Origin of the sequence: Paenibacillus sp. KN14-4R (assembly GCF_052180255.1) — a bacterium.
GTDB lineage: Bacteria > Bacillota > Bacilli > Paenibacillales > NBRC-103111 > Paenibacillus_AM.
Genome location: NZ_CP197466.1, coordinates 3,411,667 through 3,526,462 on the forward strand (window position 1 = coordinate 3,411,667; position 114,796 = coordinate 3,526,462).

Genomic DNA, 114,796 nt, shown 5'->3' on the forward strand with positions numbered 1-114,796 from the left:
TGGAGTAGTGCTCGCTGGTGGTTTAGGAGAAACCGGTGGCTTCGGTGTTGCTGTCGGTTTATTCGACTCATTCGGTGATGTAGTCGGTTTGTCCGTCGGCTTATCACTCGGTTTATCTGTTGATTTATTCGTCGGCGTTGGCTTATTCGTCGGCTTATCAGTAGGAGTGGAAGAAGGCTTCAATGTTGACGTAGGCGTAGGAGATGGTTTCTTCGTGCCTGTCGGTTTTTTAGAAGCTTCATTCTTCTGCAAATCAGCTAATTTTTGATCCAATTTTCCTGATTTTTCATCTTCTAGCAACTGATTTAATTCCATTTTGTTAAATGACTGGTTAGAAGCAAGCAAATTCTTAATCGTTGCAAATTCCTTCTCTTTCGCCAGTGAAGTTAATGACTTCGATCTATAATCATCAATAGATATCTTCATTCCTGCATCTTTTAACTTCAAATAAACCGCATATTTTCCCATCGACATATTTTTGCTAATCGCAGCTTGTCTCATCTCTGGTGACACTGCAAACCAAAGCACAGAGAAACCTTCAGCATCCTTAGCATGTTTTTGTTGAATATGCTTCACAACTTGGCTCTTCACATTCGTCGCAAGGACAATATCACTTAATTTTGAGTTCTCTTTCAATACAGTCGCAGATACTACAATGTCCGCTTCTTTCGTTGCTAGAGCTCCCTTTTCCGCTTGATTTAGCACAAGTTGAGTAACTTCTTCAAGTGGCTTGCCCTCATATTTGAGCGTACTTATTAGTTGTTCACCATCCGTATTCAGCCCCTTCATTACGCGGACTTGGTCGCTCTCATCTACACCCATTTCAATACTCGGATTGATATCTAGGGAGACATACGCCACAACTTCATCACTTGATGATAAACCTAGCAGCTTAATAACGAGGAAAAAGGCAGCTACAAGTGCAACGGCTAATCCTGAAATTGCAATGATTAGACCTTTAATCGATGATTTTGCAGTAACAGAACCCGTATATACAATTTCATCGCCAACCTGGCATTGACGATCTTCTTTTGAAATTCGATCGAACTGGCCTGACGGCAGGAGCACGATGAGCTCTTTGTCATCCATTTCTACGACGATCCCTTTATTCATATCGTTCTCCCCTTTCTTGCGAAGATGACGCATCCTGCTTCATCCTCAAGTATTCTCGCACATAAGGGAAAGGACCATTATAGATAAGTGCAACTGCAATAATATAATACTGATGACGATTCAATACTTTACGTGACACATTCACATTGCCTAAAAGCTCCTTGGCAGGCAGTTTACGCTCACTGAGCAATAATCGCATTAATGCAGGATCGTTTGCTAATATGCGCCCGATCCCATAGAGCAGCTTACGCGAGTCTGTATCTTCAGGAGATTGTTCAACCAGATCAGAGAAACTAATATTGAATTGCTCCAACACTTGATCCAAATCCTGTATTTCACTTTGTCTTTCATTGCGGCCTGGAGGTGTATCATACACACTCGACCCTTCATTAAAAGAGTTCGCATAACCGATTACATCTTCTTTACCGCGTATATCCCAAGAGTCATAGCTCATATGATCCGAATAACGTGAATTCTTCTGGATATAATCAAAAAGACGACGTTCAATTACTGATTCTGCATACGCTAAGAATGCGTGGTCAGAATGGATATTATAATCTTGAATGGCTTCATTAAATGCAGCTAACGCAATTACGTACTCATGATCTTTAGCAGGATCTATATATTTCTTGCAAAAACGGCTGGCAACCTTGCCTACATACTCCTGATATTCAGCGATAAAAGGATTACGCAGAGTTTCATCGCCAAGCTGTATTTGTGCTACGATTTGTTCAGGCCATTTCGCACCTGAATGATTAGACTTGTCCGGTTTTTTTCCAAAAAGCTTTTTAAAAAGCACAAGCAACAATCTTTCCACCTCACATAGTATTTCATTATGACACGCTCTGGAGCCAAGACGCTCGCGTATTATTATAACACAGACCTACAAGGTAGTCGCAATTTTCATCGGAAAATGTTAGAATGAGGTAGTTATTCCATTACAAAATTTGGAGGGATGTTTTATGGCAAATTTAATTGCAGTAGACACAGCGGTAACGAAAGGATCACAGAATACCCTCTAATGACAAGTATTAAGCTTAAATAAACAACTTATATTACGTTCAGACGAGGGTTCCTCTGTGGTCAGATCATGACAATCAAAATGATAACCACATTGGAGGAATTTGAGTTGACTATTAACACTTTACAGACATTAGGTTGGAGTTCATTTTTTAATCAATCAGGGACACACTATATAAATGAAGGTTATACATTTGGCCGAGTGGCACTTGAACACAAACACATGTATCGGCTGTACACCGAACAAGGCGATTTACTAGCTGAAGTTACCGGAAAAATGAGACATCTTGCAGATGGCCGAGAAGACTATCCTGCAGTTGGAGACTGGGTTGCGATTACAACCCGCCAAGAAGAAGGTCGAGCATCTATCCATGGTATACTTACCCGAAAAAGTAAATTTTCCCGTAAAGCAGCTGGATCAAATCCACAAGAGCAGATTGTCGCTGCGAATGTAGATACGATATTCCTTGTAAACGCACTAAACAACGACTTTAACATTCGTAGACTTGAGCGTTATCTTATTCTCGCTTGGGAAAGCGGTGCTCAACCTGTAATCGTATTAAGTAAATCCGATTTATGTAACGATATTGAAAGTAAAATTACGGCTGTAGAGAGTGTTGCAATCGGCGTACCGATTCATGTTATTTCTTCATTGATTGATGAAGGCATGGATCAACTTGCTCCTTACTTAGAAGTCGGTCAAACTGTCGCTTTACTTGGATCATCCGGTGCTGGGAAATCATCCATCGTCAATCGTCTTTCCGGGCAAATAATGATGGAAGTTCAAGATGTACGTGAAGATGATGACAGAGGTCGTCATACAACTACACACCGTGAACTTGTTATGTTGCCAAATGGAAGCATGATTATCGACACACCTGGGATGCGAGAATTGGGAATGTGGGACGGCGAATCCGGTATTCAAGAAGCTTTCGAGGATATTGAGGAATTGGCGAGTCAATGCCGATTCAGTGATTGCCTTCACAAAAAAGAACCTGGTTGTGCAATCCGTGCTGCCATTCAAAGCGGTACAATTACGAAAGAACGTTATAATAGTTACCTCAAGCTGCAGCGTGAAATCGCCTTTCTTGATCGTAAAACCAATAAAAGCGCAAGAGCAGCTGAGAAAGATAAATGGAAAAAGATCACGCAATCTGTTAAAGTTACAAAATACTAAGCCAAGTCTAATTAGAAGAAATGAAAAACCCATTGCACACATTCGATTTGAATGTTGGCAATGGGTTTCTTGTATGTTAGCCGATTGGCCTAGTTGATCGTTCTAGTAGATGTAGACTTCGTAACTGTAGGATCCTTCTTGAGCAGTCTTCCACGCCTTACACTTAGTGCAGCCAGCCGCTTTTTCAACTGGGTTTCCCACTCTTCATCATTTATTTTTTTAGCAACTGACAATAAATCGAGTGCCATATCAATTTGATTCTGCACCACTAAAACCGGGTCCTCATCTTCGTGACTAATACAATTCTCGAACATGATTTCCTCTTCTTCAGGGTCCACATACTCCACAAAATCAACTTCATAAGCCCCGTCACTATGAGCATATTCCGATAATACTTCATACTCATGTTCGACCATATAGTGCACTTCAACACGATGACAGACCGGACAAAATACGATAGGCACATTATGAATATGGGTCCGAAGGTGTTTTAGCGTTCCCTTAGCTCCAATCATGCTTGCTCCACAGCAAAAGCTCATGTGATTCCCTCCTCGTCATAACAGCCATTTTTCGTGACATCGAATTTATATCGTCTAACGCATAAATTCTAAATATCACCTTAAGAAAAGCTCATAAAAAGAGTATGGTTTTATTATTAGTTTACAGGAATCGTATTCGAGACAACAATGGAAAATTCCTCTTTTTTGTTGATATAGAATTTATATCATCTCGCTTTTAGCTGCTGTTCCTCACTAAACCATTCTAAATAGACGCTCCATTACATATATATGGGTAGGCATTGACATCGAAAAGGAGGATCTACATGCAGATGATCCCAGTTGTATCCAAACAAATTGCATGCGTGCAGTACGATGAAGATTCCGCGCGGATGATCGTGCAATATCACACTGGGCAGACGCAAACCTATGATCATGTACAACGAACCGATTATGAGGCCATCCTGACTTCGACGAATGTATATGATTCATTGGTCCGGATGACCAAACTGCCCTATAGCATGAATCATACGTCACCTTAAACCATTCATATGATTGAAGATCATACCCATTTATGTGGGATGGTCTTTTTTTGTGTCTATGATAAAATAGACAAAAATAGCCAATTAGGTGAACCTCATGACGATTAACCTACTATATTCACATTCGCGAACGCTATCGATCAGTTGGGATATTCCAATTTCTACGATTCATCAGATAGAATCCCACTATCACATAAGCTCGCCTCAGGCTCGCCCTACTATAAGACTTTATGATGTCACCGATTGCCTGGCATCCCCCCCGCGCCCCTTTCTCATGTATGAATGGCAGGAACATGCGCCCTCGGGCGAGCGCTTTATTGCACAGCTATATGATGGACGCTGCTATGCAGCGGATTGGGGTATTTATCATTCAGAAAATAATTTTGTCCCTTTTGAACGTTCTTTAATGGTTCGGGTGGGTTGGGAGCAGAAACTAAGCTCATACCCCATTGATCCATTTGAATTATTAGAAAAAGAGTATGAGGGGACGGGACAATTTTCGGCGTATACGTGGTATGGAGAAGGAGAGAACCATTCCTGTTCCAATCTAATCGTAAGTGAAAATGCGAATGCGTATATAGGCGAAAAAGTGCTCCGAGACTCAGGCACCCTACCTGCTTCGCCCCGCCGCCGCCAAGGGCCGCTTCGCCTTGCAATGCTCGCGTGGGAATACCCGCCGCACATCGTCGGCGGTTTGGGCCGCGCCGTCTCCGACTTGGCGCGGCACCTCGCGGGGCAAGGCCTCACGGTGCATGTCTTCACATGCACCGCTCCTAGCTCCCCCGCGGAGGAAACCTTGGACGGCGTGCATGTGCACCGCGTCCGGGTTCCTGCATCACCCGATCCCATCCACTTCTGGGATCGGGTGATGCAAATGAACTTCGCGCTCGCACAGCGACTCGCGAAGCTGGACTCGGATGAGGCGTTCGACCTCATCCATGCCCATGACTGGCTCGTGTTCCACGCAGCCAGTCAGTCAGCGGGAGCCTTGCAGCTCCCGCTGATTGCAACCGTCCATGCCACGGAACATGGACGCAGGTTCGGCAGGCTGGAACCTGGCCTGCCCACATGGATTCATGAGCTGGAATGCCAGCTCATGCATTCGGCTGCACACGTCATTGTGTGCAGCGAAGCGATGCGGACGGAGATTACGTCCGTCCACGGCGTTCACCCACAGAGCATAACCGTCATCCCCTGTGGGATGGACATACCATCTAGGATCTCAACAGAACCTGTTATCACTTCTCTACCAACTGAGCCACCCGCTCCCCCTACCCCCAACATCCTGTTCGTGGGTCGGCTCGTCTATGAAAAAGGCATCCACATCTTACTTGATGCCATGCCTGCTTTAATCAAACACTTCCCAGAACTACACCTGTGCATCGCTGGTGTTGGCCCTATGGAATCGCAATTACGCGAGCAAGCTCAACCTATATTTAAGCATGTCAGCTTCGTAGGTTGGGCTGACGAGTTGACCAAACAGCAATTGTTTAATGAAGCTTCATTGTGTATCATTCCATCTTTATATGAGCCATTCGGTATCGTTGCTTTGGAGGCAATGTCTTATGGGATTCCACCCCTAATCAGTAGTGTCGGTGGTCTTACTGATATCGTTACACACGGTGTAGATGGATGGCATGTACCTGCTGGAAATAGCCATGCCCTAGCCAATGCGATCATCCATCTACTTACACATTCTGATATATATTTGGAATTGCACCATGCCGCCAAACATACCATACAATATCGGTATGTGTGGTCTCATTTCGCCCAAAAAACGATTCAAATTTACCAAGACCATCTCCCGACATTACCCACAAACGTTTAATATGATCGCCATATGGAAATAGTAGTTTCATAGGATTGATGATAGTGAGGACGTGATATTTTGCCGAGACATTTCGTAATTGGAAACGGAAAATTGTTAATCAATCTCGACCGTAACACTTATATGCGTGATCTGTACTACCCCTATGTTGGGCAGCTTAATCATATTGGCGGGTACCAGTGCCGGGTTGGTGTCTGGGTGGACGGCGCTTTTTCCTGGCTCAATGCACCCGAGTGGAAATTTCAATTGTCCTACATCGAGGATTCACTTGTTACAGATGTAACCGCTACAAATGATCAATTAGGGCTCACCCTACACATTCATGATGGCGTGCATCAACGTGACCATATCTATATCAAACGCATAACGCTGCACAATCACCACGATGCGCAGCGTGAGGTTCGTCTCTTTTTCAATCAAGATCTTCTCATTAATGAAACAGAGATCGGCGATACAGCTGCTTATTACCCGTACAACAACACCATTTTTCATTATAAAAAAGACAATTACTTCATGTTCAATGGTTCAACGGGCAGTGAAGGGATCTACCAATACACAACTGGGGTAAAAAGATTTTATAACGCTGAAGGAACATGGCGGGATGCTGAAGATGGGCACTTAATGGGAAATACGATTGCCCAAGGATCTGTTGATTCAACCTTATCCTTGAAGCATCAACTTCCCATTCAAGGTGAGCACACTATCTATTACTGGATGACAGCAGGCCGAACGTTAGAGGAAGTAAAGAAGCTTGATTCCTATGTAAAAGAGAACCATCCCGGCAAGCTGTTAGATCGCGTCGCTATCTTCTGGCAGCGTTGGTCGAATAAAGAAGAACGACATTACGGTAATCTGACACCAGAGATGATTCGTCTATTTAAACATAGTCTGCTCATCGTTCGTACCCAGACGAATACCGGTGGAGCGATTATCGCTGCTAACGATTCCGATATCATGCAAAGCAATCGAGACCATTATTCCTATATGTGGCCTCGGGATGGCGCCTTAATTGCCTACGCCATGTCCAAAGCAGGTTACTCTGGGATGGTGACGCCTTTTTATCATTTTTGCGCAAATGCATTATCCGCTGAAGGCTATCTGCACCATAAGTATAACCCTGACGGAACTGTCGGCTCATCTTGGCATCCTTATATACATGCGGGCCAGCCTCGCTTACCGATCCAAGAAGATGAGACAGCCCTGGTATTGTTTGCACTTTGGGAGGATTACCAGCAGCACGGTTCCATTGAACTAGCTCAATCTTTATATCACAGTTTAGTTCGTAAAGCGGCTGGGTTCTTAGCGGAGTATGTCAATCAAGAGCTAAATCTACCTCTTCCAAGCTATGACTTGTGGGAGGAACGCTATGGGATTTATACGTTCACGGTTTCAGCCGTCTATGGCGGTTTGTTAGCAGCCTCCAATTTCTGCGCCCTATTCGGAGACGATGAACGCAGCAAACGCTACAAACATACAGCCGAACGTTTGAAATCAGGCATACTTCAGCATCTATGGGATGATCAGGCCAAGCGTTTCGTGCGTGGGCTTTATTTAGAAGATGGCAAATGGGTCAAAGATATGACATTGGAAAGCTCGGTGTATGGTATTTTTGAGTTCGGTGTACTCCCTGCTGATGATGCTCGTGTTGTCTCCACGATGCGTGCGATTAAAGATGGGCTCACCATCCAAACAGAGATTGGTGGCATCGCCCGATATGCGCATGACTATTACTTCCAGCGTTCATCCGACATTGAGCGAATACCAGGGAATCCGTGGATCATCTGCACCCTCTGGTTAGCAGAATGGGAAATCGAGTGTGCGAAAAATATGGCTGATCTCGAGTCACCTTTCCGTACTTTGGAATGGGTCGTTCGCCATGCCATGGAAAGCGGCATTCTCCCTGAGCAGCTTGATCCACTTACAGGTGAACCTGTTTCCGTCGCACCACTCACTTGGTCGCATGCTACTTTTGTCTTAGCTGTGGTAAAGTACATGAACAAGTATGAGCAGTTGTTAAAATAAATCCTATCAAAAAGAGCCATGCGACTTCCCCGCATGGCTCCTATCCTAGAAAATTACACTTGCCAAGCTCTACTATTCTCCATCGCCTTGCGAAGAAGATCACCACGGCTGATAATACCGACCAGCTTACCATTTTCCAAGACAGGTACTTTCTTAATCTTCCGTTTACCCAGTATTTCAGCGACCCTCTCTACAATTGTGTCCACATCCACACTGACAATACGATGTGTCGCAATATTCATCACGGGCTCTTGGGCAAGCTCCTGAAGCTTGTCTCCCAATGCTTGATGATCCAGCCAAATACCTGTGAAACCCATTGGATCGATTACAAATTGATCATGACTTCCTATATGTTTCATAATGTCTCCATCACTAATGAATCCAACTACTTTATGTTCATCATCGACAATCGGAACCCCACCTATGCGATTAGCAACTAGTACTTCCATAACTTCTTTCATTTGGGCGTTGTTCGAGATTGCAATCACTTTATCGACCATAATATCTTTTGCTGTTCGCATGATTATGCCTCCCTATTCCCTATCTCTCATAGAAATTATTTAATTCTAAATCTTTTAGAATTAATATTATTTTAACATAAATAACCTTTTTAATAAAGAAAAAGCGTCTAACCGGTTGGCTAGCGCTCGCTCTTTTCTTTCGATCTTATTCGTGTCCATAAACCTCAGCATATTTGGCTGCATCCCATAATTCTTCTAACTCTGCTGAATCTTGCAATTCCATCTCAACTAACCAACCTTGCTCATAAGGGCTCTGATTAATTTTCGAAGGTATCTTGCTTAACAATGTATTCACAGCTACAATTTTACCGGAAAGCGGTGCAAGAACCTCGGTAACCGTCTTGATTGATTCCGTTGAACCTAATGGTTCCCCGGCCTTCAAGACATCCCCCAAAAGCGGGAGCTCTGCGAATACGATCATGCCAAGTTCCTCTTGTGCAAAATCCGTAATTCCAATTACCGCACGATTTCCTTCTAACCGTACCCATTCATGATTCGGTGTATACTTCAAGTGGTTTGGAGCTTCCATTGTCATTCCTCCTATGCGCGTTCCATTTCACTATTACTTCATCTTTAACACCTTCACATATTACCATAACAAATTTCAGCAAAAAAACCAAGAAAGCCCCTCACCGTCGGTTGACGAATGAAGGGCTTGTCCAAGAAATGAAATTACTTCACTTCAAGGTTTTTGTCGCCTGGTTTCCAGTTCATTGGGCACAATCCACCGGATTGTAGAGCTTGCAATACACGTAGCGTTTCGTCAACAGAACGACCTACATCATTGTGGTTAACAACTTGGTATTTCAATTCGCCATGCGGATCGATGATGAATAATCCACGAAGTGCAATACCTTCTTCTTCGATCAATATACCGTAGTCACGCGCTACTTTCTTAGTCAAGTCAGCAGCAAGTGGGAAGTTCAACTGACCAAGACCATTTTGGTCGATTGGTGTGTTGATCCATGCACGGTGAGAGTGAATGCTATCTGTAGATACACCCAATACGTCACAGTTCATATCTCTAAGTGTTGGTGTCGCTGCGCTTAGACCTGTAATTTCAGTTGGGCATACGAATGTGAAATCTAGTGGGTAGAAGAATAATACTAACCATTTGCCTGCATAATCAGACAACGAAACTTTTCCGAAGCCTGTACCGTCTCCGAAAGCTGTCTCCATTGTGAAATCTGGAGCTTGTTTACCTACTAAACGCTCTGCCATGTAAGAAATCCTCCTTGAATGTCTATCTATTTTTAATAGTAAAATCGTATCATTCGGCCTGTCCAATGTCAACGCTACCAATCACATATAATAGTCATCTATCAAATGACATCTTGGAGTTCCAAAAGACGATCCTGTTGTTTTTGTACAAGATCATAGTAGACAGATCGTTGTTCAAGTAACACTCCATGTCTACCCTGTTCAACAACAGTACCTTGATCCATAACAACAATGTGATCCGCATTCTGTATTGTAGATAAACGATGCGCGATAATAATTGTAATTCGCCCCTGACGCAGGCGGTCCAGATTCGCTTGTACTTGTCGTTCAGTTTCCATGTCCAGTGCAGAGGTCGCCTCATCAAGAATAAGCACCTCGGTATCTCGTAGCACCGCTCTTGCTAAAGCAAGCCTCTGCCTTTGACCCCCAGATAGAGTTACCCCTCGTTCTCCAATAACCGTGTCATACCCTTCAGGTAGACTCATGATATAGTCATGAATCAGCATCGCTTTGCAAATTTCATGCATCTTTTCCTCAGATATCTTTTCACTACCTAGGAGAAGATTCGTTCGAACCGTATCAGGGAACAGATAAGGATCTTGAAACACAAGTGTGATCCTATTCATCCATTCTTTCCTCTGAATATCTTGTAAGGGAAGGTCGTTAATTCGTATCGTTCCTTCACTTGGTTCAAAAAAACGAACTAGCAGACTTGCTACCGTAGATTTCCCTCCACCACTTGAACTAACGAACGCTGTTTTCTGCCTTGCAAGGAGACTCACATTTAACCGCTTCAACACATCTTGTTTCCCATATTTAAACGATACCTGATCAAATTCCACCCTCTCAATCGGTGCATGTAACGTAAGTGTCCCTTCTTGAATACTTTCCCCTTCCAATACACCACGCAATCGCTCTATTGAAGACATTCTGCTCGAAAGACTCATAATAGCTAAGTAAATCTCGTTAAAAGATTCAAGCATTCGAGTCGTAAATTGATACGTAATTACAAACATCCCAATTGACAACTCATTTGAGAGAACCAGCTTACCCCCGTACAACAAGACAAATAATACCGCCCCCCACTTTAGAGGATCACTAAATAGCATCTGCTTATTAATTAATTTTCCTTCCTTCATGACGCTCTGAAAGTACGTTTGGAATTTCTTTGAATAGGTTCGACTTTCCCAATCTTGTCTATGGAAAGCGATCACTTCTCTGGTTGACGAGACTCCTTCTTCAAGATGAACAATGAGATCCGATTTGTTCCGATTGACTTCCCCTGCCACTTTCTTACGTGGTAGAGCAAATATTTTACCTAATACCGTATAAAGACATGTAAAGACTAGCATAACACCTAACATCAGCAAATTTGCCTGATACATAGCAACTGTAATCACGACCAAGCTAAATACATACTGCATCACACGCGGGAAATACATCCCACCAAAATGAGCGCTCATCTTGATATCATCTGTAAAATTGTACACATAATTTGCAGTTCGTTCATTTTGTAATCTTTCAATTGGCAAACGATACATGCGTTGCATCAGTTCACTGCTCATCGAAGCTCTTATTTTGGCACAAGTCAGGTGAATCACGTGCGGACCAAAAGTAAACAGTAGCGAGTAGATCAGATATGCCGCTGCAATTTGGAACAAGACTGGCCAGAAGCGCCCCATTTCCCCACCTAAGAAGACATCATCAATCATCGTTTTCTGCAGCCAAATGGAGGCTAAATTGGATGTTCCTTCTAAGGCCATTAGAACAATGGAGAGTGTCAACAACCCTTTAGCTTTACGCATATGGCTCCATAGCCATCTCAAGTTATTCATCGTTTGCCTCCTGTTCTTTTGACTGACCAACTTTGATCTGGTAGAAAGCTCCCTTGGCTTCGATTAATTCCTGATGAGTTCCCGCTTCTACAACTTGTCCCCCATCAATAACAACAATTTGATCAAAATCTTCAATCGTCGAAAGGCGATGTGCAACTGCAATCACTGTTTTTCCTTGAAATGCATGACGAAAAGCCTTCTGAACCTCATTTTCACTTACGTTATCAAGTGCCGAAGTTGCTTCATCTAACAAAATAATAGAAGGATTGTGGATCAACATCCTTGCAATCGCGATCCTTTGCTTCTGCCCTCCTGAAAGCTTCACGCCTCTTTCTCCTACTATCGTGTCATAGCCATCTGGAAAAGCTGTAATAAACGCATGGGCATATGCTGCTTTCGCAGCTGCAAGCACTTCTTCCTCTGATGCCTCTGGTTTACCAAACTTAATATTCTCCCTTACTGAGGAACCGAACATATAGGATTCTTGAAACACATAACCCAGAGATTGTCTTAATGAGGAAAAAGATAACTGATTGATCGGGATATCATCGATGTAAATTTGTCCTTCTTGAGGATCATAAAAGCGTCCAAGCAGCTTTAAGACAGTCGATTTCCCATTCCCGCTCGTTCCTACCAAGGCAACACGTTCCCCAGGTACAATTCGCAAATCAAAGTGCTGTAGAATAGGCTGACTCGGATGATAGGCAAAAGAGACTTTGTCAAAACGGACTTCGCCGCGAACACGGGATAAATGAAGAGGCTGCTCATCTTCACTGACTTGAGGTTTTAGTTGTATAAATTGATACAACCGATCGATCTGATGCATCAACACTTTCTGCTCCGTAATGTTGGTAACAACAATGGTTAATTTATGCATGGCAACGAAATATAGAAGAAGAAAGGAAACGAACTCCCCCACCTTTAGATCTTGCCACTGCACCAAGTAATAGCCATATATAAAAATCGCGATACCGCCAATATAATAAGTCAACCGTCGATTCGTTCCACGTAAGTAAGCATACCAGTAAGTTTTTATCATACTCGAATTGAAAACCGATACCTTGTTCATAAATCGATCTAAGTCCCATTTCTCTGCTGCAAACACGCGTAATTCCGATATAGAAGAGATACTTTCATATACTTGCTGATTCTCTGCAACTCGATTTCTCGACATCTCTTTACCCGTTATAGATGCTTGTCGTTCTAACATTGGACCAAATATGTAGTAAAGAAAGAAACAAGGAACAACGATTATGGACAAGTGTACGCTTGTAGTGACCATCATGGCCAAAGAAATAATTGAAAAAATGAAATAGTTGATTAACCATGGAAAATGATCCCGATACAGACTTTGTAAAGACGCTACTTCTGTATTCAATAGAGATAACGTTTGACCCACTGAATTTTGCTCATAGTAAGAAAATCCTAACTTACGTAAATGTTGAAATATCGTAAACTGTACGTCTCTAGCAGCTTTTTCTTGTAAATGCCTTTGCAGTAAATTTCGAAGTAAACTGGCCAGTAGTCCAAGCGCAATTAGACCTGTGAGCAATAAAATTAAATAATAAAATAAATCCAAATCACGGCTTGGTAGAATGACATCGATGAAGAATTGAATGAACTTCGGGATCACAAGCTCTGAGGCGGAAAAGATGATGTTGGTTATAACCAGAAGTATCAGAATGCCGAGATAAGGCTTTACAAACTTTAATGACCATACATAAACCGTCCATAGTCGAGTTGATTCTTTCGCTTGATTTTGCATCGTACGCACCTGCCTTTCTTATTCATTTTTTTGGAAAATAAAACCATTGTATGGGTTGCATCTAAAGTTGTCAATCGCTATAAGCGCTAAAAAGACTGCCCTTCAGTCGTTGACATTGGGGGCAGTCCTCTTTTCTTTTATTTATTCATTTATTTCCGAATCGCAGCTACGATTAAATCACCCATCGCAGTTGTGCCGATTGCTTTACTCTTATCGACTGCAATATCTCCTGTGCGGTGACCTGCATCAAGCACTTCTTTCACTGCGCGCTCGATGGCATCAGCCGCATCATGATAACCGAAAGTTAAGCGGAACATCAATGCCACGGACAAGATTGTCGCAATTGGATTGGAAATTCCTTGTCCTGCAATATCAGGAGCAGAACCGTGTACGGGCTCATAAAGGCCAAATGCACCTTCACCAAGTGATGCAGAAGATAGCATACCGATCGAACCTGTTAACATAGCTGCTTCATCACTTAGAATATCTCCGAACATATTCTCTGTTACAATGACGTCAAATGAAGAGGGACGACGAAGGAGCTGCATCGCACAGTTATCGACTAATACGTGCTCAAGTTCAACATCTGGATAGTCCGCTGAGATACGTACCACAACTTCTCTCCAAAGACGGGAAGTTTCAAGTACGTTCGCTTTATCAACAGAAGCCAGTTTCTTACGTCTTGTTCTTGCCACCTCAAATGCTTGACGTGCAATACGTTCTATTTCTTTTACATTATAGACACATGTATCAACCGCTTCTTCACCATGTTCACCTTCACGACGGAACTTTTCACCGAAGTAGATTCCGCCTGTCAGCTCACGTACGACGATTAAATCCGTTCCATCCAGTACTTCTGGCTTCAAAGTAGAAGCATCTTTCAAGCAATCGAACACGACTGCAGGACGAATGTTGGAGAAAAGTCCAAGTGCTTTACGAATACCAAGCAAGCCTGTCTCAGGACGAAGTTCCTTCGGATTGTTATCCCATTTCGGTCCACCAACTGCACCAAGCAATACCGCATCTGCTCTTTGGCACATTTCCAATGTTTCTTGGGGAAGTGGTGTTCCATGCTCATCAATTGCAATACCGCCGAATAAGCCATGCTCTGTTTCAAATGAATATCCGAACAATTCCTCTGTACGTTTCAACACTTTTTCCGCTTCTGCAACGACTTCTGGACCAATTCCGTCACCAGGAATAACTGCAATCTTTTTAACCTCTGCCATATGTAACACGCTCCCATGATTTTCGCTTATCTATAGTTGTAGCATATTTCTATACACGATTCTAAGATATAAAATCTATGGTCTTTATAGGTATTACCTATGGGAGTAGGGATTAATTCTTCACTAACTTATGCAAAATTAAAATTTGCCTTGCATTACATACGAGCAGAACAACCATCATAAACAATGTACTGAAAAAATCATCGGCTTTAAACACGGGTAAAGACATCAATGCCGTACCCACAATCATGAAGAACAACGTCGGCAGCAAAGCTCCCCGATTCGTCAACTTCACTTTCCACATCGCGACGATAATTGAAAATACTAATAATAAGGCAGGTAAAAGCAATGAAATCGCCGCACTTTGCGTCGATTGCCCTTTATAGCTGAAATAATAGAATAGATCTGCAACCGCCAGTACAATAAAGAACCACTGTACAAAGTTCCATACCTTTAATCGATTTTTCAAAATACCGATCATATAATATTTCAGCATTAAAAAGGCGAAAAAGCCAAGAACACTCGTCATGCTAGCCGTTAGAAGCCCAAGTGATACCCCTTTAAGCTCTTCTCCAACCCCACCACTACCAAACAAAATAAAATTTGGAACTGTCATGCGTAAAACCCACCACAGCAACAATCCAGATATTAAACCATAAACAATCGTTGTCCACATGACATAAAGCCATTTTTTAAGCACATATATCTCTCCTTCATCATATAGAAAGAGCGCCACAATCACACAAGGTGAAGGCGCCCCTCAATTGTTTGAGTCTAGAACGAAATGACTCCATAGCCAATTAGGACAACAATAGCTGCCAAGACGATTGCACCAATTAGCATAGGTAAGAATGGCTTACGCTTGTTAATGCTTGCAAGTACCATCTCCATGCAACCAATCATGAGGATGGCTACAATTCCTTTAACCACATAAGTAGGAGGGAAATCCAACTTCATGAGCATACCGATCCCTGATACCAACATAATGAGGTAGAACAAACGCTGGATCATTTGTGTTACTTTTTGACGTTGGAAAATAACACTTGCTACGAACAAAATAAGTAAAATCGCCCAAGATCCCTTATGAGATTGAAGAAAAATATTAAATAGTTGATCTGACATTGATAATCCTCCTTAATACTAAATACATACACACCTAATCATATCAATCTTGTGACTACTCAAGCAATAGCATCATGCGAAATTCATACTTCTGACATAGGTTGTTCCCTATAACACAAAAAGAACCAAGCCATTGTGACCAGCTTGATTCTTCTTTACATGCTCTTATTTACGAGGCTGTGGCTTACCAGCGGGATACGAATAATTAAGCGGCTCATCAAATGTCGCATAATCAAAATTCACCATCTGCATCATCGTACGGACACCTGTCTTCGGATCACTAACGATAATATGATCACGTCCTGCTGCTTCCAATACGCCTTTGAAAATTTTGGCATTCCATTGGGAATTGTTTTCATAGGTCATATAAAAAGTTCCAACCTTACCCAAATTCATTCGCAATATGTTTTCGATATAGGATTCTTCAAATTTAGGTGCTGGAGTCACAACTCCTTGCGGGGTAATCATGTCACCACTTGAAGCATTAAATCCTTGCATAGGCATGCCTTGCTGTGGGTACATCATTCCTGGCATTTGATTCATAGCGGGGCGATAAGGGTAATTCATCATTCGCTTCTTCCTCCTTGGTCATTCCATTCATTTCATTTGAATCACTCTAGAACACTTGCGGGCAGTCCTCAAACGATGGAGCAAAAAAGCAATGCGATTTATAACGGCCCGTATTATCTTGGTTAAACCAGGTATCTGGACAGTCTCCAGTGGGACGGTAGAACCATAATGCATTTGTTGCAGGCCATTTGCGTTCGCCATTAATTGCGCGTTGGGCTCTGCGAATGTCAGCATCCCTAGCCTTTTGATAAAAATAGCCTTTGGTTGGTGCTTCAAAGCCGCCCGGACTTTGATAAACCATATCTCTTATATTCCTGATGTCCTTAAAATCCATACAGTCACCAAGAATACGGTTCACACCAACATTGCCAACCATCATCATCCCGGCATCTCCATCCTCCTCTGCTTCCGCTCGCATGAGACGGGCGAGTAGCTTGGTGTCCTCCGAATTTGTTTTAATGACTGCCATCTGCCTACCTTCCCTTCTTGTGTATGGGCCGGAGCCTTGACACTTTCCATATCCATCATATTGTGCGAATGCCTAGTTGGTGACAGCCAATTAATTATTTTTATGAAAAAAAGGTTCCTCTGTAACGCGGTAGCTCAAAGCTACTCGTTACAAAAGGAACCTTTTTCAATGATACTGAATTTCCTACCTAACAGGTAAAACAGATTGTATCGCACGATCCAATCTATTCATCCCCTCAATCAAACTCTCTCTATCCGAATGCGTATAATTCAGGCGCATCGTATTGTGCTTGGCATTACCCGCATAGAACGGATAACCAGGTACAAACGCGACCCCTTGCTCCACCGCTTTAGGCAGTAATTCCTCTGCACGAATACCTTCTGGAAGCTCAACCCAGAAGAACATGCCGCCTTTCGGTTCAATCCAAGTCACACCCGGCCAATTCCGTTCTGTAAGCAAGTCTGCCATCAGACGCATCCGCTCCTCATAGTGTGCACGAATCGTACGAATGTGCTGATTCAAATCAAAATGCTCCATGAGTTGATGCAAGGTTTGCTGATCCAGTGTTGAGGAATGGAGGTCAGCTGCTTGCTTCATACGGGACATATTACGGATTAACTCTGGATCGCCTACGACCCAGCCCGTACGCAGTGCAGGGGCCACTGTCTTAGAAAAAGTACTCGTATAAACTACACATGAACCTTCTGCCTGACCACTTAATGCAAAAATAGACGGATAAGTTTCTGTATCCCCAAACTTAATTTCTCCATACGGATCGTCCTCAAGAATGAGCACTTCCGCTTCGCGGCAAATGTTAAGTACGCTTTGACGACGTTCCAAGCTCCATACTTTTCCGGTTGGATTCGAGAATGTAGGGATGACATAAATCATTTTCGGGTGGTGCTCATTAATTTTCGCCTTTAAATCATCTGGATCGAGTCCATCTTTATCACCGCTTACGGATACGATCTTTGCACCACGTGATTGGAACACCTGAATGGCAGCCAAGTAAGTAGGCTCTTCCACCAAGATCACATCACCTGGATCAATATAAATGCGAGTTAACAGATCAATTGCTTGCTGGGAACCAGTTGTCAGCAGCATTTGATCTATCGAGACTTGAATCCCTTTTTCCCCCATCCAATTCGCAATGCTTTGACGCAGTGGAATATATCCTTCTGTCAGACCATATTGCAGTGCAGACTTTCCTTGTGCCATTACTCTTTGGAATGCTTCACTTACTGCATCAAGCGGAAACAACTCTTCAGCAGGCAGACCACCCGCGAATGAGATGATGGATTTACCTTGTGTCAGCTTTAGAATGTCACGAACTGCCGAGGATGAGAACCCATCAAGTGACTTTGAAAATTGAAATTTCATGCATGATTCTCCTTTTTATCCAACCCTTATTTTCGAAAAGACACCCTTCTCGTAACAGCATGAGTTGGGTGTCTTTCTTTAAATTAGCGTAACTTGACTGCGAGTTGTTGGATGTGTCGTTCTTTTGTCAATGAGTCGGTTAATCGCATCAATGTAAGCTTTAGCGCTAGCTTCAAGTATATCGGTTGATATACCGCGGCCCTGCACAGACCACTCACCTTGACGTAAAATAACATGGACCTCACCAAGTGCATCTTTACCTTGCGAAACGGAGTAAATTTTATAATCCTCCAGTTCCGTCTCTTCCTGTGTTGCTTTATCGATGGATTTGTAGATGGCATCTACTGAACCATTACCGATTGCAGCTTCTTCAATCATGCCCTCTGCTGTCTGAATACGTACGGAAGCAGTCGGTACAGATTGATTGCCATAGGAAAGTTGCATTATATTCAGCTTATACACCTCTGGCGTGCCTGTCAACTTCTCTTCAATCAGAGCGCGAATATCTTCTGCTAATACATTCTTCTTTTTATCCGCTAAATCTTTGAACTTCGCAAAAGCAGCATTCACCTGCTCTTCGTCCAAGTTATAGCCCATATCGATTAGCTTCTCACGGAAAGCATGACGACCTGAATGTTTCCCAAGGACAAGCTTGCTCTCTTTCAGACCGATTGTCTCAGGAGACATAATCTCATAAGTTGTCTTCTCTTTTAGCATGCCGTCTTGATGAATACCCGATTCATGAGCGAACGCATTCGCGCCGACAATTGCTTTATTACCTGGAACCGGCATCCCGGTCAGCTTACTGACTAAGCGAGAAGTTCGAGCAATTTCACTAAGCACTAAAGAAGATTTCGCCTGATAGAACTCGGAACGTGTCTCAAGTGCCATTGCAATTTCTTCAAGTGAAGTGTTACCTGCGCGCTCACCAATTCCGTTAATCGTACCTTCAACTTGATCGGCTCCATTGAGAATAGCTGCCAAAGCATTCGCTGAAGCCATACCAAGATCGTTATGACAGTGCGTGCTGAGCTGTACCTTCTCAATACCAGGCACATTTTCCTTCAATGTCTTAAAAATGTTCCCGTATTCGTACGGTGTTAAAAAGCCGACTGTATCCGGAATATTAATGACAGTAGCACCTGCACGAATCGCCATCTCTGTCACTTCACATAAGAAATCCAGTTCTGTACGACCGGCATCTTCCGATGAGAATTCGATTTTGTCAAAATACCGCTTTGCATACTTGATCGCCGCCTCAGCGGACTCAAGCACCTGCTGCTTACTCATCCGAAGCTTATGCTCACGGTGAATAGGTGACGTTGCTAAGAACAGATGAATACATGGATCTTGTGCAGCTTTCAAAGCTTCGCGAACCGCATCGATATCTGTTTCCCGTGACCGGGCAAGCCCAACAATTGTCGCATTCTTCACAGCTTTGGCTACTGCAGCTACGCCTTCTAGATCCCCAAGTGATGCAGCGGGAAATCCCGCTTCCATGCGATCAATACCAAGTTTCTCTAGTTGTAAGCCAATCTCAACTTTCTCCTGCATATTGAGATTGACACCCGGGGATTGCTCCCCGTCACGTAATGTTGTGTCAAAGAAGTAAATTTTTCTCATCTTACTTCTTGATCCAGTGCATCATTTCGCGAAGCTCAGCGCCAACTTTCTCTAGTGGATGCTCAGCTTCTTTACGACGAGTAGCCGTGAAGAATGCACCATTTGATTTCTCAACGATATAGTTACGCGCAAATACACCGCGTTGAATTTCGTCCAATACTTTCTTCATTTCAACTTTCGTTTGATCTGTAATGATACGTGGTCCTGTTACATAGTCACCGTACTCAGCTGTATCGGAGATGGAGTAACGCATACGGGAAAGACCACCTTCATACATCAAATCTACGATCAATTTCAACTCATGCAAACACTCGAAGTAAGCAACTTCGGGTTGGTATCCAGCTTCGATCAATGTTTCGAAACCCGCTTTTACTAGGGCACTAGCACCACCGCATAGAACAGCTTGCTCACCGAATAGATCTGTCTCTGTTTCTTCACGGAATGTAGTTTCGATTACACCCGCACGAGTGGAACCGATCCCTTTTGCATAAGCTAGACCGATTTCAAACGCTTGTCCCGTTGCATTCTGTTCAACAGCGATTAGAGCTGGAACACCGAATCCTTCAACATACGTACGACGTACAAGATGACCTGGAGATTTAGGAGCAATCATGAATACGTCTAAGTCTGGTGTAGGAACGATTTGACCAAAGTTAATGTTGAAACCGTGGGAGAACATAATTGCTGCGCCTTTTTTAATATTAGGCTCAATGGACTCTTTGTATACTTTTGCTTGTGTTTCATCCGGCATTAGAATTTGTATCACATCTGCACGGCTTGCAGCTTCATCAACTGTGAATACTTCAAAACCATCATTTTGTGCTGTTGTCCACGATTTGCCTTGACGAAGACCAATAATAACGTTCAATCCGCTATCACGAAGGTTTTGTGCTTGAGAATGTCCTTGAGAACCGTAACCGATAATTGCAATTGTCTTCCCTTTCAATACGCTTAAGTCTGCATCCTTTTCGTAGTACATTTTTGCTGCCATGTTATAAATCCTCCTTAGTATATGAAAAATGATATAAATACCGTAAATTAACCCTTAAGCGGGCGTTTCAATGATTTACTACTCCATTCCTTTGACGCCATTAGTCAATCGCTCAAACACCCGCTTAAGGTCAAATCTATAAATTATCTGAAAATTTCGCTTTCTTTTATTGCGCGATATTAGCGGATAGACCCGCGAACCATTGCGGTTGCACCTGTTCTCGATAATTCTTTAATGCCGTATGGTCTAAGCAACTCTATCATTGCATCTATCTTCTCTGAATCGCCTACAACTTGCACGATTAATGAATTAGGTCCAATATCCACAATCGATGCGCGGAACGTCTCAACAATACCGATAATTTCAGGACGTGCCGCAGGATCTGCACTCACTTTGATTAATCCTAGCTCTCTTGCAACCATCGGGCTTGCACTGAGATCAATTACTTTAATCACATCGATAAGCTTATACAGCTGTTTCGATATTTGTTCGAGCGTCTTATCGTCGCCTTCTGTTACGATAACCATCCGAGAAAGTCCAATTTCCTCTGACTCTCCGACTGTAATACTCTCGATATTGAACCCTCTGCGCCCGAACAATCCGGAAACGCGCTGCAAGACACCTGGTTGATTATTTACAAGAATAGAAATGGTATATTTGCGTATGATCATATCGAATCCCCCATAATCATGTCACTTAATGTGCTTCCTGCTGTAACCATAGGGTATACATTTTCATGCTTGCGTACGACGAATTCAACAACGACAGGACCTGGTGTATTTAGTGCTTCTTCCCATGCATCGCGTGCTTGCTCTTTATTCATTGCACGTAATCCTTTTACACCATAAGCTTCAGCAAGTTTGACGAAATCCGGTGACCCTGCAAGGTCGATATGACTGTATCGAGCGTCATAAATGATCTCTTGCCACTGGCGTACCATACCCAGCACTTGGTTGTTAATAATTGCAATTTTCACTGGAATGTTGTTGATCGCACAGATCGCTAGCTCTTGTGCACACATCTGCATGCCGCCATCCCCATTAATCGATACAACAGTTTTATCTGGATTCCCCAATTGTGCACCAATGGCAGATGGGAAGCCGAATCCCATTGTGCCAAGTCCTCCGGAAGAAACGAAAGAACGCGGATTTTTAAATTTATAATATTGAGCAGCCCACATTTGATGCTGGCCTACATCTGTTGTAACAATCGCTTCACCATGCGTCGTGTCGTTAATTAATTCAATAACAAACTGTGGTTTTAACTCCTCTTCTGAGTCAATGTAGCGAAGAGGGAAGTTCTTCACATTTTCTTGTACCGTGCGAACCCAATCTTCAGATGGTGCAGGTTGCGCTTTCGTATTCGCATATTCAAGTACAGCGAGTACATCACCCACGACCGGAATGTCTGTCTTAATGTTCTTACCAATCTCAGCTGGATCAACATCAATGTGAGCTACGATCTTAGCATTTGGTGCAAATCCGTCTAAGCTCATCGTTACACGATCATCGAATCTAGCACCGATCGAGATGAGTAAGTCCGCATTCTGAATCGCTGTATTTGCAGCATACGTACCATGCATCCCTGGCATTCCAAGCCACAACTCGTGTCCGCTAGGGAAACCACTTAATCCCAAAAGCGTTGTCGTCACTGGAATTTGCGTTTTGTTCACAAATTCAAGCAATTGTTCGGCTGCATTCGCGTAAACAACCCCGCCACCTGCAATAATAACAGGTTGTTTTGCCTCTTCAATGGCTTTAAGCAACTTATCAACTTGAAGCTTATTCGGATTATACGTGGGGTGATAACCGCGTATATTCACTTCTTCAGTAACTGGTTTAAAGATCGTCTTGTGAGCCGATACGTCTTTCGGAATATCGATAAGAACTGGGCCTTTACGTCCTGTATTCGCAATATGGAACGCTTCGTGAATGGTATGAGCCAAATCGTTCACATCACGTACGAGGTAGCTGTGCTTCGTAATTGGCATTGTGATACCTGTAATATCTGCTTCTTGGAAAGCATCTGTACCAATCGCGGTTGTAGCGACATTGCCTGTTATCACAACGAGTGGAACGGAATCCATGTAAGCTGTGGCAATGCCTGTGACGAGGTTAGTCGCCCCCGGGCCGGAAGTGGCAATACATACGCCCACTTTTCCAGTTGATCTTGCATAACCGTCTGCTGCATGAATCGCGCCTTGTTCATGGCGAGTGAGCAAATGGTTGAAATCTGAAAATCCATGCATAGCATCGTAAATGTACAGTACCGCTCCGCCCGGATATCCGAACACGCACTCTACACCCTCTAGTAGCAAAGATCGGAGTAAAACTTCTGAACCTGTAATTAATTCTGGCTGTTTTAATTTTTCAATCAATTCTTCTTTTGACTTCTTTAGCGTTGTCTCAACGTTCATGTGAATCCTCCTCTCAAAAAATAAAAATAAAAGCCCCTCATCCCGCGACGCATAAAAACTACGTCTAACGGGACGAAAGGCTTGATCGCTTTCGTGGTACCACCCAAGTTTGTCATGATCTTCACAGGTCATGACCTCAGTAGGTTTAGAATTCTAAACCGACGCACAGTAACGTGTGCGATTCCGATTTTTCCTAATAAGACAACGTTATGCTAGCAGCATCAGGTTTCTTTTCAGAAAAATGGCTCCGAGGTGAGCTCGTAAGAAAGGGATTAAGGCAATGGTTTCAGCAACTCCATCGCTCTCTGCGCATAAGTGCCCTTAAAACTTCGTCCTCTTCATAGCCGATTACAATTTCGATTATGTGAGTCAATTTCATTTCCTGTTTGAATGAGTTATGAAATTGATTCAGGTTAGAAGTTATTATATGCCTGTGATTCCGACTAGTCAAGCACATTTGTGGGAAGTTTCGAAATAATTGCTGAAGTCATTTCTGGAAAGCGATTACATTTTATTACCCTTATCGATGAGACCGAACTTAACTAATGCTTGATAAATCCCATCCTCTGAGCAAGATGCTGTTACGTGATTCGCGTACTTTTTCACCTCTTCGGAAGCGTTGCTCCATCGGATTATTATATATCAATTCATCCTCAAATACGACATACAAGGAGACTTTTATGGCTAATATCAAAAAAATAGCACAACTAGCAGGCGTATCTATAACAACTGTTTCTCGCGTACTCAATCAACATCCTTATGTTAAAGCGGACAAAAGAGAAGCCGTTCTTCAAGCCATTCAAAAATTAAATTACACCCCTAACCAAAATGCGGTGCAGTCATTGGCTTTGATAACCAACCCATTGCATGTGCACTAGATCTTACAACCGTAGAGCACCCCACTTTCGAAGTAGGACGAGTAGCTTGTGAGATCACACATAGCCAAATTACTGAGAAGTCCAATACACCCTCGCATCAAGAATTGCCTATTCGTTTAATCAAACGTTCGACTGTATAAACAAAAAAACGCCTTATGGCATCAACCATAAGGCGTTCGTTTTAAAATGCTAATTAAGCATTAATTTTTGTTTTAGCTGCAGTTGCAAGATCAGCAAATGCTTTTGCATCATTAACAGCTAGATCAGCAAGGATCTTACGGTTAACTTCGATGCCAGCAAGCTTAAGACCGTGCATCAATTTGGAGTAGGACAAGCCGTTCAAACGAGCAGCCGCGTTAATACGAACGATCCATAATTTGCGGAAATCACGTTTTTTAGCGCGACGATCACGGTATGCATACACAAGGGATTTGAATACTTGCTCTTGTGCTGTTTTGAATAAACGGTGTTTGGAACCGAAATAACCTTTAGCGAGTTTTAATACTTTTTTATGACGACGACGGTTTGTAAAGCCGCCCTTGACTCTTGCCATAGTAAATACCTCCTGGATATGATGAATGTAGAACTAGTATGCATTCATACGATTATTTTAAGTTAGCTAGACCTTGCTTCAAGCGACTAACGTCACCAGCAGCCATTAAAGTGCTTGTAGACAATACGCGTTTTTGACGTCCGGATTTAGCGGACAACAAGTGGTTTTTGTGTGCTTTGTGTCTTTTTACTTTACCAGTTCCAGTTACTTTGAAACGATCTTTCAAAGAACTATGTGTTTTCATTTTTGGCATGGGAATATCCTCCTCGAATAAAAATTTACGTCGTCGCTTTTGGTGTTAAAATCATAATCATGGAGCGACCCTCAAGCTTAGGTGCACGCTCAATCGAGGAAATTTCAGCTGTTTCAGTTGCAAGGCGATCAAGCACCTTTTTACCGATTTGAGCATGAGCAATCTCACGACCACGGAAACGAACAGAAGCTTTCACTTTGTCGCCGTCTTTTAAGAATTTAACCGCATTACGCAGCTTCGTCTGGAAATCATGCTCATCAATTGTCGCACTTAGGCGGATCTCTTTAATGTCCACCACTTTTTGATTCTTGCGAGCTTCTTTCTCTTTCTTCTGCTGCTCATAGCGAAACTTGCCATAGTCCATAATGCGACATACAGGCGGCTTCGCTGTTGGTGCTACATTAACCAAATCTAGGTTAGCGTCAATTGCCATCTGAAGAGCTTCACGTGTAAGCTTAATACCAAGTTGCTCACCGTCCGATCCAATTAATCGAACTTCTTTAACGCGAATCTCATCATTAACCATATGATCCTTGCTAATAGCCTTCCACCTCCATAGGTAAATCAATGAACCGGTTTACAAATATAAAAGGGATGTGTGCAACTACGGCCCACATCCCATTGATCACATTGCTCTAGCAAAGGAAAGATCATCATAAACCAGCCAACATTCGTCGGTCAGGTGAGAAGCGGGCGCCTCTTCTTGCGAAGTGTTTAAACAACACTCGAATAATATATCACATTGATTTAGACAATGCAAGCTTTATCTTCAGCAATTAAAACATACTCCATTCAAATCGCGTGGAGAGTGTTTCTAGCAATTGAACCCCGGCCACGCTATTGCCTTTATTGTTCAGTGCAGGTCCCACAACTCCGATACCCAAACGTCCTGGAACCAGTGTGAGAATCCCCCCTGATACGCCGCTTTTCGCCGGAAGGCCGACACCGATCGCAAATTCGCCCGATGCGTTATACATACCGCAAGTGATCATGAACGTTTTGGCGATCTGCACATACCGCCGCGGAATGAGCTGTTGGCCTGTTGCAGGATCCGTCCCATCACATGCGAGCAATAGTGCCATTCGCGCTACGTCCATGCACGTCACTTGAATCGAGCAGTGGCGGAAGTAGACATCCAGAACTTCCTCAACGTCGCCGGTAAGCACCCCATTATCTTTTAAAAAATAAGACAATGATCGGTTACGATGAGCCGATGCTGCTTCAGACCGATATACATCATGATTGATATCAATCGTATGATTACGTGTGATTTGCCGGAAAAAGGTCAATACCCGCTCTGATTTCTCCTGTGGGCTCGATCCTGCGATCAGGGAAGAGATCGCGATAGCGCCCGCATTAATCATCGGGTTGAACGGAATACCAGGCTCTACCAGTTCTAGCTTGAGCATAGAGTTAAAGTCGTCTCCGGTCGGCTCTTTCCCAACCTTGGAGAACACGGCATCCTCCCCATGGTCCATGAGCGCCAAAATCAACGTAAATACTTTGGAAATACTCTGGAGCGTGAATGGCAGTTCGACATCCCCCTCCAACACATATTGATCGTACCGATCCAAAATACAGATACCAAGCGCATCACTTGGCACCTTGGAAAGCTCCGGGATATAAGCAGCAACTTCCCCCTGCTCAGAATGCGTGCGACAAGCTCGTACCGCCTCTGGCAAGTATGCTTTGATTGACTCCAAATCGTCCAACGTGTATCCTCCCTTTCATAAATTAGGGTATAAATGCCAAAAACAGGCTGATCTAGTCATTATAAATGACAGACCAACCTGTTTACTTAACTGTTAATCAAGATCATTAGCCAACTTGTTGTTTCGTCATGTTTGACTTTTTCGCTGGCATTTCTTCTAGACGAATCACGCGAGTATGCTCGGTGTGACTCCATTGTTTATTGTTCTGAGTAAAGAACGCATAGAACGTTACCGGCCACCATGACAATAGGAATACCGGATACAAGATCAAATGCTTCCACATCTTAGATGGTGCTTTCTCAAGAAGCAGTGCAACTGGGAACTGTGCATACGTTAAGAACATCAACGAGTTAAACAGTAATGGAATAGACAAGAAGATCGATGGAAAGAAATTTGGACCTGGTATTGCGATATCGATCCAGAGTGCAACTGTAACGATGGAACCTAAAAACAAGTTATATACGTTAACCGCGTAAAGCGCAGTATCAATCTTTGTCCAACTACGTTCTTTAATTCCCTGCCATAATAGCGGGAAGAAATAACGACGAGCAACGGAGAAATGTCCTTGCATCCAACGTAAACGCTGCTTACAAGAAGCTTTGAACGTAAGAGGCTTCTCATCATATACCTTTGCATCATAGTTAAATGTCGGGTAAATATTACGCTGTACACAACGCATTGTGAACTCTAAGTCTTCAACAAGTGAAGTTGCTCCCCATCCCATCTCTTTAAGAAGAGCAGCATCAAAGCACATGCCTGTTCCGCCAAGATAGTTCGCCATTCCAAGGCGTACACGCGGCATTTGCCATAGACGATTACAGTACCAATAAGTAATAGCTGAAGCAGCTGTAATCCAAGAATCGTTCGGGTTCTTTGTATCCAAGTAAGCTTGAATAACTTTGGAGCCATTGCACAAGTCATTGTTCATGTGCGTCAAGTAATCTGGACTAGCAAGGTTATCCGCATCAAAAATGACAACTGCATCATATTGACGTGGACGTTTCCACAACTCCTTAAACATCCATTCAACCGCGTAGCCTTTACCACGCTGATTTTTATTGTGGCGTTCACATGCATATACGCCCTTCTCACGAGCAATCTCAGCTGTGCGATCCGTACAATTATCTGCAATGACGAATATGTCATACAGGTCCTTTGGATAATTCATCTCTTTCAAGTTGTCAATAAGAGCACCTACAACCTGCTCTTCATTATGCGCTGCAACTAAAACAGCAAACGATTTTTTTGGCGCGTGTTCTTGCCTTTTCTTTGGTAAGCGATAACCGAAAAACGCGAGCACTAACTGATAAGCGCCATATAACGCGAAAAATACTTGCGCCGCTAACAATAGCCCATTCAGCATGATTAATCCCCCTTTTTCTCCTACAAAGTTCTCTCTATATCTCTTTGTATGTAGACACCTTTTGAAATGAAAATGTTACAGTAATGATAACCGATAATGATTTTCCTATCTTTAGCTGTAATTGTCAAAACGATTTAAGCCCCTTTTAAACCCTAACTTCCTCAATTAGCGCAATATTTTCGATTCCAAACCACAAACGCTTTGATTCCATCGTATTTAATTGAGATATCACCCGTTTTCATGTTTTGTGCTACATTTTATTACGGCTTTGTTACAGAAATGTTTCAAACAGCTTACATCATTATAATGCACGAATTTACGATAAACAACTCACAAAAGCAGGAAAAATGCATTTTTGCTATTAAATGGGCATTTGTAATAAATCCACTTTCAATCCTCCCCGAATAAAAGCCTTTTCAAACCTGTGTAAATAACTTAAAATTATATTGAATATTATTACATTAGTAGTAATTTAAGGATCGTTATCTCATCTTTCATTGTTGCAAACTGGAGATAAAAGGGTTATGTTAAAAATAAATAATCTACGGTACGAGGTTAGGTGACCATGCGCTTGCGTAAAAAAAGGATTCTGCTGTTATCCGAAGGATTCGGTGCCGGACACACCCAAGCAGCCCATGCACTTGCGGTTTCCTTACGGCAGCTGTATCCCGAATTTCAAACCCGAGTATTAGAACTCGGTTCTTTTTTACACCCAACGCTTGCTCCATTAATTTTTAATGCCTATCGAAAAACAGTATCTTCCCAACCTAAGCTATACGGGAAGCTTTATCGATTCCAATATAAAAAGTCACTAAATCCATTGACTCAACTTGCACTGCATCAGATCTTTTATCGGCAGACATCCGAAGTAATTCGACATCTAAAACCCGATATAATCGTATGCACGCATCCTTTTCCGAATGTAGTTGTTTCCCGTCTCAAACGATCCGGTCTATCCATCCCACTTGTCACAGTGGTAACGGATTATGACCTGCACGGTACTTGGGTTGATCCTCAAGTAAACAAGTACCTCATCTCGACTAATGACGTGAAATCGAAGTTGCTTAAACGCGGCGTCCCAGAACAGAAGATCGAAGTAACTGGAATTCCAGTTCACCCCTCCTTCTGGCAAAGGCATGATCGCAGCAACATTCGTGAACATTTTGGGTTAAAAGCGATGCCAACTGTGCTCGTCATGGGCGGTGGCTGGGGACTTGTTGGAGATCATTCATTGTTTGACGATATGGTAAAATGGAGCGATCAAATTCAGTTTGTATTTTGTTTAGGCAGCAATGAAAAAGCACTGCAAAAAATGTCTGAAACCCCAGGTTTCCAGCATGAAAATGTACGGTTGATGGGTTTCACTAAAGAAATTGACAAGCTTATGGAAATTTCCCACTTACTCATCACAAAACCTGGTGGCATTACTTGTACAGAAGGTTTAGCCAAAGGAATTCCGATGCTATTCTACAAGCCAATCCCCGGGCAAGAGGAAGAAAATATGCAATACTTTACCGAGAATGGGTATGGGGAACAGATTATGTCTCGTGAGACAATCAACCGCAGGTTCCATATGCTACTGGAGGAGTATGAGGATGTTGGTAAACATGAGGTCGATCGACCTATTACCCCAACAGATATGACAAACCCTTATCCACCAGCTGGTTATTCCAAAGCTATTGCTGAATTACTCATGTAAAATGTGAAAAAGCAGTCCGAATATCGGGCTGCTTTCCTTATTTTTTTGCAGTTTAATTATCTTCTTTTGTTTCAAGATTACTTAAGTGTTGCTGCAAGGCTTGCTTACCAATAACCACTTCAAGTCGGTGAATGTTAATTCCCTGCTCAATGAATTTGGATTCATATTCTGTAAGCACATGATCCGGGTGAATGCCATCCACATGCAAGTCAAGAGCGATATTACGCATACGAAGTCCCATATCTGCAAATGAGTTTAAGGAGAATTCAAACAAGCTTCGTGAATCGGTTTTAAAATGAATTTCACCCTTGTCATTCAAAATTTCCATGTAATTGTTCACGAAATTGCTATGCGTTAATCTTCTGCGTGCATGCTTTTTCTTCGGCCATGGATCGCTGAAATTTAAAAAGATCCGTTCGATTTCATTTTCAGCAAACATGTCTGTAATTTTCTCGATGTTAAATAAGACAAGGCGGATATTGGATAGATCCAAAGTCCCATCTTCTTTGGTATGTGCCGCACGTGCTTTGTCACTGGATTTGCGAATCAGCTCATCGTACATATCAATACCAATAAAGTTTACATTCGGGTTTAGTCGACTCATCTCACTGACAAAACGTCCTTTTCCCATCCCAAGTTCGACATAAATCGGATTGTCATTACCGAACACTTCATTCCATTTGCCTTTATATGCGGCTGGATCTAATATTACTAAATCTTTTTGGGACTCAATATTTTCCCGAATCCCTTTTCTACCTCTAAGTCGCATTGGTGTTCCTCCCATAAATCCACAAGCCGCGGATATAACTGTATAAACCTGCTCAAATGATAGTTCATTATGAGAAAAAAATCAAAAGAAATAACCCCTCAACAAAAGTTAAGGGGTCCTTATTGTTGTGTTCTAACGATGAGTTTCTTTACGTTTACTACCTAAACCTGATAATCCTAAGAGACCAATTAACCCCAACCATCCCCAGTTAAAACCAGTGGGAGTAGCCGCTTTTGTTGTAACGTTGTTTACCCTTGTTGTATTCGGATAAGCTGTAGAAGTTGGATACGTGTTATTCGGATAAACACTGCTTGGGTGCATGGTGTTCGGCGTATTGCTTGGATAGGTCGGATTAATGCCACTCATGTTACTTCTGCCGGTGTTCATCATATTGCGCGTATCATTCGTGATTGCTCTGCCATCATTAGTAAGCGTGTTGGTCATGTTATTTACTCCATTTTTCAGCCCACTCGTCATGTCTCTTACTCCTTGAGTTACACCGTTCGTGATGGAATTAGGTGTCACAGTAGCATTAGGAGCTACAGGAGTCCCCGGTGTTACCGGCGCTACCGAAGTTTCGGTTGTCATTCCTTGAGCAACTCCACCTAAACTTAGTGCAGCTGTGATCATGATTGCAGCGGTCGTGATGCGAAGCTTTTTCATCGACTATAAATCCCCTTTCGCTGATCAAATATATACGCTAATAGCATACCCAAGTGGATCATGCGTATGACGGAAATTACAGTCTAAATTGGTAAATGAATCGGAAGAAGAATGTACGTATTGTCGCATTTGAATGCTTTTTGGGCTACAATAACTAAAGCCTAATATCTGCTTAAAAGGAGCAATGAAGTCAATGGAAGTTACGACAGATTCAAGACGGACTCCCTTACTATGGGGAGATAAACGTTTTCATACATGGAATTATGAGATGCGCGAAGAGTTTGGAGGTAAAATATTTAAAGTGATGCTGGATGCCGGGTTCACTTGCCCGAATCGGGATGGTTCAATTGCGAAAGGTGGATGCACATTCTGTTCCGCTAGAGGTTCAGGTGACTTCGCTGGATCACGCCGTGATGATCTTGTGACACAATTTAATACCATTCGTGATTTGCAGCACCAAAAATGGCCGGAAGCCAAATATATTGGCTATTTCCAAGCTTATACGAATACTTATGCACCTGTTGAGGAGCTGCGTGAGTATTTTGAGGAAATATTAAAACAACCTGGTGTTGTTGGATTGTCAATTGCAACACGTCCAGATTGTCTGCCAGATGATGTTGTCGAATATTTGGCAGATCTGAATAAGCGGACCTATCTATGGGTTGAAATGGGACTGCAAACCATCCATGAGGAAACCTCAACACTAATCAACCGTGCGCATGATACACAGTGTTATCTGGATGCAGTCGCGAAGCTGCGTAAGCACGGTATTCGTACTTGTGCGCATATCATTTATGGATTGCCAGGTGAAACCCATGAAATGATGCTGGAGACCGGTCGTGCGGTCGCAAAAATGGATGTACAGGGGATTAAGATCCATTTGCTGCATCTCATGCGTAAAACACCAATGGTGAAGCAGTACGAAGCTGGTCTCTTGCGTTTCTTAGAAAAAGACGAGTATGTGAAGCTAATTATTGATACACTCGAAATCTTGCCACCTGAAATGGTTGTACATCGTCTAACAGGTGATGCACCGCGGGATCTCTTAATCGGTCCGATGTGGAGCTTGAAAAAATGGGAAGTCCTCAATGCATTTGACGATGAGTTGAAGGCTCGTGATACGTGGCAAGGCAAGTATTGGCAAGGATAAAGCTTGGATAGTGAAATGTCATATGGAAAACTTAATGGGGCTTACGAGAGGAGGTGACCGACATGGGTTTCTTGTCGGTACTGAGTATGGCGCACGCGCTGGTCGAAGACCGCGTGCGTAAGGGGGAGACGGTCGTCGATGCGACCGTCGGTAATGGTGTTGACACGCTGCGTCTAGCGCGTGTTGTAGGCTCCCAAGGCCGCGTATACGGCCTTGATATCCAACAGGCGGCGCTGGACGCTGCGCGCCGCCGCATTGATGCCGAGTCCGGCGATAACGCGGGCTCGGTTGAGCTTACGCTCCGTGGGCACGAAGCAATGGAGGCGGTCTTGCCGCCTCCATTGCACGGCACCGTAGGAGCGGTGATGTTTAACCTCGGCTACCTGCCGGGAGCCGAGGGGGAATTGGTCGTGACCCATGTGGACACGACCTTGCCTGCCCTAGAAGCAGCGCTTCGCGTGCTGCGTCCAGGAGGACTTGTGACCGTGGTCCTATACCCCGGTCACGAAGGTGGTGATGTCGAGGCGAATGCTGTCGAATCTTGGGCGAAAGAATTGCCGCAGGTGCAGTACCAAGTGATGATGTATCGCTTCATGAATCGAAAGACATCTGCCCCTTACTTGATTGCGATTGACAAAAGATAATAATTACAAATATTTAAATTCAATTGAGAACGCCTTGCCGCTGTAGGTATACGAATAACCGAGATTAGAATGACCCGATAACGCAGCTAGCACGTCGCTCAATTTACTTCCTTCATACGCGGTCTTGAACTTCAGTCCTGTCTCACGATTTGCGATAGCGGTATGAATACGTGTCTTTAGTTCTGCAGCACTATGCAAGGCCAATCCTTTATATTCATAATAATCATATTTCGTTTCCGTTGCTGCCGGCCATTTGGTCGTATCCCATGAATGATTAAGGGCGAGTTCCTTATCTGTGATGTTAAAGTAACTGTATACGATCCTGCCCTCCTTATCCGGTACAGGGTCATCCCATGTCACATCTAAATTATAATAAGCACCATCGATTTTAACCTTATTCCATGCATGAGCTCCACCGTTGCCATAACCGGTTACGATCTGTGACTCAATGCCTGCCAGCTCAAGAAGTAAATGAGCCGCTTCTGCGTAGCCTTCGCAGACTGCTGTCCCATTGAAAAAAACGCCATAGGCACTGTAGGATTCGCTGGGCACCGTATTTTTCAGGTAATTATCGTAATCATAAGCAGTATGTAACACAATATAATCATGAATAGCAAGCTCTTTCTCCATCTCACTCATGCCGGGCTTGATAAGCTTATCAACAATGCGAACCGCTTCATCATAAATCTTTTTCGACCCAGGATCCTGCTTATTACTAACACGAACCGTTCCTTTTCCATATTGATCAAGTATGCGAAATGCCAATGAATAAATTTGTTCCCGTGAAGCATGGTCCTGAGGCCGGAACAAGATTTCATCCTTTAACACCGTTCCCTGTAGAATTCCTTCCTTCGCAAGCTTAACCGCAGCCTCCTTTGCCCAGCTGGAGATGCTTCCAGCATCACTAAATCGGATCACTGAACCGCCCTTTAAACTTACCGATAGGCCTGCTTTTTGAAGGACAAGATCCAGCATGACCGCAAGTTCCTCACGTGTAACACGCTCTTTCGGTTCAAAACGCTGTTCACCTGTCCCTTTAACGATTCCAATGGCATATGCTTTTAAGACATCTTCATCCTTCGTATCACGGAACGGGCTCACGTCTGGTACAGGAATCTTTTTCCCTGACAATCTTTCATATAATCGAACCAAGACTTGACTAAGCTCTCCCCTTGTAATCGATTGTTGATATTGATTCATGAGACTGGCAGGAACTAAATCTTGTCCCGCCGCTTTGGTGACATCCGCCTTTGCCCAATCACTCGGTTCATTGATGTTATTAGCCGAAGCGACCGCAGTCTGTGCCGAGAGCATATGGATAAGCAGGATGCCCGCTATGTATTTCTTCATCTTCCCCCTTTTCGAAAATGGTGTCATATTCTTGCTGCCTGTTTTCTTGGACAATTATATCTCCCCTTTGATGATGTATTCCATGATATATATCGGAAAATATTTCAAAGTGTATGAGATCAAATAAACATCCATCAAAAATCGAAAGGAGTTGGCTTTGTCATTTCTGACTACCAACTCCCTTCGATTATTTATTTCTGGTTACATGCGATATAATCAGCACTTTGTCTGCAGTGGAATCTCAGCCATCGGCAATGTATAAATGCTTGGCTTGCCTCTGCCATCCGTATGGAAGAAGGAGATTAACAAATACTCCAGACCTGCCGCATGAGAAGCATCTATCTCCTGACTCCACTTACCTTGGCTTAAATACATACCCAAATCAAACGGTACTTTCTCAATCATTACATGTTTATGCAGTTCTTTTTCGCTCGTCGGTAGTGCTGCAAAATCTCCACCTACTGCATCTGGATGCTCAGAAAGGTAACGGATAAGCTCTGATTGGCGAGACTTGTCCATCGTAAAGTCCCACCAAATTTTACGAGGTTTGTATTTATGATTCAGGAAATAATCCAGCTTCATTAAACCCTCGATCTTATCCATCCCCTGTGTCCCCCGCTCCACAAGAAAACCATGAAGACGGATAAACAAATCTTCCAGTTGATGACCAATTTTCTGCCAGCCTCGTGTTTCCCAGTAGTCGCCAAACTGCTGGAAGAAGTCAAATGGTGAAGTAAATTCTTCATGCATGACATATTTCAGCGTGTGATCCATGCGATGCGCGTTCCAGTATTTTTCCAGCACGTCTTCTACCCGCTTGATACGGACTAAATCCGTGTATGGCAAAATATCATTGCCTAAAATCTCATACGGCGCATGGTCCATGTACACATAGCCATATTTCTCAGCATCCGCGCGCAATCCGGTACCCCGTAACATTTTCAAAAAACCAAGCTGAAGTTCTTCTGGTCCTAATGCAAATACCTCATTAAATGTATTGCGGAAAGAATCATAATTCTCTTCAGGCAAACCTGCAATCAGATCCAAATGCTGATCAATCTTGCCACTGTCCTTCACCATGGTCACTGTGCGTGTTAACTTACTGAAATTCTGACGACGCTTCACAAGCGAATTTGTCAGATCATTCGTCGATTGCACACCAATCTCAAAGCGGAAAACGCCAGGTGGGGCATTCTCAGCCAAGTAATCGAGCACTTCAGGACGCATAATGTCCGCAGTAATTTCAAATTGGAACACACATCCGCGGTGATTCTCAATGAGGAACTCGAACATTTCCATCGCGTAATCACGCTTAATATTAAACGTCCGATCAACGAATTTTATCAGCTTCGCGCCTGCATCAATTAAATACAGAATATCTGATTTCGTTCGTTCAATATCAAAATATCGGACCCCAACTTCAATGGACGATAAACAAAATTGGCAAGAAAATGGACAGCCACGGCTCGTCTCAAAATAGACAACACGATTACCAAGCGCAGCCACGTCTTCTTGAAACCGATACGGCGATGGAATATCATTCAGATCGAGCTTCGGTCTGCCAGGAGTGAGGATCACCTCACCATTTTTCCGATAAGCTACACCATATACAAAATGATACTTTTGCGTAGTCGATAGCTCTTGCAATAAGTGATGTAAAGTCTCCTCACCCTCACCCATTACGATGAAATCAACCTCAGGTATCCGATTCATCCAATACTCGGTGTCATAAGACACCTCAGGCCCACCAAGTACGATCGTCAGCTCAGGCATGATCTTCTTAATCGTCTGAATTACCTTGATCGTCTCTTCAATGTTCCAAATGTAACACGAAAAACCCAGTACAGTTGGCTGCTTCTGGAACAATTCCGAAACAATGTGCATGACTGGGTCTTTAATTGTATATTCCGCGATTTCCACGTCAAAATCTTTTTCGCAAAACGCCTTTAAACAACGCAATGCTAAAGAAGTGTGAATATATTTCGCATTTAACGTACTTACTACGACTTTCATATAATGTCCCCGTTCTTATAGAAAATAGCGTTAGCCAATCGTTATTATTCTACACAGAAACGGCTAGCTTTACAAAATAAGAAAGATTCTAATTTCGATTTGGTTATAAAATATCATCGTCATCCATATGCGGAGCAATGTATAACTGTTCAATCATTTGCGGTTCACGCAATTGCATAAACCACCGATCTGCCAGTAGTTGAAGCTCCGTCTCTAGCGCGGCTATGCGCTCTTGAAGATCACTTTGCGGGATGAGTTGGTTCCGTAATGTATGTTGAAGAGTCTGCCTTTCTTCAATTTGCTGCATGAGCTGATAGAGAATCATAGGGAATATGAGCTCCTTTCTTTTTTGAAAAAAGATGTCAATAGGCTCAATATTCCCTTTTTCCTCTTATCCTACTCCCATTTAAATGTAAAAGAAGCAATGATAAATGCAACGACCATCCATATCCCAAGCGTCAAAGCTTCCGACCATACCATCGAGAAATCAGCCCCGACGTTCATAACTTGCCGTAAGGCTGTCGATAAATGAGAAATTGGAATGGCCTTGACAATGGGTTGTAAAAACTCGGGCATTGATTTAATAGGAAAGAACACTCCTCCTAAGAACATCAGCGGAAAAGAGATAAAACCCGCGATAGGCCCTGCACTCTCAGGTGTTTTGGCGATGCCTGCAATGATAAAACCAATCGACATGAAAGCTAATGTCCCTAGAACAATAAACAAAATAAGCAGCGCCCATGATCCATTGATTTGTGCTCCGAACACGAGTGATCCAATAAGGATGAGAATAATCGCTTGAAGTGCATTCAAGATCAGTCGCGCTGTAATTTGAGCACCAATAAAGGTAGGCGCTCTTAGTGTTGTACTTTGCATACGTCTTAACACACCGCGTTCACGCCATGAAGAAATTTGTCCGGCCACACCATTTAAATTGTTACTCATAATCATCATTGCAACAATTCCAGGTACAAGGAAATCCATGTACTTGAGATTCAATCCCTGTACGCCTTCTGTCTGAACGGTAACGATAGGCACAAAGTGAGCCAGTTGCTTCGAAACCCCATCCACAACACCATTAACGGCGATAATACCTGCTTGTGCACTTGTGTTGGTCTCATCATAAAGAACTTCGAGTTTTGAACCCGCAGAAGCTGCTATACCCGATGGTTGTTTAGCCAAAGCATCAACTACAGTTCCATATCCCTGTGGAATAATGACGATCAGCTGCATATCCCCATTCTTCAGATCCTTGGTTGCCTGCTCTTTGTTCTCATAAGTGGTTAGACTCAGCACACCTGTTTTTTCAAAGCTTGATACAAGCTCCTTAGATGTTACGGTATGATCAGAATCGATGATTGCCGTTTCTACTGTTTTACCGCCGCCGTTACCCAGCAGTGCGCCAAATATGACCATAAAAAACACAGGAAATAAGAGTGTGAAAAATAAAGCCTGTTTGTTCCGAACGAACAACCTTAACTGAGCGATCGTTAATTGCACATATGCCTTCATTCTTCTCTCAGACTCCTTCCGGTCATATGTATAAACACATCTTCTAATGTTGCGGTTCGTGTCTGCAGGTCAGTGAATGTAAGCTGCTCCTCAGTCGTAAGCGCAATAAAACCAAGTAATGTCGCTTGCAGATCACTTGTGTACAGCACATACGTGTCTTTCCGCAAGTCGGTCTGCTTCACTCCATCAATCGTCTGGAATTTCGCGAAAAGCCCTTTTTGTGCATCCTCAGAGTCATGTTCTCGATCTGGTAATCGGAATTCAATGGCATTATCTGATTGCAAAGAGCGCACTAAATTCTCTGGTGTATCTAGTGCTACAACCTTACCCTGATCCATTAAACATATCCGATCACAGAGCACATGCGCTTCATCCATATAGTGCGTCGATAAAATAATTGTCTTACCTTGTGATTTGAGTCGTAATACGATGTCCCATAATGTCCGTCTTGCTTGTGGATCAAGTCCTGTTGTCGGCTCATCAAGGAATAGAACCAAGGGATCGTTCACTAACGCGATCGCAATGGCGAGTCTTTGTTTTTGACCGCCTGAAAGATGCTTCACGCGATCATTTCTTTTTTCCTGCAAAATCATATCTGTGAGGAGGGGCTCTGTCGGTACAGGATTAGGATAAAAGCTCGCGTACATTTTAATAATTTCATGCACTTTAAGAAGTTCAAACAGTGAAGTCGATTGCAACTGCACACCGATCACTTCTTTTACTTTCTGCAGTGCAATTTGGGTATCGAATCCCCCTACAATTGCTGTTCCGCCATCCGGCTTGCGTAAGCCTTCGATCATCTCCATCGTCGTTGTTTTTCCAGCACCATTGGGTCCGAGCAGTCCGAACACTTCACCCTTTCGCACTTCAAAGCTGACACCATTTACAGCAGTAAAACTGCCGTATTGTTTAACTAGACCTTTCGCCTCGATTACAACATCATTCATGTCTAATACCACTCGTCCATGCCCCTCTCGGAATTTTTCGGTAACATTTTCCAGTATATCACAACAACCTGAAAGGAGTGTTAACACTCGTTATTTTGCAGAAACTTTAATTTCCATGGTATAGTTGTAGGTAAAATAAAGCATGATGGAGCGGTTTAACTCTATGAATAGGAAAAAAAATTCTTTTAGATCGAATATAAGCAAAACAAAAAATTCTAACACTGCAACCGAGAAAGTAACCCGCCTTGCCGTTACAGAGCCAGCCGAACTGATGAACTTCGTCATCGAAAAATTACCAAGTCGCGGACGTAATTCCATTAAATCCATCCTATCGCGCGGTCAAATTTCTATAAATGGTAAAGCTGTAACACAGTTTAATCATCCCTTAAAACCTGGTCAGGAAGTCGTAATTAGCTGGGAGAAAATCGTCGAAGAAGTAAAACTAAGCGGTATACGGATCATACATGAGGATGACGACATTATCGTGATTCAAAAGGATTCCGGCATGTTGTCTATTGCAACAGCAACTGAAAAAGAAAATACGGCTTATCATCAACTGACTGACCATGTCCGCCGTACGAATCCAAAAGCACGAATCTTCGTCGTCCATCGACTTGACCGTGATACATCAGGCGTGATGATGTTTGCGAAGAACGAAGAAGCCCAGCAGAAGATGCAAAATGCATGGCAAGAAGCAGTCGAGGAACGTACGTATGTTGCTCTTGTTGAAGGTGCCGTTAAGCGAGAATCTGGCACGATCACTTCTTGGCTTAAAGAAAGCAAAACGCTGCTCATGTACTCCAGCCAGTATCCAAACGATGGACAAAAGGCGATAACACACTATAAAGTGCTGCAGCAGAGCCGTGAATTCTCCCTGCTTGAAGTGAATCTAGAAACAGGTAGAAAGAATCAAATCCGGGTCCATATGCAAGATATCGGACATCCTGTTGTTGGCGATAAAAAGTACGGTTCCCGTAACAATATGATGGGTAGACTTGGCCTTCATGCACGTGTCCTCGCCTTCCAGCATCCAACAACAGGTGAAAAGCTGCGTTTTGAAACGAAAATTCCAGATAAATTCCTGCGTCCCTTCCAGGAAAACAAAAATAACTCTCGTTAATCGAGAGTTATTTCTTCATGTTACACGTTATTTGAATTTCATATCATTTATCTTCTTGTCGAACGTGTCCAGAAACCACCATGTAATTGAGTCGGCTCCATCGTTACGATGAATGCTTTCGGATCATTTTCCAAAATGGAGTTGTACAGGATCTTCTGATTCTTGCGTTTGGCAAGTACTTCAAGTACGAGGCGATGACCATCACGACCATCTCCAATCCACGATGTCACGCCATAACCCATATCCCGAAGCCGATTCGGCAAACCGCTCTCTGGGTCATTTACTATCACTTTCAATGTGACATAACCCAGTGCAATTTTCCCTTCAATCCACGAGCCCACAAGCACGCCTAATCCATATCCACACGCATATACAATTAGACTAATCGGTTGATTCACATATTGGAGTACCATGTTTAATCCTAGAACATAAATGACAATCTCAAGCGTACTCAGTATGGCGGCCAGGTACCGCTGACCTTTCAAGGTAAAAATCATACGCAAGGTGAAAAATGAAACGTAAATGATTTGGATGACAAAAATGCTAACCAGAACGCTCAACATCGTATTGTAGCTCCTATCATGATGTAATTAGATGTTGTTTAAGCAATCATTCAACCCTATAATCATAATACAGGAAAATCATAAGTTCAAATGGGCCTACATCTTCATGAAAAGGGGATCCTTATGCTGACACACGTGATTGATCATCAGCTTTATCTCAAACTTTTCGAACCTAGAGATGCAGAAGCGTTATTCCAGCTTGTTCAGGCAAACCGAAACTACTTACGGGAGTGGCTCCCTTGGGTGGATGGTACAAGAAGTGTAGATGACACCAAAGCTTTTATTGAAGCCACCTCTGTTCAGTTCACAAATAATAATGGCTTTACTTCAGGTGTTTATTGGAACTCCACATTATGTGGGATGATCAGCTTTCATGCGATGGATTGGAGCAACAAAAAGACTTCCCTTGGCTATTGGCTTGCGAAGCCCTATCAAGGACATGGGATCATGACTCGAACATGCCGGGAAATCCTATCTTATGCGTTTACACAACTAGGCATGCATCGTGTTGAAATTCGAGCAGGCTTGCACAATTATCGAAGCCGCGCCCTCCCTGAACGACTCGGTTTCACATTTGAAGGAATCGCTAGAGAGTCTGAATGGTTATATGATCATTACATCGATCACGCGGTATATAGTATGCTTTTCTCTGATTGGATTAATAAGAACGAATAAAGAAAGGACCTGAGCACGGATAAAGTGCTCAGGTCCTCTTTAAGTTATAAAGGATAGCTTATTTTACTGTTACCGATATGGAAATGCTTCTTCCATTATAGGTTGCTTTAATCGATGTCGAACCTTTTTTCACCGCTTTGATGTTACCTTTTGAGTCAACAGTCGCAATCAACGGATTGTTCGAATACCATGTCGCCTCAGAAGTCGCGTCAACTACTTTACCGTTATCAAACAACGCTGTCAGATCAATTTTCTGAGCTTGTCCTACGGTTAGCTTTGCGCGTGTCTCTGACAGAAAAAGCTTATTGAGCTTCGGCAGCACCCGAACAGTAACGCTGATCGGCTTATCCTGGTAATTCGCATAAAGAGTAACTGTCCCTTCTTTCAGGGCTTTCACAGTTGAACCTTTTACGCTTGCAATTGTCGGATCACTTGACACCCATGTTACTTTACTGCTTAATGTGATATCTTTCCCAGTTACATAAGTACCTACGACTTTAATCGACTTGCTTCGACCTGGGTTCAGATCGATCACATCAGGTTCTACAACAATTGATTTAACTTCATCTTCAATTGTTACAGAAATCGTTACCGTTTTATTCATATAAGTCCCTTTTAGCGTCACACGACTTGCCAAGAGACCTTTCATATCATTTTCTTTGACAAGTAGGTTAGGGCTGGAAGCCTTCCAATCCATCTTATCTGCAATATTATCAATTTCTGTACCATCTTCAAAGATTGCTCTTACAACTGGCAAATTGGATTTACCTTGTTCACTATTTTTACCCGCCACAAGGCTGATGTTCATCTCCGTTGGGATCAGTGCAAGCACTTTTTCCTGCACTTCCACTTCGATTGTAACTGTCAGCTTGTTCATTGTTGCTCTTAATGTCGTTTTTCCTTTTTTACCTGCAATAATTTTACCATCTACGACTTTTGCAATATCATCCCCATTTTTACCATCTGCAAGGGTGCTTGTCCAAGTCATTTTGGCAGTTAAATCAATCGTATCACCATCAATTTGCTTGCCAGTAATTTTAGGTACCGCTAGTACTTCATTTTTAAACAAAGTCATAGAAGCTTTGCTTTTATCTTCTTTGTCCTTGTCTTTGCTATCAACTGTAAGTTCAAGCAATGGTTTGTAAACATTCACTTGAACAGCGCTTGTCAAGCCTAAGTGTTCAATTGTGATTGTAGCGTTCCCACGGCCTTTTGGTGTAATGAGCCCACCGCTTACAGTAGCTACGTAATTGTCACTGCTTTTCCAAGTCGCATTTGCCGTCACATCAGTCTTCGTGTGAGAGGAATTCATCATCTCAGCCGTAATTCTTAGAGGCTGATCTTCCAAGAAGAAATCATATGATTTTTTGTCTGGTGTTAAGATTAACGCTTGGTATGGAAGACGCACTATAACGTTCACATCTGCCGTTTTTCCTAGATATGTAACTGTCAATTTCGCACTACCAGGTGCAATTGGCTTTACAAGACCTTTTTCAACCGTAACAACGGATGGAGTGGAAGAAGTCCAAATCGCATCGGCTGTAATATTCTGAAACACATCGCTATCTTTCTTAGCCGCATCCACGATTGTAGCTTGCGCAAGAAGTTGAGCTGATTTATCTCCCATCATGAATTCAAGATTCTTAATGGCACTGCCATCTTTAATAATCTCGATATCCTTATAAGGAGAAATGACTTCAATATCTACGGAATCTGTCATACCTAAGTATGAGATCGTAATCTTGGCTTTACCCGCTGAATGAAGAGCTAATTCACCCTGCTTGATTGTAACCACATTATCATCTGAGGATTTCCAAGTAACTTCCTTCGTTACATCATTCGTATCACCAGCTGTCAGTTCTCTGGTATCGTCTTTATCGTACTTCGCTTCTGCCGTAAATTTGATATCTTTGGTTCCCAGCTTTAATAGCTTTTCAGCTGCAATTAGTTCCAAAGATCCATATTTATGTACAGTTACTTCTACACTACTTGATTTCCCCCTATATAGTCCGGTAACTGTTGCCGTCCCTTTACCCTTAGCGGCTACTTTACCTTTATCAACAGTAAGGATTGATGAATTTGACGTAGACCAAATCGCGACATCTGTCACATCCTTAGGTGAACCCGTCTTCATGTCTGCTTTTAGATTGAAATTTAGGTTAGTCTCACCTACGTACATCGTCTGTTTCGTGTTTGGATTAAGTGTTACAGATAAAACATCATCGTCTGTTTCTGCAGCTTGTACCACAGATAACGGAGCTGTTAAAATCATTAAAATCGCTACCGCCGCCACCAACCATCTGCGGATAATTGAAACTCGCATGCCTCACACTCCTCGTGTATTTATTAGATTAGATGAAAAGTACACCTTCATCTTATATCGGCAAGTTACGACAAAATTTCAATGGCAAATTTCTTCCGTATTCATGTTTCTTGTTGTGAAAAAAATCACTTGAAATACTGGACAAACTTCATATAATAAAGAGGTTATATTCTGATAAGTAATCTTATCCAAGAACGATTATAAGGAGTGAACGACCTTGTCCTATTATAAACCAACACAAATTGCAGAAAATACAGTTGAAACTGGCCTAGCAAAAGCAAAAATGAGTATACCAAGTATGCTTGCCCTTGGCTTTGCGGCTGGAGCTTTCATCTCCATCGGATTTTTACTAGCTATCCGCGTATCCGCAGGCATGCCTCCTGAGTTAAGCGGTCTTACTACTTTCTTAAGTGCAGCTGTATTCCCAGTCGGTCTTATTCTTGTTGTAATTGCAGGCGGTGAATTACTAACTGGAAACATGATGGCCGTTCCACTGGCTTGGTACGCACGCAAAATCAGTGGCTTTCAAGTGATGAAGAACTGGTTCTGGATTACTCTAAGTAATTTTCTTGGTGCTCTATTCGTTGCTTATTTCTTTGGACACGTACTTGGATTAACGGAAACCGGTGTCTTTCTGGAGAGAACCATTGATCTTGCTGGACATAAAATACACGATTCCTTTTTTCAAGCATTCATCTCAGGTATCGGTTGTAACTGGCTAGTGGCCCTAGCTGTATGGCTTGCTTACAGTTCCAATGATGTTGTCGGTAAAATTGCGGGTATTTGGTTCCCCACAATGGCTTTCGTTGCCATTGGCTTCCAGCACGTTGTGGCCAATATGTTCCTTATCCCCGCAGCGATTTTTGCTGGCTCCTACACATGGATGGACTACTTGACGAACTTCGTTCCTGTTTTCCTTGGTAATGCTGTCGGTGGTTCAATCTTCGTGGCGATGATTTATTATGTGGCCTATTTGCGGAAAGGTTTAGCAAAGTAGACATAAGAAAAGAAGCCAGTTAAGAGAGCGTATCATATCACTCTTAGCTGGCTTTTTCTGATTCTCTTTAGCTACATCACATAAGTAACATTCCCGGATAATCGATCTGGATAGTGGTGGGTATTGGTTGCTTCAACCCCAAACACAATATCTGCGATATCCGTGCTAGACAGCGGCTCATAGAGCTGCGACAGACGAAGTCGCATCGCTTGAAGCATCATAGGGTTATGGAACAGCTGGGAAAGCTTACTGATCAAATCATCTAAGGACTCAGCCTGCATGGCTGCACCCGATTCGAGTAAGAAACGTGCATTATCTTCTTCTTGACCTGGCAGCGGCTTGTAGATGACCATCGGTAATTGCATGGTCATCGCTTCGCTTATCGTAAGACCACCTGGTTTTGTTACGATTGTATCGGCAATGGCCATCAATTCGTGTACATAATCGATATAACCCATGATACGAAAATCATGCTTAGAACCTTGCACGCTTTCTTCCAGCTGACTTCTCACCCGTTCATTGCTTCCGCAAATCACTAGAAACTGTGTGGGACATGCCAGTTGCTCGAAAGTATTCACTTTCTTAACGAGTTCCGCTCCCATTAGTCCGCAACCACCGCCCATTACAAGAACAATCGGTTTATTCGGATTAAGTCCATGCTTCGCTAGAAGCGTGCTGCGATCATACGCTTCACGAAATTCGTCACGAACTGGAATACCCGCTACTTCGACTTGATCAACCGCTACACCATTTGCATACAGCTCTTGACGAACCTTCTCAGACCCTACGATATACTTATCGGTGTGCGGATAAACCCAATAGCTGTGACTCGTATGATCAGTGATCACTGTCATCGTTGGAATATTGAGCAGTCCATGCTCTTTAAGCTCAGAAAGTGCACCTGATGCAAGTGGAAACGTCGAAACGATGACGGAAGGATTAATAGCCTCTAATTGTCTTAATAGGCGGTTAACACCTAGCCGATTTGTCTTTTTTAATAGATCTGAAAATGTGTTTGTTTTGCGCGTTTTATTATAAACAAATCCGTAGATAGATGGGAATTTCTGAATGCTTTGCATATAGATATATCTCGAAAGGGAGTGGATGTGAGGATGTGCCAGCTCCATGAAATCGATAACGATCGCCTCTGCGTTGGGGCGGCTTCGCTCAACAAACTTCCGAACAGCTTGAGCAGCTTGACGATGCCCATCTCCAAAATTCCCCGATAGAATGACAACCTTCTCTTTTTTCATGAATACTCGCACCTTTCATTTATCGTTCTCTCTGTTGATCTAATTGTATGCGATGCATTTCATTAACAAAACCGACCACCGATGGGAAGGCTCCCCCGTCTTAGGTCTAGGAAGGTTTAGGACCACCTTAGGAAGAAATATGAGGCTCTACATAGACGGCCTAATATTCATGTACACCGTCGATCCAACCGACGAACGATCGCGACACCAGCAAATAAAGCGACAAACGGCATCAGTACAACAGCGTACCTGCCATGTGCGAGATAAATCATGTGCAAGATCGTCATGTAACCAAATAACGTAATCAACAAAAGCGCGCCCCGATTGTGCCGAGACAGCCATATGCCAATCCCCCCACCTATAAGGAGTAGATAATGTGATGCCCATACGAAAATGGGTGGAATACCCGCAATTCGAACCCAATAGAACACATCACCCCAAAAAAATCCGAACTTTCCAATGGTATACCATGCAGTGTACAATAGCGGCTGTTCAATGAATCCTTTTTTAATCCGCTCTATCGCCCACTGTTTATCAAACTCATCATTCACCCACAGATCATTTGTCTGGTGCCAGGTTCGCTGCTCTTCAATCGGTGGGAAATGAAATGGAAAAGTACCAAGCAGCATTGGATTCCCGCTTGATTTTGTCAGAGGTATAAACTGGCCCCCTGATACTTCATAATTACGAACCCACCAAGGTGTAAGGCATAAGGTGAAGACAATCCCAGCAATAACCCCGCACCCCAATACCTTTTTCCAAGGAATCTGGCGCCAATAGAAAAGCAACAATAGGAAGATACCCGGCCACAACGCAATCGTAGGACGTACATACGTTGCAGCTACCCAACAAAGGCCAAATAAGATCGCCCACTTCCACGTTGGCCGCTCCATCGCTCGCAGAGCTGTATAAATAAGCAGCATTAAGCAGCAGATGAATAGAGCTTCCGTTAATATTAAGAACGAAACAAGCCATAAAGGTAAATATACGGCTGATATCCCCACACCCCAAAGTGCAACTCGCTCATTCCAAATCCGGCGCCCAATGATATACAACATATACATAGAGAAGGTCATCATCATCGTCTGCAAAATTCGAAGAGCCTGCTCCAGCGCGTAGTTCGTGCCGAATATTTGCATGAACAAAGCTATGATCGCAGGCAAGGCTGGTGTGATAAATACCGTTGGACGAGTGGGATCATTGTAGGTGAACACCCCTGTTTCCAGCCAGATTTGCGCTGTTCTCAAATAAGACATGTCATCCGATTCGAGATTAAAGTGTCCGCCGCTGGTTAGAATCACGACCACTTTCATTACAAAAGAAACCATGAGGATTGTCCACAACAAGCGGCGATTGCTGGTGAATCGTGTCTTTATTTTCATGATATTTTGGAAGAGTAGCCGATCATGGCAACACCGATTAATATGACGAAACATCCCATGATTTTCATTAGAGTCAGACTCTCATGGAACACGTAATACGCTCCGAATGCGGTCATAATATAAGCAATACTTTGCAGCGGATAAGCAACCGAAATATCTACACGTGTAAGAATAAACACCCAAAGTACCGTAGCCAGCCCGTAAATGATTAAACCACCAAAGATCCAAGGAGAGAAAAACAACTCTATAACGCTTCGTATACTTTCAAAAGAGTTTGCTTTCCGTGTCAGGCCGACTTTCCAAAGAAACTGTCCAGAAACAAGCATACATGTATTAAGTAAAATTAAAGCGACATTCGTAAATTTCATCTAGATAAGCTCCTTTACTTGTATGTTCTTCTAACGAAAAACTGTTGCCCCTCAGACAACAAACGGTATAATAGTAAATGCTATCTGAGAATAGAACGGGGATGAAACTTCATTGTTTAATTTAAAATTATTTATGCCTCTCTTGTGGCTGTTAACAGCTGCCGTATTAATCGGCGTCACACAAGTAGATGGATGGGGCTTTATGAGTATTCTAGTCCTTTTACTCGCTCTTTATGGGACAAACAAGGACATGAAGAACATCACATGGGGACAATTTATCCCCGCGGGTCTTGTAACGCTTACCATATTCTTCTTCATTTATAAGTACGCTAATCCGTTATGGCATGATGTTGTTGGCTGGCAGACCCAGAACATCAAATATGCGTTTAAATGGAATGAACTATTTAATTCCATCCCGTTTAACGATGCAGCTTGGATGCGAATTTGGCAACCAAAATGGTTAACCCATTATATGTCTTGGGTATATATGAATGGATTCACACTCTCTTATTGGATTTGTATTATTCGCGCCTTCTTTACGAAAGATGTAAAAAAGATGGGCGTTTATGCACTAGGCGGTTATTTACTGCAAACACCATTCATCTTGGTTTTCTACAATACCGTGTTTTTGCAGGAAGTGTGGTACGTGCAAGGCACACCTGATATGCTCGCGCGGACATTTGAGAGTGCGGCACACGAATATACAACCGTTCTAAATTGCTTTCCCAGCATGCATACCTCCATTGCCTTTGCTGCTCTTCTTTTATCCATGAAAGAAAAGAGTAAGTGGTACCGCTGGCTGATCGGCATTTACTGTACATCCATTATTATTTCCACATTGTACTTGAAAATCCATTGGGTCATCGATGTTGTTGCAGGCATGGCATTCGCCTATGGTTGTGTGAAGCTCGCAGAGTGGATGGTAAATACGAAAGCTTATGATAGATTTACCGAAAAATTCGAGGGCATTGGCGAGCGTTTTTTGAAGAAAAAAGATTGATACAAACTTGAATACTATCTCAAAAATAGAAGGAATTGTATGCAGCGATGCTACAATTCCTTTTTTAAGGTATAATGGGCTTCATATACATATAGGAAAGAACGGTGACCTATCCTTTTATGAAAAAATCGATCGAACACCCCGTTGTGACCCTTGTTGTACCCTGTTATAACGAGGAAGAGGTACTACCCGAAACGGTCAGTCGCCTAAATGTCGTCTTGAACCAATTAATAGTGGATAATCTTGCTTCTCCACAAAGCAGTGTACTGTTTGTTGACGACGGTTCCCGTGACCGTACATGGGAATTAATCGAAGGATTTGCAAAATCTAATCCACTCGTGAGCGGACTTAAGTTATCTCGCAATTGTGGTCATCAGAGTGCTTTACTAGCCGGTCTCATGGAGACCAAAGAATATTCCGATTGTGTCGTGTCCATTGATGCCGATCTTCAAGATGATGTAGAAGCGATCCGCGAGTTCGTCATTAAATTTCATGAAGGCTATGATATTGTTTATGGTATTCGTCAAAGCCGTACGACAGATACTTGGTTTAAGCGTTCTACAGCCCAAGGCTTTTACAAATTAATGACCCGCATGGGTGTAAACATTCATGATAACCATGCTGACTATAGACTCATGAGTAAACGTACACTCGAACACCTGGAACATTTTCCAGAAGTGAATCTGTTCTTACGCGGCATCGTTCCACTCATCGGTTTCCCATCTACCAAAGTGTATTATGATCGATTCGAACGCTTTGCTGGTGAATCCAAGTATCCGCTGAAAAAGATGCTCTCGTTTGCCCTAGATGGCATCACATCTTTTAGTATCAAGCCGATTCGTTTAGTTACATTAACAGGCTTTCTGTTCTTCGCTATAAGCCTAGTTGCTTTAGTGTACGCTTTGTTCAGCAAGTTCTATGGCAGCGCAGTATCCGGCTGGACATCCTTAATTTTATCTGTCTGGTTCATCGGCGGCATCCAACTCTTGGCCATCGGGCTCATTGGGGAATACATCGGAAAAATATACCGTGAGGTCAAACACCGTCCGCTATTTATTATTGAAAAGTTCATACCTGCAGCTACAAACACGCAAGAAGATAAACAAGCATCTTCAATCGATACGACAGTTGATCATCTCGTTAGAAGTCGGTCGACCTAATGCACACAATACGTAAGCTGCTTAATGGGTCGTTTGTTCGTTTCCTTCTTGTCGGTGTGCTCAACACCTTAGTGGGTCTTTCTGTCAGCTTCATCATCTTGAATGTACTCGGGTGGAATTACTGGCTTGCTACATCGATTGGTAACATCGTAGGTGCTGTGTGCAGTTACTTTCTCAATCGTACTTTCACGTTTCGTTCAGATGCTACAGTCGGCTCGTCTTGGTGGAAATTTGGTCTTGTCATCGCGGTATGCTTTGGGGTATCTTACAGTGTATCTCTATGGATCACACAAGGTTTAACACTCATTTGGGCAACTATTTCTTCTAGGTTCGTCGAAAATGCAGCTGTCCTACTCGGAAACGGTATTTATACGATATTGAATTACTTGGGTCACCGCTATTTTACATTCCGTGAACCCCAAACCAAATCAAGTGCAAATTAAAAAACATCCTGCTAAAGGAATTTCCTTAGCAGGATGTTTTGCAATTGTTGAATCTTATACTTTACGAAGCTTACCCAGCTCCGAAGTTATCGCATCAATCTCTGAGATTGAAAAAGAATCTTTACTCACAACTAGATCATATAAGTCCTTTAAATCCTCATATAAGCTCTCGTTAAAATTCCCTTTAATCGAGCCACCTGTAGCCATTCTAAGCTTACGCTTGATCTCTTCAAACATAAACTCTACATTTTCTTCCGACCAATTCGTTAAATTCACTTCTCTCGTTCACCCTTTCGCTCTCTTCTGTTGCTATTGTACCATGGTTTAGCGAAAAAAAACGATTTATAACTTGAAGGAATATTCTGACAATTAACTCGTAAAGAGCAATGGGGTTGGTCCTGCTTGATGCATTTTTACAATACCGCATAAATAATTCACATGGTTCTCTGCTAACTCTTGGACTTGCTCGAACGCCTTCCCATAAAATATGTAGTAAGCGATATAGCCATGCAAGCTCATAAAGATGTTCCATGGTAAGGTAAACTGTGCGTCTACATTCGATTTGCCCCACGTAACTTCACAAATAATACCTGAGAATAGCTCTAAGTAACGCGCTTGATCGGCTTTAGAGTAGGACGTTAATTCCTCTTCATTCATCATAAAAATAACTTCATAATGATAACGATGATTAAGTCCAAATTCAATGAAATCCATCATGACAGCTCGCAGCACATGAATATCCATATGAGATGCTTCTGTTACGATTTTTCTTTGCCTCAGTATCATTTCATTAAAATCGCGTAAAATCAACTCATACAAAAGCTCCGCTTTTTCTGTAAAGTGATAATACAGTGCGCCATGACTATATCCCAATGACTTGGCAATGCTTCGCATGGTTAAAGTGCGATAACCATAAGCGCTAAATAGTTCCCTTGCACCCGATAAAATACGCTCCCGACTAAGCTCTTGTGCTACTGCTTTCCTCGCCATTGGACTTCCCCCCGCTGAGTGCTCTCATTAATTGGATCTAACCCTGTTTATGTAAACTCGTGATGAACCATATACTGCTCTTCTCCCAGGCGAACGACACCCTGTCCTTGAGTCAAATCAATCAACCATTCCTTAAATTGATCTGCCTCATCTGCTAATGGATAACAAGTTACAATGACACGATCTGTAAACTGTGTTTCTCCCATTCTCATCTCTCGGTTACGTAATTCATTTTCCACCTTACCAAGCCATGTATAATCGATCTCTAGACATACCTCTCTGTGAAGAACTTGCGCAATCTCTCCGGCTGCCTCAATACCTGCAACTGCTCCATCTGTATATGCACGAATCAATCCACCAGCACCTAGCATAATACCACCAAAATATCTGGTTACGACGACTGCTACATTTTTAAGACCTTTATTCTTAATTACCTCAAGAATAGGTTTGCCAGCTGTACCACTCGGCTCGCCATCATCAGATTGCTTCTGAATCTCGTCACGCTCTCCGAGCATATAAGCCGAACAATTATGCGTAGCTGACCAATGTTCCTTCTTGATTTTCTCAATAAATTGAATGGCTTCTTCCTCGGATTTCACAGGTGTCGCAAATCCGATGAATCGTGATTTCTTAATGATGATTTCTGCCGACCCCAACTGTTGTAACGTTCTATAATGTGCTATCATGTCGACCTCTTTATTTTTATTGTCAATTATTACGTATTCTGTTGCACTTCATTGTACAGAAGTGTCCTTCCTTTTACAACGGTGTTTTATCTGATTTTTATTTTTCTTAAAAATATTTAAGAAAAAACAGCCCATTTCCAAGAAATGAGCTGTTTTTATGGATATATTGGATTTATTTTACAATCTGGATTCTAATTCTGCTTTCTCTTTCTCATAACCTGGCTTACCAAGTAGAGCAAACATATTCTTCTTGTAGGCTTCAACACCCGGTTGGTCAAATGGATTTACACCCATTAAATAGCCGGATACGCCGCAAGCTTTCTCGAAGAAGTACACCAAGTAACCGAATGTATAAGGCGTAAGCTCAGGGATTGTCACAATCAAGTTCGGTACATTGCCATCTGTATGCGCAAGCATTGTTCCTTGGAACGCTTTCTTGTTCACGAAGTCCATTGTCTTACCCGCTAAGAAGTTAAGTCCATCCAAGTTCTCGCTGTCTTCGCCGATGACGATCTCTTCCGCAGCTTTGTCCACCACGATAATCGTCTCGAACAAGTTACGGGAACCTTCTTGCACGAATTGTCCCATCGAATGTAGATCGGTTGAGAAATCTACAGATGCCGGATAAATGCCCTTATTGTCTTTACCTTCACTCTCACCGAACAATTGCTTCCACCATTCGGACACATAATGAAGCGATGGCTCGTAGTTGACTAAGATTTCAATCGCTTTCCCTTTACGGTATAGCGAGTTACGTACAGCCGCATATTGGTATGCTTTGTTCTCACTTAAGTTCGGGTTCGAGAACTCTTCACGTGCATCTGCCGCACCTTGCATCATCGCTGCAATGTCAATGCCAGCAGTAGCAATTGGCAATAAGCCAACCGCTGTAAGCACAGAATAGCGTCCACCTACATCATCAGGAATGACGAAAGATTCATAACCTTCCGCATTTGCAAGCTGCTTAAGTGCACCTTTGGAAGAATCCGTTGTTGCGTAAATACGCTTGCGTGCTTCTTCTTTCCCGTACTTACGTTCCAATGCTTCACGGAAAATACGGAAAGCAATTGCAGGCTCTGTTGTTGTTCCAGATTTGGAAATCACGTTTACAGAGAAGTTTTTACCTTCCAGAAGTTGAAGTAAATGTGTCACGTACGTAGAAGAAATATTTTGACCGACAAAATAAATTTCAGGTGTCTTGCGTTGTTCTTTAGGTAAGTAGTTGTAGAAGCTATGAGACAAGCTTTCAATCGCAGCGCGAGCGCCAAGATAGGAACCGCCGATACCAATGACAACAAGCGCATCAGAATCGGATTGAATTTGAGCAGCTGCCTTTTGGATACGAGCAAATTCTTCTTTATCGTAATTAACGGGTAGGTCGATCCAACCTAAATAGTCGGAACCAGCACCCGTTCCTTTATGTAATTGTTCATGAGCAAGACGAACTGGTTCGGCTAAATAATCCACTTCATGTTGGGAAAGAAAAGCGAGTGCAGGGCTGTAGTCAAATCGCAAGGTTGTCATCCATTTACTCTCCTTTGTCAAGCTATATTTAATACCTATAAGCATACTGATTTGGCCTATTTTTTGCAAGTTTAGTCGACATTGCAGCGCAACTCTCAATCTTCTCATATTCATTTTTCGTGATACAATATGTTGGGGTGATTAACGATGAAAAAAGTAGGATTTATTGGACTTGGTACAATGGGCAGACCAATGGCGCTTAATTTACTTGCCAAGGGATATGAAGTGATTGTATACAATCGAACAGCAAATAAAGCTGCTGAGTTAGAGGGGCATGGCGCAAGAATAGCCGAAACGCCAGCTGAAACTGCTTGTGCAGTAGATGTACTTATTACAATGCTTAGTGATGATACAGCACTGGAAAGTGTATTTTACGGAGAAAATGGCATTATGCAAGGTGTCCGTACGGGTCTTACGATCATTGATTCTTCTACGGTCGCACCTCAGACAAGCCGTCGTATCTATGCGGATCTTCAGGCAAAAGGTGTACAATTCCTAGATAGCCCTGTAACTGGAAGTAAGCCGGCTGCTGAAAGTGCAACCCTTACCTTCATGGTCGGTGGAGAGCGCGCAGCATTCGATGCTGTATACGATGTGTTCGCTGACTTGGGTAAAACGATTCTATACATGGGTCCATCAGGGGCTGGTTCCAATGCGAAGCTTGCACACAACACGATGGTTGGGATCAATCTCATTGGTCTAGCAGAAGGCTTGTCTATCGCGACTAAAGCAGGTCTTGATCCAGAGCAATTCTTGCAAATCGTAAACGCAGGCTCTGCAAATTCCAGACAAGCGGAACTTAAAGGCGCGAAGATCGTGAACCGTGACTTTTCGAACCAGTTCTCCCTTAAGTTGATGCTGAAGGATTTACTGCTTGCAAGCGAGCTAACTGGTCAATTCCAACTTCCGACTCCTCTGCTTCACGCGGCAACAAGCGTGTTCCAGATGGGACTAAGCAAAGGTCTTGGTGAAGACGATCTTTGTTCAGCTGTAAAGTGTTATGAGGATTGGATGGGGCAGGAGATTGAGAAGAAACACTCCTAATGTAGAATGACTACGGGTTTGTCTATGTCCTTCCATCGCTGTTGAAATCGTATTCCTTGATTAGGTTATAAGGCTGGAATACGATTTCAAAGGCGAGCGCTTCGCTTTTCAGGACATAGACAACCCTCCGTCTTTCCGAGGAAACCTTTCTTAACAATCTATCTGCTGAAAGTAGATAGAAGAGAGAGATTTAAATCCCCTTCTGGACGAAGATGAGGGATTTTTTTGTTTACTACCTTATTAATTTTCGGAATATTTAGTTGATTGTTAGGTGATTTATTTATATACTTATACCTAGATATTCGATGCATCGAAATATGAGGTCTATGAATACTCGTCATGAAGGAGGTTCCAACCATGCTCATTAACAAGGAGTTAATGAAAGGAAGTACCGTCATTCTTATTCTTAATCTACTAGAGAAGAAGCCGATGTACGGCTATGAGATGACCAAGGAGATGGAACGGTTATCAAATGGTATTTTCCAATTTAAAGAAGGCACACTCTACCCTATTCTCCACGCACTGGAAGCCGACAACTCGATTGAAGCCTATTGGGACGAGTCCGAAGGCCGCAAACGGAAATATTACAAACTCCTAGATCGAGGTCGCAAGCTATTAGGTGAAAAGAAGCAAGAGTGGCAAGTGTTCAGTTCCACTGTCAACCTCGTGCTCGGGGAGGGAAAAGTATGAGTAAGGAGTCAATTGAATCTTACTTGGATCAAGTGTGCCAGCACATCAAGGCGAAGGAACTGCATGGCGTTATTCGTCAGGAGCTTGAGGGGCATTATGCAGAGCTGACTCATGATTACATAGCAGACGGTCATACCGAGGAAGAAGCAGGAAAACTTGCTGTGAAACAGCTTGGCGACCCCGTCGATGTCGGAAAAGGATTTAACAAGGTGCACCGTCCGAAGACAGATTGGTGGCTTGTAGGGATGATCGGGGTGTTGGTTGGGTTTGCGGTGTTGATGATACTCTATACCTCTACTGAAAAATACTACATGATGTATGCCGCTCCTTATTACTTAAGATTTTTTTACTTATTTATTGGCATTTGTTTCATGCTTGGATGCATGTTTTTCGATTATCGTAAAATTAAAAAATACTCTTGGCACCTTTATATCGGGGCACTTTTATTGATTGTCTTCACGATTTATACAAAGGTTTCAATCAATGGATCACCCTATCTGCGGATAGGACCTTTCTCCATATCGGCATATACAATTGCATCTTATATGTTGTTAATTGGTTTATGTGGTATTGTACAGCATCCACTTCACAATCAAAAAATAAACAAGCTTGTTTTGCGATTAGCTGTCCTTATACCCTTTATATTTTTCTGGACTACACTTGATTTATCTCAGTATGGCATTTATTTAGTTGGATTACTAACGCTCCTATGGTTTGCCCCTAAAATGAAAGTCCTATTTGTAAGCATAATCGGCGTTCATCTCATCTTGCTTTGTATTCTATTTTTTATAAGAATGAATTACATCAAGAACCATTTGAACGTTCGCTGGTCTAACATAGATCCCTTAACTGCTAGTTCTCTTAAAAGCATTCGAGAATCCGGCATGTGGGGACATGGAGCAGGCGTTTTCAAACACAAGGTACCCGATATTTTTACAAATTTTATATTCACTTATTTCATACATGCAATAGGCTGGCTTGCTGGTGCAGTGCTTCTCGTCTTACTCCTGACCCTTGTTGTAAATCTATTCAAGATTAGTATCCGAACACGCGACTCCTACGGTAAATTACTTACTCTAACACTAAGCGCTTACCTCGGTGTTCAACTGCTCTACGGTCCACTTATGTCTCTTGGATTGATTCCACCTGCGGGGATTACAACTCCTATTCTTTCAGTTGGAGGACTGAATTTAATCCTCTCCCTCGCAACTTTTGGCCTGATTCTTGGTATCTATAGAAGGAAAGATCTCATCAACCCAATTATTGTAAAATAATGCAAAAAAGCTATCCCCTTTGTCATCGACGAGAGGATAGCTTTTTCTTTACTTTATTATTATCCTTCTTACAAAAGAGCCTTCACTCGCTCCGCGACATTCTCCGCTGTAAAACCGAATTCACGCAGCAGCACATCTCCCGGAGCGGATGCGCCAAAGGTCGAAATGCCAAGGATCGAACCTTGATCACCAACATAACGCTCCCATCCGAGTGGGAATGCCATCTCAACAGCAAGACGTTTCTTCACTTCAGGTAAAATGACCGAATCCTTATATGCCTGCGGCTGTTTCTCGAACAATTCCCAACTTGGCATCGACACGACGCGGATATGAATCCCCTGCTCAGCAAGCAGTTTCTGCGCCGCTACACCGTGCTGCACTTCAGAACCTGTTGCGAGGACGATCGCATGTGGTGTTGTACCGTCTGGTGCATCTGCTACCACGTATGCTCCTTTTTCCAAGTGCGTACGTGCATACTTCGCTGTACCTTCGAGATGAGGCAGATTTTGACGCGTCAGTACGAGCGCATAAGGTCCATCTGTGTGACTCAGCGCATAACGCCAAGCTTCTGTCGTTTCATTTGCATCAGCTGGACGAAGAACGGTAATACCAGGAATGACACGTAGCGCAGGCAGCTGCTCAATCGGCTCATGTGTCGGGCCATCTTCACCGACTCCAATGGAATCATGTGTCAGCACATAAATAACAGGCTGCTTCATCAACGCCGCTAACCGTATCGATGCACGTAAATAATCCGAGAATACGAAGAATGTCGCGCCATACACACGCAAACCACCGTGAAGACTCATCCCATTTAGTGCACATCCCATGCCAAACTCACGTACCCCAAACCAGAGGTTGCGCCCCGCATAGTCCACCGAGTGGAACACTGGAGCACCTTTAATTTCCGTATTATTCGATGCTGCTAAATCCGCGGAACCCCCGATCAGCATGGGCAGCTTAGGTGCAAGGGCATTAATCGCATTGCCTGAAGCAGCACGCGTAGCAATAGGCTTATCCTCTGGTGAATATGTCGGCAGTTCACGATCCCAGCCTTCTGGCAGTTCTCCCGCTACTGCCATTTGGAACTGCTGGGCAAGATCAGGATATGCCTTCGCATAATCCGAGAACATCCCTGTCCAAGCTTGCTCTGCCCTTACTCCCTGTTTCTTTATTTGTGCATAGTGCTCACGCACATCCTCCGGCACATGAAAGTCAGGCACATCTTCCCAACCATAGTAAGCTTTCGTTAACTTTGTCTCTTCTGCACCAAGTGGAGAACCGTGTGTACCGCCGTGGCCGCCTTTACCTGCTTTATTCGGCGAACCGTAACCAATAGTCGTCTTTACCTCAATGAGGGTAGGACGAGTCAGGTCCGACTTAGCTTCAGCGAGCGCAGATGAGATAGCTTCCAGGTCGTTCTGACCTTCTACTCGAAGTACCTGCCAACCGTACGCTTCATAGCGCTTGGCTACATTTTCAGAAAATGCCATGTTCAGTTCGCCATCGAGTGAAATGTCGTTCGAGTCATAAAGCATGATCAGCTTAGCGAGCTTCAAATGACCTGCAAGTGATACTGCCTCGGAAGATACACCCTCCATCATATCGCCATCGCCGCAAAGCACATATGTATAATGATTGATCACATCGAATTGATCTCGGTTATATGTAGCACCTAAATGCGCTTCAGCCATCGCCATCCCGACCGCCATACCAATCCCTTGCCCAAGCGGTCCAGTCGTTGCATCGACACCCGCTGTGTGCCCAAACTCAGGATGACCTGGAGTCCGAGAGCCCCATTGGCGGAAGTTTTTCAAATCATCGATGGTTACATCGTATCCGCAAAGATGCAGCAAGCTATATAACAGCATCGATCCATGCCCAGCAGATAGAACAAATCGATCCCGATCCACCCAATTCGGATTTGCAGGATTATGCTTCATGTGCTGAGCCCATAGGACGTATGCCATCGGAGCAGCACCCATCACAATGCCCGGATGCCCGGAATTCGCTTTCTCAATGGCGTCAATTCCGAGCGTACGAATCGTATCAACCGCCCGCTTTTCCAAAGTTTTTGTTGATGCAGTCATGAAAAATTAACCCCCTAATCAAATTAAACTACTTCTTTCATAAACAGATTATTTTGACTATTCTATCATTTACTTTCGCACTTTGCCACTTCAACTCGATAAAACATACAAAATTTTAATTTTATACATACAGAACTATTCTTCGCTTGGGTAGTCCCCTTTTATTCCAGCTTGAAGATATAAACATAAAAAATCGCAGAGCATCTTCGCCCTGCGATTCTATCTAACCTTCTATTTTTAATTAAAAACGACTGTTTTGTTCCCATGTACCAAGATTCGGTCTTCGACATGCCATGACACAGCACGTGCAAGCACGGTACGTTCAATTGTGCGACCGATTCGCTTCAAATCATCCACATTATCACGGTGACTCACACGCTGCACATCCTGCTCAATAATCGGGCCGCCATCCAGCTCTTCCGTCACATAGTGAGCCGTAGCCCCGATAAGCTTTACGCCGCGATTATGCGCTTGCGCATACGGTTTACCTCCAATAAAGGCAGGTAAGAACGAATGATGAATATTGATAATCCGTTTGTCGTAATGCTCGATGAACTTTGGAGCAATAATCTGCATATAACGTGCCAAGATAACCAAGTCCACTTTGCCGTCCATCAATTCAAGATGCTTACGTTCTGCTTCTGGCTTCGTCTCAGGAGTTACGGGGACATGATGATAGGGAATGCCGAATGGCTCAACAAGCTCACGCATATCGTTGTGATTCGAGATGACCATCGCAATATCAGCGTCCAGATCGCCTGCACGCCAGTGCCATAGCAATTCGAGTAGACAGTGATCTTCCTTCGAAACGAGGATCGCCAAACGCTTCTTGCGACTAGCTAGAGAAAGACTCCACTGCATCTGAAAAGGCTTCGCCACTTGCTCGGAGAAATCATTTTTCAGCTTCTCCAAGTGATCCTCCAAATGCGGCAAGTCAAATTCCACACGAATGAAAAACATGCCCCCTACGGGGTCCATCGTGTATTGATCAGACTGTACGATATTGGCTTGATGCTCGTACAAAAATTTGGATACCGCAGCTACGATCCCAGGTTGATCCGGGCATGAGATGAGCATGCGCGCTCTATTTTGTAAATTGGATTGCATTGTTCATTTCTCCTAACTTGTGTGCTTACTTCAGTAGCTGTTTACCTGCAAACCATCCAATTAGACGCTGATTAATTTGTTCTTCTGTCAATTCGCTGAAAATGCGCTGCTCGATAACCCAATCATACAAGCGTTCCATCGGTTCACGAGGGTCCGCTTTCTTCGCTTTTGCATCGGTTTTGAGCAATTCCCAAACTTGAAGTACGTAGTTACGAGGATCAAATTCCTCTTTTTCCGCATAGAAAGCTAGCTTTTCGATATCGGACATGAAGTTGCCGCCATAACGGCTTTCCAAATTACCGCTTAACAACGCAATTTCCGTCTCGTACATCGGACGCTGGGTCTTGGCATCTTTTCCGATCCAAGGTGTTTCCAGAATCATAGGCAGATGACGCAATTTCTCGTGATTGACGATACGCTGCATCGCTTCTGTACCAATCCAGCCTGAACCAATCGGTGTATGACGGTCTTTACCTGCGCCGCGAGGATTCTTGGAATCGTTCAAGTGAAGAACGGCTATCTTGTCTAATCCTACAACACGGTCAAAATGATCCAGCACCCCATCAAGATCATTCACTAAATCATACCCTGCATCATGCACGTGACAGGTATCAAAGCAGACCGTGAGCTTTTCATTATATTGTACTTTGTCCATAATGCCGGCAAGCTCTTCAAAGCTTCTGCCAATTTCCGTCCCTTTACCCGCCATTGTCTCAAGTGCAATATTAACATTCGTGTCTTTACAGCCTTCTAACACCTCGTTCAGACCTTCGGCAATACGCGCAACGCCATACTCCGCATCTTTGTCCGTATATGCACCAGGGTGAAGCACAATGTTGCCTACGCCAAGATAATCGGTGCGACGAATTTCTTGCTGCAGGAATGAAGTCCCGAGTTCGTACGTATTGTCTTTATAGGAACCCAAATTTACAATATACGGCGCGTGAACGATAATCTCGTTCATGCCTGCTTGCGCCATGACAGCGCGGCCTTCTTCAACGAATTGTTCTTCAATTGGCTTACGGCGCGTGTTCTGTGGCGCACCTGTGTAGATCATAAATGTAGAGGAGCCGTATGATACTGCCTCTTTCGCTGCATTCAGCAGCCCTTTATCTGAAAAAGAAACATGCGATCCGATTTTCGGCATAAAAAAACCACCTTTGTGTATCTTTTTATTGTCTAACTTCACACAATTGTACCTTGAAATGCATCAGAAATCTAGGAATCGAATTATGAATGCGTTATAATGTAGGGTAGAGGTGAAATGGATATGCAGGGAGACGTTAATACAGGTTTCATGTGGATGATCTTCTTCTGGTTATTTATTATGGTAGGCTTCATGGCAATCGGTGGATTCTTCATGTTCCGCAAGTTCCTCAAGGTACTACCAAAAGAAGATGGTAAATCCAAGCTGGATTGGCAAAATCATTACGTCGAAAACTCTCGACACTTATGGACAGATGACTCTAAACAATTTTTGGATAAGCTAGTCTCTCCGGTGCCAGCTCCTTTTCGCGATATTGCCCGACATTCGATTGCTGCTAAGATCGGTGAGGTTGCACTCAATGAAAAAGCTTCCGAAGTCACGCAAGAACATTGTGTCCAAGGATACATTCTAGCCACTCCAAAACAAGACTATGCGAGTCTCAAACGATTCCTGACCAGGGAAAATATTGATTACAGCAATTACAACCATTTACTAAACGCCAAATAACCCGTGATGCTCGCCTGAGCAGCCGGGTTATTTTTTTACATAAATAACTATTGACAAGAATCTAATTTCATAATAAATTTAATTCCAACAAAACAACTTGGTATTAACGGGATTAAAGTTTCATACACCCATTAAAGGAGGAATTCTACATGTATTGGGCAAGCTGGGTTACTGCAATCGTTCTCCTCGCACTCCTATATGTACTAGGCAGGTATAAAGTAAGTTTCGGTATTCGCGTATTGGCCGCGATGATTCTCGGAGTGGCAGTCGGGGCTATTTTCCAAAAAGATGCATTGGATATCGCGCTCTTTGGTACGGTATATATTAGCTTAATCAAAATGATCGTTATTCCACTCGTCGTAACCGCCATTATCTCTTCTATTACTACCCTAACCGATCCGGGGCAGTTAAAAAGCGTTGGAGCTAAAACAATAGGTTTGTTCATTGGTACAACTGCAATTGCCGCAATATTCGGTCTAATTACAGCAAAAATCTTCAATGTCGGCTCTGGATTCCCGCTAGAGAAAGTAGCAGACTTTAAAGCGAGAGAAGTTCCGAAGTTCTTGCAAATTATTACGGACAACATTCCGTCAAATCCTATTGCTGAAATGTCTACGGGCAAAATCATTCCGGTCATTATCTTTGCAATCTTCATCGCGGTTGCGATTATCGTGGAAGGTCACAGAAAGCCTGAAGTGGTGAAACCTTTTAAAGACTTTATCAATTCGTTCAAAGCCATCATGTTCCGTGTAACGAAGTTCGTGATCAAATTAACACCTTATGGCGTATTCGGACTTATGACAGCAATGGCTGCCAAATATGGTCTGGATTCCTTAACAAAGCTTGGTCCGGTTATCTTGGCTGTGTACTTGGCAGCAATCCTTCAAATGGTTATCACGAACGGTGGACTTGTCTTGTTCGCTGCAAAAGTAAATCCAATTCGCTTCTTCCGTAAAGCTTATCCGGTCATCGCTGTTGCCTTTACAACACGCAGCTCGTATGCAACACTTCCGGTTAACTTAGAAACGATTACCAAACGGATTCGTGTATCCGACCGTATCGCATCGTTCGTCGCTCCGCTTGGGGCAACCATTAACATGAACGGCTGCGGCGGGTTGTATCCAGCAATCGTCGCTGTGTTTGTCGCCAATGTGTATGGTGTGGAGTTAACGTTCTATCACTATGCGATCATCGTCGGTGCAGCAGCCATCTCCTCTATCGGTACAGCGGGTGTTCCTGGTCCAGCATCGATCTCGACGACAGTCGTACTCGGAGCAGCAGGTCTTCCAATCGAAGGTATGGCAATGGTACTTGGTATCGATGCAATCCTCGATATGGCTCGTACAGCTGTTAACGCAACAGGCACAACGGTATCTTCCCTTGTGGTTGCGGTATCAGAGAAAGAGTTCGACCGCGATGGCTTCAATCATGGAGTGGATGAAGAGTTAGAAAATTACGGTACGCCTGCTGGTAAAGACGAAGTTGTGAGAGCGTAGTTGTTGCTTAACTCCGCTGTACGGACACAATGTTCTTTCAATCGCTGTTGTTCTCGAATTTCTTTATTAGGTTTTAAAATGGTTTGAAATTCGATCACAAAGGCGACCGCTGTCGCTTTTCCAGAATCATTGTGTCCGCTCCGCTCAGAGGTTAGTGCAGCATTTGGTATGTAGTAAGTAAAATAAGGAAATCCCCAATGTCGGGTTCAATTGGACATTGGGGATTTCCTTTTTTCTTTCGGTGCCAAAGCGAAGTGAGTAAAATGTTCCACACTATCAATCCGCTCGGAGCGGAGCGAATAAAACGATTCTGGAAAAGCGTAGCGGTCGCCTTTGTGATCGAGTTTCACCCATTTAAACCACCATTCAGGAAACTCGAGAACAACAGCGATTGGAAGAACGTTTTATTCGCGCAGCGGATGATTGAAGGAACGTTTTATTCGCGCAGCGGATTCGGTTATTCGAAAGTTGCTTCCTGATCTTCTTCATTGGCTCCACAAGCGTCTACCGCAGATTTCGGTTGCGGCTGTCCATCTGCCATATGATCTCCAAATTGATCAAGACGTGATGGATTACTAGCTGGTCCATCATTATCTGGTTTACTATTTCTTCCTGTCATGTACCAATCACCTCCATGTGTATCGTTACCAAAAAACGGATATTCATACAGGGTTAAGCATCCACTTTTTATGGCAATTCAGTTTGATATAGAATAAATTCCCATATTTACATGTGAATAAATTACTTGTATGATTCAGCTTATTGATTGAAGTCGTCTCGAAATAGGAAGTGATTGCTTACGATGAATAATTCGATACAAGATATCTTACAGCGATCCCGAGACGGGGATCACGCTGAACGTGAACAGCTCATTCACCAATACCGTCCCTTTATTATCCGAACCGTTAGTCATGTATGCAAACGTCAAATCGGATGGAACGATGATGAAGCGAGCATTGGTTTGATTGCTTTTAACGAGTCCATTGATCGATATAACCCGAATCATGATAAATCCTTTGACAATTTTGCCTATATGATTATTCGTAACCGCCTGATTGATGAGTTCCGCAAGAATGGTAAAATTTCACAAACAGAACACTTGATGTGGGAGAGTCATGACGAATTTGAATCAACGACGCATGAAATATCCAGTTCTTTAGAGGTCTACGAACGGGAACAATCGGCGACGGATTTAGCACACGAATTAATTACATACGACGAGATTTTACAGGATTACGGCATACTTCTGGAGGAATTGGAAGCATGCTCCCCCACCCATCGGGATACAAGGGAACGACTCATTGAAATCGCCAAACACTTTCATGAACAACCCACTTTAATGGCTTATTTAGAAAGAACAAAACATCTTCCCATTAAAGAAATGATGCCATATGTAGGAGTAAGTAAAAAAACATTAGAGAGAAACCGTAAATATTTAATTGCCCTGATACTAATATTTAGCTGCGATGAATTTATTCATATCCGCAGTACCGTTTCTTTCATAGGGAAAGGAGAGTGATAATAATGCAAGGCGTAGTTTTTAAAATAACCGACAATCGAATCGTAGTCCTGTGTGATGATGGGAAGTTCCGCAATCTCCCTCACTCTCCTGTGATGCCCGCATTAGGAGAAAAGATTACCCTTCCAGAGCTGCCACTCGCAAATGAGAAACAAACAAAGGTCTGGAAAATAAATAAACGGTGGATGGCAGTCGCGTCGTTTCTACTTTTGGTCAGCCTAACATTGATCTTGAATTTAACCCTACTATCTACACCGACAGTTGCCATGGTCGCAATAGATATCAATCCGAGTATCGAGCTTTTTGTTGATAGTAAAGGAAAAGTGAATAAAGCTTCCCTCATGAATGAAGATGCCAAGTGGATGATTTCGGAAAAGGAATTAAAAGGAAAAGAATTCTATGAGGCTATACAAATCATTATTTCAAAAGCAAAGGAACAAGGCTATCTTGACTTGGAAACGGACAAGAAGTTTGTTTTGATGTCCATTGTGGATACAGGGAAAGCATCCTTTCAGGTCGATCCCAATAAGGTAACACCGGAAGAAAACGATGTTCAATTGGAGCTTTACTACACGGATCAACAGCAGCAAGAAAAAGCCAAAGAGGCTGGTTTGACGTTGAACAAATATATTGTCTACGAGCAGGCTAAACAAATGGGCGTTGAGATTCAATTAGAGGAGCTTCGCACCCATTCCGTTGTTTCATCGTTAAACCAAGCCGGGGTAGATCCGCAGCTCTTTTTCAAAAAAGAAAAAAAATCGAATCGCGAAGAACCTAAGGAAAAGAAAGAACATAAGGAACCAAAAGAACAGGCGCATACACCTGAGAAAAATGTGAAACATGAAGAAGTAAAACCTGCTTCGAAAAAATCAGGAGATCGGTTCGAGGATTCCAATCATAAAAACAAAGACGAGAAAGAGAAAGAAGTTAAAGAAAAAGATAAAGCGCATAAGAACGAGGAAAAAGATAAAGACCCGAGAAACGACAATGAAAAGAATCAAGGTACGAGCAAAGGGGATAAAGACAGGGACCATAAAGATAAAGATAAGGGTAAAGATTAATCTTTTTTAAAAAAAATGTTCGACGACCCCCTAAAAACGAATGTGTGCGACGTAATAATCCATGTACACAAACTTTTCTTAGAGAGGAACGATAACATGAAGAAATTAAGAAATACCCTTAGCTTGCTGCTTATTGCTTGCCTGATGTTCGCGTCTGCCGGACAAATTTTGGCGGCTACCGAAGTGAAGCCTACGGTTACACCGGATGGCCGGATCCAGATTGTTCTGGATTTTAATGATATGAAGGATGCAGAGTGGGCCGCAACTTACATAGGCAAAATGAAATCGAAAAACGTCCTTGCCGGATTTGAAGATGGGTCCTTCCGTCCCAATCAACCCGTAACCCGCGTTCAGGCCATCGTTACAGCTGTACGATTAATGGGTCTGGATAATGAAGCGAAGGCGAAATCGCTGGATACCAAGCTTCATTTTAAGGATGCAGCAGTAATCGATAATCAATTTAAATGGGCAAAAGGCTATATTCTTGTCGCTCTAGAAAAAGGACTTTTCGATGCTACCGAAGAAAATATGCAACCTGACAAGCCTGCAAGCCGTGTATGGGTTTCCAGCCTTTTGGTGAAATCCCTTGGTTTTCAAGCTGAAGCTCTTCAAAAAATGACTACCATTCCCGACTTTACCGATGCAAACCAAATTCCTGCAGGAGCACTTGGTTACATTAATGTCGCTGTCGACCATGATATTATCAGTGGTTACCCGAACGGAACCTTTAAACCGAACAATAATGTTACCCGTGCAGAGATGGCTGTATTGTTAGATCGGACCAACGATGGCTTGCTTGAAAATTCCGGAGCAATTAAGGTTAGCGGGAAAATCACAGCCATTCAATTTAATACCGATGCCACAAATCAATCTGCTAATGGCCAGATCACGATAAAAACCTTTAACGGCGATACTTTAACTTACATGATTGCATCGAACTTATTGGTACAATATCATCAGAAATTTGTCCATGCCGATCAACTTATCGTAAACGATACAGTAAACCTCACTGTTAAAGATAACACGGTAAATGAAGCTGCTCTATTTAACAAAGAGGACGTAAAAGAAACAGTATCCGGTATCAGCGAATTTGATGCAAAAATCGAGTATGGAAAGCATTCCGAATATAAGCTGAAATATAAAAATAAAGGCAACAAGGTTGAAGCGCAAATAGAGAACCAAACAGAGAATGGAAAAGAAAAGGTAAAAGATGCTCAAGCTGTAAAAACAGTTGAAAATCTGCTTCAAAAAGCCGCCCTTTCCGATAAAATGAGCAAAGAAGAAGTTACAAACAAAATTTTAGCTGCATTAAACGTTGACAAGAACAAAGTGCAAGAATTAGAGCTCAAAATCAAATTTGCCAATGGCAAAGAGTTGAAAATTGAGATCGATCATGAGAAAGAACATGGTAACCATAAGGAACATGATAATGACGATAAAAATCATAACGATCATGATGACCATAAAAAGAAATAATCCTTTACAATCAACCTTCGAAAAGCACATCTAACACGATTGGGGCAATGTCCCCCTCCGCTTTGCACTCCGATTTCATTAAAAAGCACCTTCCGTGAACCGTATTCATACGATTCGTGGGAGGTGCTTTTCCTCATAGTTGAACTTATCTTCTTACTTTAAACCCATTTCAGTAATCACTTCTTTTAACAAATCCGGACGGTTCGTCATAACACCATCTGCACCAAGCTCGATCAATTTTTTCATCGTTGGCTTATCGTCAATGGTCCAGTAATGCACTTGCATGTTCAGGCGATGTGCATTCTCGATGATACGTTTAGTGCTAAGGTCAAAGCCACTATCCGCTGTTGGGATTTGCAGCACTTGTGAGCTTGGACGATAAAAACCTGGCAGGAATATTTTATTCGCGATAACGAACTTAATCACTTCTGCTTTACCCGCTCCGAGTGGCACTCGATCTCCAGATAATGCAGAGAATTTCTGTACGATACCATTGTCAAAAGAGTTCATAATCACTTTATCTTCGAGGTGGTATTTTCGAATCAGATCCCAAAGCTTCTGTTCGATCTCGGAAGGCTTCCCAATGGGATAGCTGTCCTTAATCTCTACGTTAAAATGATACTTACTGCCGTACTTCGCGAACACTTCCTCTAGTGTCGGAATGTAAGCCCCTTTTCCACGGTAGCTGTATTCGCCTTTCAAATCTTTGAACTGGTAGCCTGCATCCAGCTTTTGCAGCTCTGATAGTGTATACGAATCTACCCTACCCTTGCCGTTCGTTGTGCGGTCCACCGTTGCGTCATGAATCGTCACCAAGTGGCCGTCTTTGGTCATATGAATATCTGTCTCTAGCACATCAACATTCAGAGAGTCGGCAACATCAAATGCTGGCATTGTGTTGGATGGTGCCAGCAGCTCACCGCCTTGGTGCGCGATGTTCAGTGGCTTTTTCAGACCGACAAAGACATCCTTCTGCTTCGGAACGAAGCCGTAATACATCACAGTATGAGCAGCAATGATGACAATAATAAGGCCAAGAATGGAGTAAAGCATAATCCGCTTGCGTGAAATTGGAGCCATATTGACCCTCCTGATTGATTTAGTCACTTTCTATCCATATATAGCATAGCGAAGGGAAGGTGGAAAGCAAAGAAGATTTTACAACTGATGAGATAAGAATCACCTTGTAACTACGGACAGATGACCAGTATATAATAATCCATCTGTTAGAGGGAGGTTTTATTTGAAATGTATAATGGATTGAACGGTTATCAACGTCACCACTGCGGTCATCCAGTATTAGATCAAATATTGGTGAAGTGGCCTGAGGAACAAAGAAATACGGTTTATTTGTTAATCAATAAATACGGTTTACCACATGATGCATGCATGACAAAAATTACGTGGTATAACAATTATCCTTGGAAGCGGACGACTGTTCATCTTCATACAGTACCACATAACTCCCCGACTCCCCATCTTGATTATTTAGAACAAACCATTGATTATAGAGTTCCTGTTCAATATTTTGATGCCATAGCACAGTTTGACGGCAGCTTATATCCGGACCGTACGGCTGGTGAAGCTTCAGCTAAATGCGATCAAGAAGCGGCGAATTTTATGGCTATAAACTTGATGAACGACATCGTAACTGGCAAGCGGACTGTAGAAGATGCACGTCGTGCTGCAGCTGAAATTGAAAAAGCTTTTCGATTGCATGGTCAATATTCACCCTACACCACAGAATTCCTATTCCCACAGCAATCTCATACAGCTGACCCCGATGTCGCCGTTTTCTAAGTGATATATCAATAAGTGCTATGAATATTAAAAAAAGAGGTAGATTGTATCGTAGAAAACGATATGGTCTACCTCTATCATTTATGAAAACAAATCATGCTGATTGTGATCATAATGCGGCGCAATATCCCAACCGTCTATAAACCACTGGTACTCTATCTTAATCTCTTTATTCGTTTCTTTCGTCCCCTCTGTATAGCTCATAAGAATGGCGTCACTTAATGCTGTACAGCCTTGCCGTATTACTCCGAATGTGCTGCACCGTTTCTTCTAAAGATAGTCCCTTAATAGCTGCCAAATGTTCAGCAACAGCATGAATCATCCGCGGATGCGTCATCTGACCTTGGAAGGGTCCTTCGAAAGGCCAAGGGCCATCTGTCTCAACCAACATGCGGTCTACACGTACATCCTTAGCAAGCTGCTGAATCTCTTCTTCATATGCAATGTCCGGTGTAAAAGAAATATAATAACCATTACGCATCATTCGCTCCACGGTTGCTCGACTCCCCTTAAACCAGTGGAAGTGCGCGCGGTTGACGTTATATTTTTCAAGTAAATCACAGGCAATATCTACGTCTTCGTATACGGCATGCAGAATAATTGGCTTATCCAGCTTAGCAGCGAGCGCAACGAACATTTCGAGTAGATCGATATAAGATTGAAGGTTAAAGGGCAGTCCCTTCTCCTCTGCCTCTTGTCGCATGTAATAGGGAAGTCCGACTTCACCGATTGCGATCATTTCATCTTGGTGCTCTTCGATCCATGCTACAAGTTGCTGAAACTCGGAATCGGATGGAAGTGCTTGTTCAGGATGAAAGCCATATGCGGGATGGACAGATTTAGGATGGGAGAGATGAAGCTTGTGATTCGCAATACAGGATGATAGTTGCATGGATACTGCGATGGCGCTGTCGATGTTGTATTTTGAAAGGCTGGATAGGATCTGTTCCTGCTCTTCTTGGTTATATAAATCTAGATGGATATGTGAGTCGATCATGCGGGTCAGCTCCTTAGACAGTTTCTTCTAAGTTAGCACTCAAGAACGAATCTAACAACTACAGATAGAAGCTCCATATTAACTTCTTGCTTGTCTGTCATCGTTATTTCGTTTTAGAGCAGTGATCATATCTTTTACTTGTGGAGGTAACGGGAGACCTAGTCTACCGTAATTCTCAATGATGGAGACAAGTTCATTAGCAAGATAGAAGTAAATCGCTCCTGTCATGATAAAACCGGAGTTCATCAGAACGTCCATACGATGTGCTAATAAGATGGCTACAAACATAAAGACTTTTTTGACAGAACCTTTAAAGCCTACTGCACTGGATATGCCCTTGCCTTCTTTCATAGATGCAGCAACGCCTGAGACAATGTCGATAAGCATGGCAATTACTAAGAAACTTAGCAGCTCGCTCCAGCCACCGAATGCATAGGTGATGATTGTGCCGAATGTGCCAACTGCAAAGTTTAATGTGGTTTGGTTCATAGGGTTGCTCCTTTCCATAAGAAAAGAGCGCTACTTCCGAGCGCCCTTTCATTATTTATCAATATATTGTTAGTTCTCTAGACGGCTACACCTTTACCTCGTGCATACATAATCGTGTTCAGCCATGCTAATTCAGATTGTGTCAGCTTGCGTGTGTATGCTTTCTCCGCCCAGTTATAATCGTTAATCTCACCTGCACGGTATAGCCCGTCCAGCGCATCACCTAGCTGTTTCCACTGCCAATCATGTTCAAGTTGCAAAGGACGCCCCTCCTTTTGTAAATTGTTCTCAACTTTTGCGATAAATCGCTTCCAACCTGTCCAATTGCCGCCGTCATACATCAATCTCGGACAAATTTTACCAGACCAGTCATAGTGTCGTCGCAATCTGTCTACACCCCAACTTCGTTCACTAAGTAGCTTAACGACAAGTTCAGCTGCATTATCCAGTGATTTTTTATAATTACCACTCTCGCATATCTCAATGCCGATAGACCTCATATTTCCGTCTCCATTACCATCTCCTGCATGCCAGCCTACTTCATCCAAAGGTAAACACTCAATAGCTTCGTGTTCATCTACAACTATGTGGTAAGATGCTGTACGGTTGTTTGTTGGATTTGTTAGCCATGAACGCTCATTCTTAGCAGTAGATGTTGGATTACCAGTATTATGGATTGTTATAAATTGCGGCATCATAGTGATACAGGGACGACGGTTATTGGATGTCCTTAATGGTAAATGATTAACAATATAATCAACCATGTTCTCACATTCTTTCTTTTCAATCATCTAAAAAGTGTTATTTATTAATATGCAAGCATAAATACGATAAATATTTACCAACTTTCTTGTCATATAACGTCTTTTTTCTAAAATTTTTTTATCCAATTGCAAACCAATCAATTGTTAGTTTATTAAAATAAACATCATTATTATGGTAATTAGACATTTGAATACTTACCGATGCATCAAACCCATTATCTTTAAATGTTGTAGATGAACCAACTGAACCTTGACGAATAGAACCAAAAGAATCATTAGTACCTAAAGTCGAACCACGATTTGAAAATAACTCACCATTAGTAGACAGACCATATAAATAACCTCTGTCGGTATTTACATAATAAAATACCTGTTTTGGTTTAAATGATAAATTAACAATAGAAAAAAAATCACTATATCCACTTGTATAGTTAAAATTAATTGGACCACGAGTTCCTGATGCGTATCTCAATGTACTACCTATAGCAGGAAAATTATTTACCTTATTAATTAAGTCTAATAAAGCTTCTGTACCAGATGACCCTATCCCCTTACCATTCAATAAAGATGCAAGTGTATTTTTATCTGATTGCAAAATAGTCACTAATTGAGCAATTGTATCAGTTGACGTAGCTGGACGACCAATAGAATCAACTAATACTTGTTTGTTAATTGAACCATTTACTAGTCCTTTTTCTGTTGCAATAGTATATCCTTGCAACACTTCATTAGCTGTTGCAGTACCATACTCACCCCCTTCACCCTGTAAGATAAAAGCCGATGAACCATCATAAGTAACAGTATAAACTCCATCCTTTTTAAAGGTCGCTGCATTACCGTTCGATTTCTTAACTGTCTTTGCACCTAATCCATTTGGATTAATAGTTGGGTTAACACCACTATCAACATGTGATTTAAATCTAAATGTCATTCCAGCCGTAATTGAAGTTGGTGGAGGATTTAATGTAATAGTATACGCAGTTGCTGTTCCGTCTGAAACTGCAAAGCCAACATGCTTCACATAATCTGCCAAATGTGAACTATATTCTGTTTCCTTAATAGCACCAACATCCTCAGCCTGTAAAAAAACATCACCAGTTTTACTGTTTACTGATTTTACCACATTTGCAATCTTGCCTCTTATTTCTCCCAATGCACCATCAATCTTGTTCATATTTTCATTATTTACATTGATGTCATAATTTTCATTTTCAATCGGTTTTTGTAGTCCTAAATTTGGAGTTTGATTTGGCATTTTTAATTGCCCCCTCTCTAATTTGATTATGAGTAAACTTCGTTAAATAGGCATGTGTCTTGCTTTTCAATTCCGCATGAGTAACAAACCTGAACCTGTAACCTATATTCAAATGAGCAGGAATGATCTCCCGCATTGCCTTCATTAAATCTTCCATATTAGTAGGCTTTCCGTATTTCCCGATAAATTCAATCTGGATAGTGTTAGTTGAAAAATCTTCTTTCACAGCAACTTCACCGTACTCGTAAGACTCCGCCACATTCTTAATTAGTTCTACATTCACGGTTCCAACACCACGTAGTTTGGATTTTACAACAGATCTACGTTGATCGAGCGGTTTGCTCAAATCGCTTTGGATACCTATGAATTGTTCCCAATATGCAAGTCCCCATGTAGCAGTATCAATAAAGAATTGGCAGAACGTCTCATTCGTTACTTCTTGCAAATCCCCCATTTGATCTGCTATTGAATTGTTCAAACCACGAGTAACTGGCGATGCAATAATAAAATCGGGAAGCATAGAGTTAAGTCTTACATGCACTACATCACGTGGTTTCTCATTTAATGGACTGGATCTCATTGAACTGTCACCATCCCTACTACACCTACGCCCTCATTTGGAATGAATATATTCGTGGTTCCTCCATTCAATGTGAGGTTGGTATAATCAATCACATTCGGTGCATCTAATACGACATTTGCAATTTGAGAATAACGTACCGTATTATCTTTGAAAGCTAATTTTTCAAGATAACTCTTAATCCGCTGCTCAATGTCTTGTTTGACAGTTGCTAGATTTGCTTCGCTATTTACTATTACTTTCACACTAATGTTTACGTCTGTTTCCACTGCTGGTACTACCGTTACTTGCGCACCGATAGGTCGAACAGACTCGATGTATTCTACAGCTGCACTTACCACAGCTGCAGATGGGGCACTCTTCTGCTCACTTAAAAGTACAACCTTGACTGTAAGAGGTCCATTCCAGACTGGGAATACCTTAGCATCACCGATACCAGGGACTTCACGTGCCCATTGCAGATAATGACTGATATTTCCACTAGTAGCCGGATTACGCACCTTAGATAACAGACGTGTTAATAGTGAGTCATCAGCTTCTGTATCGACCCCTCCCTCCATTGGCTCATCATGATTTACTTGCAAAATACCCGACCATATAATAGGCACATTTGTAATTATTCCAGCTGGCACATTACCTTCTATTCCTGCTTTTAACGCCTCAATTACTGCTGTAATTGTTCCATCAGCACCAATGATTACATCATCATTCGTTCGGAATAAAGTCCCGTTCTTTGTTGAAAAAAAAGTCCCTGCCTCAATCTTAGTACCTACAGGTCCAGTGATTTTAAGTAAGCCATGTGCTTTAGTCGCCACCTTCCTAATAACACCAAACTCTTCTGCTCTTCGATCTAAGTATTCTCCTGTTGTTGTCTGAGCAAATCCTAATCGCAAGACGCGATCCAGTTGGCTATACGCAAGTGCTATCTCAATGGCAACAGGCGATAAGCTGTCGTAAACGAAAGTCCCTTCCTGCTTAGCAACTCCTGGTGTCTTCACGCCATCAAGAAGCTTTACTAGCAGCGCTTCATAACTTTGATTCTCAAACATTCATACTCACCTCCCCATATACCGTCACCAATTGAAAGCTTATATTCAGCACGTCTTTGGTAAAAGAGACCTGAACCCCCGCCACATCCTTAATATATGGATTGACGAGCAATGCCTCCCGAAGATATCGCTCCGCCTCAGTCTGCTGCAATTGTGAAGAAGACAACGTACTGCCCATTAATCGATCAAACTCTACACCAAAATTCCAGCTGTAGGCTAGATAGCGATAACGCTCTGTTTTAAGTGCCTTATACGCCCATACCATCAACGCTTCATTGCCCTCAAGGACGACAGGTCGACCATTGTGCATGACAAAATCATTCTTTTCAAAATCCCAAGCATATTCCTTAAACATTGCTAAATCCTTCTCCACCGTATCCACTGCTTCCACAGCCGTATCGATAAAAGGAAAAATCCCACTCACATTCCCACCACCTTACATAACACCACATAGCGCTGAAAATCTGCCGTCGGCATGACAGCCACGGTATCCCCGACTTCGAGCGGCTTCGCTAGTGTCACTTCATCAAACTTCCCAACCGCCTGACCGCTTACCCGACTGTGAGTCAGATGCTCAGCAACCAGCAGAAAGGGGCGCGTGAGCAATAAATCTCCAAGCTTAATCTTCATCTCAGGCTCTAATGCCATCACTTCTCCATGCAAAAGAGAAGGCGGATTGTGCTTCGCACCCTGCTCACGAATTAGATCAATTAACCAAGACATCGACATTGCGTATTCCCCTTTCTCTATGCATCATGTTCATCCATCACATTCTTGTAATTTAGTTCTAGGCTGATCGTGTGATGCCCATTCTGGAACGTATGTGTATCCCGATCAATATAAAAAAGACCGGTTATCCCGGTCACTTCCTCTTTAATCCGCACCGCATTACCTGCGATCAGATCATATTTATCCTGCCCGCCGATCAGCTCCACACTTGCCGTTCGATCTACACCGTGAAGAATTGCCTCTGCCATAGCTTTCGGGTCTTTGCCTTCTTCCTTCTGGTAGACGGTCTGCAGTAAGCCGTAATTCTTCATCCAATCGTTATTACGAACTTGATCCACCGTGTTGCCTTTATCATCCGTAATGATTACGGTATTGACCATCGCATTCATATCTTCGGCGTAATTCGCTTCTGTCAGATCTGCGCTTGCGGTGAGTTCAACTTTAGCAAGCGTGCTGCCTTTTTCCACCACATCAAGAGCACCTTTATTCATCCGTGGGATGTACAGCTTACCGTTTTGTTTCGATGCTGCCGTATAACTGGTCATGATCGCTTCATAGCCTGACTTCCCACCGCTGCTGTCTTGATTCGCGAAGGTCTGAGGGATCCCCGTCGCTGCTATTGTACCTGCTTGAACACCTAGCTCTGCACAGACTGCAGCCGTTACCTTCTCTGGTGTCATGTTCTGGAACAATCTCGGTAGCTTAGATTTCGTTAAGTAAATTAAGCCGTCGAAGGCAGTAACACTGAGTTCTGAACCGGTTAACGATCTTCCTTTTTGAAAAATGTACCCCTGCCACAGCTCCTCACCCTCATCCGTCTGCAGCATCAGCTTCTCACCCAGCTCAATTGCGACCTTAGGTAAATAATGATCATGGCTAGATACGGTAATCGTAATATCCATCTTGCGTGCGACTTCCACAACGTCCCCGCTCCAAGTGATGCTCTGGACAAGCTGTGAGATATCGTTGGTCTTGCCTGCCCGATTCACATGGACAATCTTCATAATACCAACACCTTCCCAGGAGGCAGCTGGTTCTCATCCACGATTCCGTTCTTCTCCATCAGCTTATCTTTCTTCGACGTGTCGCCGTATTGACTCTTCGCTATGGTCAGCAGCGTATCACCCGCACGGACGGTGTAAGTTTTGTTAGGTTCTTTTTCCGTGGGACGAGTGTCCCCGACTATTTTTTTCAGAAGCGCATTAGATGCACTCTCCGTTGCCTTGAAATTAAGGAATCTGTACTCTTTCAGCTCTAGGCTGTAATAAATGTCTTGCGGTCCGTGCTTCTGTGAGTAGTTAAACGATTCAATCGCCATCGCTTCATTAATCGTAAGGCTGTCGCCTGTAATGATTAAGCGAATAGGACGACCGCTGTCCCGCCATTTTTCAATCATCTCTACACACTTCTGTGGCTTGGGAAAATCCCTGTATTGACATAGACCGTCATCTTGAATTGGAAAATAGGACGCCAGCGATATTGCCTTCAACCTACGCTTTCCAATAAGGTTAATCTCACCGACATCATTTAAATTCACTGTTGTATTCGTGCTACCCGTCTGCATCTCAAAACTGCTCGGAGGGACAGGAAGGCGAAGCTTCTCTTCACCATTATTAAAAGAAAGCCAAAACTCCATCACTATCGCCCCCCTACGCCATATTCAAGCCGGCTAACTCAAGCTCACGACGGAGTAGATTGGACCATTTCTGGAAATCCCCTTCGTCACGAACAACCGGATTGTTCATGTTAATAACGACGCTGCTCCCTTTGCTTCCATTACGATATTGATTCGCTTCTTGGGCTGTAAGTACCGCCTCATTGCGATGCAGTAGTGCAGGGTAATTGTCTCTTGGAACGGTGTGCAGACCTGCAGCGTGAGGTTTTCCTGGGGTCTTATCGTCACCTTGAAGTTCCTTACGGAACCAGCTGACTTTGTCACCAATCCAACTTGCGAATGAGCCAATCCCATCGACAATCGGTTTGAGAACTGACCAAATACCTTCAAAAACTGGAAGCATTTCATCCCATAGCCTTTTACCTAGTTCGATAATAATACCAATAATATCTACGATCGCACCAAATATCGGCTGTACGACACCCCAAACACTCTCAATAATGCTCTGAATCGTTGGCCATGCCTTTTGCCATAAATCCCAAAGAGTGGAGAAACTTAAGATGACGAGATCAATGACAGGAGCCATTGCGCTGAATACTGCACCGATTGCATTCTGGAATACTGGCATGTTGCTTACAAACCATCCAATGATACTTTGAAACAAATTCATAATTGGAGGCAAGATAGGCGTAATCACATCAATTGCTTTTTGAATGACCCCAGTAATGAAATTAACAATGGGTGGCAACATCGGCATTAACCAAGTAATAAATTTACCAAAACCTTGTGAAACAGCAGTAAAAATGCTCAGTAAAGTTGCTTTAAACTGATTGATTGGCCCTTCATTTTGCTTGAAAAATTGGATGGCAGTAGTAATTCCCCTACCAATTGATGTCCCCAATTTTTCAAACATCGGCTGCATTTTGCTAACTAGAGGGATTATCGCCTCAAGCGCAGGCTTCAATGACTCTATCATCTTGAGTCCCATATCTTGCAAATTGTTCTTCAAACCACCCGTAATCGTGCCAAGCATGCCCTTCGCAGTACCTGCCATTTTATCGGCACCACCGTCAAACATTTCCGCAAGTCCCATACCTTTATCGCTTTTCATCTTACTAAGGTCGCCTTTAGCCACTTTTGCCTTGGTATCTTTTATGTCAAAACCGAAATCCTTCATTCCCTTGACATCGCCATCCTTCAAATCACCCAATGCTTTCATCGCATCTGAGAGCTTTTTCTCTGGATTTAGTGCAGCCATGTTCTCTGCGAGCTTTACCATTTCCATCGCTTGCTTCGCATCTCCGCCGGTTTCCTTAAGAGCCTTCGTCCCAGCTGCGATCACGTCAGATGAATTAAACGACTTAGAGACCGCATTGCTGCGTAATTCCTGCATGTACTCTTGAGATGCCTTTTGCGAATCAGCTCCGGACATTCTAGGATTATTCACCTTCATAACCTGATCCATAACCACTTGTTGCTGTTCCAGCTCCATACCACTGTTGAAAGCATTCTTTAAGGTATCTGCAATCATATCGCCAATTTTAATAAAAGCTGGTGCAATCATTGTCCCAATTTGCTTGGCAAACCCGACTACTTTCATAATACCTTGGGTTGCGTAGTCAGCCACTTTTAGAGTTAATATTAGGGGTTTCATGGCAAATGAAATAATTCTTCTAAAGGGTTTTGTAGCTTCATCAGCAATTCCAATTACGAGTTTTATACCTTTTCCGACTGTCTTTCCAATCAAACTATTCTTAAAGACTGGCTGTATACTCTTATACATCTCACCTAATCTCTTAAGATCTTTCTTAGCCTGAGTGATAAACCTTGATGGTTTATCTGAAGACTTCTCATTCTCTTTAACCCCAACAGTTACTTTTGTTTCCTGAATTTCTTTTAACTTCTTCGTGACTTTATCCAGAGCGCTTATCGCAGATTGATGGTCGACATTGATCTTACGATTCTTATTAAAAGCACGATTCATCGTCCGCTCGACCTGCTCGACTTGCTTCTGAAAAGTCTTCGTATTCTTAGCAGCTTGCTGTAGAACTGCCGAATACTCATCTTTCAAACTTAATATGGCCGTTAATTTCATACCTGTTCACCTCCTCTGTTAGAATGCCGACATGGTGAACATCGGCTTGCCCAGCTTAGCAAGTTTCTCCCGCTCCTCTAGTTCCATTTCGTAAAAGACGCGCAGGAGGTGGCGCTCGCCAGCAGGCATGTTGTGAATTTCACTCGGACGAATGCCTTTTCTGCTCCAATAGTAGTAGAGCATCTCGGCGTATCCGTCCGATCTTATTCGTTTTTTAGTTCTTGTACCGAATCTTCCCCGTAACCGGATAATCCAGAGATCACATTGTATAGTTGCGTAATCTCGCCTGGTAGTAACAACTTCGACTCTTCCAAAAGTTGCTTTGGCGTTGTCGCATTGTAAGCTTCAAGCAAGCTCTTGTCTTTGAGTGATGGCGTCACCACGCCTCGAATTACGGTGAAGATTTGAGCCGCATTGCTGTTGAACTCTTCAAGTTCCCCTCGCTTGGATACAGACATCGAGATGTCTTGCACCTCTGCCATTTCCTCCATCGTGAGTGCCTGGCAGGTAAACACGACCGGTTCACCCGCAGCAGCACTTAGGCGCTTCAACTCAATCTTCTTGGATGGACGCTGTACCTTGCTTTTATCTAGTGCTAATAGTAAATCGAGTGCATTCTTCTTCATGTTCTTTCATCCTCCAATGGGTATAAGAATAGCCCCGAGCTGTGCTCAGGGCTTCGTAATTATTTTCAAAACTATAATAATCTATTAGATCAAATCTTGTGTTTCCCAATCTGTGAATGTAAATGGCGCTTCGATCTCGCCTTTTTTCTTCAATTCCCAGTTAATAAGAGTCAGATCATTAAAGCTTGCATCCTTAATTAGAATCCGCTCTGCGCCAGCAGCAGCCGGGTCAGCAAGACTGGACATGATCTGAAAGCGAGGATTAACCCCTTTTTTAATCATGTCACCTAGTTTTTTGATCATGCGAGAATTGGCCTTGTGCATTTTGAGTGTGCCACTGCCTTTGTAGCCCATGAACTTGCTGTCTGTTGCGAATTTTCCTGTAAGGGGTACGTCTTCTTTTTCGATCTCCAGCTTTGCTTCCATTGATAGAGCTTCTGCGACATATTCGCCGTCCAACCACACTTCCCCGAATGTTCCTGAAATTACTTTTTCACCATTAAAATTAGCCATCTATAACGCCTCCTACAAATTAATTGTCAATTTAATATCTTCCATTGCATCAAGCGGACGCTCTACTGCTGTAAGGAATACTTGGTCTTTGGTGTTCGCTTCTTTAATTTGCTGCTCATCCATCTTCGCCACTTCATCTGCACCCAAGATTGTTTTTAAATACAGACGCTGGGTCGGAATATCAATCTCAACCCGATTTTTGCCTGGATCAAGAATGCCGTCTTGCTCCAATTGTTCGTAATAATTACTAATGGCCGACACGAGCAGCAGCTTATTGATGTAGCTGTTCTGCACTTTACCGATATATAAGTCCTCAATCGTTTCTTTGATGTCGTGATACGTCTTATTGAGAATACGTGCGACTTTGATTTTCTTCCAATCATCGCCAATATCAGGAGTTGATGTGACGAGGGAAGTAACGCCACGTGCGATTTTGACCTTTTCGCCATCATGGTAAAGGATCAACTTCCCAGCGTTAATCGCTGCATCAGCGTCTGCCTTCGTAAGCTTCGGTACATTCGTAACCTCTGACAGCACTTGGAAAGTAGGCGCTACTGTAAGTGGCAACCCTGCGATGAGACCGGCAATTCGTGCCGTATATTGTGTCGTCGTATACTTCACGCCAGACACTTCAATCTGATCCGTCGCAAAGTTAATAACGGCTGGATGATCTGCTGCTGCGTTCGGAAGTACTGCCATGATTTTACGATCTTTTGTTGAGAACATCGCTTTCGCCCACAGCGTCAAAGCCGCTGTCTCCGCTGTTGTAGCGCCTGGGAAAGCAACGACATTGAACTTAATCGTCTCTAAGTAATCCAGTGCTGTTGCATAATCCGTTGCCGTCTCAGGAATGACGACAACCTTAATTTCTTTCGGTGCGCCAAGCAGCGCCATTGTGATGTATTGCTTGTTATCTGCTTTTAAGCCTGCTGGCACATCCTCAATCCCACGTACGTGGTACTCCGTTACACCTGTTACTGAAGCATCTTTTAACACCAACGCTAAAATTCCAACCGCACCTTGCTGTACAGCCGCAGCTGCTCTTTGTTTGAATACAATATTGACATTAGGTAAACCCATATTAATCCTCCTTAGGTTCGAATTGAGACATGCTTCACGTCTTGATGCTGCTCGGAAGTGCGCTCAAATTCAGTTTGTAATGTAATGCGTACAAATAATTCCGTGTCCCGTAAACCTGTCTCTACACCTTGAATGTGATAGCTCGAGCCATCCCGACCTTTTAAAATAGGCGTTGCCATGAAAATATCTTGGATGCGATCTAATCGATCCACTTGATCTAAACCCTTGTTACCTACATCCTGTGCGGAATAGTAAGTCAATTGCCATACCGCTTGAGACGCATATTTCTTGTAAGATAAATCTTCATTCGTACTGCTGCTCAGCTGAATGAGAAATGCCGGTGTGACAGGATTGTCAGGCAAGTTATGCACGTAAATTGTCGTGACATCTGGAAAAGAATACTTTAACTTCGCGCAAATCGTATCGAGACTACGAAGTAACATCGAGTCCAGCCTCCTTTGCAATTCGCTTGAAGAAGTGTTCACCAAGTTCAGGAAGATCCTGCTCAGTTAAAGGTACTTTCGGGTTTAGATGAAGCTGGTTCGTGACTTCTTGCTCAAACTTCTGAAGCTGATCCTTACGCTGACTCACTCTCGTCAGCTTATCGACATACTCGCTTAATCGGGGTACTTTCAACATGTCCAATCCTCCGCCTTTCATATGGAATTCGTCTCTTACGCATGGCTCTCACCTCCTTCACCCTAGCTCGCTTGCTCGCTGCTTCCATATGAAGTACCTCTCAAAGGATCTCAGCGTCTGATTTTACACACACTGGCTTCGGGCAAAATTGTTTCAAGCCTGTCCACTGTCCCCAAACACAGCGTTTACATAGCGCCGGCTGCTGAGGCAATTCAGGCTCATTACGCCGCTTCTTCTTACGTCTTCTCACTCGGCATCCCTCCCCTTACCTGCTACTTGAGTGATTTGCCCATAAAAAAAGAGACGCTCGTGGCGTCTCACTATCGTCTGAGGCGTACCGTTGTGCCTCACTTATCTACATTACCAATGTATCACTTCTAGCTGCTAATAGACTGCCATGTTACGGTCAATGTGCGGTCGGTTAGCGGTCAACAAGCGGTCACGTGGCGGACATAGTCGGATAAATGCTCTTGTGCAGTCTTTCCATGTTAAGGCTGTAAGGTGAGTGGGCTACGCTGTTCAAATAGCTTACTTGTTTTTAATGTACTTAATGCCACGCTGAGATCTGCCATCCTGTTTCATGGGCAGCTCGGGCAATTCGAAGAGATGAGAAAATGGATGAATTTCTAAGGCGCAGTTCAACTACAATAGAAGCAACTTGAGCAATGAAATCTTTGGGAATCAATTTGCGCAAGACTCAAAATCACAAACGCTACTCATACAACATATAAATAAGTTGATTAATTTGTCACAAGTCTATCAATAAATGTGTTAGTGTACTGGACAATAAGAAAAGTCAAAAGTGAAGCTCCTCCTATAGCGGAAAAAGATTCCCATGAGTGCCACTGCTGTATATGTCCACTCTATTCACTCTCACCGTCCATGAACTAAAATAGCCCCCGAAGGTTCGAGGGCATAAAAATAGCGCTCTGCGTTGTGCAGGCGCTTGTTAAGCTGCTGTACCGTTGATTACTTCGGTAACTACTGTCTTGAGATTCGAGAGCTGCGGAACCTGTTCAAGCTTATAAGTCCCTGCCATTACTAATCCAACCCATACTTTTACCAATCCGCTATCTTTTGTAAAATTCATAATCATCAATCTCCTTTAATTAAATTTGTGGTGTTGCAAGTAAAATCGTTAATTCCGCGATTGACTGTTTAAGCTCGTCCACTTCTTGGCTAAGTGGTTTTCGGTACACAGACGGCTGTTCAGGGTTTGCAGGATCTGGATAAGTAAATTCCAGCGCACCGCTTGCTATATCTACCTTGTACCCGTTGCACGTTGCGAAATCATGTGTTAAATCGCCGTATTCAAATTCTAATACACCTACGGTTTCAGGTACTCGTTCTGCCAATGCTTTATAAGATTGAAAATCTTGTTCGATAGTCGTAGGTACTACATATCCTGCGTTTTCTCCAGTATCTACAATCACTTTCCCTGTTGCTAAATAGTAATATATTTTTCGCCCAACATACTTCATCTATCGTTCCTCCTTATTATTCAAAAGCCCAATAGTATGCCGTTCCACTTAATGTAGTTTCATTCTCGAATTGTTGATAAGAATTAAAACCTTTTCCTGCAATATAAATTCCTCCATAATCATTATGAATCCTGTTTGACATTCTTAATGTGTCATATGAATAGGCATTCAAAGACTTACCAACGTCAGTAAAAACAAGAGTAGAATTATAATATCCACTGTTAGGCTTATAAAAAACAAAAACTAACGAAGGTACAAAAGCTAGATTGTTGACATTACAACTAGCACTTCCTGCGTTTAAAAATGGGACAGAGCCATAAGCAAACTGTTTTCCTTGTACTAATGTACCAGTTAATTTTACACCATTCACGTACGCGCTTTTACCAGTTAGAATATCCGCTGCACTCGCTGTTCCATCCGCCGTTGCCGTCCCGGACAATCCGTGAACTGTCTTCCCTGCGAGAATATTCGCTGCTATGAACGCCGCATCCGTCAGCGTTACGTAATCGTCTACACCGTCACGGTATCCGGCAGACGCTAGTAATTTCATGATGGTACCACTAACGGAAGAGGACAAGGCTACCGTATCTCCTGCACGATCAGGCATCGTACCAACTACTTTCGTTCCGTTTGTAAAAGCTTCTTTACCAGTTAATATTTGCGCTGCTGTCGCGCCTGCCGCCGTAGCTGTATTAACGAGATTTGCACCGCTAATAATTGAGATTAAATCAACTATCGTTTCTTTGCCTGTTAAGGTGTATCCTTTTGCTTTCAACACATTGGATAGTTCCACCAATTGATTAATACCTGTTAGCCCTTGCAAAGACGTGATGATGTCCGTAATGTTCGCTGTACTTGGTAATTGCGCCATTAAAGTTCTCCCTCCTACTTAATTTAATGCACTCTACTTCACTGCATCTTTAAACGCAAATATTACTTTGGTTTAATTTCGCGTAGTAGTACATATAATCAATCCTTCCTTTATTAAACTCGTGTGAAATTCATACTTGTAATACCTAGAGAGAAATCCGCTAAACTACCGGAGTATTGTTCTCCGTACCCCCATATTTCGATTGTATCACCAGCATTTACTTGTATATCTTCCGCATGAATATGCGGGTTATTAAAACCATAGAATGATCTCGAAACACCTTTTGCCCTTCCGTTAACATATATTTGGGCATAAACATAGCCAGTCGAAAAAGTTGATCTAAACGAATACCTAACTCGGTAAGTCAAGCCAAGCGAACATTTAATACGATAGACCATAGCCATTGATGTTCCTGTTTGTATCCCGTCAGATCCATTTTGCGACCAAACAATACTATCACCAGGACCTAAGTACTCCAATGTACCAACTACCCCTCCAGCACTTACTCCCTTCTTGATATTTTCTGGAGTTACATTAGTGAGCTGGGCTGTTACTTTACTACCAGGTGCGACATATCCACTCAATGCCACTTGCCCACCTTGAGTAGTAATCGTTTGATCAACTACTCCGTTATTAGTTATCATTCCGACACGTTTAACTCCGTTTACAAAAGCTTCTTTACCGTTCAATATGTCGCCTGCCGCGGCCCCTACAGCAGTAGTCGTATCCACAACTTCGGGTTTACCGTTGACACCGAATATATTGACGCCAGCCTTAATGTTACCAGCAATCAAATCAGGATCGCCTAATACCTTTCCAGCGCCAGTATAGTATCCATCTATAATCGCCTGATCCGCTGTCCCCGGTGTAATCGTCACCGCCCCACGATTTTGCATTGACGCTATCGCCGCACGAATCTCGGTCCATGTCGATGCATTCGTAAGAGTCAACGATGGATTAAGGGCTTTTAACTTCGTTATAACATCCACTTTAATTGCATCGTTATTAGCTTCCGCTGCGTTTACAATATCGATAAGTGCCTGTTTGTCAGTGGGCGATACGCCACCACTGGCCCCTATGCCACGCACCCGTAAGGCATCTGTTATCGTAGGCATGTAATATCCCCCTTTCCTATTTATCTACGTATGTTTTATCTACAACCTTGCCGTTCGCATCGTATACAAGCGTCCATATGCGTGTTTTAACGCCTGACGGCATATTCAATGTCCACGTATCGGTTAAGTAATTCCCGTTAGCATCCTTTGCAGAAAGAACGCAGCTAATCGCAACGCTTCCATCTTCTGGACGTAAATACTCAACCTTTGTATATTTATCCGTTTCAGAGTCATAGGTGCTTGTATCGACCTTTTCTCGATACGGACGTAGTAAATAATCTAAAATGTCATCATTGCGGTTAAAATTTGCAAGAGCTGCGTTATCGTTTGCTTGCACACTTCGTATTCCGCTTGGTTTAGTAAGCATCATATCACCCCTTTAAGGTAAGGTTGTTTCTAATTGACCAAAAGTAAGACCTTTCACTTCAATCTGTCCGAATGTCTTTCCGCTGTCTTCTAACATGCCATATGTTACGTACTTAAAGCTGTATTCGATCTGTAAGTGTGCAGGAATGATCTCACGCAACGCTTTCGTTATATCTTCAATATTAGGTGGTATTCCAAGTTGGGAAACAAATGTAATTTTGACAACGTAGTCATTAAATTGTTCAGTTACATAAACCTCACCATTTGCGTAGGATTCTGCCACATTCTTAATCAAAGCGACAGTAACCGTTCCAGACCCACGTAATTTGGATATAACAACACTGCGGCGTTGATCGATCGGCTTACCTGCTTCTGTTCTTACTCCAAATTCCTTCTCCCAGCGCTCAAGCGACCATGTAGCAAATCCGACAGAAGTCTGATCCAGGAGACTTTCACTCCGAATGGCTAAATCGTCAAACTCTATACCCTCCGCCTGAACTAGTGCTCTAAAGTCGTAAATCGGATCATAAAAAGGCGGTAGATACTCAAGTAGAGCTTTTCCTTTAGGGCTTGTAATTACATAATCATTCACCTCAAAGTCACCGTCCCAGCAATCGCAACTTGCTCTTGTGTTACGATGATGTTGTTTGTGCCATTATTAATTTTCAGGTCTGAATAATCTTGCACACCATCAATGTCCAATAACATAGCGCCCACACGCACATATTTAATTGTCGTATCGGGAGAAAAGGCAATACCCTTTAAGTAGTCATTTAAGGCAGTTGTAAATTTCGCTTTTACTTCCTCTAGTGTGAGGGAACCTGATAATATAACCGTAGCTGTAACATTTACGCTAACACCCGTAGCCGCTACTATCTTTACAAGTGAACCTATCGGTGCCTTGCCTTCTCCGCTAGATTGATATGGAGCAATATATGTTTGTACCTTCTGGACAAGTTCCTCGGCTGCTGGCTTCTTTTCATTATCAACTATTACCACCTTCACCGTTCCCCCACCGCTCCACAACGGGATGACCCTTACACCACCTACACCAGGCACTTCCAGCGCCCAGTTGATGTAATCAGCAACATTTCCACTAGTAGAGGGCGATCGCACGCGAAGGTAATAGCGTTCTCTAAGTGCCTCATCCGTTTCTTCGTTATCTCCAGGCTTTAAAATGTCTGTCAGTTCCACTTTAGCTAGTCCGCCAATATAATCAATCGGCAACATAGGACCGAAAACGGTATTCCCTATAGCCCCTGCGACCTCACACTCGAGAGTAAACTGACCTCCTGCAATACGATCTACAACAACAAAATTTAGTTTCTCTATTGAAAATCTACTGCCAAGCGGAACGTCAATAGGCGCTTCATTGTTTCCGTAGAACAATCCTTTTCGCCTTGCCTTTGTAGCTGACTTCCTAACTATGCCGTAATCATGTGCTCGACGATCTAAATATTCACCGCTAGCCGTATCAGCGAATGATAAGTTAACGTTAGTGTCCATTGCTGCATACATCTGTGATAACTCAGCAGCAGCAGGTGCTAATGCATCGTAGATAATGCTTCCCTCTCGTTTATCAATGTCATTAGGTACCTTTGCCAACATCCTCTTTAAAATCACAGCATACGTCTGATTCTCATACACTTCTGCTTACCTCCTCCCTATAACGCCCATAATCAGTAACCACATCAAATACGATTGTTCCTGTATCGCCCTCAAACGTGAATACAAAGTCCTCGACACTTGTAATCCGATCATCTTGCATTAACGCTTCTGTGATAAAACGCGTGGTCTCTGATTGTAAGAGAAGGCGTTCAGAACCGAGTATTCTCTCTGTCCCATAATTGAAACTATAAATAAAGTGTTCATATCGATCCGTCGAAAGACATTTAACCACCATTTGCTTTATTGCATCTAAACCATCTGCGATGCCAGTAACACGCTTATTTATTAAATCTAATCTGTATGTCTTACTAGGTTGCAGAATCTGTTCAATGACTTGATTGGCTTGCAATACACCACCTTGCGGAATCATCCTTTCACCACCTTGTCTATAATGACAAAGCTGTTACCACCTTGAACACGTAGGAGCAGCACGCAGTCACCGCTTTTCAAACCTTCACGGATTACAATTTTCTGAGGCAACGCATTCTGTGTAGGCCCTCCAGGAGCATCGTGCTTGTGTCGTAAGTCAAGCTCATACCGAGTTAGGCTCTCTGGAATAATTAAAAATTCCTCTGTGAGTGTAAACCGTTGATCAACGTTTAACTCAAGAGGATTTGTTTGTGTTACTTCTGCAAAAAGCATGGCAACCGGATTACTTGCATCTACTGCGCCTGCACCGGCGGTTTTAATAATATTTAACAGAGACAATTCATATCACCTTCAAACTTAGTGTCATGGTATGGCTTGTGGAATCGAAATCATGCGTGCATTCATCGATCAAAAAATGTTGGTTGATACCAAACTCTTTAATCTCAACAGGAACATAACACCCTGCTCTCACCCTCGGATCACCGATAGCTTTTAGCTGAATGGTCTTTTTCTCCCTATTCTTTACTGTTATTAACTTCTGCAACATATCACTAATTTGGGCCGCATTCATGTTCTCATCAACGGATTGATAGAGTTGCAGCAAACCCCATTTTGCGATATTAGCGCTATCTTGCTCAATATACACTTCACGCTTTCCGGATTTCTTGTTATCTTTAATAATTTTCACCTTATTATAGGTATCTTCGTCAATGGATCGATTGTACGTATAGTCATACATCAAACTTCCATCACCTACGTAAAATTCAAGCTTAAGATCCTCAACATTACGCAACGCAAGACTACCAAAGTCGTCATAAAGCACGAAATTCTTATTCGTAGCTATGATTGTTAAATCCAAAGCTTTACTTATAATATCGAGCAGCTTTTTATTATCTTCTACGAGTGAAGGAATCTTATATTGCGTATCCACAAGTGTACCTGTCTTTAATTTAAAATCATCTGCAATTTTCTTAATTACTTCCGTTGCCGTAGCCCCTTTAAGTACATAAGTGTCATTCACCATGAGGTAGCGTAGTTGGTCGTAAGCCTTTATTGTAATTGCTTCATCTTTACCGCTATCTATCGAGAAAATATAGCCATAAAAGATATTGGCATCACCCAAACGAACCTTTATAATGTCGCCATTATTACACTTAAAACTAGCATACTCATATAATCCACCTTTAATCATCGTGACATCTAGGCTACCGACAGCTCCGATTCTTTTCGTTTTCCATGAGACTCTAGATACAATGTTCGAGATGTCCCACACTTGACCGTCTTTATTGTCAATTAGAACTTCAAGCATAAAGCCTCCCTACGGCATTTTTAGAACCATACCGATTTGAAGTTGTTTTAGTTGCGCATCCGTGATGCCATTCAACATTTGAATATCTCGCCATTTCGAATCATCGCCCAAGACCCTTTTAGCAACCTTGGAGAGATTATCTCCAGCAACTAGCGTATACGTTTTTGGCGTTTGTTTATCATCCGGCCGTTCGGGACTCTGTTTATAAACTTCAAATTCACCTGTGCTCTTATTCTCCGCATATACAGCCTTTTTAGCTGCATAAAATACATACTTTTTGAGGGTTAGAGAATATTCAATATCTCCAGGTGAACCTGCAGCTTCGTTCCAATTAAACTTCTCGATACTAACAGCCTCATTAACTTCTGAGATGACCTTACCTTCACCATTGATATCTGCATTTGTACCTACATATACAAATCTGATCGGACGTCTTGTTCCCATCCATTTCTTAATAAATCCGACATATTGCATGGGCTTTAGGAGGACTTTACTTGTAACAAAAGGGTATCGCATAGCTGGAAAGATACCTTCAAATTTATATTCAGTTAGCTGAGGGCTCTTAATGACATTGATTTCGCCTAATGCACCTATATCATGCGTATCTCCACTACCACTCTCGCTAATTTCCAGAGATTCTGGGTTAACTGGTATTTGAAATCCTTCTTCTTGATTATTAAAGCTTAGCCATATTCCGTACTCCACTTAGCTAAACACCCCCTGTGCCGATGATGCTACTTCTTCCTCAAGTGACTTTGTGATACGCGATATGATCGTATCCACATCATATCCATTGTTTATATCGCCTGTTGTCATTGCGACAGTTGGTGTTAGCGTGACAAAGTTTTGAATGCTTTGGATATCAGCTAGCTCTCGCATTAATTTAAGATCTTCGCTTGAGACATCCACGGTATCTGCAATCTTGCCTACTTCATCCACTCGACCAATATTGGGAGCTAGGTTCGCATTCCATTTATCCAGCTTGTTCTTTTCATCTGCATCTTTTTTAGCTTTAGTCGCTTCTTCCGCAGCTCTTTTGCTTGCGCGACTGCTAACCATATCTTGTACCTCTTGCTCTCGTTGTGCTGCATTAGCTGCGGCATTCGAATAGGCGGCTTCTTTCTTGCCTTTAGCAAAATCAGCAATCCCATTTATCATATCTTCGTAGTTAAACTTAGCTCCAATCTCGAACGATGACCCAGTAATCTTGTTCACTAAGCCCAGTACCGAATTAATACCGGAAATAATGCCGTTTATCACTTTATCGTACAATTGTCCAAACATCTGCGCCCAACTCACAAAAGGTTGCATCATCCACTCAACTAACTGCCAGAAGTAAGCCGGCACTGTATCAAAAAAGTTAAGAATTGAGTTCCACGCTCGCATTAAACCAGCTGCAAAATTATCGTTAGTTTCCCATAATTGATAGAGCCAAACAATTAATCCAATAATTACAGAAGCAATTATAATGAAAACATTTGCTTTCATTGCAGTGTTTAGTGTCCCCCAAGCAGCAGCCAGTCCCAATGTAGCCCAAGTCTGTACAAAAAGCGTAGCCGTACTTGCTGTTGTGACAAATGTCTGTATCGCCTGTGCCGCAACTTGTGCAAATGTCGCTATATTCCAAGCTCCGAACGCAGCAACAATCCCCCAAATGATCGGTTCGATATTGCCCCAATTATTCGATATAAATCCAAATATCATAGACATCGCATCATAAATAGCCATTGCAGCGTCAGTCACCCAAGATAAACCTTGACCTAATCCATTAAAGAAAGCTTGAATTTTACCTGTTTGAAGATCTGCATTTAGCCTTGCCAGTAAAGGAGATAAACCCTTAATAACTGCAATACCTGCGCTATCAAGAATTGATTTTATGTTATTACCGAACATTTCAACTTGCTTCACTGGACTTGTAAGCATCATTTGGAATCCTTTCTCTCCCATTTGTTGCTTTTCAAGTAGCTCATCAAAAGCTTTTAGAAACCCATCAACATTTCCTGACTTTCCTAAATCTTCAATTTTAGAAGAACCTATATCTTTTTTAGACATATTAAATCGCTCAGCAAGTGCACCAGTATCACCTGACATAGCATCATTTAAAACTTTCGAAGCTCCTTTAATTCCACCACCTGTACTATCAAACGCGGTTAACCGCTGTGCAAGAGTATTTAACATGGAGAGTTGATCTGTATTTTGAGTCTTTGGAAAAAAAGAAAGTGTACTATTTAAATATTCTTTAACATCTATTCCTGCTCCGATGGCTTCCGATTTGAACTTCTCAAACATCGCACTACCTACTGCTGGATCCTTTGTTTGCGCCTTAAACATATCTTCAACTTTCATTTGATCCACGGCTCCGCTTAATGCTGTTTCCGCAATATATCTTATTTTTTTGGAAGCTTTATCCTCATCCCACACATTTTTAACAAGCTCTACTATAGGATTTTTCCCTTTTGAACCCTCTTCAGATGGCCGATTATTTTTTTTCTGTGCTTCCGCAGCCTTATCAAGGGATTGTCGCAAATTGTTCTCAGATGTAATTAATTTATTGTTAGATGCAACTAATAGCTCATCAACTCTCATAGTTTTTTCAAATGAAGACTGCAGCTTATCCATAGCAGAGACGATGAAATTCATGCTTTTTGAGATGTTTTTTAGTGATCCAGTCATTCCATCAAATAATTTCAAAGAAGATGTAACAGTTGCCATATGGGTGTCTCCTTTCCAGGAATGAAAAAGACGCCCATTGGGCGCCCTAAATCAAACCTATTTTTCAAATATCGTCCGCTTTATTTCGATGTCTTTTTCTCAGACGCGATACGAATATCGATTGCTGCAATTATGAAAGCTTTTTCTTCTCTCGTTAGAGCAAGAAATTCAGATGGAAATTTACGAAACTTATGGAGAACATAGTAAGCATAATTCGCTTCACTATCGCCCTCCTTGATTAGTTTTTTGCTCCCTCGACCAAATCTTCCATTTTCTTATTAAATCCAGAAAGATTCTGAATTCGTTCACTTAACTCTGCAATCTCACCGGATAGCAATACTTTGCTTAAATAATTCTCGGGATTTACACATCCTGATTTTTCCAGGCTCTTCGCATCTTTAAAGTCTGGATCTAACGTATGTTCAATCACAATACTGCTATTAAATTTTTCTAAATCTAATTCCACTTTTCCACCCTTACGAACGACCATTGATTTCTTACGTACATTCTCAAATGCACTGCTTGTCATTGCTTTGATTCTAAATTTAAACAGTACGCCATCAGCACCTTTAAAACGATCCGAAATGAGTACTTCCTCTGTTAAATTATCGACTGGATTTGCATTCAAAAAATCTTGTAAAGTTGACATCGATGTGTATACATCCCTTCTTATTAAATTAAATTATCCAAGAATTGGTTTGCCAAATTGATCTAATATATCCGCATCATCAAAAGTGAATGCAAGTTCTTCTTCAAGCGCCTCAGATTCTACATCAAAGCTAGTTAACGTTACTTCATCAAGATTTACCCCTTTAATTACCACCGTTTGCTTGCCAATACTTGAAGCGGGGTCTTCATTGATAATTTGCAAATCAAAATAAGTGTCTCTGCCGGTTTTCATATATTCAAGCATCTGTTGACGGAAAAGCGACGTCACGTAATAAATCGTCATACTTCCTGTTCCTTCAAAACCATTAGCCTTATTCTGAGCACCACGTTTACCGAGTGTTTTCATTGACTTCTTGTTCTTTTTCACTTTAGCTTCAACTTTTTTGGCATAGAATAGTTCTTCTACTCTCCCATTGATCGTTGCATATGCCCTAGCTTCCTGGCCGGAAATTGTATCTTTTGCTTTTAAGTAAGCCATCTATTTCACTCTCACTTTCATATAAATTTTCTCAATAGAATCGACCGGTTTAGCTGCAAGTTCAATATAAATACCGTCGCTTTCTTCACCTTCCGTAACCACTACATCACTTTGGGAATTAAAATCTTGAATTGCATTCATGCCTTGATATAAATTCACTTGATTGATGCATTCTTTTTTAAATAAATTACGACCATCTGGGTTATTATCTACCTTACCCATATAGTAATCTTCAAAAATTCGTTTGAAATCATTAGCAAGTCCATCCAAAGCTCGCAAAGCCCGATTCTTTGAAAAAGTTTTATTCTTCTTCGGCGTAAAACTTGTTAGCGTGTTAATGTCTTGTTCGATAACCGCCCGGCCCTTAATTTGAGTAAATACAAATTCTCCTGCCTTTAGCGCCGCTTCGATTTGAGTATTTGTATATTTAGGATAAACATCAACAGCCTCATCATAAGCTTGATAAGTTAATGATTGGTTTACCAAAGCTCCTGCAGAAGCACCTGATACCCATGCTACACATTGACTCGCTGTAAGTCTCGAACCATCAGTGAGTACAACACCATTCTTAACGCTAATAACTCCCTCGTGATCAGCTTGTGGATAGTTTTCAAGTACAAGTTGAATTTTTCTACCTTCAACCTCTCTAAGACGTTTAGCAAAAGTTACATAAACAGATTTAAGTGCTTGCTCTGTGCTTGTTAGGGCAATGACATTAAAATTGTATACTTCGATTGCCGATAAATAGTCGGTATGATCCTGATTTGTTACAGCCCCATCTGTACCACCAGCAAGTCGTGTGCCGGCAGTTCCATTTAATTCACCTGAACAAACTACCCAGTCATTAGCTTTAAATTCAGAAAGGGTTGACACGGTTTGTGAATCAATGATTTCTCCTGAAACAAGTGTTCGAACATCCCATTTCTCGAGAACATCAATATTCTTCTGAATCACCATCGTAATGTCATTTCCTCGTGTGCCGCCATAGCGCGCTGTAAAGGTCGTACTCCCACTCGTTGCAGCCGCTTTTGTACCTTCATTAAGTCGGTATAACAATAATGTCTTGGCTCGTTTTAGGGCTTGATTAATTAACATCATCTGAGGGTCAGTGATAGTGAAACCAAGAATCTGGTGCAAATTATCATTAACCGTTAAAGGAATAACCTTTTTAGCTTCGCCCCAACTAAGTGGCATCGCCATTGTCACAATACCACGCTCTCCGACCGTTCCTAACGGTTTTGTATCACTAATCGTATTAATATACACGCCTGGTCGAACTTTATTTTGAGTTTCCCATGTGCCTCCAGCCATTTAAAGCACCACCTTTTTTTCAAATTGTTCAATGATTTTATTAGCTTGTTCGATCGTGTACTCTCTATCTTCTAGTAACGCATTTAGCACATCTTTTTGTAATGGACTAAACTGTTGCGATTCTAAAAACTGCTGCTTGGTATAAGTCTGTACCTTTTCATTAAGTTCATTTTCTTTTTTCATTATTGATTCGTCCCTCCTGTTTTAAAGTAGTCATTTTAGAGCTTTCCTCTTCATGTTTTACAAGATGATAATTATAGTTCACATAAAAATGAAGCACATTTGCATTGAATACGTACTTTATGCCTGTACCTCTATACAGCGTCCCATTGATCGTGATGTACTCAAGAATTTCTGTTAGCGACTCAGCGACTTTTAAAGCCTGCTCATTGTTTTCATGATAATAGTAAATATCCAGTAGATTCGATCGCTTATAACGTCTTCCACATTCTCGAGAGTGAGTGCCATCCAATAACTTAACGAAGAAATCTCCATTTTTAAATACTTGATTCATCTCTTCACCGTATACCCCAGCGGTAGGAAACTGAGTTTTCATCACCTTAATTACACTATCCCTAATGCTAATAAAATCCATATTCACCATCCTTTCTTACCCTTCTCTAGTATTTCGTAAGTTACCTAAAACAACATATCTACGATCCACTCCTAAATATCTGGTTTTATCCAGTGATTTGCCTAGTTTAAAGCCATATGACAGGGCAAAATAAAAGGCCACCCTGATATCAGGAGGCCATTGAAACAATTGCGTTATTAATTCAAGTTCAAAAAAAGCTATAATTCTGGTCAAACGGTCAAAGGCACATTTGTTGTTTCATCATTCTTTACTTCCAAGCTAAGCATAAAAGCTAGCTTATCAATCACTCGTGCTTTAAATCTGCGATATGTACGTTCACTCATGCCTAATTCATGACATAATAAAAAATCATATTCTGTTTCTGAAGCTAAGTACCTGCGTTCAATCATTTCTCTCTCTGCTAAATTCAGTTGTTTCACAGCGTATTCTATATGTTGCGTCCGTATTTGAAGATGCTCTGTGCTATCGACATTGAAGATTGCAGTTGACTCTGTTGCTTTATGAATTGTATTTGTTTCCCCGTGATAGCGTGCCTCATGGATTTTGTAGTCTGGATCTCCTTACGTATAATCCAATTTGACGATATATCCGAGCAGACTCTAGTGCTTGTTCTACTTTCTTACGAGTGGCTGCTCGGTCAATTCCTATTGATTGATAAAAGAACTTGCCCTAAAAGATCACCTCTGTAGTCATATATCTCTATTCCGCTTTGTTCACTTATCCCCTATTTCTTTACACTATCAATATATCATGGTAAACCCGGAATGAACTGCCAACAAATGGTCAAAGTCCGGTCAAACGGCGGTCACGATCCGGTCATCTCCATTTTCACTTCTAGATTTAACATGTAAGCTAATTTTTCAAAAGCTTTTGCTTTCACTCTACGATAGGTTCGCTCACTCATACCAAGCTCATGGCACAGAATGCTATCGAGCCCAGGATCCTCAACTAAATATCGAAGTTCAACAATATCTCGTTCCTTGCTATCTAGTTGTTGAACAGCCCGCTCTACATTCTCCGTCCAGATCCGAAGACGCTCTTCACCGTCCACATTTGCTACTGCTACACGCTCAGTTGGTTTATTCGTCGTATTCGTATCACCGTGATAACGTGCCTCATAAGATTGTGTAGTTTTAACTTCTTTACGTATAAATCCAATGCGCTTAAAAATCCTTACCGTTTCCAATGCTTCTTCTACTTTTTTACGCGTTGCCGCTTTATCTATATTCACCATGCTAAAAGGTACTTGTCCCATTTAACTCACCTCGAGTTTATTATTGTTCCGATAAGGAACGTATTTAATTACGCTCATTATAGTTCCTAAAAGGAACAAAATCAACAATAATGTTCCGAATAATAACGTTCATTATCGGAACAAATGTGTTATTATAAGAATAAATTGTTCCGGTGGTGATACAATGTCGACTTTTGCCCAAAGGTTTAAACATCTTAGAGAAAATGTAAATCATATGACGCAGGATCAGGCTGCCGAACTCCTCGGGGTTTCGAGATCGACCATTGCCGGATACGAGTCGGAAGACAAAGCACGCATTCCGCGTAAAGAAACCTTGCAGAAGATCAGCAAGACGTTCAATGTCTCGATGGATTATTTATTCGGGGAGTCAGATGAGCTGACAAGCACAAATACGGTAGACACGGATGAAGTCTCAAGTGATCCGGAGATCAACGTATTTTTCAAGGATTTCAAGAACGCACCGAAAGAGCGCCAAGAGGAAATGCTTCGATTCTGGGAATTCATTAAACAAAATGAAAAGAATCGCAAGCCAGGTGATATACAAGGGGAGTAAGTGTTTAAAAAAATTTACGATTTCAACAGCGACCGGAAGTGATTTCTTTCTCCGCAGTAACTGACTTTTTAATCACGACCTCACTTAAAACAAGCCTTCGGGCTTTTCTTTTCCGCTAAAAAACGAACATATATTCGTAAAAATGAGGTGTCTTATGCAGCGTCACTATCGGCTTACGCCTTTGGAATATTGGATTGAAGATATGTACAAGCGTATTCAGATTACGCAGCCAAGTCAGCTTGGCATTTTTGAAATCGCTCAGAAATTGAATGTGTGGGTGTATTTCATGGAAATGGGCAGTCAGGCTATGGATCGCAACGGGGTGTATAGTATTTGTATTAACAGGCGCATCTCGCCGCAGGAGCAGTGGGAGGATTTTTTACATGAATTGTGTCATGTGCTGCGGCATTCGGGCAATCAGGTGGAGATGTCCGACGAATTCATGGACATGCAGGAGGTAGAGGCAAATGCCTTCCAACTGTACGCAGCAATTCCCTATTCCATGTTTAAGCAATTAGAATTACCGCAGACTCAGCATGAGATTATTGATTTACTTGCAGTGGAATTTAGAGTGACACACGCACTTGCACAGCGTAGATTGGAGCAAATTCAGCGTAGGGTTTTACAGGGGATTATGGATCAAGCCATACGAAATAAGATGGATGCAGATATGCGAAAATATGATGCTGTGAATTGGTCAGCAGCGACACATACGATTATGAATCAACTAAGCGACCAACTTCGAAGAAAAGGAGTGCATTAGCAGATGCCAACTTGCGCGCTGTACGGGGATTTTCATGAGGATCGAATCGTACCTTTCCTGCTCGGTGTCCAATTTCAACCCAATGAAATAGATTGGAACATGCCATACTTGTACATCCCGCTCCAAGGATCTTTTGACATACATAGTATGAATGAAATGAATGAAGATATTTTCTCCTTAAGCTTATTATTGAGTGACCTGACAACCCACTTTGAGAAACCAAATCAGATCGGCATTGACTTAAACCACATTCAAGCTAGATATAAAAATATCGCCAGCCTAGATGACGTAACCCAGTGGGTCATCAGGCTGTGCGATATCGAAGAAGTACTTATTTCGCAATCGTCGTTCTCTTTCGAAGAACATACAAACGATACATGTGACTGACAATGACTTTAATGACCGCATAAGCCGGTATAGCAAGGAACATGCCGAGCAAGCCACCGAAGCTGCCAACCACAATGAGCAGCAGAATAATCGTAAGCGGATGAATGTCCAGCTTCTTGCCCATCACTTGCGGCGATAAGAAATTACTCTCGATCTGCTGCGCAATGATAACGACAAATGCCATCTGGAGCACCATGGACGGTGAATCAATAAATGCCACTACAATACTTGGGATGATCCCAATGAATAGCCCAACAAACGGAATGACATTCATGAACATGGCAGACAGCGCCAGAATGAGTGAATAATCAATACCGATGATGAGAAAACCCATGTAGATTAGCACACCCACACAGAAGCTAACGAGAATTTTTCCTTGAATATAGGCACTAAGCGCACTGTCCATCTCTTGCAAAATCAGCTTTGCTTCATCATCATGCTTATCCGGTGACAACCGTAGAATGAGCGGAGGAACACGGTGGCCCTCTTTTAACAAGTAATACAGAATGAAAGGTACCGTTGAGAGAAGCACAACAACACTGGACATAAAGCCCATTGCTGTGTTCAGCGCGTAGCCCATATTGGAGATGATATTATTCGCAAACTCCGAAATTTGAGCCGAGAAATCGATTTGATATTGCTGAAAATAACTAGCTAAATATTCATTCGATTGCAGCTCAGAGACTTGATCTTTAGCAAGCTGTACGATTTGTGGAATGTTATTAATTAAGTTATTTAGCTGTGTTTTCAGCATGGGTATCAGTGTCATCACAACGAAGACGATAATTCCAAATAAAAAGAGATAGATCAATAGAATGCTGAGCGACTTGTTCATGCCTCGTTTCGTGAAGAAGTCCACAATGGGTCGCAATAAATAATAAAACACTCCGCCTAGTAGGAATGGTAGGAATAATGTTTTGATAATAAGCACAAAAGGTGCGAATATGAAATTCACTTGTGCAGCTAAAAAGATGATTGTCAAAACAATAATGATGCCATAACCGATTCGAAAATATTTACCTTGTGGCATTCCTGTCACCCTTCTATACGGCGATAGCCGAAATGTTAGTTCTTATATTTTTTAAGCAGCTTCATCTTTAAGGTCCACGCCTTCACACTTAAATTGACTGGGTGTGCCTCCGGATTCAGCTTCCGCATATACTCCGGCCATAGCTGCTGCTTCTGCGCCTCATGATGTGCACGAATTTGATCCAGTGTTGGCAGCTCATATACCTGCTCTCCATCACGGAAAATCTGGCGTAAAAGCGGAATGGCTTCATAATAATCGATATATTTGTTCAAATAAGGATGTGCAGGATCGAACAACTTGAGCGGTTCCCCGCGGAGCACATCTTCCTCACCTACGAGCGCGATGTAGTCAGCTTCAGCCATACCTGTCTTTTTGTTCATTAAACGGTAGGGCGTCTTTGCTCCTGGTGCAGATACTTTCTCTGGATTACCGGAGATCTTGATCGTCGGTACCATCTTACCATCCTGCTCTCTAGCCACCATTTTATATACCCCGCCGAGTGAAGGTTGATCTGCAGCAGTAATCAGCTGTGTCCCCACTCCCCAGACATCAATCCGAGATCCTTGCGCCTTAAGATTAAAAATAATATGCTCATCCAGATCGTTAGATGCCACAATTTTTACATCAGGGAAGCCAGCCTCATCCAGCATGGAGCGTGCGATTTTGGACAAGTAAGCCAGATCACCGCTGTCTAGACGGATCGCATTAAGCTTCTTACCCTCGGCTTGCAGATACTTCGCTACACGAATGGCGTTCGGGACGCCACTTTTTAGTGTATCGTATGTATCGACGAGTAATGTCACTTGATTCGGCAGCACTTTCGCATAACGCATGAACGCTTCCTCTTCGCTCTCGTGACTTTGCACCCAAGAATGAGCGTGTGTTCCACTTGTCGGGATACCGAACAGCATGCCTGCAAGCATATTGGAAGTCGCATTAAATCCAGCAATATACGCCGCACGAGAACCCCAAATTGCTGCATCCCCTTCCTGCGCACGCCTTGTACCAAATTCGAGTAAGTGATCTTCTGGAGCAACGTTCCTAATTCGGGAAGCCTTGGTCGCAATAAGCGTCTGGAAGTTCATAAAATTCAAGATCGCTGTTTCCACTAATTGCGCTTCAAAGATTCGAGCCTCCACCCGAATAAGGGGTTCATGCGGGAATATCAATGTCCCTTCCTCAACCGCAAATAATTGCCCTGTAAATCGAAACTTCCGCAGTTCCTCCAAAAATTCGGGTGCATAACCCTCTTCTTGCTGACGTAAAAAATCAATTGCTTCATCATCAAATCGCAATTCATTCATATATTCCACAATACGCTGTAGACCAGCAAACACGGCATATCCATTACCAAAAGGAAGCTTGCGAATATAAGCCTCGAATACAGCTTGTTGATTATGTGTACCGTTCGCCCAGTGCGCGTACATCATATTGATCTGATATTTATCTGTGTGAAGTGTGATGTTCTTATGTGTGTGTAGCAATTACCGTTCACTCCTTATATTCGCGCCAAGCGAATCTCTAAAATGCCCCAGCGCCCATGTATGCCCGGACTCATTAAAGCTGGCGACCGCATCTTCATGAATCACAAGATCGAACCCTTTATTGTAAGCATCCACAGCGGTATGTAATACACATATATCGGTACATACGCCAACCAGATGAAGCTCCTGAATACCGCGATTTCTTAATTGAAGTTCCAAGTCTGTCCCACAAAATGCACTGTATCTCGTTTTATCCATCCAATAGATGTGTGAACGATTTCCTTCATAAGTATCCTTCAACTGACCATACAAATCGCGTCCAGGTGTGCCTTGAATGTTATGGGGAGGAAATAGCTTCGTCTCCGGATGATGGGGGTCATCTTGATGATGCAGATCAACTGCCATCACCACAAACTCACCTTGCTGTATAAAAGATTCCGTCAGCTCCACAATGCGCGATTCAATCGCAATAGCAGGCTCACCAACGGGTAATTTTCCAACTACAAAATCAACGGTATAGTCAATCACAATTAATGCTTTCATGCTAACACCTCTTTCCAGCCATTCTGTTCATAATTCTATTGTACGAGGAATCCATGCGATATTGCAAAGGTCCTGCTATTCTTTTACAGGATTTCGAGATAAAATAATAGTGTAAGTATGTTCATATGCACATTAGGAGGTTGGATAGCATGTCGTATACACCTAGTTCAGACAGATACAACACGATGAAGTATAATCGCTGTGGCAAAAGCGGCTTGAAACTTCCTGCCATTTCACTTGGATTGTGGCACAATTTCGGTGATGTGAACGTCTATGAGAACAGCCGTGCCATGATCAAACGCGCTTTTGATTTAGGGATTACACATATGGATTTAGCGAATAACTACGGTCCTCCTGCTGGATCGGCTGAAGAAAACTTCGGTCGCATTTTGCGAGAAGACTTTGCAGGTTATCGCGATGAGATGATCATTTCGACTAAAGCTGGTTATTACATGTGGCCAGGGCCTTATGGAGAATGGGGTTCCAAAAAATATCTTGTATCCAGCCTTGACCAAAGCTTGAAGCGGATGGGACTCGACTATGTGGATATTTTTTACCATCATCGTCCAGATCCTGATACGCCGCTTGAAGAGACAATGGCAGCGCTTGATCTCATCGTTCGTCAAGGAAAAGCTCTCTACGTCGGACTCTCTAATTATAATGCGGACGAAGCTAGAGAAGCGATCCAAATTCTTAAACAACTTGGAACACCCTGCCTCGTACATCAACCCAAGTATTCGATGCTCGATCGCTGGGTAGAAGACGGTTTACAGGATGTTCTAGAAGAACATGGAGTGGGTTCCGTTGCCTTCTCACCTTTGGAAAAAGGTATTCTGACGAATCGCTACTTGAATGGTGTACCATCAGACTCACGCGCAGCAAGTGAGAGTGTATTCTTGAAGCCGACTGACTTAACGGATGAATTACTCGGTAAAGTGACTCGATTAAATGAACTTGCGATGAGTCGCAATCAGACACTTGCGCAAATGGCGCTTGCATGGGTGCTTCGTGGAGGACGAATTACCTCTGTGATCATCGGAGCAAGTAAAGTTTCACAAATCGAAGATTGTGCAGCCACGATCAACAATCTCGAATTCACAAACGATGAGTTAACCCTGATCGACCAAATTTTAAACGCATAAGACTTGCTTTAAGTTAAACTAACGAGACAGACATCTGCAAGCATTAGATGTTTGTCTTTTTTGCATGCACAGGACTCAAATTCAAGCTTACCAAACCGCTCATGTGGCATCATTTTTGCATATTGAAGAGTGAAAGATGGAAAGGAGCTTATTCACATGACATCCAAAATCGTATCGATCATACGTGTACCATTCGGCTTAGGGGGAGCAAGACCAGGCGCGCACTTAGGTCCAGAGGCACTAATAGATGCTGGACTCATCCGTCACTTATCCAAACTGCCATTAGTCCTTGAAAATGAAGGGGAAATCGCAGCTGCATCAGCTGATCCAGCCCCATCCGAGACTGGTCATACCACACTTAAACATCTCCAAGATATTGTCACGGTCAACACGCAGCTCGCTGCTAAAGTCTCTTCCATTGTCGAACAAGATAAATTTCCACTTGTGCTCGGCGGTGACCACAGCATTGCAATAGGAACGATAGCGGGTTTAACCCAACATTATAAAAATTTAGGCGTGATTTGGTTCGATGCCCATGGCGACTTAAATACAGAAGAGACGAGTCCATCTGGCAATATTCATGGTATGTCACTAGCCGTCAATCTAGGTAGAGGGCATGCGCTGCTGACCCATATTAAGCAAGAAGGATCAAACATCGATCCGAAGAACGTCGTCATAATAGGTGCCAGACAATTAGATGAGGGAGAAAAAGCATGGATTCGCTCCTCCGGCATTACCTGCTTCACGATGCATGATATCGACCGACTTGGCATGTCTCATATTATTACAGAAGCGCTCCGCATCGTAGGTCAAGACACGGACGGTGTCCACTTGAGCTTTGATATCGACAGCTTAGATCCTTATGAAGCACCAGGTACAGGAACAGCCGTTCAAGGTGGCGTGAACTATCGGGAAGCTCATTTTGCCTTAGAGATGATGTATGAGTCGGGGTTAATCACATCAGCTGAATTCGTAGAAGTGAATCCGTTATTGGACTCGAACAATCGCACCGTCAGACTGACCAACGAACTGATCTGCTCCCTGATGGGGCAGCGCATCTTATAGGAGTGTGTTCAAAAAATTCAAACGGTGGAGGTCCTTTTCAAGTGAATAAAACAGAACAAATTATTACCCAGACCGAGCACTATGGTGCGCATAACTATCACCCCCTTCCTATTGTCATCTCGAAAGCAGAAGGTGTTTGGGTTGAAGATCCGGAAGGTCACACATACATGGATATGCTCAGCAGCTACTCGGCACTCAATCATGGGCACCGTCATCCACGTATTATTCAAGCGTTAAAAGATCAAGCCGATCGTGTCACACTTACATCTCGCGCTTTTCACAATGATCAATTGGGCGAATTCTATGAACGGCTTTCCATTCTGACACATAAAAATATGATTCTTCCTATGAACACGGGCGCAGAGGCGGTCGAAACCGCACTGAAGGCTGTAAGACGTTGGGCATATGAAGTCAAGCAAGTAGCGCATGATCAGGCTGAAATTATCGTCTGCGAAGGGAATTTTCATGGGCGGACACTTGCCATTACGTCCTTCTCATCTTCGGATGAATATAAAAGGGGGTTTGGCCCTTTCACTCCTGGATTCAAAATTATTCCTTATGGGGATTTGGAAGCGCTTCGACAGGCAATTACTCCACATACAGCCGCATTTATCGTCGAACCGATCCAAGGTGAAGCGGGTATTATTATGCCATATGAAGGTTTCCTGCGGGATGCGCACCAACTTTGTCAGATGAACAATGTCCTATTCGTCGCTGATGAGATTCAGACTGGATTTGGACGTACAGGCAAGCTATTCGCTTGTGACTGGGAGCAGGTCATCCCCGACATGTATATCCTAGGAAAAGCACTCGGAGGCGGTGTATTCCCAATCTCCGCTGTTGCAGCAGATGCGAGCATTCTTGGTACTTTCACCCCTGGTTCACACGGTTCTACCTTTGGTGGAAACCCGCTTGGCTGTGCGGTTGCGATTGCATCCATGGACGTGTTGGATGATGAGAAACTCGTCGAACAATCTTCCGAACTTGGAAGCTATTTTCTAACTGAACTGCAAAAAATACAATCTGCCAAAATTTCAGCAATCCGTGGTAAAGGCCTCTTCATCGGTGTGGAACTCACCGAACCTGCAAGACCGTATTGTGAACAACTCAAACAATTAGGTCTGCTTTGCAAAGAAACCCACGAAAATACGATCCGCTTCGCACCACCGCTCACCATTACTAAAGATGAGCTCGACTGGGCTCTCGTACGAATAGGTTCTATTTTCGAATAATAAGATCAATTAGAAGCACATTCGATTTCAACAGCGATCGAAGTGCTTCTTTTCTCTGAAGTCAATATCTTTTTGGAATTAAATAATGCCTCGTATTTCATCCAAAGATTGAATATTTTCACGTTCCATAAATGCCTCAATACCTGCAAGGATGTCTTCACCAGCACGTAAATTCATAAAGTTGTACGTCCCAATCTGCACGACCGTCGAACCTGCCATAATAAATTCGATAACATCCTCTGCACTTGAAATACCACCCATTCCCATAACCGGAATCGTAAGTTGCTTCGCCACTTGGTGAACCATGCGCAGTGCAATCGGCTTGATCGCAGGGCCTGAAAGTCCTGCATACCCATTATCAAATACACTCTTGCGGTTACGAATATCAATCTTCATCGCGGAAAATGTATTGATCAGGGAGACCGCATCTGCGCCCTCTTCTTCACACATTGCCGCCATCGCAACGATATTCTCGGCGTTCGGAGATAACTTAACTGCAAGTGGTAATGAGGTTGCTTGACGTACTTCACGCACAACTTCTCTTGCCGTCTCCGTCTGAATACCATACGCAATGCCACCTTGCTTCACATTGGGACAAGAGATGTTCAGCTCGATCATATCGACACCAACGCGCCCTTCCTTCTGGCGTGTTCGTGTGTCCTCGGTAATCATCCGTGCACCCTCAGCGTAATCTTCGATACATCCGCCCCCAAGATTCACGATCTTCGCAGGTTCAATTGTTTCCCAGTACGCCATTTCTTCCTCAAGGAAAGCCGCGATGCCCGGATTTTCAAGGCCCACGCTATTCATCATCCCAGAAGGTGTTTCCCATACCCGAATCCCACGGTTACCTGCCTTCGGCTGCAGCGTTAAGCCTTTTCCAGAAATACCACCCAACTGGTTAATATCGTACAGCTTCGCATAATCTTTTCCGAATCCGAACGTTCCCGATGCCATCACAACGGGGTTTTTAAAATCGACCCCTGCAATCTTACAAGCCATTTTCTGCATCGAAATTCACCTCCGTCGCTAAAAATACCGGTCCGTCCGCACAAGCTCGCTTATTCCCATTCTGACAAATGACGCTGCACACCAGACACGCCCCAACCCCGCAAGCCATCCGTTTTTCTAACGAAACATACACATCTGCCTTGCTAAACTTCGCTTTCTCATAAGTGGCATGCATCATACCATGCGGTCCACATACAAAAATGGCATCGTATACATCGACATCTAGTTCATCGAGTACTCTGCCACCTACATTGACCACGACATTCGCCGCAACTTCCTTATATTCATCAACAAGATATGGTTCTTGTCCAAAACCTAAATACACGTCTGCCCAAGGCATTTGTTTAGCTGCGTAATAAAACGGCGCTATTCCAATGCCTCCGCCAATCATAGCAACCTTTCTTTCGATATGCGGGAACCCGTTTCCAAAAGGTCCTTCCAGCCCGATCTCATCCCCTGGCTTAAGCCTTGAAATGAACCCCGTGCCTTCACCAAACACTTTATACAGAAACTGAATCTTGCCCTCTTCCCTATTAAAAATACTAATAGGACGCGAAAGAACGGGGTAATTCCCCCAAGCCCGCAGCATATAGAATTGCCCGATTGCTCCTTGATAATTACCTTCTACCGTTAACAGATACACGTTGTTAGCAACTTCACGATTCGAAATTAGGATCGACATGTTTTAGCTTCAGGACTCCTCTCGTCTTCTCTTAAAAATTTGCCCCTTCAACTATAAACTTTTTTTGTCCGATCACATGTGTGGTTTTTCACAATGGAATGAATTAGCGAATGCCAATGACATAATAATGTGATTATTTAGAAGTAGTTGGGCATATATGGAAAGTAAACGTGTTAGAATAGAAATACATTAAACATTTCAATGTGATGAGGTGCTCCATATGAAGATAGTTAAAAACTTCACCCTAGTAGTTCTTAATTTAGTTGGCGAGCTATGGACCGGTTTCTTTTTTCGAAAACCTGATTTCTATGACAGTCATACCGTCACTAAAACAAAAATAGGTTATGCCGTGCTTGTCACACTTACTTACCTTGCCACTATCGGCATCCTTACATTGCTATACTTAAGAATAAATCGATAAGCCCTAAATAAACAAAAAGGAACCCACCGTCTCGCTAAAGATGTGGGTTCCTCTTATTTGTCCCTATTCATTTAGCCGATGATAGGCTAAATTCACCCTGCCTACACCAAAAAAGGTGGAAGGCACAACTTCGGGAAGGAGCAGGGACGAAGGGTGGTGATGTCCTGGAGAGCGAAGCGGTGCGCCTTTGAAATCGGATTCCAACCTATCAACCTAATCAAAGGAATCCGATTTCAACAGCGTACGGAAGGACATCACCACCCGCAGTCCCCCCCATCTCAAACTCAAATTTTTCCCTACACACTCTCATAAAATAGGATTTCTTCAGGCAGCCCAAAATACTCGCAGAAGACTTTCTTATACGCATCAGACGGAAGTTCCCCGCTATGCATATACTTACGTGTTGTGGCGGGATTTAAACCTTTAACACGGCTGAACTCGGCTGGTGAGATGTCATGCACTGCAAACAAACCCGTTAAAATTCGATTAAGCTTCATGCCTAGGAAAACACGTTTATAAAACTTCTTATCTGTTATTTTCTCCACTTGATCATAGTTCTGATCATCAAAGAATAAAACCGATTGTGGTATGCCGAACTTAAAAGAAATACGTGCTCGATATTCTTCTGTTGGTTTCACGCCTTGATAAATCCAAGCTGCCACCGTGCGGTTGGCAACTTGTAGTTCGCTTGCAAGCTCCGAGAGCTTCACATCTTCAACCATCATCACAGCCATTAGAATCCGGTTCTGAATCGACCATTCCTTTGGTTTACGGAAACGAGGCTTTTTAATGCCTTTGCCGATTTTGTCCTTATTAATTTGAGCCCATTCGGAAATATCTACTTTTTTATCTAGTTGCAATGTCGTGGTCATCGTGATCTTCCTTTATTCGCTTTTGTACATATATTGTACACGTTTAAGGTCATTAAACAAAATCGGCACGATAAACAACCCCAAATCTCACTGTTTCTCCAAGATCCGTTCTGCTAAGAAATCCACGACATGCACAGCTTGCATCTTATCTGAAAGCTGCTCTCTTTCAATACCAAGTTGCATTTGAAGCAAGCATCCCGGATTGCTCGTCAAGACAAGATGCGCGTTCGTTTCTTTGGCATGCTCCATTTTATGATCAAGAACTTGCATCGACATCTCTGGTTGGACGAGGTTATAGATCCCACCTGAACCGCAGCAGCTATCTGCTCCTGTCATCTCAACAAAGTTCACATCTGCAACTTTAGCGATCAAGTGACGCGGCGCATTGCCTGCTTTCATTACATTTTTCAAATGACAGGAGTTTTGATAAGTCACCGTGACTGGCTTACTTTGCCCATTATCGTTTTTGCCAGATAAGAGATTAAGCGCTGGAAGATTACCTTTTTCAAGTAAGAGCTGGCTCACATCCCTAACTTTCTCTGCAAAATGTTTTGCTGCTTTTGCATACTCAGGATCATCGTGCAGCAAGTGATCATATTCGATAAGAAGTGCGCCGCAGCCGCCAGCATTGGACACGATATAGTCCACTTGTGCCGCTTCGAACGCACGAATATTTTTCTTCGCCAAATCTTTCGCAAGATCCATCTCACCACTATGGGCTTGAAGTGCACCGCAGCAGTTCTGTGTCTCTGGAATTACGACATCAAAACCCGCTTCGGATAACAGCTTCACTGTATTAATATTGGTTTCGGTAAACATGACATCCATAATGCAGCCACGGAACATGGCAACTGTTCCAATTGGATTCCCTTTTGCTGGATAGAATGTACCTAAATGTTCGACAACTCCTTTGGTAGATGCTTCTGGCATCACCTTTTCAAGCTGCTGCATATGAACCGGCAAGATTTTCAATACGCCTGATTTACGAGCAAGCCACCTTAGTCCTGATTTCTGATACAGCTTCATCCCGCCGCCCAATATTCGCATTCTTTTTTGAAAAGGAAATGTGTGCTTCAACAAAGTTGTGCGAAGCGCCTTTACCCATACACGATGCTCAGCTGCTTTCTCTTCGATCGCATCTCTTGTTTGTTCCAATAAATGTCCATACTTCACATCAGCCGGACACACAGGTTCACAAGCGCGACAACCCAAACATAGATCCATTTGTTCTTGAAACATTTTGTCTGGCTCCATCACACCGTCTACGACTGCCTTCATGAGTGCAATCCTACCGCGGGGCGAAGCAGCTTCATAGCCCGTTTCTTGGAAAGTCGGACAAGCCGCCTGACAAAAACCACAGCGCATACAGTTCGTCAATTCATCATAATTCAGTGTTAGTTTCATGCGTTCAGCTAGTGGTGTAGAGCTAACCGCAGCAACTTTCGATTTGATCGAGGTTTCTGTTGTACTCATTGATGAATCACCACTCTTTTTCTTGACTCTTTGGCAAATATTTTACTCGGATTCATGATGTTATTCGGGTCAAACGCCTTCTTGATGTTTTTCATCAGTTCAATACCAGCTGGGCCAACTTTCCACTCCAAATACGGTGCTTTGACAGTCCCTACACCATGTTCGCCAGTGATCGTACCGCCAAGCTGGATCGCCGCTTCAAAAATTTCCTCAAACGCCATTTCTACCCGATGAATTTCATCTGTATTACGAGCATCCGTTGCACAAGTTGGATGTAAATTTCCATCTCCAGCATGACCAAAAGTACAAATTTGTACATTATATTTTTCCGAAATCTTCTTGATTGCATTGACCATTTCAGCGATTTTGGAACGTGGAACGGTTGCATCTTCTAGAATCGTCGTCGGTTTGATCCGAGCCAGTGTAGAAAGCGCTGTACGACGCGCCATCATCAGCTTTTCAGCTTCCTCAGCAGTTGTAGCAAGCTGAACATCAGCCGCATTTTGCTCCTTACAAATCCGAATCATGTCTTGAATGTCTTTATTCACTAGTCCTTCATCAATTCCGTCTTGTTCAATTAGAAGCACAGCTTCCATATCCACTGGCAAGCCAATTTTGTTGTAAGCTTCAACAACACGAAGAGTTGGATTATCGATAAACTCAAGTGTAGCTGGCGTAATGCGATTTCCAATAATTTTGGATACCGTTCGAGCAGCATCGTGAATGTCACGATACATCGCAAGCATCGTCTTCTTATAAGTCGGAGCTGGCAGCAACTTCACCGTTGCTTCGGTAATGATCGCTAGAGTTCCTTCCGAGCCGACGAGCAGCTTCGTTAGATCATAGCCTGCTACGTCCTTGTAGAGCTTACCACCTGTGCGAATAATATCTCCGCTTGGAAGTACAGCTTCCAGACCAATGACATAATCTTTAGTCGTGCCATATTTCAGTCCTCGAAGTCCCCCGGCGCATTCCATAATATTGCCGCCAAGAGTCGAGATGACCATGCTGCTTGGATCTGGTGGGTAGAATAAACCGTACTTCTCCACAGCTAAATGAAATTCCTTTGTATTGAGTCCCGGCTGGAACGTCGCCGTTAAATTATCGGTATCGATCTCGAACAACTTCTTCATGCGGCTCATGACCATCACAATGCCGCCTTCAATAGGGACTGTCCCCCCGCAAAGGTTGCTCCCAGCCCCTCGTCCAACGACTGGGATTTTATATTCATTCAGCACTTTAAGTACTTGTGAGACTTCCTCTGTGGATCCAGGGAATACGACACCGTCAGGCAAGTTCTGCAACATCGGTGTTGCATCATACGAATAAGCAACGCGTGCTTCTGTATGCTCCATGAAATGTTTTTCTCCTACTATTTGGCGAAGCTTTTCGATTACAATTGGCTCTAGCATATACTCTCTCCTTCACGTATAATTAATGTAAATTGATCAGGTGATCTGATGACTTTTCTTTCATTATAACGTATGATTGAATAGGTGTATATTGTTTTTACGGAGGTTTTATATGTCTTTAAAAGTAATGAAGCCTCGCAAAGGCTCTGAGATTGTAATGGAGCATCTGAAGGCACAAATTGTCGCAGGTGAATACACACCTGGGCACCGCTTACCTACAGTTGTCGATCTGGCAGCAAGTTATGCGGTAGGTCGTTCCACAATTCGTGAAGCGCTTAGTGCACTAAAAGCAATGGGATATATCGAAATTCGTCATGGTGGAGGAACCTTCGTTAACAAGGAGCTGCCTGCCGAGGATGATCTAAGTAAGAACGGATTCACTTATAAGACCGAATCCATCCGAGAAATTATAGAAGCTCGTAAATTCATCGAAAGTGGATGTGCGAGTCTAGCAGCACAAAGACGTACTAATGATGATCTCCTTAAATTAAAGGACATTCTTACAACGATGGAGAATGTCATCAACGACGAGGAGCAAAGCGAAATGGCAGATATTCAGTTTCACCTGCAGATCGCAAAAACGAGTCACAATACACTCTTGATTGATCTCATGGAATCCCTGCATGAACGCCTGCAAGAGAGTATGAAAGATTCTAGAAGACTCTGGTTTTACAATGAACGAGAGGCCTCTGAACGTCTGCTCCAGGAACACCATTTGATTTATGAGGCTATTGCCTCACAGGATGAAGCTCATGCATCTGATATGATGATGCAGCACTTGGAGAAAGTGGAAAAGGTCGTACAAAAATTTATGAATAAATAGATAGTGGCATAATAAAGGAGGATTATACATGACTGAAATTAGACCGTTACACGATTATGAAATGCAAGATGCTGTTGCACTTGCGAATGCCATTTTTAGAGATGCCGAACAAAGTTCGATGGCAGCTGCATTTCCGCTCGTTTTTTCAGAAAGTTTAGGACAATCTTTCGGTGCTTTTGAAGATGGAAAACTCGTTGCTTTCATGGGTCTCGTGCCCGCTCATATCCGAATTGGTGAAACACAACTAACCGTATATTCACTTGGAGCCGTGTGCACGCATCCCGATTACCGTGGTAAAGGCTATGCAGGTCAAATTCTCGATGAAATCAAAGAACATGTTGCACGTGCTGGAGCATCCCTGCTTCTTGTATCCGGAGACCGCCCACTCTACATTCGCGCACACTGTTATCAATATGGTAGCGTTAAACGTTATTTACTTGATCCTCAAAATACGCTTACCATCCCTCCATTATCGGACGATGTAACGATTCGGGAACTGGGTGTGACCGATTGGTTCCAACTCCACCAAGTTGCAAGTGCTAGATTCTCCCGCTATGAGCAGAGTTTATCTGAGCTTGCATCCATGATCCGTTCACAAGCTTATGCAAGTTGCGTCAAAATGACGCATCGTACACTCGTTGCTGAGCAAAATGGTCAAATCATTGCATATGCTGTCGTGTGTGTGCCGACTCAATACAAAAACTCACGTCCGCCATTTGCAGTGGAACACGGTGGCGATCCACGCGCAGTAGCTGCACTACTCGCTCATACTGTTGCTGCTTATAAGCTCAATCGTATGGATGCAGCTATTATTTGGCACAATGATGGTCTACATGAAGCCCTTCAATCGATTCCTTTTGAAGCTGAGAGCAACTATGGTACTGTTCATGTTGCAAATCCTGAGCTGTTAATGAGCCAATTACAACCTTACATGCAGCAAAAAAATGCTGAAATAGCGGCATCACTTCAGCTATCTAACCTGGGAGATGGAAAGTGCAAGCTCACTTTCGGTGAACAGTCCTATGAAATGGATGCACAGGAGCTTGTATCCCTGCTCTTCGACACAGAGCCGCATACAAAGCTTCCAGCTGATGTAAAACAATCGCTTACTGCAATCTTCCCTCTTCCATTCCCACTCGTGAGTGGATTAAACTACGTGTAAACTATCGAAGATACCAAACTTTTGGAATACAAAAGGGACCTCCCATCAGTTACGAACCTGATTGGGAAGTCCCTTTTTTCATGCCATCGTTTACTTATTCTCGGCTTCGCGAATCGCTTTACGCGTGCGATTCAAGTAGTCCACCGAATGCTCATAATCTTTACTTGCTACTCCAATATATAACATATCAATAACATTAAGCTGTGAGATACGTGATGCTATAGCCCCACTGCGAATTTCACTATCTGTCGATGAAATGCTTAGTGGAATGTCGATGTATGGGCTTAAGGATGAAGTCCCGTATTTCGATATGCTGATCGTCTTCGCTCCATTAGCCTTCGCTTGTTTAATGGCAGCAATGAGATAAGGTGTCTCTCCTGAATAAGAAATGCCTACAGCGACATCGTCTTTCGTTAACGTTACAGACGTCGTTAATTGCATACTAGGATCAGAAAATGCAAGACTTGTCTTGTTTATCCGCAAAAATTTCTGCTGCGCGTCCTGTGCGATCAAATTGGATGCACCTAGTCCATAGAAGAAAATCCGCTTCGCTTGATGAAGTGCTTCAACCGCCTGCTCAACCAGCTTCGTATCCAAAATTTTAACTGTATCCCGAATAGACTGTATGTTGTTATTCGTCACGTTCTGAATAATCGTCTCTAGCTCATCATGCAGACGAATATCTTGATATCCTTGTTCTTCTACCTGATGAAGATCACCAGCAATCTTAATTTTGAGATCCTGATAGCCCTTTACATCCAATGACTTGCAAAGACGAACGATCGCTGCTTGGCTAGCACCACTAACCTCAGACAGCTGCGCGATTGACATGCTGATCATTTGTTCAGGAGTTTTGAGAATATATTTAGCCACCTTCTGCTCAGACGGATTGAGCTGATCATATATCTCTTTTAGTTTTACGAGTCCACCATTCAAGTATCTCACCTCCCTCAATGTAGGTTTCTAATTACCTATCACATTATAAATGTTTTGGCGGAAATATCCAATAGGCCCGATTTAAGGTAATGCTAACTTACCCATAACTGTCGATATCCGTGCGCCAGTTGCGGCAGGTAAGTTGTTAGGCACACCGAACATGTAATGATCCGCAAAAATAGCGAAAGCAACTGCTTCCTTCGAGTCTCCTGTAATGCCGTATGCATCGGATGAGAGTACAGATTGATCCGGTAAATACTCAGCTAGCATGCGCATTAACGTCTGATTGTGTGCACCACCGCCAGATACAAGAACCTCATGAATCTGCTGCTTATTCAAAACAAATCGCTTATAGCTGTCCGCTATCGATCGTGCCGTAAAGGCAGTAAATGTTGCCAAAATATCTTCCGGACTAATGCCCCGGTCAATAGCCCGATGAAGCCACTCGCTCGCATACTGCTTCCCGAACATCTCACGTCCTGTCGTCTTAACTGGCGGCAGAGCGAAGTAAGGATGCTGCAGCATTTCATCAAGCATAGATTGTTCAACCGTTCCCGTTGCTGCCCAATCTCCATTCGCATCGTAGCTTTTTTCTCCTGCGCTTAGATGAAACACCGCTTGATCGATAATCATATTGCCTGGTCCCGTATCAAAAGCAATGATCTCTTCAGGCTTGCCTCCTGCAGGAAGTGAAGCACAATTGCCGATACCGCCAATATTTTGAACGATTCGACCCTTCTTCTCGTCACGGAACAAAATATAATCCACGTAAGGTGTCAAAGGTGCACCCTGCCCACCAACTGCCATATCCGCCGTCCGATAATCGCCGACAACTGGCTTGCCTGTTAGTTTTGCAATAACAGATATATCACCAATCTGCAGTGTCGAGCGTATGCCATAAGGATCACTTGGATCCTCACTTGGGATATGCCAAATCGTCTGACCATGGGAACTCACTAGGTCAATCTCATCCATCGTTAAACCTGCTCTTGCAACAGTTTCCCTTACAGCCTCAGCGAATTTTATGCCGAGATCAAAATTCATGGCACATACGTGTGGGGTACTAGAGTGATCAGGACTGCATAGCAGCTTTAATTTCTCCCGCAGTTCGTTATCATAGGCAAAAGATTCAAAGTGAACAAGCTCAGCATGCGTATGAATGCCCTGGCCTTCCATCCGTACAACTGCGGCATCAATACCATCTAGAGAAGTGCCCGACATTAGACCTACAACAAGTCGCTGCTTCTTCGACTGCAAGGTACTAAACATGGTGTGACCCATCTCCCCAGCCTGCAGGATACTTAGAACTGATTGTGACTGGCAATTTACCTAGAGCTGAAATACGACCCGTTAAGAACTTCGCTGCACTTTGCAAGGCAAGCGGTCTGTTCTCATAAATAGCAACATAAGTGGACACATCGTCAAATAACTGCAGATCATACGGATTTCGCAATGCAACTACCGCTAATGGTTTGCCAAGAGTACCTAGCTGCTTCACAAGTTCCTGCTGCTGCGGGAATAAATGGGCGTTGTACGTTCCGATCACGATCTGGTCAGCATCCGCTGCTGCCTGTGCAATGTCTTGCAGCAATTCCCCAGTCACGTCTCGTATAGGTACAATTCGCTCATCGACTTTACAGCCTTCTGCTGCAATCGCTTTACCAAGTGTCAAGATTGTATCGTAAGATTCATCGACAAGAGATGAGACAACAGCTTCCATCGAGACAACCAATGTCTTCTTCTCTTTGCTTAGTGGAAGTAATTTAGCATCATCTTTTACAAGTGTTACACTTGCTTCACTAAACGCCCGTGCCGCTTCCATATGTGCCGTACAACCTACTTCTGAAAGATCGGCTAACTGGCTTTCCTTCTCATTAAAAAGACCCCGTTTGCGCTTTAATGCCATGAGTCGTTCGACCGATTCATCAATTCGGGATTCAGCAATCAATCCTTTTTCAACAGCTTGAACGATGGCTTCAATCGCTCCAATTTGACGATCCTGGCGATGACTAATTAGAATCATGTCTGCCCCAGCTTCTACCGCCATAACAGCTGCTTCAACCGTACCATAATGAGTCGCAATCGCTTCCATCTCCATGCAATCTGTCATGATAACACCTTGATAGCCTAGCTCTTCACGCAAGAGTCCAGTTAATACTTGGTAAGAGAGTGTGACAGGAAGCTGATTCTCATCAAACGCTGGAAAATGAATGTGGGATGACATGATCGCATCTACCCCCGCATCAATCGCTTCTATAAACGGACGCAATTCGACCTCATAAATGCGTTCACGAGAATGTGAAATCGTAGGTAAATCAAGATGTGAATCCTTTTCTGTATCGCCATGTCCCGGGAAATGTTTAGCTGTTGCGACAATTCCTGCATCTTGCAAACCATGAATCGCCTGTCTACCGTACTTCGCCACAAGCTCTGGTGATTCCCCATATGAACGCACTCCGATCACTGGATTTCGCGGGTTGTTGTTCACATCCATATCAGGCGCATAGTTCAGATTAATACCAAGTGCTTTCAGCTCTTTGCCTGTGATAGAAGCTGCTTCGTACACAGCCTCT

125 protein-coding genes and 1 pseudogene (2 of these 126 running past the window's edge) are annotated in these 114,796 nt (G+C 42.8%); 32 read left to right on the top strand and 94 right to left on the bottom strand.

Annotated features, from left to right (window positions below; all coding sequences use genetic code 11):
• Both ACSBOP_RS16690 and sigI (ACSBOP_RS16695) read right to left on the bottom strand, forming a co-directional pair.
• Positions 1-1,113 carry the 5' portion of an anti-sigma-I factor RsgI family protein gene (locus ACSBOP_RS16690; protein WP_442601646.1) on the bottom strand. Its footprint begins 57 nt before the window's first position, so only the first 1,113 of its 1,170 coding nucleotides appear in the window; the start codon lies at positions 1,111-1,113; its stop codon lies beyond the left edge, outside the window.
• Positions 1,106-1,912: an RNA polymerase sigma-I factor gene (sigI, locus tag ACSBOP_RS16695; RefSeq protein ID WP_442604510.1), complete on the bottom strand. Its 807-nt coding sequence runs from the start codon at positions 1,910-1,912 to the stop codon at positions 1,106-1,108. The genes ACSBOP_RS16690 and sigI (ACSBOP_RS16695) overlap by 8 nt, the downstream gene beginning before the upstream one ends.
• A gap of 330 nt (positions 1,913-2,242) precedes the next feature.
• On the opposite strand from sigI (ACSBOP_RS16695), the gene rsgA reads away from it, so the two are divergent.
• Positions 2,243-3,310 carry a ribosome small subunit-dependent GTPase A gene (rsgA, locus tag ACSBOP_RS16700; protein WP_442601647.1) on the top strand — a complete coding sequence of 356 codons (1,068 nt, stop codon included), beginning with the start codon at positions 2,243-2,245 and terminating at the stop codon, positions 3,308-3,310.
• 89 nt (positions 3,311-3,399) lie between these two features.
• Here the strand turns inward: rsgA and ACSBOP_RS16705 are convergent, their stop codons facing one another.
• Complete coding sequence (locus tag ACSBOP_RS16705; protein WP_442601648.1) at positions 3,400-3,849, bottom strand: hypothetical protein; 450 nt, start codon at positions 3,847-3,849, stop codon at positions 3,400-3,402.
• A gap of 284 nt (positions 3,850-4,133) precedes the next feature.
• Here ACSBOP_RS16705 and ACSBOP_RS16710 point away from each other — a divergent pair, with 284 nt between their 5' ends.
• From ACSBOP_RS16710 to ACSBOP_RS16720, 3 genes are all read left to right on the top strand, one after another.
• Positions 4,134-4,349, top strand: a complete 216-nt coding sequence (locus tag ACSBOP_RS16710) for a KTSC domain-containing protein (RefSeq protein WP_442601649.1) — start codon at positions 4,134-4,136, stop codon at positions 4,347-4,349.
• 97 nt (positions 4,350-4,446) lie between these two features.
• The gene (locus tag ACSBOP_RS16715) at positions 4,447-6,177 is read left to right on the top strand and encodes a glycosyltransferase (RefSeq protein WP_442601650.1); all 1,731 of its coding nucleotides are present in this window, start codon (positions 4,447-4,449) and stop codon (positions 6,175-6,177) included.
• Positions 6,178-6,237: 60 nt separating this feature from the next.
• Complete coding sequence (locus ACSBOP_RS16720; protein ID WP_442601651.1) at positions 6,238-8,199, top strand: glycoside hydrolase family 15 protein; 1,962 nt, start codon at positions 6,238-6,240, stop codon at positions 8,197-8,199.
• A gap of 53 nt (positions 8,200-8,252) precedes the next feature.
• Here the strand turns inward: ACSBOP_RS16720 and ACSBOP_RS16725 are convergent, their stop codons facing one another.
• From ACSBOP_RS16725 to ACSBOP_RS16800, 16 genes are all read right to left on the bottom strand, one after another.
• Positions 8,253-8,720: a CBS domain-containing protein gene (locus ACSBOP_RS16725; RefSeq protein WP_442601652.1), complete on the bottom strand. Its 468-nt coding sequence runs from the start codon at positions 8,718-8,720 to the stop codon at positions 8,253-8,255.
• Positions 8,721-8,865: 145 nt separating this feature from the next.
• Entirely contained in the window at positions 8,866-9,249 is a 384-nt protein-coding gene (gene gcvH, locus ACSBOP_RS16730; protein WP_442601653.1) for a glycine cleavage system protein GcvH, read from the bottom strand.
• Positions 9,250-9,392: 143 nt separating this feature from the next.
• Positions 9,393-9,941, bottom strand: a complete 549-nt coding sequence (locus ACSBOP_RS16735; RefSeq protein ID WP_442601654.1) for a peroxiredoxin — start codon at positions 9,939-9,941, stop codon at positions 9,393-9,395.
• A gap of 101 nt (positions 9,942-10,042) precedes the next feature.
• Complete coding sequence (locus ACSBOP_RS16740) at positions 10,043-11,776, bottom strand: ABC transporter ATP-binding protein (protein ID WP_442601655.1); 1,734 nt, start codon at positions 11,774-11,776, stop codon at positions 10,043-10,045.
• Complete coding sequence (locus ACSBOP_RS16745) at positions 11,769-13,541, bottom strand: ABC transporter ATP-binding protein (RefSeq protein WP_442601656.1); 1,773 nt, start codon at positions 13,539-13,541, stop codon at positions 11,769-11,771. Before ACSBOP_RS16745 ends, ACSBOP_RS16740 begins: the two co-directional genes overlap by 8 nt.
• Positions 13,542-13,690: 149 nt before the next feature.
• On the bottom strand, positions 13,691-14,770 hold the full coding sequence (gene leuB, locus ACSBOP_RS16750) for a 3-isopropylmalate dehydrogenase (protein WP_442601657.1): 1,080 nt from the start codon (positions 14,768-14,770) through the stop codon (positions 13,691-13,693).
• Positions 14,771-14,882: 112 nt separating this feature from the next.
• The gene (locus ACSBOP_RS16755; RefSeq protein WP_442601658.1) at positions 14,883-15,470 is read right to left on the bottom strand and encodes a KinB-signaling pathway activation protein; all 588 of its coding nucleotides are present in this window, start codon (positions 15,468-15,470) and stop codon (positions 14,883-14,885) included.
• A gap of 74 nt (positions 15,471-15,544) precedes the next feature.
• Positions 15,545-15,892 (bottom strand): DUF1516 family protein, encoded by a 348-nt coding sequence (locus tag ACSBOP_RS16760; protein WP_442601659.1) that lies wholly within the window; start codon positions 15,890-15,892, stop codon positions 15,545-15,547.
• Positions 15,893-16,057: 165 nt separating this feature from the next.
• Complete coding sequence (gerQ, locus tag ACSBOP_RS16765; protein ID WP_442601660.1) at positions 16,058-16,462, bottom strand: spore coat protein GerQ; 405 nt, start codon at positions 16,460-16,462, stop codon at positions 16,058-16,060.
• A 46-nt stretch (positions 16,463-16,508) separates the two neighbouring features.
• Entirely contained in the window at positions 16,509-16,931 is a 423-nt protein-coding gene (locus ACSBOP_RS16770) for a cell wall hydrolase (RefSeq protein WP_442601661.1), read from the bottom strand.
• A 183-nt stretch (positions 16,932-17,114) separates the two neighbouring features.
• Positions 17,115-18,311, bottom strand: a complete 1,197-nt coding sequence (locus tag ACSBOP_RS16775) for an aminotransferase-like domain-containing protein (protein ID WP_442601662.1) — start codon at positions 18,309-18,311, stop codon at positions 17,115-17,117.
• Positions 18,312-18,389: 78 nt separating this feature from the next.
• A complete protein-coding gene (locus ACSBOP_RS16780; RefSeq protein WP_442601663.1) occupies positions 18,390-19,934 on the bottom strand; it encodes a 2-isopropylmalate synthase in 1,545 nt (514 codons plus the stop codon).
• 1 nt (position 19,935) lies between these two features.
• The gene (gene ilvC / locus ACSBOP_RS16785; protein ID WP_442601664.1) at positions 19,936-20,925 is read right to left on the bottom strand and encodes a ketol-acid reductoisomerase; all 990 of its coding nucleotides are present in this window, start codon (positions 20,923-20,925) and stop codon (positions 19,936-19,938) included.
• A gap of 179 nt (positions 20,926-21,104) precedes the next feature.
• Complete coding sequence (ilvN, locus tag ACSBOP_RS16790) at positions 21,105-21,593, bottom strand: acetolactate synthase small subunit (RefSeq protein WP_442604511.1); 489 nt, start codon at positions 21,591-21,593, stop codon at positions 21,105-21,107.
• Entirely contained in the window at positions 21,593-23,341 is a 1,749-nt protein-coding gene (gene ilvB / locus ACSBOP_RS16795; protein WP_442601665.1) for a biosynthetic-type acetolactate synthase large subunit, read from the bottom strand. The genes ilvN and ilvB overlap by 1 nt, the downstream gene beginning before the upstream one ends.
• A gap of 504 nt (positions 23,342-23,845) precedes the next feature.
• Positions 23,846-23,947: a hypothetical protein gene (locus ACSBOP_RS16800; RefSeq protein ID WP_442601666.1), complete on the bottom strand. Its 102-nt coding sequence runs from the start codon at positions 23,945-23,947 to the stop codon at positions 23,846-23,848.
• Between the two features lie 74 nt (positions 23,948-24,021).
• Here ACSBOP_RS16800 and ACSBOP_RS16805 point away from each other — a divergent pair.
• Positions 24,022-24,177, top strand: a pseudogene (locus ACSBOP_RS16805) (LacI family DNA-binding transcriptional regulator); the annotation flags it as partial.
• 26 nt (positions 24,178-24,203) lie between these two features.
• Positions 24,204-24,359 carry a substrate-binding domain-containing protein gene (locus ACSBOP_RS16810; protein WP_442604512.1) on the top strand — a complete coding sequence of 52 codons (156 nt, stop codon included), beginning with the start codon at positions 24,204-24,206 and terminating at the stop codon, positions 24,357-24,359.
• A 53-nt stretch (positions 24,360-24,412) separates the two neighbouring features.
• On the opposite strand, the gene rplT is transcribed toward ACSBOP_RS16810, so the two are convergent.
• From rplT to ACSBOP_RS16835, 5 genes are all read right to left on the bottom strand, one after another.
• Positions 24,413-24,772: a 50S ribosomal protein L20 gene (gene rplT, locus ACSBOP_RS16815; protein WP_442601667.1), complete on the bottom strand. Its 360-nt coding sequence runs from the start codon at positions 24,770-24,772 to the stop codon at positions 24,413-24,415.
• Between the two features lie 52 nt (positions 24,773-24,824).
• Positions 24,825-25,025, bottom strand: a complete 201-nt coding sequence (gene rpmI, locus ACSBOP_RS16820) for a 50S ribosomal protein L35 (protein ID WP_442601668.1) — start codon at positions 25,023-25,025, stop codon at positions 24,825-24,827.
• Between the two features lie 25 nt (positions 25,026-25,050).
• Positions 25,051-25,551 carry a translation initiation factor IF-3 gene (gene infC / locus ACSBOP_RS16825; RefSeq protein ID WP_442601669.1) on the bottom strand — a complete coding sequence of 167 codons (501 nt, stop codon included), beginning with the start codon at positions 25,549-25,551 and terminating at the stop codon, positions 25,051-25,053.
• A 250-nt stretch (positions 25,552-25,801) separates the two neighbouring features.
• On the bottom strand, positions 25,802-26,737 hold the full coding sequence (gene glsA / locus ACSBOP_RS16830; RefSeq protein WP_442601670.1) for a glutaminase A: 936 nt from the start codon (positions 26,735-26,737) through the stop codon (positions 25,802-25,804).
• 106 nt (positions 26,738-26,843) lie between these two features.
• Positions 26,844-28,100: a glycosyltransferase family 2 protein gene (locus ACSBOP_RS16835; protein WP_442601671.1), complete on the bottom strand. Its 1,257-nt coding sequence runs from the start codon at positions 28,098-28,100 to the stop codon at positions 26,844-26,846.
• Between the two features lie 571 nt (positions 28,101-28,671).
• Between ACSBOP_RS16835 and ACSBOP_RS16840 the strand changes: the two genes are divergently transcribed.
• Positions 28,672-29,799, top strand: coding sequence for an MGDG synthase family glycosyltransferase (locus tag ACSBOP_RS16840; RefSeq protein WP_442601672.1), 1,128 nt, complete (start codon positions 28,672-28,674; stop codon positions 29,797-29,799).
• Between the two features lie 52 nt (positions 29,800-29,851).
• Here ACSBOP_RS16840 and trmB read toward each other — a convergent pair whose 3' ends face one another.
• Positions 29,852-30,568, bottom strand: coding sequence for a tRNA (guanosine(46)-N7)-methyltransferase TrmB (trmB, locus tag ACSBOP_RS16845; protein WP_442601673.1), 717 nt, complete (start codon positions 30,566-30,568; stop codon positions 29,852-29,854).
• Positions 30,569-30,700: 132 nt separating this feature from the next.
• Positions 30,701-31,231: a WGxxGxxG-CTERM domain-containing protein gene (locus ACSBOP_RS16850; protein ID WP_442601674.1), complete on the bottom strand. Its 531-nt coding sequence runs from the start codon at positions 31,229-31,231 to the stop codon at positions 30,701-30,703.
• Between the two features lie 193 nt (positions 31,232-31,424).
• Here ACSBOP_RS16850 and ACSBOP_RS16855 point away from each other — a divergent pair, with 193 nt between their 5' ends.
• Positions 31,425-32,381: a TIGR01212 family radical SAM protein gene (locus ACSBOP_RS16855; RefSeq protein ID WP_442601675.1), complete on the top strand. Its 957-nt coding sequence runs from the start codon at positions 31,425-31,427 to the stop codon at positions 32,379-32,381.
• A 62-nt stretch (positions 32,382-32,443) separates the two neighbouring features.
• Complete coding sequence (locus tag ACSBOP_RS16860; protein ID WP_442601676.1) at positions 32,444-33,025, top strand: class I SAM-dependent methyltransferase; 582 nt, start codon at positions 32,444-32,446, stop codon at positions 33,023-33,025.
• Between the two features lie 3 nt (positions 33,026-33,028).
• On the opposite strand, the gene ACSBOP_RS16865 is transcribed toward ACSBOP_RS16860, so the two are convergent.
• The 5 genes from ACSBOP_RS16865 to ACSBOP_RS16885 all read right to left on the bottom strand — a co-directional run bounded on the left by ACSBOP_RS16865 (position 33,029) and on the right by ACSBOP_RS16885 (position 38,847).
• Positions 33,029-34,429: a transglutaminase domain-containing protein gene (locus ACSBOP_RS16865; RefSeq protein ID WP_442601677.1), complete on the bottom strand. Its 1,401-nt coding sequence runs from the start codon at positions 34,427-34,429 to the stop codon at positions 33,029-33,031.
• A 162-nt stretch (positions 34,430-34,591) separates the two neighbouring features.
• Positions 34,592-36,388 (bottom strand): B12-binding domain-containing radical SAM protein, encoded by a 1,797-nt coding sequence (locus ACSBOP_RS16870; RefSeq protein WP_442601678.1) that lies wholly within the window; start codon positions 36,386-36,388, stop codon positions 34,592-34,594.
• 103 nt (positions 36,389-36,491) lie between these two features.
• On the bottom strand, positions 36,492-36,713 hold the full coding sequence (locus tag ACSBOP_RS16875) for a hypothetical protein (protein WP_442601679.1): 222 nt from the start codon (positions 36,711-36,713) through the stop codon (positions 36,492-36,494).
• Between the two features lie 71 nt (positions 36,714-36,784).
• A complete protein-coding gene (locus tag ACSBOP_RS16880) occupies positions 36,785-37,900 on the bottom strand; it encodes an ABC transporter permease (protein ID WP_442601680.1) in 1,116 nt (371 codons plus the stop codon).
• Positions 37,897-38,847, bottom strand: coding sequence for an ABC transporter ATP-binding protein (locus ACSBOP_RS16885; protein ID WP_442601681.1), 951 nt, complete (start codon positions 38,845-38,847; stop codon positions 37,897-37,899). Before ACSBOP_RS16885 ends, ACSBOP_RS16880 begins: the two co-directional genes overlap by 4 nt.
• A gap of 163 nt (positions 38,848-39,010) precedes the next feature.
• On the opposite strand from ACSBOP_RS16885, the gene ACSBOP_RS16890 reads away from it, so the two are divergent.
• Positions 39,011-39,967 (top strand): RluA family pseudouridine synthase, encoded by a 957-nt coding sequence (locus ACSBOP_RS16890; protein WP_442601682.1) that lies wholly within the window; start codon positions 39,011-39,013, stop codon positions 39,965-39,967.
• Between the two features lie 47 nt (positions 39,968-40,014).
• Here ACSBOP_RS16890 and ACSBOP_RS16895 read toward each other — a convergent pair whose 3' ends face one another.
• Positions 40,015-40,530, bottom strand: a complete 516-nt coding sequence (locus ACSBOP_RS16895) for a DUF2179 domain-containing protein (RefSeq protein ID WP_442601683.1) — start codon at positions 40,528-40,530, stop codon at positions 40,015-40,017.
• 123 nt (positions 40,531-40,653) lie between these two features.
• Here ACSBOP_RS16895 and ACSBOP_RS16900 point away from each other — a divergent pair, with 123 nt between their 5' ends.
• Complete coding sequence (locus ACSBOP_RS16900; protein ID WP_442601684.1) at positions 40,654-41,205, top strand: GNAT family N-acetyltransferase; 552 nt, start codon at positions 40,654-40,656, stop codon at positions 41,203-41,205.
• A gap of 58 nt (positions 41,206-41,263) precedes the next feature.
• Here the strand turns inward: ACSBOP_RS16900 and ACSBOP_RS16905 are convergent, their stop codons facing one another.
• On the bottom strand, positions 41,264-43,528 hold the full coding sequence (locus ACSBOP_RS16905; protein ID WP_442601685.1) for an Ig-like domain-containing protein: 2,265 nt from the start codon (positions 43,526-43,528) through the stop codon (positions 41,264-41,266).
• Between the two features lie 217 nt (positions 43,529-43,745).
• Between ACSBOP_RS16905 and ACSBOP_RS16910 the strand changes: the two genes are divergently transcribed.
• Positions 43,746-44,525 carry a formate/nitrite transporter family protein gene (locus tag ACSBOP_RS16910; protein ID WP_442601686.1) on the top strand — a complete coding sequence of 260 codons (780 nt, stop codon included), beginning with the start codon at positions 43,746-43,748 and terminating at the stop codon, positions 44,523-44,525.
• 71 nt (positions 44,526-44,596) lie between these two features.
• Here ACSBOP_RS16910 and ACSBOP_RS16915 read toward each other — a convergent pair whose 3' ends face one another.
• The 3 genes from ACSBOP_RS16915 to ACSBOP_RS16925 all read right to left on the bottom strand — a co-directional run bounded on the left by ACSBOP_RS16915 (position 44,597) and on the right by ACSBOP_RS16925 (position 47,528).
• Positions 44,597-45,778: an MGDG synthase family glycosyltransferase gene (locus ACSBOP_RS16915; RefSeq protein ID WP_442601687.1), complete on the bottom strand. Its 1,182-nt coding sequence runs from the start codon at positions 45,776-45,778 to the stop codon at positions 44,597-44,599.
• 167 nt (positions 45,779-45,945) lie between these two features.
• Complete coding sequence (locus ACSBOP_RS16920) at positions 45,946-47,106, bottom strand: ArnT family glycosyltransferase (protein WP_442601688.1); 1,161 nt, start codon at positions 47,104-47,106, stop codon at positions 45,946-45,948.
• 50 nt (positions 47,107-47,156) lie between these two features.
• Positions 47,157-47,528: an EamA family transporter gene (locus tag ACSBOP_RS16925; protein WP_442601689.1), complete on the bottom strand. Its 372-nt coding sequence runs from the start codon at positions 47,526-47,528 to the stop codon at positions 47,157-47,159.
• A gap of 112 nt (positions 47,529-47,640) precedes the next feature.
• On the opposite strand from ACSBOP_RS16925, the gene ACSBOP_RS16930 reads away from it, so the two are divergent.
• The 3 genes from ACSBOP_RS16930 (at position 47,641) to ACSBOP_RS16940 (ending at position 50,131) form a co-directional block, all read left to right on the top strand.
• Positions 47,641-48,528, top strand: a complete 888-nt coding sequence (locus ACSBOP_RS16930) for a phosphatase PAP2 family protein (protein ID WP_442601690.1) — start codon at positions 47,641-47,643, stop codon at positions 48,526-48,528.
• 119 nt (positions 48,529-48,647) lie between these two features.
• Complete coding sequence (locus tag ACSBOP_RS16935) at positions 48,648-49,688, top strand: glycosyltransferase family 2 protein (protein WP_442601691.1); 1,041 nt, start codon at positions 48,648-48,650, stop codon at positions 49,686-49,688.
• Positions 49,688-50,131, top strand: a complete 444-nt coding sequence (locus ACSBOP_RS16940) for a GtrA family protein (protein ID WP_442601692.1) — start codon at positions 49,688-49,690, stop codon at positions 50,129-50,131. The genes ACSBOP_RS16935 and ACSBOP_RS16940 overlap by 1 nt, the downstream gene beginning before the upstream one ends.
• A gap of 54 nt (positions 50,132-50,185) precedes the next feature.
• Here the strand turns inward: ACSBOP_RS16940 and ACSBOP_RS16945 are convergent, their stop codons facing one another.
• The 4 genes from ACSBOP_RS16945 to ACSBOP_RS16960 form a co-directional block, all read right to left on the bottom strand.
• A complete protein-coding gene (locus ACSBOP_RS16945) occupies positions 50,186-50,407 on the bottom strand; it encodes a DUF1128 domain-containing protein (RefSeq protein ID WP_442601693.1) in 222 nt (73 codons plus the stop codon).
• Positions 50,408-50,500: 93 nt separating this feature from the next.
• Complete coding sequence (locus tag ACSBOP_RS16950) at positions 50,501-51,121, bottom strand: TetR/AcrR family transcriptional regulator (protein WP_442601694.1); 621 nt, start codon at positions 51,119-51,121, stop codon at positions 50,501-50,503.
• A 47-nt stretch (positions 51,122-51,168) separates the two neighbouring features.
• Complete coding sequence (locus tag ACSBOP_RS16955; protein ID WP_442601695.1) at positions 51,169-51,807, bottom strand: YigZ family protein; 639 nt, start codon at positions 51,805-51,807, stop codon at positions 51,169-51,171.
• A gap of 177 nt (positions 51,808-51,984) precedes the next feature.
• Positions 51,985-53,331, bottom strand: coding sequence for a glucose-6-phosphate isomerase (locus ACSBOP_RS16960; protein WP_442601696.1), 1,347 nt, complete (start codon positions 53,329-53,331; stop codon positions 51,985-51,987).
• Between the two features lie 147 nt (positions 53,332-53,478).
• Between ACSBOP_RS16960 and ACSBOP_RS16965 the strand changes: the two genes are divergently transcribed.
• From ACSBOP_RS16965 to ACSBOP_RS16975, 3 genes are all read left to right on the top strand, one after another.
• Positions 53,479-54,375 (top strand): NAD(P)-dependent oxidoreductase, encoded by an 897-nt coding sequence (locus ACSBOP_RS16965; RefSeq protein WP_442601697.1) that lies wholly within the window; start codon positions 53,479-53,481, stop codon positions 54,373-54,375.
• Positions 54,376-54,732: 357 nt separating this feature from the next.
• A complete protein-coding gene (locus ACSBOP_RS16970) occupies positions 54,733-55,065 on the top strand; it encodes a PadR family transcriptional regulator (RefSeq protein ID WP_442601698.1) in 333 nt (110 codons plus the stop codon).
• A complete protein-coding gene (locus tag ACSBOP_RS16975; RefSeq protein ID WP_442601699.1) occupies positions 55,062-56,339 on the top strand; it encodes an FtsW/RodA/SpoVE family cell cycle protein in 1,278 nt (425 codons plus the stop codon). Before ACSBOP_RS16970 ends, ACSBOP_RS16975 begins: the two co-directional genes overlap by 4 nt.
• A gap of 68 nt (positions 56,340-56,407) precedes the next feature.
• Here ACSBOP_RS16975 and tkt read toward each other — a convergent pair whose 3' ends face one another.
• The 3 genes from tkt to ACSBOP_RS16990 form a co-directional block, all read right to left on the bottom strand.
• Positions 56,408-58,429: a transketolase gene (tkt, locus tag ACSBOP_RS16980; protein WP_442601700.1), complete on the bottom strand. Its 2,022-nt coding sequence runs from the start codon at positions 58,427-58,429 to the stop codon at positions 56,408-56,410.
• A gap of 237 nt (positions 58,430-58,666) precedes the next feature.
• On the bottom strand, positions 58,667-59,536 hold the full coding sequence (gene purU / locus ACSBOP_RS16985) for a formyltetrahydrofolate deformylase (RefSeq protein ID WP_442601701.1): 870 nt from the start codon (positions 59,534-59,536) through the stop codon (positions 58,667-58,669).
• A 25-nt stretch (positions 59,537-59,561) separates the two neighbouring features.
• A complete protein-coding gene (locus ACSBOP_RS16990) occupies positions 59,562-60,683 on the bottom strand; it encodes a deoxyribonuclease IV (RefSeq protein WP_442601702.1) in 1,122 nt (373 codons plus the stop codon).
• Positions 60,684-60,806: 123 nt separating this feature from the next.
• Between ACSBOP_RS16990 and ACSBOP_RS16995 the strand changes: the two genes are divergently transcribed.
• Both ACSBOP_RS16995 and ACSBOP_RS17000 read left to right on the top strand, forming a co-directional pair.
• Positions 60,807-61,250: a DUF2621 domain-containing protein gene (locus ACSBOP_RS16995; protein ID WP_442604513.1), complete on the top strand. Its 444-nt coding sequence runs from the start codon at positions 60,807-60,809 to the stop codon at positions 61,248-61,250.
• 149 nt (positions 61,251-61,399) lie between these two features.
• Entirely contained in the window at positions 61,400-62,746 is a 1,347-nt protein-coding gene (locus ACSBOP_RS17000; RefSeq protein ID WP_442601703.1) for a dicarboxylate/amino acid:cation symporter, read from the top strand.
• A gap of 457 nt (positions 62,747-63,203) precedes the next feature.
• Here ACSBOP_RS17000 and ACSBOP_RS17005 read toward each other — a convergent pair whose 3' ends face one another.
• Positions 63,204-63,365: a hypothetical protein gene (locus tag ACSBOP_RS17005; protein ID WP_442601704.1), complete on the bottom strand. Its 162-nt coding sequence runs from the start codon at positions 63,363-63,365 to the stop codon at positions 63,204-63,206.
• Between the two features lie 183 nt (positions 63,366-63,548).
• Between ACSBOP_RS17005 and sigI (ACSBOP_RS17010) the strand changes: the two genes are divergently transcribed.
• From sigI (ACSBOP_RS17010) to ACSBOP_RS17020, 3 genes are all read left to right on the top strand, one after another.
• Entirely contained in the window at positions 63,549-64,265 is a 717-nt protein-coding gene (sigI, locus tag ACSBOP_RS17010; RefSeq protein WP_442601705.1) for an RNA polymerase sigma-I factor, read from the top strand.
• A gap of 5 nt (positions 64,266-64,270) precedes the next feature.
• A complete protein-coding gene (locus ACSBOP_RS17015) occupies positions 64,271-65,326 on the top strand; it encodes an anti-sigma-I factor RsgI family protein (RefSeq protein ID WP_442601706.1) in 1,056 nt (351 codons plus the stop codon).
• Between the two features lie 96 nt (positions 65,327-65,422).
• Positions 65,423-66,802 (top strand): S-layer homology domain-containing protein, encoded by a 1,380-nt coding sequence (locus ACSBOP_RS17020; protein ID WP_442601707.1) that lies wholly within the window; start codon positions 65,423-65,425, stop codon positions 66,800-66,802.
• A 153-nt stretch (positions 66,803-66,955) separates the two neighbouring features.
• On the opposite strand, the gene ACSBOP_RS17025 is transcribed toward ACSBOP_RS17020, so the two are convergent.
• Positions 66,956-67,882: a glycerophosphodiester phosphodiesterase gene (locus tag ACSBOP_RS17025; RefSeq protein ID WP_442601708.1), complete on the bottom strand. Its 927-nt coding sequence runs from the start codon at positions 67,880-67,882 to the stop codon at positions 66,956-66,958.
• A gap of 168 nt (positions 67,883-68,050) precedes the next feature.
• Here ACSBOP_RS17025 and ACSBOP_RS17030 point away from each other — a divergent pair, with 168 nt between their 5' ends.
• On the top strand, positions 68,051-68,602 hold the full coding sequence (locus ACSBOP_RS17030; protein WP_442601709.1) for a hypothetical protein: 552 nt from the start codon (positions 68,051-68,053) through the stop codon (positions 68,600-68,602).
• Between the two features lie 81 nt (positions 68,603-68,683).
• On the opposite strand, the gene ACSBOP_RS17035 is transcribed toward ACSBOP_RS17030, so the two are convergent.
• From ACSBOP_RS17035 to ACSBOP_RS17220, 38 genes are all read right to left on the bottom strand, one after another.
• Positions 68,684-68,806: a hypothetical protein gene (locus ACSBOP_RS17035; RefSeq protein ID WP_442601710.1), complete on the bottom strand. Its 123-nt coding sequence runs from the start codon at positions 68,804-68,806 to the stop codon at positions 68,684-68,686.
• 10 nt (positions 68,807-68,816) lie between these two features.
• Positions 68,817-69,599 (bottom strand): TatD family hydrolase, encoded by a 783-nt coding sequence (locus ACSBOP_RS17040; protein WP_442601711.1) that lies wholly within the window; start codon positions 69,597-69,599, stop codon positions 68,817-68,819.
• Positions 69,600-69,677: 78 nt separating this feature from the next.
• Positions 69,678-70,088, bottom strand: a complete 411-nt coding sequence (locus ACSBOP_RS17045) for a phage holin family protein (RefSeq protein WP_442601712.1) — start codon at positions 70,086-70,088, stop codon at positions 69,678-69,680.
• Between the two features lie 77 nt (positions 70,089-70,165).
• Positions 70,166-70,852, bottom strand: a complete 687-nt coding sequence (locus ACSBOP_RS17050) for a peptidoglycan recognition protein family protein (RefSeq protein WP_442601714.1) — start codon at positions 70,850-70,852, stop codon at positions 70,166-70,168.
• A 118-nt stretch (positions 70,853-70,970) separates the two neighbouring features.
• Complete coding sequence (locus ACSBOP_RS17055) at positions 70,971-72,107, bottom strand: hypothetical protein (RefSeq protein WP_442601715.1); 1,137 nt, start codon at positions 72,105-72,107, stop codon at positions 70,971-70,973.
• On the bottom strand, positions 72,064-72,687 hold the full coding sequence (locus ACSBOP_RS17060; RefSeq protein ID WP_442601716.1) for a putative phage tail protein: 624 nt from the start codon (positions 72,685-72,687) through the stop codon (positions 72,064-72,066). Before ACSBOP_RS17060 ends, ACSBOP_RS17055 begins: the two co-directional genes overlap by 44 nt.
• A complete protein-coding gene (locus ACSBOP_RS17065; RefSeq protein WP_442601718.1) occupies positions 72,684-73,736 on the bottom strand; it encodes a baseplate J/gp47 family protein in 1,053 nt (350 codons plus the stop codon). Before ACSBOP_RS17065 ends, ACSBOP_RS17060 begins: the two co-directional genes overlap by 4 nt.
• Positions 73,729-74,160 carry a DUF2634 domain-containing protein gene (locus tag ACSBOP_RS17070; RefSeq protein WP_442601719.1) on the bottom strand — a complete coding sequence of 144 codons (432 nt, stop codon included), beginning with the start codon at positions 74,158-74,160 and terminating at the stop codon, positions 73,729-73,731. The genes ACSBOP_RS17065 and ACSBOP_RS17070 overlap by 8 nt, the downstream gene beginning before the upstream one ends.
• On the bottom strand, positions 74,157-74,465 hold the full coding sequence (locus ACSBOP_RS17075; protein ID WP_442601720.1) for a DUF2577 family protein: 309 nt from the start codon (positions 74,463-74,465) through the stop codon (positions 74,157-74,159). Before ACSBOP_RS17075 ends, ACSBOP_RS17070 begins: the two co-directional genes overlap by 4 nt.
• Before the next feature lie 17 nt (positions 74,466-74,482).
• Complete coding sequence (locus ACSBOP_RS17080) at positions 74,483-75,469, bottom strand: XkdQ/YqbQ family protein (protein ID WP_442601721.1); 987 nt, start codon at positions 75,467-75,469, stop codon at positions 74,483-74,485.
• Positions 75,466-76,101: a LysM peptidoglycan-binding domain-containing protein gene (locus ACSBOP_RS17085; RefSeq protein ID WP_442601722.1), complete on the bottom strand. Its 636-nt coding sequence runs from the start codon at positions 76,099-76,101 to the stop codon at positions 75,466-75,468. Before ACSBOP_RS17085 ends, ACSBOP_RS17080 begins: the two co-directional genes overlap by 4 nt.
• A gap of 13 nt (positions 76,102-76,114) precedes the next feature.
• Positions 76,115-78,175: a phage tail protein gene (locus tag ACSBOP_RS17090; protein ID WP_442601723.1), complete on the bottom strand. Its 2,061-nt coding sequence runs from the start codon at positions 78,173-78,175 to the stop codon at positions 76,115-76,117.
• Between the two features lie 18 nt (positions 78,176-78,193).
• Complete coding sequence (locus ACSBOP_RS17095) at positions 78,194-78,358, bottom strand: hypothetical protein (RefSeq protein ID WP_442601724.1); 165 nt, start codon at positions 78,356-78,358, stop codon at positions 78,194-78,196.
• Positions 78,359-78,378: 20 nt separating this feature from the next.
• Positions 78,379-78,801: a phage tail assembly chaperone gene (locus tag ACSBOP_RS17100; RefSeq protein WP_442601725.1), complete on the bottom strand. Its 423-nt coding sequence runs from the start codon at positions 78,799-78,801 to the stop codon at positions 78,379-78,381.
• 84 nt (positions 78,802-78,885) lie between these two features.
• A complete protein-coding gene (locus tag ACSBOP_RS17105; RefSeq protein WP_442601726.1) occupies positions 78,886-79,314 on the bottom strand; it encodes a phage tail tube protein in 429 nt (142 codons plus the stop codon).
• Between the two features lie 12 nt (positions 79,315-79,326).
• Complete coding sequence (locus tag ACSBOP_RS17110; RefSeq protein ID WP_442601727.1) at positions 79,327-80,394, bottom strand: phage tail sheath subtilisin-like domain-containing protein; 1,068 nt, start codon at positions 80,392-80,394, stop codon at positions 79,327-79,329.
• 11 nt (positions 80,395-80,405) lie between these two features.
• Entirely contained in the window at positions 80,406-80,837 is a 432-nt protein-coding gene (locus ACSBOP_RS17115; protein ID WP_442601728.1) for a phage tail terminator family protein, read from the bottom strand.
• On the bottom strand, positions 80,824-81,033 hold the full coding sequence (locus tag ACSBOP_RS17120; RefSeq protein WP_442601729.1) for a hypothetical protein: 210 nt from the start codon (positions 81,031-81,033) through the stop codon (positions 80,824-80,826). The genes ACSBOP_RS17115 and ACSBOP_RS17120 overlap by 14 nt, the downstream gene beginning before the upstream one ends.
• A 100-nt stretch (positions 81,034-81,133) precedes the next feature.
• The gene (locus tag ACSBOP_RS17125; protein ID WP_442601730.1) at positions 81,134-81,283 is read right to left on the bottom strand and encodes a hypothetical protein; all 150 of its coding nucleotides are present in this window, start codon (positions 81,281-81,283) and stop codon (positions 81,134-81,136) included.
• Between the two features lie 699 nt (positions 81,284-81,982).
• Positions 81,983-82,123, bottom strand: coding sequence for a hypothetical protein (locus ACSBOP_RS17130; RefSeq protein ID WP_442601731.1), 141 nt, complete (start codon positions 82,121-82,123; stop codon positions 81,983-81,985).
• 19 nt (positions 82,124-82,142) lie between these two features.
• Positions 82,143-82,514, bottom strand: a complete 372-nt coding sequence (locus ACSBOP_RS17135) for a hypothetical protein (protein ID WP_442601732.1) — start codon at positions 82,512-82,514, stop codon at positions 82,143-82,145.
• A 16-nt stretch (positions 82,515-82,530) separates the two neighbouring features.
• A complete protein-coding gene (locus tag ACSBOP_RS17140; protein WP_442601733.1) occupies positions 82,531-83,385 on the bottom strand; it encodes a hypothetical protein in 855 nt (284 codons plus the stop codon).
• Between the two features lie 113 nt (positions 83,386-83,498).
• Positions 83,499-84,500, bottom strand: a complete 1,002-nt coding sequence (locus ACSBOP_RS17145; protein ID WP_442601734.1) for a hypothetical protein — start codon at positions 84,498-84,500, stop codon at positions 83,499-83,501.
• A gap of 16 nt (positions 84,501-84,516) precedes the next feature.
• Positions 84,517-84,870 (bottom strand): hypothetical protein, encoded by a 354-nt coding sequence (locus tag ACSBOP_RS17150; protein ID WP_442601735.1) that lies wholly within the window; start codon positions 84,868-84,870, stop codon positions 84,517-84,519.
• Between the two features lie 9 nt (positions 84,871-84,879).
• Positions 84,880-85,458, bottom strand: coding sequence for a putative phage tail protein (locus tag ACSBOP_RS17155; protein ID WP_442601736.1), 579 nt, complete (start codon positions 85,456-85,458; stop codon positions 84,880-84,882).
• Entirely contained in the window at positions 85,455-86,513 is a 1,059-nt protein-coding gene (locus ACSBOP_RS17160; RefSeq protein ID WP_442601737.1) for a baseplate J/gp47 family protein, read from the bottom strand. Before ACSBOP_RS17160 ends, ACSBOP_RS17155 begins: the two co-directional genes overlap by 4 nt.
• Entirely contained in the window at positions 86,506-86,904 is a 399-nt protein-coding gene (locus ACSBOP_RS17165; RefSeq protein ID WP_442601738.1) for a DUF2634 domain-containing protein, read from the bottom strand. Before ACSBOP_RS17165 ends, ACSBOP_RS17160 begins: the two co-directional genes overlap by 8 nt.
• Positions 86,901-87,242, bottom strand: coding sequence for a DUF2577 domain-containing protein (locus ACSBOP_RS17170; protein ID WP_442601739.1), 342 nt, complete (start codon positions 87,240-87,242; stop codon positions 86,901-86,903). Before ACSBOP_RS17170 ends, ACSBOP_RS17165 begins: the two co-directional genes overlap by 4 nt.
• A gap of 1 nt (position 87,243) precedes the next feature.
• A complete protein-coding gene (locus ACSBOP_RS17175) occupies positions 87,244-88,212 on the bottom strand; it encodes an XkdQ/YqbQ family protein (protein WP_442601740.1) in 969 nt (322 codons plus the stop codon).
• A 9-nt stretch (positions 88,213-88,221) separates the two neighbouring features.
• Complete coding sequence (locus tag ACSBOP_RS17180) at positions 88,222-88,917, bottom strand: LysM peptidoglycan-binding domain-containing protein (RefSeq protein WP_442601741.1); 696 nt, start codon at positions 88,915-88,917, stop codon at positions 88,222-88,224.
• The gene (locus ACSBOP_RS17185) at positions 88,918-90,924 is read right to left on the bottom strand and encodes a hypothetical protein (protein ID WP_442601742.1); all 2,007 of its coding nucleotides are present in this window, start codon (positions 90,922-90,924) and stop codon (positions 88,918-88,920) included.
• A gap of 238 nt (positions 90,925-91,162) precedes the next feature.
• Positions 91,163-91,573, bottom strand: a complete 411-nt coding sequence (locus ACSBOP_RS17190; protein WP_442601743.1) for a phage tail assembly chaperone — start codon at positions 91,571-91,573, stop codon at positions 91,163-91,165.
• A 33-nt stretch (positions 91,574-91,606) separates the two neighbouring features.
• Positions 91,607-92,071: a phage tail tube protein gene (locus tag ACSBOP_RS17195; RefSeq protein ID WP_442601744.1), complete on the bottom strand. Its 465-nt coding sequence runs from the start codon at positions 92,069-92,071 to the stop codon at positions 91,607-91,609.
• Complete coding sequence (locus tag ACSBOP_RS17200) at positions 92,072-93,382, bottom strand: phage tail sheath family protein (protein ID WP_442601745.1); 1,311 nt, start codon at positions 93,380-93,382, stop codon at positions 92,072-92,074.
• Entirely contained in the window at positions 93,383-93,565 is a 183-nt protein-coding gene (locus ACSBOP_RS17205) for a hypothetical protein (protein WP_442601746.1), read from the bottom strand.
• Positions 93,549-93,977 carry a phage tail terminator family protein gene (locus ACSBOP_RS17210; protein WP_442601747.1) on the bottom strand — a complete coding sequence of 143 codons (429 nt, stop codon included), beginning with the start codon at positions 93,975-93,977 and terminating at the stop codon, positions 93,549-93,551. Before ACSBOP_RS17210 ends, ACSBOP_RS17205 begins: the two co-directional genes overlap by 17 nt.
• A 209-nt stretch (positions 93,978-94,186) precedes the next feature.
• Positions 94,187-94,519 carry an ArpU family phage packaging/lysis transcriptional regulator gene (locus tag ACSBOP_RS17215; RefSeq protein WP_442604514.1) on the bottom strand — a complete coding sequence of 111 codons (333 nt, stop codon included), beginning with the start codon at positions 94,517-94,519 and terminating at the stop codon, positions 94,187-94,189.
• Positions 94,520-94,782: 263 nt separating this feature from the next.
• Positions 94,783-95,232 carry an ArpU family phage packaging/lysis transcriptional regulator gene (locus tag ACSBOP_RS17220; protein ID WP_442601748.1) on the bottom strand — a complete coding sequence of 150 codons (450 nt, stop codon included), beginning with the start codon at positions 95,230-95,232 and terminating at the stop codon, positions 94,783-94,785.
• Positions 95,233-95,395: 163 nt separating this feature from the next.
• Between ACSBOP_RS17220 and ACSBOP_RS17225 the strand changes: the two genes are divergently transcribed.
• The 3 genes from ACSBOP_RS17225 to ACSBOP_RS17235 all read left to right on the top strand — a co-directional run bounded on the left by ACSBOP_RS17225 (position 95,396) and on the right by ACSBOP_RS17235 (position 96,935).
• A complete protein-coding gene (locus ACSBOP_RS17225; RefSeq protein ID WP_442601749.1) occupies positions 95,396-95,785 on the top strand; it encodes a helix-turn-helix domain-containing protein in 390 nt (129 codons plus the stop codon).
• A gap of 154 nt (positions 95,786-95,939) precedes the next feature.
• The gene (locus ACSBOP_RS17230; RefSeq protein WP_442601750.1) at positions 95,940-96,548 is read left to right on the top strand and encodes an ImmA/IrrE family metallo-endopeptidase; all 609 of its coding nucleotides are present in this window, start codon (positions 95,940-95,942) and stop codon (positions 96,546-96,548) included.
• Between the two features lie 3 nt (positions 96,549-96,551).
• Positions 96,552-96,935 carry a hypothetical protein gene (locus tag ACSBOP_RS17235; protein WP_442601751.1) on the top strand — a complete coding sequence of 128 codons (384 nt, stop codon included), beginning with the start codon at positions 96,552-96,554 and terminating at the stop codon, positions 96,933-96,935.
• Here the strand turns inward: ACSBOP_RS17235 and ACSBOP_RS17240 are convergent.
• Genes ACSBOP_RS17240 through ACSBOP_RS17250 form a run of 3 tightly spaced genes read right to left on the bottom strand, consistent with a single transcriptional unit; the run spans position 96,880 to position 99,992 of the window.
• Complete coding sequence (locus ACSBOP_RS17240) at positions 96,880-97,965, bottom strand: AI-2E family transporter (RefSeq protein WP_442601752.1); 1,086 nt, start codon at positions 97,963-97,965, stop codon at positions 96,880-96,882. The genes ACSBOP_RS17235 and ACSBOP_RS17240 overlap by 56 nt on opposite strands.
• Positions 97,966-98,000: 35 nt before the next feature.
• Positions 98,001-99,395: a nicotinate phosphoribosyltransferase gene (locus ACSBOP_RS17245; RefSeq protein ID WP_442604515.1), complete on the bottom strand. Its 1,395-nt coding sequence runs from the start codon at positions 99,393-99,395 to the stop codon at positions 98,001-98,003.
• Positions 99,396-99,449: 54 nt separating this feature from the next.
• On the bottom strand, positions 99,450-99,992 hold the full coding sequence (locus ACSBOP_RS17250) for a cysteine hydrolase family protein (protein ID WP_442601753.1): 543 nt from the start codon (positions 99,990-99,992) through the stop codon (positions 99,450-99,452).
• 149 nt (positions 99,993-100,141) lie between these two features.
• On the opposite strand from ACSBOP_RS17250, the gene mgrA reads away from it, so the two are divergent.
• From mgrA to ACSBOP_RS17265, 3 genes are all read left to right on the top strand, one after another.
• Positions 100,142-101,134 carry an L-glyceraldehyde 3-phosphate reductase gene (mgrA, locus tag ACSBOP_RS17255; protein WP_442601754.1) on the top strand — a complete coding sequence of 331 codons (993 nt, stop codon included), beginning with the start codon at positions 100,142-100,144 and terminating at the stop codon, positions 101,132-101,134.
• A 156-nt stretch (positions 101,135-101,290) separates the two neighbouring features.
• Positions 101,291-102,199, top strand: a complete 909-nt coding sequence (rocF, locus tag ACSBOP_RS17260) for an arginase (RefSeq protein ID WP_442601755.1) — start codon at positions 101,291-101,293, stop codon at positions 102,197-102,199.
• 41 nt (positions 102,200-102,240) lie between these two features.
• The gene (locus tag ACSBOP_RS17265) at positions 102,241-103,431 is read left to right on the top strand and encodes an ornithine--oxo-acid transaminase (protein WP_442601756.1); all 1,191 of its coding nucleotides are present in this window, start codon (positions 102,241-102,243) and stop codon (positions 103,429-103,431) included.
• A 78-nt stretch (positions 103,432-103,509) separates the two neighbouring features.
• Here ACSBOP_RS17265 and ACSBOP_RS17270 read toward each other — a convergent pair whose 3' ends face one another.
• From ACSBOP_RS17270 to ACSBOP_RS17290, 5 genes are all read right to left on the bottom strand, one after another.
• Positions 103,510-104,442 carry a dihydroorotate dehydrogenase gene (locus ACSBOP_RS17270; RefSeq protein WP_442601757.1) on the bottom strand — a complete coding sequence of 311 codons (933 nt, stop codon included), beginning with the start codon at positions 104,440-104,442 and terminating at the stop codon, positions 103,510-103,512.
• Positions 104,423-105,124: a dihydroorotate dehydrogenase electron transfer subunit gene (locus ACSBOP_RS17275; protein WP_442601758.1), complete on the bottom strand. Its 702-nt coding sequence runs from the start codon at positions 105,122-105,124 to the stop codon at positions 104,423-104,425. Before ACSBOP_RS17275 ends, ACSBOP_RS17270 begins: the two co-directional genes overlap by 20 nt.
• Before the next feature lie 717 nt (positions 105,125-105,841).
• On the bottom strand, positions 105,842-106,417 hold the full coding sequence (locus tag ACSBOP_RS17280) for a hypothetical protein (protein ID WP_442601759.1): 576 nt from the start codon (positions 106,415-106,417) through the stop codon (positions 105,842-105,844).
• 87 nt (positions 106,418-106,504) lie between these two features.
• Positions 106,505-107,890, bottom strand: a complete 1,386-nt coding sequence (locus tag ACSBOP_RS17285; RefSeq protein ID WP_442601760.1) for a (Fe-S)-binding protein — start codon at positions 107,888-107,890, stop codon at positions 106,505-106,507.
• On the bottom strand, positions 107,887-109,245 hold the full coding sequence (locus ACSBOP_RS17290) for an FAD-binding oxidoreductase (protein ID WP_442601761.1): 1,359 nt from the start codon (positions 109,243-109,245) through the stop codon (positions 107,887-107,889). The genes ACSBOP_RS17285 and ACSBOP_RS17290 overlap by 4 nt, the downstream gene beginning before the upstream one ends.
• A gap of 169 nt (positions 109,246-109,414) precedes the next feature.
• Between ACSBOP_RS17290 and ACSBOP_RS17295 the strand changes: the two genes are divergently transcribed.
• Together ACSBOP_RS17295 and ACSBOP_RS17300 are read left to right on the top strand one after the other, a co-directional pair.
• Positions 109,415-110,125 (top strand): FadR/GntR family transcriptional regulator, encoded by a 711-nt coding sequence (locus ACSBOP_RS17295; protein ID WP_442601762.1) that lies wholly within the window; start codon positions 109,415-109,417, stop codon positions 110,123-110,125.
• Positions 110,126-110,153: 28 nt separating this feature from the next.
• Positions 110,154-111,287, top strand: coding sequence for a GNAT family N-acetyltransferase (locus ACSBOP_RS17300; RefSeq protein ID WP_442601763.1), 1,134 nt, complete (start codon positions 110,154-110,156; stop codon positions 111,285-111,287).
• Positions 111,288-111,377: 90 nt separating this feature from the next.
• On the opposite strand, the gene ACSBOP_RS17305 is transcribed toward ACSBOP_RS17300, so the two are convergent.
• From ACSBOP_RS17305 to nagZ, 3 genes are all read right to left on the bottom strand, one after another.
• A complete protein-coding gene (locus tag ACSBOP_RS17305; RefSeq protein WP_442601764.1) occupies positions 111,378-112,223 on the bottom strand; it encodes a MurR/RpiR family transcriptional regulator in 846 nt (281 codons plus the stop codon).
• A gap of 81 nt (positions 112,224-112,304) precedes the next feature.
• Complete coding sequence (locus ACSBOP_RS17310; RefSeq protein WP_442601765.1) at positions 112,305-113,492, bottom strand: anhydro-N-acetylmuramic acid kinase; 1,188 nt, start codon at positions 113,490-113,492, stop codon at positions 112,305-112,307.
• Positions 113,485-114,796 carry the 3' portion of a beta-N-acetylhexosaminidase gene (nagZ, locus tag ACSBOP_RS17315; protein ID WP_442601766.1) on the bottom strand. The gene runs 317 nt beyond the window's last position, so the window shows 1,312 of its 1,629 coding nt (coding positions 318-1,629); its start codon lies beyond the right edge, outside the window; its stop codon occupies positions 113,485-113,487. Before nagZ ends, ACSBOP_RS17310 begins: the two co-directional genes overlap by 8 nt.

What these genes read in the sequence shown, in the direction of transcription:
- ACSBOP_RS16705 (WP_442601648.1), bottom strand. Translation starts at nt 3,849, where the DNA reads ATGAGCTTTTGCTGTGGAGCAAGCATGATTGGAGCTAAGGGAACGCTA.
- ACSBOP_RS16710 (WP_442601649.1), top strand. Translation starts at nt 4,134, where the DNA reads ATGCAGATGATCCCAGTTGTATCCAAACAAATTGCATGCGTGCAGTAC.
- ACSBOP_RS16715 (WP_442601650.1), top strand. Translation starts at nt 4,447, where the DNA reads ATGACGATTAACCTACTATATTCACATTCGCGAACGCTATCGATCAGT.
- ACSBOP_RS16725 (WP_442601652.1), bottom strand. Translation starts at nt 8,720, where the DNA reads ATGCGAACAGCAAAAGATATTATGGTCGATAAAGTGATTGCAATCTCG.
- gcvH (WP_442601653.1), bottom strand. Translation starts at nt 9,249, where the DNA reads ATGGAAGCTCCAAACCACTTGAAGTATACACCGAATCATGAATGGGTA.
- ACSBOP_RS16735 (WP_442601654.1), bottom strand. Translation starts at nt 9,941, where the DNA reads ATGGCAGAGCGTTTAGTAGGTAAACAAGCTCCAGATTTCACAATGGAG.
- ACSBOP_RS16740 (WP_442601655.1), bottom strand. Translation starts at nt 11,776, where the DNA reads ATGAATAACTTGAGATGGCTATGGAGCCATATGCGTAAAGCTAAAGGG.
- ACSBOP_RS16745 (WP_442601656.1), bottom strand. Translation starts at nt 13,541, where the DNA reads ATGCAAAATCAAGCGAAAGAATCAACTCGACTATGGACGGTTTATGTA.
- leuB (WP_442601657.1), bottom strand. Translation starts at nt 14,770, where the DNA reads ATGGCAGAGGTTAAAAAGATTGCAGTTATTCCTGGTGACGGAATTGGT.
- ACSBOP_RS16760 (WP_442601659.1), bottom strand. Translation starts at nt 15,892, where the DNA reads ATGTCAGATCAACTATTTAATATTTTTCTTCAATCTCATAAGGGATCT.
- gerQ (WP_442601660.1), bottom strand. Translation starts at nt 16,462, where the DNA reads ATGATGAATTACCCTTATCGCCCCGCTATGAATCAAATGCCAGGAATG.
- ACSBOP_RS16770 (WP_442601661.1), bottom strand. Translation starts at nt 16,931, where the DNA reads ATGGCAGTCATTAAAACAAATTCGGAGGACACCAAGCTACTCGCCCGT.
- ACSBOP_RS16775 (WP_442601662.1), bottom strand. Translation starts at nt 18,311, where the DNA reads ATGAAATTTCAATTTTCAAAGTCACTTGATGGGTTCTCATCCTCGGCA.
- ACSBOP_RS16780 (WP_442601663.1), bottom strand. Translation starts at nt 19,934, where the DNA reads ATGAGAAAAATTTACTTCTTTGACACAACATTACGTGACGGGGAGCAA.
- ilvC (WP_442601664.1), bottom strand. Translation starts at nt 20,925, where the DNA reads ATGGCAGCAAAAATGTACTACGAAAAGGATGCAGACTTAAGCGTATTG.
- ilvB (WP_442601665.1), bottom strand. Translation starts at nt 23,341, where the DNA reads ATGAACGTTGAGACAACGCTAAAGAAGTCAAAAGAAGAATTGATTGAA.
- rplT (WP_442601667.1), bottom strand. Translation starts at nt 24,772, where the DNA reads ATGGCAAGAGTCAAGGGCGGCTTTACAAACCGTCGTCGTCATAAAAAA.
- rpmI (WP_442601668.1), bottom strand. Translation starts at nt 25,025, where the DNA reads ATGCCAAAAATGAAAACACATAGTTCTTTGAAAGATCGTTTCAAAGTA.
- infC (WP_442601669.1), bottom strand. Translation starts at nt 25,551, where the DNA reads ATGGTTAATGATGAGATTCGCGTTAAAGAAGTTCGATTAATTGGATCG.
- ACSBOP_RS16835 (WP_442601671.1), bottom strand. Translation starts at nt 28,100, where the DNA reads ATGCTGAATGGGCTATTGTTAGCGGCGCAAGTATTTTTCGCGTTATAT.
- trmB (WP_442601673.1), bottom strand. Translation starts at nt 30,568, where the DNA reads ATGCGACTTAGAGGTAGAAAAGGGATTCGGGAAAATATTGAGTCCCAA.
- ACSBOP_RS16850 (WP_442601674.1), bottom strand. Translation starts at nt 31,231, where the DNA reads ATGAAAAAGCTTCGCATCACGACCGCTGCAATCATGATCACAGCTGCA.
- ACSBOP_RS16855 (WP_442601675.1), top strand. Translation starts at nt 31,425, where the DNA reads ATGGAAGTTACGACAGATTCAAGACGGACTCCCTTACTATGGGGAGAT.
- ACSBOP_RS16860 (WP_442601676.1), top strand. Translation starts at nt 32,444, where the DNA reads ATGGGTTTCTTGTCGGTACTGAGTATGGCGCACGCGCTGGTCGAAGAC.
- ACSBOP_RS16870 (WP_442601678.1), bottom strand. Translation starts at nt 36,388, where the DNA reads ATGAAAGTCGTAGTAAGTACGTTAAATGCGAAATATATTCACACTTCT.
- ACSBOP_RS16875 (WP_442601679.1), bottom strand. Translation starts at nt 36,713, where the DNA reads ATGATTCTCTATCAGCTCATGCAGCAAATTGAAGAAAGGCAGACTCTT.
- ACSBOP_RS16880 (WP_442601680.1), bottom strand. Translation starts at nt 37,900, where the DNA reads ATGAAGGCATATGTGCAATTAACGATCGCTCAGTTAAGGTTGTTCGTT.
- ACSBOP_RS16885 (WP_442601681.1), bottom strand. Translation starts at nt 38,847, where the DNA reads ATGAATGATGTTGTAATCGAGGCGAAAGGTCTAGTTAAACAATACGGC.
- ACSBOP_RS16890 (WP_442601682.1), top strand. Translation starts at nt 39,011, where the DNA reads ATGAATAGGAAAAAAAATTCTTTTAGATCGAATATAAGCAAAACAAAA.
- ACSBOP_RS16895 (WP_442601683.1), bottom strand. Translation starts at nt 40,530, where the DNA reads ATGTTGAGCGTTCTGGTTAGCATTTTTGTCATCCAAATCATTTACGTT.
- ACSBOP_RS16900 (WP_442601684.1), top strand. Translation starts at nt 40,654, where the DNA reads ATGCTGACACACGTGATTGATCATCAGCTTTATCTCAAACTTTTCGAA.
- ACSBOP_RS16905 (WP_442601685.1), bottom strand. Translation starts at nt 43,528, where the DNA reads ATGCGAGTTTCAATTATCCGCAGATGGTTGGTGGCGGCGGTAGCGATT.
- ACSBOP_RS16915 (WP_442601687.1), bottom strand. Translation starts at nt 45,778, where the DNA reads ATGAAAAAAGAGAAGGTTGTCATTCTATCGGGGAATTTTGGAGATGGG.
- ACSBOP_RS16920 (WP_442601688.1), bottom strand. Translation starts at nt 47,106, where the DNA reads ATGGTTTCTTTTGTAATGAAAGTGGTCGTGATTCTAACCAGCGGCGGA.
- ACSBOP_RS16925 (WP_442601689.1), bottom strand. Translation starts at nt 47,528, where the DNA reads ATGAAATTTACGAATGTCGCTTTAATTTTACTTAATACATGTATGCTT.
- ACSBOP_RS16935 (WP_442601691.1), top strand. Translation starts at nt 48,648, where the DNA reads ATGAAAAAATCGATCGAACACCCCGTTGTGACCCTTGTTGTACCCTGT.
- ACSBOP_RS16940 (WP_442601692.1), top strand. Translation starts at nt 49,688, where the DNA reads ATGCACACAATACGTAAGCTGCTTAATGGGTCGTTTGTTCGTTTCCTT.
- ACSBOP_RS16950 (WP_442601694.1), bottom strand. Translation starts at nt 51,121, where the DNA reads ATGGCGAGGAAAGCAGTAGCACAAGAGCTTAGTCGGGAGCGTATTTTA.
- ACSBOP_RS16955 (WP_442601695.1), bottom strand. Translation starts at nt 51,807, where the DNA reads ATGATAGCACATTATAGAACGTTACAACAGTTGGGGTCGGCAGAAATC.
- ACSBOP_RS16960 (WP_442601696.1), bottom strand. Translation starts at nt 53,331, where the DNA reads ATGACAACCTTGCGATTTGACTACAGCCCTGCACTCGCTTTTCTTTCC.
- ACSBOP_RS16965 (WP_442601697.1), top strand. Translation starts at nt 53,479, where the DNA reads ATGAAAAAAGTAGGATTTATTGGACTTGGTACAATGGGCAGACCAATG.
- ACSBOP_RS16970 (WP_442601698.1), top strand. Translation starts at nt 54,733, where the DNA reads ATGCTCATTAACAAGGAGTTAATGAAAGGAAGTACCGTCATTCTTATT.
- ACSBOP_RS16975 (WP_442601699.1), top strand. Translation starts at nt 55,062, where the DNA reads ATGAGTAAGGAGTCAATTGAATCTTACTTGGATCAAGTGTGCCAGCAC.
- tkt (WP_442601700.1), bottom strand. Translation starts at nt 58,429, where the DNA reads ATGACTGCATCAACAAAAACTTTGGAAAAGCGGGCGGTTGATACGATT.
- purU (WP_442601701.1), bottom strand. Translation starts at nt 59,536, where the DNA reads ATGCAATCCAATTTACAAAATAGAGCGCGCATGCTCATCTCATGCCCG.
- ACSBOP_RS16990 (WP_442601702.1), bottom strand. Translation starts at nt 60,683, where the DNA reads ATGCCGAAAATCGGATCGCATGTTTCTTTTTCAGATAAAGGGCTGCTG.
- ACSBOP_RS16995 (WP_442604513.1), top strand. Translation starts at nt 60,807, where the DNA reads ATGCAGGGAGACGTTAATACAGGTTTCATGTGGATGATCTTCTTCTGG.
- ACSBOP_RS17000 (WP_442601703.1), top strand. Translation starts at nt 61,400, where the DNA reads ATGTATTGGGCAAGCTGGGTTACTGCAATCGTTCTCCTCGCACTCCTA.
- ACSBOP_RS17005 (WP_442601704.1), bottom strand. Translation starts at nt 63,365, where the DNA reads ATGACAGGAAGAAATAGTAAACCAGATAATGATGGACCAGCTAGTAAT.
- sigI (WP_442601705.1), top strand. Translation starts at nt 63,549, where the DNA reads ATGAATAATTCGATACAAGATATCTTACAGCGATCCCGAGACGGGGAT.
- ACSBOP_RS17015 (WP_442601706.1), top strand. Translation starts at nt 64,271, where the DNA reads ATGCAAGGCGTAGTTTTTAAAATAACCGACAATCGAATCGTAGTCCTG.
- ACSBOP_RS17020 (WP_442601707.1), top strand. Translation starts at nt 65,423, where the DNA reads ATGAAGAAATTAAGAAATACCCTTAGCTTGCTGCTTATTGCTTGCCTG.
- ACSBOP_RS17025 (WP_442601708.1), bottom strand. Translation starts at nt 67,882, where the DNA reads ATGGCTCCAATTTCACGCAAGCGGATTATGCTTTACTCCATTCTTGGC.
- ACSBOP_RS17030 (WP_442601709.1), top strand. Translation starts at nt 68,051, where the DNA reads ATGTATAATGGATTGAACGGTTATCAACGTCACCACTGCGGTCATCCA.
- ACSBOP_RS17035 (WP_442601710.1), bottom strand. Translation starts at nt 68,806, where the DNA reads ATGAGCTATACAGAGGGGACGAAAGAAACGAATAAAGAGATTAAGATA.
- ACSBOP_RS17040 (WP_442601711.1), bottom strand. Translation starts at nt 69,599, where the DNA reads ATGATCGACTCACATATCCATCTAGATTTATATAACCAAGAAGAGCAG.
- ACSBOP_RS17045 (WP_442601712.1), bottom strand. Translation starts at nt 70,088, where the DNA reads ATGAACCAAACCACATTAAACTTTGCAGTTGGCACATTCGGCACAATC.
- ACSBOP_RS17050 (WP_442601714.1), bottom strand. Translation starts at nt 70,852, where the DNA reads ATGGTTGATTATATTGTTAATCATTTACCATTAAGGACATCCAATAAC.
- ACSBOP_RS17055 (WP_442601715.1), bottom strand. Translation starts at nt 72,107, where the DNA reads ATGCCAAATCAAACTCCAAATTTAGGACTACAAAAACCGATTGAAAAT.
- ACSBOP_RS17060 (WP_442601716.1), bottom strand. Translation starts at nt 72,687, where the DNA reads ATGAGATCCAGTCCATTAAATGAGAAACCACGTGATGTAGTGCATGTA.
- ACSBOP_RS17065 (WP_442601718.1), bottom strand. Translation starts at nt 73,736, where the DNA reads ATGTTTGAGAATCAAAGTTATGAAGCGCTGCTAGTAAAGCTTCTTGAT.
- ACSBOP_RS17075 (WP_442601720.1), bottom strand. Translation starts at nt 74,465, where the DNA reads ATGTCGATGTCTTGGTTAATTGATCTAATTCGTGAGCAGGGTGCGAAG.
- ACSBOP_RS17080 (WP_442601721.1), bottom strand. Translation starts at nt 75,469, where the DNA reads ATGAAGATTGTCCATGTGAATCGGGCAGGCAAGACCAACGATATCTCA.
- ACSBOP_RS17085 (WP_442601722.1), bottom strand. Translation starts at nt 76,101, where the DNA reads ATGGAGTTTTGGCTTTCTTTTAATAATGGTGAAGAGAAGCTTCGCCTT.
- ACSBOP_RS17090 (WP_442601723.1), bottom strand. Translation starts at nt 78,175, where the DNA reads ATGAAATTAACGGCCATATTAAGTTTGAAAGATGAGTATTCGGCAGTT.
- ACSBOP_RS17095 (WP_442601724.1), bottom strand. Translation starts at nt 78,358, where the DNA reads ATGCTCTACTACTATTGGAGCAGAAAAGGCATTCGTCCGAGTGAAATT.
- ACSBOP_RS17100 (WP_442601725.1), bottom strand. Translation starts at nt 78,801, where the DNA reads ATGAAGAAGAATGCACTCGATTTACTATTAGCACTAGATAAAAGCAAG.
- ACSBOP_RS17105 (WP_442601726.1), bottom strand. Translation starts at nt 79,314, where the DNA reads ATGGCTAATTTTAATGGTGAAAAAGTAATTTCAGGAACATTCGGGGAA.
- ACSBOP_RS17110 (WP_442601727.1), bottom strand. Translation starts at nt 80,394, where the DNA reads ATGGGTTTACCTAATGTCAATATTGTATTCAAACAAAGAGCAGCTGCG.
- ACSBOP_RS17115 (WP_442601728.1), bottom strand. Translation starts at nt 80,837, where the DNA reads ATGTTACTTCGTAGTCTCGATACGATTTGCGCGAAGTTAAAGTATTCT.
- ACSBOP_RS17120 (WP_442601729.1), bottom strand. Translation starts at nt 81,033, where the DNA reads ATGTTGAAAGTACCCCGATTAAGCGAGTATGTCGATAAGCTGACGAGA.
- ACSBOP_RS17130 (WP_442601731.1), bottom strand. Translation starts at nt 82,123, where the DNA reads ATGAATTTTACAAAAGATAGCGGATTGGTAAAAGTATGGGTTGGATTA.
- ACSBOP_RS17135 (WP_442601732.1), bottom strand. Translation starts at nt 82,514, where the DNA reads ATGAAGTATGTTGGGCGAAAAATATATTACTATTTAGCAACAGGGAAA.
- ACSBOP_RS17140 (WP_442601733.1), bottom strand. Translation starts at nt 83,385, where the DNA reads ATGGCGCAATTACCAAGTACAGCGAACATTACGGACATCATCACGTCT.
- ACSBOP_RS17145 (WP_442601734.1), bottom strand. Translation starts at nt 84,500, where the DNA reads ATGCCTACGATAACAGATGCCTTACGGGTGCGTGGCATAGGGGCCAGT.
- ACSBOP_RS17150 (WP_442601735.1), bottom strand. Translation starts at nt 84,870, where the DNA reads ATGATGCTTACTAAACCAAGCGGAATACGAAGTGTGCAAGCAAACGAT.
- ACSBOP_RS17165 (WP_442601738.1), bottom strand. Translation starts at nt 86,904, where the DNA reads ATGATTCCGCAAGGTGGTGTATTGCAAGCCAATCAAGTCATTGAACAG.
- ACSBOP_RS17175 (WP_442601740.1), bottom strand. Translation starts at nt 88,212, where the DNA reads ATGCTTGAAGTTCTAATTGACAATAAAGACGGTCAAGTGTGGGACATC.
- ACSBOP_RS17185 (WP_442601742.1), bottom strand. Translation starts at nt 90,924, where the DNA reads ATGGCAACTGTTACATCTTCTTTGAAATTATTTGATGGAATGACTGGA.
- ACSBOP_RS17190 (WP_442601743.1), bottom strand. Translation starts at nt 91,573, where the DNA reads ATGTCAACTTTACAAGATTTTTTGAATGCAAATCCAGTCGATAATTTA.
- ACSBOP_RS17195 (WP_442601744.1), bottom strand. Translation starts at nt 92,071, where the DNA reads ATGGCTTACTTAAAAGCAAAAGATACAATTTCCGGCCAGGAAGCTAGG.
- ACSBOP_RS17200 (WP_442601745.1), bottom strand. Translation starts at nt 93,382, where the DNA reads ATGGCTGGAGGCACATGGGAAACTCAAAATAAAGTTCGACCAGGCGTG.
- ACSBOP_RS17205 (WP_442601746.1), bottom strand. Translation starts at nt 93,565, where the DNA reads ATGAAAAAAGAAAATGAACTTAATGAAAAGGTACAGACTTATACCAAG.
- ACSBOP_RS17210 (WP_442601747.1), bottom strand. Translation starts at nt 93,977, where the DNA reads ATGGATTTTATTAGCATTAGGGATAGTGTAATTAAGGTGATGAAAACT.
- ACSBOP_RS17220 (WP_442601748.1), bottom strand. Translation starts at nt 95,232, where the DNA reads ATGGGACAAGTACCTTTTAGCATGGTGAATATAGATAAAGCGGCAACG.
- ACSBOP_RS17225 (WP_442601749.1), top strand. Translation starts at nt 95,396, where the DNA reads ATGTCGACTTTTGCCCAAAGGTTTAAACATCTTAGAGAAAATGTAAAT.
- ACSBOP_RS17230 (WP_442601750.1), top strand. Translation starts at nt 95,940, where the DNA reads ATGCAGCGTCACTATCGGCTTACGCCTTTGGAATATTGGATTGAAGAT.
- ACSBOP_RS17235 (WP_442601751.1), top strand. Translation starts at nt 96,552, where the DNA reads ATGCCAACTTGCGCGCTGTACGGGGATTTTCATGAGGATCGAATCGTA.
- ACSBOP_RS17240 (WP_442601752.1), bottom strand. Translation starts at nt 97,965, where the DNA reads ATGCCACAAGGTAAATATTTTCGAATCGGTTATGGCATCATTATTGTT.
- ACSBOP_RS17245 (WP_442604515.1), bottom strand. Translation starts at nt 99,395, where the DNA reads ATGATGTACGCGCACTGGGCGAACGGTACACATAATCAACAAGCTGTA.
- ACSBOP_RS17250 (WP_442601753.1), bottom strand. Translation starts at nt 99,992, where the DNA reads ATGAAAGCATTAATTGTGATTGACTATACCGTTGATTTTGTAGTTGGA.
- mgrA (WP_442601754.1), top strand. Translation starts at nt 100,142, where the DNA reads ATGTCGTATACACCTAGTTCAGACAGATACAACACGATGAAGTATAAT.
- rocF (WP_442601755.1), top strand. Translation starts at nt 101,291, where the DNA reads ATGACATCCAAAATCGTATCGATCATACGTGTACCATTCGGCTTAGGG.
- ACSBOP_RS17270 (WP_442601757.1), bottom strand. Translation starts at nt 104,442, where the DNA reads ATGCAGAAAATGGCTTGTAAGATTGCAGGGGTCGATTTTAAAAACCCC.
- ACSBOP_RS17275 (WP_442601758.1), bottom strand. Translation starts at nt 105,124, where the DNA reads ATGTCGATCCTAATTTCGAATCGTGAAGTTGCTAACAACGTGTATCTG.
- ACSBOP_RS17280 (WP_442601759.1), bottom strand. Translation starts at nt 106,417, where the DNA reads ATGACCACGACATTGCAACTAGATAAAAAAGTAGATATTTCCGAATGG.
- ACSBOP_RS17285 (WP_442601760.1), bottom strand. Translation starts at nt 107,890, where the DNA reads ATGAGTACAACAGAAACCTCGATCAAATCGAAAGTTGCTGCGGTTAGC.
- ACSBOP_RS17290 (WP_442601761.1), bottom strand. Translation starts at nt 109,245, where the DNA reads ATGGAGCATACAGAAGCACGCGTTGCTTATTCGTATGATGCAACACCG.
- ACSBOP_RS17295 (WP_442601762.1), top strand. Translation starts at nt 109,415, where the DNA reads ATGTCTTTAAAAGTAATGAAGCCTCGCAAAGGCTCTGAGATTGTAATG.
- ACSBOP_RS17300 (WP_442601763.1), top strand. Translation starts at nt 110,154, where the DNA reads ATGACTGAAATTAGACCGTTACACGATTATGAAATGCAAGATGCTGTT.
- ACSBOP_RS17310 (WP_442601765.1), bottom strand. Translation starts at nt 113,492, where the DNA reads ATGTTTAGTACCTTGCAGTCGAAGAAGCAGCGACTTGTTGTAGGTCTA.